This window comes from Burkholderia sp. AU15512, from assembly GCF_002223325.1.
Taxonomy (GTDB): Bacteria; Pseudomonadota; Gammaproteobacteria; order Burkholderiales; family Burkholderiaceae; genus Burkholderia.
Window position 1 is genome coordinate 685,271 of the sequence record NZ_NKEX01000008.1, and the last position, 115,049, is coordinate 800,319.

Sequence of the window (115,049 nt, forward strand, 5' to 3'; positions counted from 1 at the left end):
GTCACCGCGACCGGGATCACCAGCCAGTTCGTGACCGTGAGCGCGCGCATCACGGTGTCGGGCGTCGGCGCCAGCAGCCGGGTGCGGTGCCAGTGCAGCAGCCGCGCGAGCGCCGCGAGCGTCATCGCGGCCGGCATCGCGACCGACAGCCACCACGGCGTGCTGCCGAGGTGCGTGACCGCGAGGCTCCAGGTGCTCGAGATGAGGATCAGGTACGACACCGGGATCTGGCCGGCGAATACCCGGTATTGCGCCGCGAGCAGGTCCGGGTTCCGGTCCGGCGCCGCGAGGCTTGCCAGTCTTGCCATCCGTGCGTAGAGGATTTTCATGTGAGCCTGCCGGCGGCAACCCGGGAGCGGGCGGCCGTGTCCGGCGTCGAGGGTTACCCGCGCGGGTCCGGGTCGAGATCGGCCGCGACGGCCGATTCGGACGCAGGAACCGCCGTGCGGACGCGGTCGCCGCCGGTCAGCGCAATCTGCCCGCTGCCGACGATCTCGTTGAGGGGGGCGGGCCTGCCGAGCAGGAAGCCCTGCGCTTCGTCGCAGCCTTCGTCGGCCAGCAGCGCCAGCTGGTCGTGCGTCTCGATGCCTTCGGCCAGGATCGGAATGCCCAGGCTCTTGCCGAGCGCGAGCACGGCGCGGATGATCGCGCGATCCTGCGGTTTCGCTTCCGCGTCCGCGACGAACGACTGGTCGAGCTTGATGCGGTCGAACGGGAACGAGCGCAGCGTGTCGAGCGACGAATAGCCGGTGCCGAAATCGTCGAGCGCGATGCTCACGCCCAGCGCCTTGATCTGCCGCAGCGTGTCCAGCGCACGCTCGCGGCCGGCGAAGATCGTCGATTCGGTCAGCTCCAGCTGCAGGCGCGACGCCGGCAGGCGGGTGGCTTCGAGCACGTCCGCCACGAGCGCCGTCAGGTCCGCGTGCATGAACTGCACGGCCGATACGTTCACCGCGACCGCATAGGGCGGCTCCCACGTGGCCGCCCGCGCGCAGGCCTCGCGCAGCACCCAGGCGCCGATGTCCAGGATCACGCCGTTTTCCTCGGCGAGCGGAATGAATTCGGCGGGCGGAATCGTGCCGAGCGTCGCGTGCTGCCAGCGCAGCAGCGCCTCGTAGCCGCGGATCTCGCCGGTCGCGAGCGACGTCTGCACCTGGTAGTGGATGCTCAGCTGGTTGTCGGCCACCGCGCGGCGCAGGTCGGCGGCGAGGCTGCGGCGCGCGCGGACGATCAGGTCCATCGCCGGCTCGTAGAAGCAGATCGATTGCGCGATGCTGCCCTTCGCGCGGTACATCGCGAGGTCCGCGTTGTTGATGAGGATGGCCTTGGTGGCGGCGTCGTCCGGGTAGATGGCGACGCCGAAGCTCGCGCCCGGCACGACCTCGTAGTCGTCCAGCCTGACCGGCTTGTAGAGTGCCGGCTCGAGCCGTTCGAGCAGATCCATCAGGCGCGTGTCGTCGTCCATCCGGCAGAGCGCCGCGAATTCGTCGCCGCCGATGCGGGCAACGAATTCGCCTTCGCGCAGCAGGTTCGCCATGCGGCGCGCGAGGATGCGCAGCACCTCGTCGCCGGCGTGGTGGCCGCGCAGGTCGTTGATTTCCTTGAAGCGGTTCAGGTCGATGCCGATCAGCGCGAGCTTCGTGCGTTGTTCCTGCGCAAGCGCGATCTCGAGGTCGAGCCGCTCGTTGAAGCTGGCCCGGTTGGGCAGCCCGGTCAGCATGTCGCTCAGCGCCAGCCGGCGCAGGTGTTCGAGCGATTCGGCCCGCACGTTGCTGTCGATCACGTAGCTCACGAGCCCCGTGCAGACGATCACGAGCGACGTGCCTGCGACCGCCAGCGCCAGCGGACGCAGCTCGCTCATGCCGGTCCAGTTGCCATCGAGCATCAGCGGCGTGATGCGCAGCGCGGACATTCCGGTGAAATGCAACGCGAGAATCGCGAGCGACAGCACGCCGGCCATCTGGTTGACGGCGTGCGGCGACGGTCGCATCGCGAGGTGCAGCGCGAGTGCGGCGAGCGTCATCGCCAGGACCACCGACGCGATCAGGTAGCCGACGTCCCACGACACGATCCCCTCGACCCGCCACGCGAGCATGCCGGTGTAGTGCATCAGCACGATCGCCACGCCGACGATCGCGCCGCCGAGCGCGGGCGCGACCTTGACGATGCGACAGGTCGTCAGCGCGAAGCCGATCGTGCTGCCCACGACCGCGATGAGCAGCGACACGAGCGTGAGCGGCAGGTTGAAGTGCACGGGCGCGCCGGCGTCGAAGCCGAGCATCGCGATGAAATGCGTGCACCAGATCGCCACGCCGGCCGAAATGGCCGTCAGCACCTGCCAGCCGAGCCGCTGCGTGCCGGAGGTGTTCACCGTGCGCTGGAACAGGCGCGCGGTGACCCACGAGCCGCCGCCGCACAGCAGTGCGGCAAGCAACACCAGCCAGTGGTTGTGCCGATGAACGATGCACCCGAAAACTGTCACCAAAACCTTTCTTCCCCTATCCGTCGCATGGGCCGATGCCATGCCCGATCGACGCGGCGGGAGCCGTGCCGCGTCGATCAGGCGCGCCCACCAGATATCGGCACGTGATGAATAAACTGAACGCCGCGCGGCCGGGCGCAAACGATTGCACGACAGATATTTTTTGGAAAAAAGTGCCGGAACGAGACGGGATGGGATGGGTAGCGGAGGTTCGGGCTGCGACGTCGCCCGAGAATATCGCGCTCAAATGGCACGCCAGCGAACCGGTGATCGACTGGACGGAACGCGTGCGTTCCGACGAACGGCGCGACGGGTGACGCGCCGCGACGAGATCCGCGCGACAGGCGGCGCGCGGAATGAAAACCGGATGCTGGAAATCGACCGCCTGCAATCGCAGGCGGTCGATCAACGGCTGGCCTCTATTCGCCCGGGCATCGCGCGGCTTCGACCGGTTCGCCCTTCTTCGAAGCAAAGGGTCCACCACGCGCGCGCCGGGCGTTCAACGCACTCACACGGGCACGATCAATTCACCCCGACCGCACTCCACGCGCGAGCGACCGCGGCGCTTTCGGCCGAGTTCGTGCCATACAGGTCGTTCGCCGCCTGGATCGACGCACGACGCGCGTTCGGGTAGCTGGAGTTGGCGTTCAGGTACACGGTCAGCGTCCGGTACCAGATCTTCCCGGCCTTCTCGCGACCCACGCCGCTGAAGGTCGTGTCGCCGTTGCAGACCAGCTGCGCCTTCGTCAGGCCGGTATCGGTCGACGGCACCGTCGGGCCTTCCGCGAGCAGGTAGAACAGGCGGTTGCCGACGCCCGACGTGAAATGCGGATCGTGGCGCGGATTCGACCACGAGAATCCGCCGGACGGGTAACAGCTGAACGACCGGCCGTCGAGATCCTGCTTGTACATCTTGCGCAGGCCGCCGCTCACCACGCGCGCACCGATCACGTAGTTGCCGGGATCGTTCGGGTTGTTGGCGTAGTACTTCACGAGCGTGCCGAAGATGTCGGACGTCGACTCGTTCAGGCCGCCCGCGTCGCCCGAGTAGTTCAGGTTGGCCGTGGCCTCGGTCACGCCGTGACTCATCTCGTGTCCGGCGACGTCCACCGACACGACCGGTTTCGGCAGGCTGGTGCCGGGCTGGCCGTCTCCATACACCATCACGTGCGAATCCAGCCATGCCGCATTCGCGCCGGTCGTGCCGCTGCCCGTGTTGAACACCACGTGCGCGTAGCTCTTCACGCCGCGGCCGTCATTGAAGATGCCGTTGCGGTTGTGCGTCGTCTTGTAGTAGTCCCAAGTCAGCGCGAGACCATAGTCGATGTCGGCGGCGACCGTCTGCCGGTCGGTGGTCGTATTGTTGCCCCACACGTTCGTGCTGCTCGTGAAGATCGGCAGGTCGGTCGCCCGCTCGACGTCGTCCGAGGTCAGCCCGCGGCCGTCGTAGACCGAGCCGGAGCCGCGGCTCGGATCGAGCATCCGGTACGCGTTCGTGCCCGTCTGGTCGGTGGTGAGCGTCAGGTTGCCGTAGTACAGCGAGCGGCCGGTGCCGGTCGCGGCGGCCGTCTTGATCAGGTCCTGCGCGTCGAGCACGGTGCCGGTGCGCGCATCGACGTAGTACAGCACCGCGTCGCCATGCACGTCGGTCGCCTTGCCGTAGACGCGTACCGCATAGGCCAGCGTCGGCGTGACGTCGCGTGCGAACACGACGAGTTCCGCGTCATCGACGCGGCGCACGTCCGAGTTGAAACGCGCGGCTGCGATGCGCTTGACCCGCGCAGCGCCGATGTCGGGGGCGTTGCGTACGACCGCGCGGTCACCCACCTTGCCGATCGTGCCGGCGAGATCGATCGGCGCGAGCTGGGTCACGCTCGCCTGCTTCAACTGCCCCTTGCTCGAATGGACGACCACGTCGCCACCGATCACGGGCAGGCCCGCGTAGAAGCGGTCGAAACGCACGTGCTCGGTGCCGTCGGGGTCGACGATCACGTCGCGCACCTGGAACTGATCGCCATCCGCCGGCGCGCTCGCCTGCGGCCCTGCGAACTTCAACGTGCGTGCTGCGCCGCCGGCTGCGAGACTGAAGGCGGACGGGTTCTGCTGGATCAGTTGCAGTGCCTTGTCGACCGTAGCCGACGGGTCGCCGGCCTGGGCAAAAGCACTGAGACTCGCGACGGTAATCGCGGAGATGGACAGCAGACGAGACAGTTTCTTCATGTAATCCCCCGGGTTATAAGTGGGTGATGTTCGAGGAATGCATCAAGTACAGACTTTGATGTAAGACATGTCACGAACCGCAGAGGGATGCTAGAAGGTCATTTTTATAATTACAAGATATTTTCTGACAGTTTATTTTTTACTGTCATTGGCGTTAATCGAGTCATTGTTTGGTGAGAAATTTGAAATGGTCTCGTCGGCTGCGATAGCGGGATCGACAAGGTTGCATCGGGGGAATGTGTCGGAGAGGCCGGTGCTGTGTGGGAAAGGCCGTACGTGGCGCGGGTCGGGCAGGACGGATGAGGTAAAGCCGGGGTAAAGCGCCGGACACTACTTGCTTTATTAAATATTTATTTGGATTGTTGCCATTGCCGGCGAGCCAATGAAACGCTTGACAGCCCTTCGATTCTCGATTTTGACGGCGATGCCTTTGAATTCGTAGTTAAAGGCTGCCGAGCGACGCACGAGATAATGCTTTCTACGAATCCTCCGCTTCAGCGGCGCGTTCGTGCGCATCGCTGACGGCGGTCGCCATGCTGTTCGGAAACCGTGACCGTTGCACGGGCAACCATTGGGGAACGGTGTGCCGGCGGCGTCGAACCGATCGAGGATGCAGCGCCGTTTCGGGGCATGAGGCACAATACGCGGCTTCAAAATTCAACCGCGGTCAAACCCATGCGCGTCGTCGTCGTTGGAACCAGCGGAGCGGGGAAATCCACTTTCTCCAGCGCGCTGGCGGCAGCAGCCGGCTGCCCTTACATCGAGCTGGATCGACTCTACTGGGGCCCCGACTGGTCAGCCGTGCCGCCGGCGCAGTTCGAGAACGCCGTGCTGGCCGCGACCGCCGGCAACCGCTGGGTCGCCGACGGCAACTACAGCGCCGTGCGCGACGTGCTCTGGTCGAGAGCCACGCACGTGGTCTGGCTCAACTTCGGACGCCGAACGGTATTCTCCCGGGTGCTCTGGCGCACGTTGAGCCGCGGGCTCATGCGCACCGAGCTTTCGCACGGCAACCGCGAATCGCTGCGGATGGCGTTCTCCCGGGAGTCGGTGCTGCTGTGGTCGTACACCACGTTCGCCAGGAATCGCATCAAGTTCGCCGCCCTGCGGGACGACCCGACCTTCGCGCATCTGCACTGGACGGAAATCACCCGGCCGTCGCACACCCGCGCGGTCATCGACAGGCTGGCCCGCGCCGGCGGTTGAGCGCGCGCCATCGGGACGTCACTTCACGGCCGCATTGCCGCCGTCGGCGAACAGGGCCGAGCCGGTCACGAAACTGGCCATCGGGCTGGCCAGGAACAGCGCCGCGGACGCGATCTCGTCGGGGTGCGCGATGCGCTTCATCGCGTGGAGCCCGGCCGCCCATTCCTTCTGGTCACGGTCTCCCGCCATCGCGGTATCCACCCCGCCCGGCATCAGTGCATTGGCCCGAATCCCGCGTGCCGCGTAGTCCGCGGCGATGCCCTTCACCAATCCCATCAAGCCGGCCTTGGACGCGCCATACGCGGCCATGCCGGGAAGCCCGACACTCGTTCCGACGAAGCTGGACGTGAAGACGATCGAACCGCCCCCGCGTTCGAGCATCACGGGAATCTGGTTGCTGGCGCCCAGGAAGGCCGCCGTCAGGTTGGTAGACAGCGTCTGCTGCCAATCGTCGAGCGACAGGTCGGCGAGCGGTTTGAGCGGCCCGACCGTTCCGGCGTTGTTGATCGCGATGTCGAGACCGCCGAACTCGCGCAGCGCCGTTGCCACGAGCCTTCGATGCGTATCGGCGTGACCGACGTCGCCCGCGCAGGCGCGCGCCTGGCCGCCCTGACGACGGATCGCGTCGGCCACCTGATTCAGCGGAGCTTCGCTTCGCGCGCCCAGTACGACCGACGCGCCGTGCGCCGCGACCATCAACGCGATCGCTCGGCCGATGCCGCTGGAGGCACCGGTGACGATGGCGACTTTCCCTTCGAGCAAGGTCATGGTTTTCACATCCCGTGAGTGAGGTTGATCACGGCAATGTAAGCGGCCAGATGCAGGCAGGCACTCCGTTTCTTGCTCTTGAAGTCCTGCCGAGCGGCAAACGGCGCGTCGGGTGGCGGATGAAGGATGGAGGATGGCGCGTGGTACGGATCGGCGGTGTCGCGCGCTGCAACGATCGGCACTGGACGAAACTCGCCCAGTCTTCGCGTACCCGCGCGGTCATCGACAGGCTGGCCCGCGCCGGCGGCCGAGCGCGGGGCGACGCTGACCTGCGTCAGTCGTCGAACGTGCGTTGGTATTCCGGCGCGGCATCCGCGCGCGTGTTCAGTTCGAACATCACGCCGCCCGGTGCTCGGCAGAAGAAACGCGACCCGCGCCCGTTGTTGAAGACGTCCGTCACCATCTCGACGCCCTCCTCCCTGAAGTGCTCGAACAACGTGCGAACCTCATCGAGGCTCGGCAGTTCGAACCCGACGTGGAAATTCGTCGGCCATGCCGGCCTGTCGTCGCTGGCGTGATCGATCACCACGTCGAAGCCCGGACGCTTGAGGATCCAGGATTGTTCCCAGCTTCCCGCGATCGTGAAACCGAGGTGCCGCTCGAAGAAGCGGGCCGTCGCCAGCGTGTCGGCCGACGGGAAGCTCAGGTGGTTGAGCTTCATGGTTTGCGTAATGGCAGTCATTGCGAGTCCCTGTCATGCGTGGATCGGCGGAGGCCCCATGCCGTTCCGCCCAACGCATTCAGAATACGAGCCGGCGCTCACGTTCGACAACTCGCATTCGTCGCACGTCCGGACCGCCCGCGAACCCGCATGAAACCGTGGGCCGGGGCGCCGTTGCGATCGCCGTGGATCGCGCTATTCGCATTTGGCCGGGATCGACCTGAACACCCTCGTTTCGCTGTGTTTGCCGCGTGAGCCCCGGGCGCAAGGCAAGCGGCAAGGACTACCGGACGCGCTCGGCGCATCCGAGTCGCGCTGCGTGACGCATCAAGCGTCGATGGCCCGAGGGTGAAAGAGCCACCCCGGGCCACGGATTTCCCGCCAGTGCCGGACATCACGACCGGTGCCCGGCACCACCGGTCAATCGATGCTGCACGGATAGCGTCAGAACTGGTAACCCGCGCCCACCACTGCGCCGAAGTCCGAACGCGCATTGCCCGTCACCGACGCCTTGACGACCCAGCGGTTGCTTTCCGTCACGTACGAGTACCCGGCGGCGAAACCCTGCTGGCCGTGATAGTTCGACGTCGCCGCCGAGACCATCGAGCGGCCCGCGCCCGTCGGTTGCGGCAGGCCGGCCACGGCCATTGCCGATGCCACGCCGCCGTACATGTCCTTCTTCAGGTCGTTGAACGAGTTGTACACCTGGCCGATGCGCTGGTCGGTGTAGCCCTTCGCCTGATTCGACGCGGCCGACAGGTTGTCGTTCAGCTGCTGCACGTTCACCGCGTCGGTCGGCGCGGTGCCGGCCGCGACGTTCGTGACCTGGCGCTCGCTGCCCTTCGCGCCGACCGAGAACGAATTGTCGCGATCGGCGACGGAGCCCTGGCCGACCGCCACCGCGTTCTTGCCGGTTGCCGTCGCCGTCGACCCGATCGCACCCGCATCGGCTCGCGCGATCCACGTGGTGTTCGCATCGGTCGCCGCCGCGCGGATCTGGTCATTGGCCGCCACGTTCTTCAGCGCATTGTTGAACTGGCCCATGTTGACCGCGTCGTTGTTGTTCACCCCCGCCGCGACGCCGGTCAGCACGCGGTCGCCCGACGTGCCGGAGAAGTTCACGCTCGCGCCGCCGGTGTCCTTCCCGACCGTGATCGCGCCATTCGGATCCTGCTGCTGCACGAGGCCGGCCTTGCCGTTCGCGATGTTGGTCACGTTCCCCTGCAGGTTCGTGATATCGGTCGTGTTCTTCGCGACCTGCTGGTTGGTCGCGTAGAGCTGCGAACCGTTCACCGCGTCCGTGCTGGTTGCGCTGAGCGTGCCTGCCTGCACGTTGGTGATGCGCGTGCCGCCGGCGCCGCCGAGCGTGATCGAGTTCTTCGAGCTGTCGTCGTACTGCACCGCAAGCGCGCCGAGCTGGTTGAGACTCGACTGCACGCCCTTCAGCTGCTTCACGTTCACCGCGTCCGTATCGTCGGTGCCCGCGGCGACGTTTTTCAGCACGACGGCCGCATTCGTGTCGCCGCCGATCAGCGAGACCGAATTCAGCCGGTTGCCGTTCGGGTCGACGTCGTACTTGACGACGTTCTTCACGGCCTCGCCCGCCTGGTTGGACACCTGCGTGATCTGCTGTTCGAGCGACGACTTCACGCCCGACAACTGGCCGCCGTTCACCGCGTCCGTGCTGCCCGCGGCGATGTCGCCGTCGGCCACGTTCGTCAGCTTCGTCGGTGCGCCGCCGCGCGCCGCGTTGTAGGCGCCGGCCTTCGGGTCGAACTGAAGCGCGTCCTGTTGCAGCCCGGCGATCGCGGCCGTGTTGCCGGCGATGTTCGTTTCGGCGTTGCCGATGCGCGTTTCGTGATTCTCGAGCGTCGTCGTGTTGCTGCCGACGCGGCCGTCGAGGTTCGTGAGCGCGTCGCCGACGTTGTTGAACGAGCCGCCGCCGACTTTATAGGCCGGCGCGCTGATCGAGCCGTCCGGATTCGCCGTTGCACCGCCGCCCAGCGCGGCTACGGTGCCGTCGGTCGCGCGGCGCAGTTGCGCGCCGTTCACCGCGTCCGTGCTGCCTGCCGCGACGTTGCCTTCCGCGATATGGGTCAGTCGCACCGGGCTCCCTCCGTTGCCTGCACCGAGCGAAACCTGCTTCTTGCTCGCGTCGTCATACTTCACCGCGAGCGCATCGAGCTGGCTCGTGCCGTCCTGAATCGCCGCGTTCAACTGGTCGACGTTGACGGCATCCGTGCCGTTCTTGCCGGCCGCGACGTTGCCGATGCGTTGCGTGCCGTTGCCGCCGTGGCTCGCATCGTATGCGCCGAGGTTCGTGTTCCATAGCAGCGCGTCCTGCTGAAGCGCGGCGATGTTGCCCGTATTCGTCGTCACCTGGTTGCCGAGCGTCGTGACGCTGTTGCCGACATTCGTGATCGACTGATTCAGCGTGTCGGTGGCCTTGCCGAGCTGGCCGACGTTCACGGCGTCGCTCGCGGCAATGCCGTCCGCCACGTTGTGCAGGCCCACCGGCGACTGCGCGCCCTTGCCGCCGAGCGTCACGCCGCTATGTGCATCATCGTCGTACTGCACGGCGTTCTTCGTCGCGTTGCCGATCTGGTTCGTGATCGACGTGCTCAGGTTGCCGAGCGTCGTGCTGAGGTTGTTCGTCACGCTCGTGCTGAGCGACGACAGGCCGCCGTTCAGTTGCCCGACGTTCACCGCATCGGTGTTCGCGACACCGGCCGCGACGTTGTGCAGCGTCGTGCCGTTCGTGCCGGCGAACGTCACCGAGTCGAAGCCGCTCTGGCCGTCGTACTTCACGTTGCGGGCATCGGCGGCCTGCAGATTGCCGATATTCGTCGTCGCCGTGCTCAGCGACGTGTTGATGCCGGTGACGCTGGTCTGCAGGTTCGCGATGTTCGACGCTGCCGTCGAAATGGACGTCTGCAGCGGCGCGACGCTGCCCTTCAGCTGGCCGACGTTGACGGCATCGGTGTCGGCGACACCGGCCGCGACGCCGTTGATCGTCGTGCCGTTGGCACCGTCGAGTGCGATCGCCGCATGCGAATCGTCGGTGTATTTCACGACGTTCTTCGTGGCGGTCACGATGCTGGTGCTGAGGCTGTTGCCCACGTTGGTCACGCGCTGGTCGACGTTCGAGATCGTGGTCGACAGCGAATTGCCGACCGACGTCACGCGCGCGTCGACCGTGGCGATGCTCGTGCTGAGCGTGCCGTTCACGTTCTTCAATTGCTGGACGTTGACGGCGTCCGTATCGGCCGCGCCTGCCGCGACGTTCTTGAGCTGGCGCTCGTTGCCGATCGCGCCGAACGACACCGCGCCGCCAACCGGCGCGGCCGTGCCGCCGAACACCGGCGTGCCCCCATTGTTCGCACCGACGCTGCCCGAACCGATCGCCACCTGGTTGTTGTCGTTCGTCTGCGCGCCTGCGCCGATCGCGACGGATTGCGTGCCGCCGGCGCGCGTCTGGGTGGCCGCGTCGTACGACGCGCCGGCCGACACGCCGTCGCTCGACGTCGGGTTGGCGCCGCCGATCGCAACCGAACGATCGCCGCTGGCGAGCGCCGAGTGGCCCAGCGCGATCGAGCTCGTGCCGTGCGCATCGGCGACGTTGCCGAGCGCCATCGAGAAATCGCCGACCGCGGCCGACTGGCGACCGATGGCGAGCGCCGTGTTGCCCTGCGCGACGGCTACCGTGCCGATGGCCGTGGCCGAGTTCGCCAGCGCCTGCGCACCGACGCCGACCGCGATCGCGCCGCCGCTGCTGGTGCCGCCATTGCTGCTTGCATTCGACTGGTCGCCGATCGCGATCCCGCTGGTGCCGGCCTTGGCATTCGTGCCCATCTTGACGTTTGCCGTGCTCACTGCCACGTAACTCCCGCTCTTGGTCGCGACACACAACGGGTTCGTGCCGTCGATGCACTGACCGCTCAGCGCGTTGTCCGGGTTGCCGCGATCGACGAAATTGTCCGCATGCGCGGCACCCGCGATCAGCACACCTGCACCCGTGAACATGGCGGCGGCAAGCGCCGAAATCTGCTTCCTCTTCATGGTCTTCTGCTCCGTTTTGTAGCGTTTGGTTTGAATACGGACTACTTAGTTTTGTTGAAGACTTCAGCTGCGACTGCGATTGCGATTACGACTTCAGTGCGGAACCCGATGCCGTGCGCGGCTCGAGCGTGCCGGAGGCGGCGCGCATCGTCCGCCCGTGGCGACGGGACGTTCGAAAGCGCGGGCCCGTCGTTCGTGCGACGGCCCGTTCCGTTAATCCAGGCAATGCATTAGGAATGCATATCGTTTTATATGGGCGAATTCGCCCAGCGACTGAATCCGGAGATTCAACCCGCCGTTATGGACACCCCTGATTTGATGTCGCGTTGACCGCGACCCACCCCGCTTCTTTTATTTCATCCACGGCAACCGGATTTTCGCTTGCGCGCAACGGACATGCGCTCGGAGTCACATCAACTGATGCCTCGGACCCGAATCGCACAACGTCCGCCACAACCCGCCGTGCCTTGCGTTGCTCGGTGCAACCCTGCACTCAAAGTTCGGACGAATTATGAGACACGAATTAAAATTATTGAAGGTGGCATTCTTTATAGATTGTAAAATTCAATATATTCAAATAGTTGCGTTGAAAACGCACATCTCACAAACGATTTCGAGCCATCGAAATTAATCGAGATGTTTTGCCGGGCGGATAAAATCTTTGCTGAGGCGGATTAAAAAAAGATTCCTTGGAATATTTTTTAAAAAAGCCGTTGAACTACGCGATTGCACGTAGCAGCGCCAAATGAAAATGGCGGAAATGGACAGGCATCGGTGCGCCATACTGTAAGCGCCATTCACGATGCACGATGAAGCATCCGAAAAGCGGAATGAAGCAGATAGAGTCAATGCATCTGGCAAGAATTGAAATATGCCCCTACAATTCGGCTCGCATCGATACCGGCGGGCGCGCATTTCTCAGCGCGCGACGCCGGCAACGCTCCGCGCCTTTACCGGGTCAGTGATCAAAACCAGCCATGCAAGGCATGACGCCGACCGGTTGTCCTTCGTGTAGCGGGGCGACATTCGAATGTCGATGCGCTTGTACGTCGCCATAGCGCAGCTTCCGACGATTGATCCGAACCGGGCCGGCCACCCGCAGGAACGCAGCCAGCAGCCATTCCAGAACAGGTGCACGATGCATCCATCGATCTCCGCATTGGGCGACGCCCATATCCTGATCGTCGACGATCAACCCGACCAGCTTCGCTTGCTGATCGACATCCTGCGCGGCACCGGGTGCCGGATCAGCATTGCATCCGACGGGCTGCAGGCGTGCCAGCGCGCGCAGGCGCTCCTGCCCGACCTGATCCTGATGGATGTCCGCATGCCGCGCATGGACGGCTTCACCGCGTGCCGGCTGCTTGCCGCCGATCCGCTGACGTGCGCGATTCCAGTGATTTTCCTGACCGTGGCCGGCGCGTTGCACGAGCGCCTCGAGGGGTTCGACATCGGCTGCGTCGACTATGTGGTCAAGCCGTTCGAGCCCGCCGAAGTGCTTGCGCGGATTCGCGTGCAGCTCGCGCGGGAGAAGCGCGAGCAGCCCGTCGACATGGACAGCCCGTTCGTGGCCGGCAAGGACGACGACATCATCGTGCGCGCGGCCATCCGCCACCTGGCACGGACGCTGAACGATCCGCCGACGGTGGAGCAGCTGGCCCGCGCGGTCGGCACGCACGAAAAGCGGCTGTCACGCGCGTTTCGCGACAACCTCGGCCAGACGGTATTCGAGTATCTGCGGCACGAACGGCTGCGGATCGCGCAGGACCTGCTGGATTCGACGTCGCTCAGCATTGCCAGCATCGCGAAGGAGATCGGCTTTTCCACGCCGGCGAATTTCGCGACCGCATTCCGCGAACGTTTCGGCCTCACGCCGACCGAGTGGCGGCGCCAGCGTCACGCCGGCGAACGCGCGGTGCGCCGGGAACCGCAACGCGACGCGTAGGACCGTTCCGCGCGTTCGCGACTACCAGGTGTATTTCGCGGTGGCCAGCACGGTCCGCTCGTTGCCGAACACGCAGACGGTATACGACGTGCAGCCGCTGACATAACGCCGGTCGAACAGGTTCGCGACGTTCAGCGCGAACCGCCAGCGCGGCATCTCGTAGTGCAGCGCCAGGTCAACCAGCGTCACGCTCGGCACGGTCAGCGAGTTGTCGGGCGCGCCGGCCGACGCGCTCTGGTAGCGCACGCCGCCGCCGATCCCGAGGCCCGCCAGCGCGCCCGTGCGCCAGGTCCAGTCGGCCCACATCGACGCCATCTGCCGCGGCAGCGGCACCGCCACCGGCCAGTGGTTCAGCGACGCGTCGTTCGCCTGCACGTTCTTGACGTCCTGATACACATACGACGCGACGACCGACAACTCGCGGGTGACCTTGCCGAGCGCGCTCAGCTCGATCCCGCGCGAGCGCACCTTGCCGGTCTGCACGGACGTCGTGCCGGTCGGGTCGAGACTCACCGGTGCCGGCGTCGCGACGTTGGTCTGATCGATCTGGTAGACGGCCGCACTCAGCAGCAGGTTCCTGCCGGGCGGCTGCCAGCGCAGCCCGGCTTCCGTCTGCTTGCCGCGTGTCGGCTTCGGCAAGCCGCCGCCGACCATCCTCACGCCGATGACGGGATCGAACGACGTCGAATAGCTCACGTACGGCGACAGCCCGGCGTCGCCCTGATAGGTGAGCCCGACGCGCCCGGAGAACGCACTGACGTCCTGCCGCGCCTGCGTGCCGGCCGTCCGGTCGTCGAACCGCGCATTGACGAAATCCTCGCGGCCGCCGAGCGTCAGCGTCCAGCGCCGCCAGCGGATCTGGTCCTGCGCATACACGCCGAACGTGTTCATCGCCGTGTACTGGTCGACGTGGCCGAGCGACGTCGGGCCGGAGAAAATCGCGTCCGTGACGGGCCGGTAGACGGGTTGATACAGGTTGAGCGACGGCGCCAGCGCGAGCCACACGCTGTTGGTCGTCGTCTGCCGGTCATATTGCGCGCCGAGCAGCAGCGTATGTTCGAGCGGCCCCGTGCCGAAGCGCGCCTGTGCGTGGTTGTCGATGTCGAACCGGCTGTAGTTGAGCTGGAACAGCCCCGCATAACGCATCATGTTGGTGCTGCTGCGGGGCACGAAGCCGATACCGAACACCGTCGCGTCGTCGAGCGACAGGTGCGACCAGCGCACGTCCTGGTGCAGCGACCAGATCGCATTCACGCGATGCTCCAGCGCGTAGCCGAGCGACCACTGCTTCTTCCGGTAGTCGTTGAACCCGGGCGCACCCATGTAGATGTCCTGCGACAGCGGGCCGTTCGGGTTCGGCAACACGGTGCCCGACGCGGGCAGGAAGTTCGACGAAATATCGCTGCCGTCCTGCAGGAACGTCGCCGAGAGCGTCAGTGACGTATCGGCGGTCGGCCGCCATCGGAACGACGGCGCCAGCGCGATGCGCCGGTCGCCGTTCGGGCCGGTGACCGCGTTGCCGTCGCGCGCGACGCCGACGAAGCGGTACACATAGCGGCCGTCGGGGTCGAGCGTATCGCCGACATCGAGCATGAACTGCTTGCGCGCGTCGTTGCCGATCTGCACGCCGGCTTCGCGGACGCGCTCGCCGTCGGCGAGCTTCGTGTGTGCGTCGACGATCGCGCCGGGTTCACCCGCGCCGTACAGCACCGACGTCGGCCCGCGCAGCACGGCGATCGAGTCGATCGTGTACGGGTCGACGCGCCAGTTCGCGATCACGGCCGTATTCGGCGCGGCCACACCGTCGACGTACAGCGTCGGCGTGAAGCCGCGCAGCGCCGCATACCAGTCGGTGCGGCTGTCGGCGCCGAACGTGGCAAATCCCGGCACGTAGCGCAGCGCCTGGTTCAGGTCGGTCGCGCCGGTCATCTCGATCTGCTGCGCGGTCACGAGATTGATCGTTTGCGGGATCTCGGCCACCGGCGTGTCGGTCTTCGTGCCGGCCGTGGTGCGCAGCCCGACGAGCCCGCTCGACGCGCCGTCGGCCGTCCCGGTCACGTCGATCGTCGGCAGCACGGCCGCCGCCGCGCCGGCCGGCGGCGTGACTGCCGCACCCGATGCCTGTGCGTGTGCGCCGCCCGCCGCCACGACCCACACGCTCCCGGCCGCGATCGCCCTCGCGCGTCGCGCCGCGCCCGTCCCCGTTACCATCGTTCCTTGCTCCGTCGTGCTGGTGGCCGATTCGGCCCGATCGCGGCGCGACGCGCCGTCGGCGTCCGCCCTGCGTTGTCTTCCTGGCGATGCTGATTGCGCGCGAGTCGGCATGCACCGGCCCATGGCGTCGGTCGCGAGCGCAGCGATGATACCGGGGGAAAGTGGCGCAGTCTCGAAAAAGAAAGTGCGTCGTCGGCCGGCGCCGGGCAAGGCGGATGAAAGATGGGGACGCTAGACTGCGTGCGCCACGGGAAACCGCCGCGGGCTGCACGGCCCGCGCGCGTCACCGGGGTTCGTCGTGCCTTGGCGGCCGCGCGTCCTGCATCGCGAGGGTGTCCGCCCCCGGTTCGGCTTCCGTGTTTGCCGCGTCACCGTCACGTCACCACCGAGGACCGTATGCGCCGCCTGTCGACTCGCCCCCTGCTCGCCGCGTGGCTCGCGGTGAGCGCGCTGTGCTGTGCCGTGCCGTCGGCGCGCGCCTGCGACATCCCGGCCGCCGTCACGACGATCGATCCGCCCGGCTACTATGACGACGCCGCCGGCTATGCGCGCGCGGTCAAGCCGATGCGCGATTTCATTTCACGGCTCAATGCGTCGGCGGACAAGGGGGACTGGTCATGCGCCGTGAGCCTGCTGGAAAGCTGGGCGCGGGCCGATACGCTGATGGGCCGGATCACCGGTTACCAGGGCGACTACGAGCGTTCGTGGGCCGGCACCGACTTCGCGATGGTGATCCTGCGCATGCCGCGCGACGTACGCGACGCGAACCGCGCGCGGTTCGACGCGATCGATCCGTGGCTCGAACGCATCGCGATCGCCACCCGCGATGCGCAAGCGATCAACCATCTGCACAACAACCTCGTGTACTGGGCCGGACTCGACCTGATCGCCATCGGCACCGTGACCGGCAACGCGAGCCTCGTCGATTCGGGGCTGCTGCGGGTACGCGAAGGCATCCGCGACATCGGCCCCGACGGTTCGCTGGCACGCGAAGTCAAACGCGGCAATCGCGCGCTGCACTATCACACGTTCGCGCTGCTCCCGCTCGTGTTCGCGGCGGAACTCGTGCAGCGGCGCCATATCGATCTCTATCGGGAAAACGACGGCGCGATCGGCCGCCTGGCGAACCTGGTCATCCATGCGGTCGTCGATCCCGCCAGCTTCACCGCCATCACGCCGGTCAGGCAGGACCTGTTTCCGTGGACGTTCCGCGATGAACTGAGCTGGGTCGAGCCGTACTACGCGCGCTTTCACGACGCGCGGCTGCCGGCGATCATCGCACCGCGCCGCCCGTTCACCGAATGGCGGCTCGGCGGGGACGTGACGGCGGTCTGGGGCGCGCCGCTGCCGTAGCGGAACCGCGAGCGGGCTGCCGCATGAGCCGCTAGGCGCGCCCGCGCCGCATCCTGAGCGTCGCGGACGGCGACTCGCCGAACGCCCGCTTGTACTCGATCGCGAACCGCCCGAGGTGCGCGAAGCCCCATTTCAGCGCGACGTCCGTCACCGACGCGAGGCCCGGCGACGCATCGGCCAGCAGTTCCTCGCGCACATGTTGCAACCGCAACTGCCGCACGAAGCCCATCGGCGTGGTGCCGTGGCGATGACGAAAGCCGGCGAACAGCGTGCTCGGGCTGACGCCGGCGAGTTCGGCGAGCCGTTCGATCGTCAGCGGCTCGTCGAGATGCGCGCGGATGTAGTCCTCGACGCGCCGCACGTAAAACGGCGCAATCGCTACCGCCAGATGCCGCGTGCCGTTTCGCGCGCTGTTCGGGTGGCCGTGCAGCAGCAGGTTGAGCAGCGTCGATTCGAGCTGCTCGAACGCGAGCGGATGACGCAGCGGATGCGCGTCCGTCGCGATCGCGCCGGCGAGGATCGGCAGCATCTGCATCAGACACGCGCCCTGCGACGACGACAGGCTGAATGCCGGCTCGAATTCGACCGGCGCGCGCCGGTCGTCGCCGAAATGCCGCTGCGCGTGACGCTCCATCACTTCGCGCTCGATCCGCAGGATGACTTGCGGACACGCGTCGCCCCAGCGCATCTTCAACGGCAGCGTCGGCGAGATCAGCGACGCGGTGCCGGGCGACGACACGAAACGCGCGGATCCGCACTCGATCTCCGCGTCGCCGCGCAACGGGATCTGCAACAGGAAGAAGTGCTCGAGCGGGCCGGGCTCGATGCTGACGCCGCCGCCATAATCGAGCAGGTTCAACGACAGGTTGCCCCAGCGTGCGTGATGCATGCAGCTGTGCAGCGCGCGCGATTCGCCGGTCGGCGTGAGCCGGTGCGGCTTGAAGACGTCGGCGACGCGTGCGCGCACCTCGTCGACGTCGTTCGACTGCAGCAGCAGGTTGTCGTGATTGAAACAGGCCGTATCCGGCAGCCAGCCCGTTTCGGAAAATTGCGCCATCGAAGTTCTCCCGTCATGCTCCGTTGCACTCGCGCCGTGCATGCATTCCCGATGTGGGGGCATCCGCCGCACGATCCGGATAGCGTCCGGAGTATCCGGACAGTCCGGACGCCCAAGCACGCGAGTCCCGCCCACATGACGCAAGAAGCGGACCGTTCGCGCATCGTAGAAAACTGTGCGGGGCTTCCGCATCCGCACATACCCGCAGTCAGCCGCGCGCCTGCCCACGCGCGGCGGCCGGTGCAACAGGTTTCCGGAATTCGCGGATACCGGCCGAAGAAAGCGGATAGAAGTGCCCATTTCGTCCGCCAATACTGGGCCCGTCGCAGCAAAGAACTGGAATGGAGGGACATATGCAAGGACGTCACATCGAGATTCCGTCGCCGGACGGCGGCACGTTTCGCGCATACCTGAGCACGCCGGCCGGCGGCACCGGGCCCGGCATCGTGCTGTGCCACGAGATCTTCGGCGCGAACGCGACGATGCGGGAAGCGGCCGACTACTACGCGGAGGAAGGCTATACGGTGCTCGTGCCCGACCTGTTCTGGCGCCAGGCGCCGGGGATCGAACTCGGTTACTCGGCCGCCGACGTGGAACGCGCGATGGCCCTTTACCGCGAATACGACGAGAACAAGGGTGTCGAGGACATCGGCGCCGCGCTGGACGTGCTCAAGCGGCTGCCCGAATGCACGGGCGAAGCCGGCGTGCTCGGCTACTGTCTCGGCGGCAAGCTCGCGTATCTCGCCGCGTGCCGGCTGCCGGACGTGGCCGCAGCCGTCAGCTACTACGGCGTGGGCATCGAGCAGGCGCTCGACGAGGCGTCGCACCTGCACGGCCGGCTCGTGCTGCAGATCGCGGGACAGGATCGCTTCTGCCCGCCGGACGCGCAGCAGCGCATCGCCGATGCGCTGGCCGGGCGCGACGGCGTCGAAGTATATGTGTATCCGGGTGTCGATCACGCGTTCGCGCGCGCCGGCGGCGATCATTTCGACAAGGCCGCCGCGAGCATGGCCCATCAGCGCGCGATTGCCGCGTTCCGTCCCGCGCTCGGCCCGCACTACGACCTGTCCACACTGTGGGAAGCGCATCTCCGACACGAATTCGACACGCGCAACGTCGATGCCACGATGGCGACGATGGTCGCCGAACCGTACGTCAACCATATTCCGACGCTGACGGGCGGCGTCGGCTACGACGAGCTCAAGCGCTTCTACACGCATCATTTCGTGCACGCGAATCCGCCGGACACGACGATCACGCCGATCTCGCGCACGGTCGGCGCGAGCCAGATCGTCGACGAGCTGCTGTTCTGCTTCACGCACACCACCGAGATCGACTGGATGCTGCCGGGCGTCGCGCCGACCGGCAAGCGCGTCGAGATTCCGCTCGTCGCGATCGTCAAGTTTCGCGGCGACAAGCTCTATCACGAGCACATCTACTGGGACCAGGCGAGCGTGCTCGTGCAGATCGGCCTGCTCGATCCGGCCGGCCTGCCGGTCGCGGGCGTCGAAACGGCCCGCAAGCTGCTCGACGAAACCGTGCCGTCGAACGGCCTGATGCGCCGCTGGCAGGACAGCGAACCATCGACCGGCGCGCATTGACGCGCCCACTCCCTCACCCAACGATTTCCGGAGACACCCCATGACTGCCCTTGCTGGCAAAGTCGCGATCGTCACCGGCGGCGCCACGCTGATCGGCGCCGCGGTCGCGCAGGACCTGAGCCGCGCCGGTGCGTGCGTCGCGATCCTCGATCTCGATGCGGAGAACGGCGCGCGCGTGGCCGACTCGCTCGGCGAACGGGCGATGTTCGTCGCGCTCGACATCACCGACGATCGCGCGATCGAGCATGCGGTCGCGGCCATCGTCGAGCGGTTCGGCGCGATCGACGTGCTCGTCAACCTCGCGTGCAGCTACGTCGACAACGGCATCCAGGCAACCCGCAACGACTGGCTCGCCGCGATGGACGTCAACGTCGTGTCGGCGGCGATGCTCGCCAAGGCCGTGCATCCGCAGATGGTCCGGCGCGGCGGCGGCGCGATCGTGAACTTCAGCTCGATCTCGGCGCAGTGCGCGCAAACCGGCCGCTGGCTGTACCCGACATCCAAGGCGGCGATCCGCCAGCTCACGCGCAGCATGGCGATGGATCTCGCGCCCGACCGCATTCGCGTCAATTCGGTGTCGCCGGGCTGGACGTGGTCGCGCGTGATGGACGAGCTGACGCACGGCGACCGTGCGAAGACCGATCGCGTCGCCGCGCCGTTCCACCTGCTCGGCCGGGTCGGCGATCCGTCCGAGGTCGCGCAGGTCGTGACGTTCCTGTGCAGCGACGCGGCGAGCTTCGTGACCGGCGCCGACTACGCGGTGGATGGCGGCTATGCCGCGATGGGCCCCGAACAGGCGGTGCCGGCCATTCCGCGTCTCGCGGAGTGACCGTTCCTCGCCGCCGCATCCCGCCATCATTTCCATCCCGGCCGGCATCCGGCCAACCAAGGACATACTCATGAGACGCATCGCCATCGTCGGCGCCGGCCAGTCCGGCCTGCAACTCGCCTTCGCCCTGCTCGACCAGGGTTACCACGTCACGCTCGCGACCAACCGCGACGCCGAGCAGATCCGCACCGGCAAGGTCATGTCGAGCCAGTGCATGTTCCACACGTCATTGCAGATCGAGCGCGATCTCGGCCTGAACGCGTGGGAGGAAGCGTGCCCGTCCGTCGAAGGGATCGGCATCGCGGTGCCGCATCCGGACGGCAACGGCCGCAAGGTGATCGACTGGTCGTCGCGGCTGACGCGCTATGCGCAATCGGTCGACCAGCGCGTGAAGATGGCCGACTGGCTCGACGGCGTGAAGCGCCGGGGCGCGGACGCGCGCATTGCCGACGTCGGCGTGCCCGAACTCGAAGAACTGGCGCGCAGCCACGACCTCGTGCTGCTCGCGGCCGGCAAGGGCGAGATCGTCAACCTGCTCGGCCGCGACGCTGCACGCAGCGCGTTCGACCGCCCGCAACGCGCGCTGGCCCTCACCTATGTGAAAGGGATGACGCCGAGCCAGCCGTATTCGCGCGTGCGCTTCAACCTGCTGCCGGGCATCGGCGAGTATTTCGTGTTCCCCGCGCTGACCACGACGGGCCCCTGCGAAATCATGGTGTTCGAAGGCATTCCGGGCGGCCCGCTCGACTGCTGGGCCGACGTGAAGACGCCCGAGCAGCATCTGGACCGCAGCCTGTCGTTCCTGCAGCAGTACGTACCGTGGGAATTCGAGCGCTGCCGCGACGTCGAGCTCACCGATCCGAACGGCACGCTCGCCGGACGCTTCACGCCGACGGTGCGCAAGCCGTTCTTCCGGCTGCCGTCGGGCCGCACGGTGTTCGGGATGGCCGATGCGGTGGTCGTCAACGATCCGATCACCGGCCAGGGATCGAACAACGCCGCGAAATGCGCGAAGGCGTATTTCGATGCGATCGTCGCACGCGATGCCGCGCCGTTCGGCGAAGACTGGATGCATCAGACCTTCGAAGGCTACTGGGCGTATGCGCAGCACGTCGTGCGCTGGACCAACTCGCTGCTCACGCCGCCACCGCCGCACATCCTCGAACTGCTCGGTGCGGCCGGCCAGTTGCCGTCGCTCGCCGCGGCGATCGTCGACGGCTTTGACGATCCGCGCCGGTTCTCGCCGTGGTGGTTCGAGCCGTCGGCCTGCGCAGCGATGATCCGCGAACACAGCGCACGCACGGAGTGACCGACATGGAAACGACCGCTACCGATCGCCCGGCGCTCGACCCGCTGCAGTTGCGCGCCGCGTTCGGGCAATTCCCGACCGGCGTGACCGTGATCACCACGTGCGCGGCCGACGGACGCAAGGTGGGCCTCACCGCCAATTCGTTCTCGTCGCTGTCGCTCGATCCGCCGCTCGTGCTGTGGAGCCTGCGCAAGGTCGCGCCGAGCCGCCCGGATTTCGTCGCGGCCACCCATTTCGCGATCAACATCCTCGCGCACGACCAGATCGACCTGTCGCGCCGCTTCGCGACGCCCCGCGCCGACAAGTTCGACGGCGTGCTTCACGTCGATTCGGAAACCGGCGGCGTGCCCTGCCTCGACGGCGCGAGCGCGCGCTTCGTGTGCCGCAACGTCGGCCATTACGAAGGCGGCGATCACCTGCTCTTCATCGGCCAGATCGAACAGTTCGACGCAAACGGCCGTGCGCCGCTGGTGTTCCATGCGGGCCAGTATCGTGCGATCGCCGATCATCCCGATCTTTTTCGTGCTGATTGATTAGTTATACCAATAAACCAACAGAAGGTGATGAACATGAAACTCGGCTCTCGCGTGCTCGTCGTCGCAGGCCTCACGATCGCCGGCATGGCCGCAAGCGCACCGGCCGGCGCAGCGGACCTGCCGGCGGTCAACCTCGGCATGACCAGCTTCCTCGACGGGATGCCGCCGGCCGGTGCCGGCTGGTACGGCACGCAGTACCTGCAGTACTACACGGCCGGCCGCGTCAACGACAACGCGGGCAACAAGGTCGGGCTGCCGAAGCAGGACATCGACCTGTTCGCGGGGCTGAGCCAGCTCGTCTATCAGTCGCCGCGGACGTTCGCGGGCATGCATCCCGGCCTCGACGTGATCCTGCCGTGGATCGCGGCCGCGCGAACCGACGACGGCATCGGCAACGTCGCGCTGAATGCACGCGCCGGCTTCGGCGACCTGCTGATCGGCCCGTTCATCCAGTTCGACCCGGTGATGGGCGCGCAAGGCCCGCGCTTCGCGCAGCGCGTGGAATTCCAGTTCATCGCGCCGACCGGCGCGTACGATCCGTCGCGCGCGATCAACCCCGGCAGCCATGTCTGGTCGTTCGATCCGTACTGGGCGGCGACGCTGTGGCTCACGCCCAAGTGGACCGTGTCGTGGCGGCTGCATTATCTGTGGAATGCGACCAACCATCAGCCGGCCACGTCGCTCGGCCCGGACGTGACGTCGACGCAGGCCGGCCAGGCGATCCATGCGAACTTCGCGACCGAGTACGAAGTGCGCCCCGGCCTGCGGCTGGGGCTCAACGGCTACTGGCTGCGCCAGACCACCGACATGAAGGAAAACGGGCAGGACGTACCGGGCACGCGGGAGGCCGTGTTCGCGATCGGCCCGGGGGCGATGGTCAGCTTCTCGCCGCAGGATCATCTGATGTTCAACGCGTACTTCGAGACCTATGCGCGCAACCGGCCGCAGGGCACGCGGATGGTGCTGCGGTATGTGCATCACTTTCAGTGACGGCCGCGAACGGGTGAACGGGCACGACGTTCCGCCGCCCGGCGGCCTCCTACTTCGCCGCCTGCGCCGCGGGCGTAAAGGTGCACATCGGATCGTTCTTGCCCCGCGCCGAACAGCACGCGAGCAGATCGCTCACCGACTTCACGTTGGCCGCGTTCCATTCGTCGCGGCTGCGGTTGTTGTCGATCGGCATCCAGTGCGTCAGCGGATAGCGGCTCGCCAGCGGGTTGCTGCCTTTCGGCGGCGGCAGCAACCCGGCGGCGAGCGGCACGTAGATCTTGCAACTGTTCTGGTCGCCGATCCGGTGGCAGCCGATGCAGGTGTTACCGGGCGTGCTGATCGCGTGCGACGTCCATGACGCGAAGTCGGCCCCGAGATTGACGTACTTGCCCCACGGATCGGTCGGCACGCGGTTCCATACCTGCCCGATCCACGGGCTGTACATGACCGGGCTCGCATCGTGGCACGACACGCAGCGCTTCGTCGCGGTCGCAGCCGGTTTCCACCAGAATTCCGCGGCCGACGGCCGACCGGGCGGCGGGGTCTTCTCGTTCGGCGGCGGCACGCGCGACGCATCCATGCCGCCCGTGCCGCCCTTGTCCGCATGAAACCAGCAGGTCTTGCCGTTGCGCACGTGGTGCAGCACGATGTCGACTTCGTCGTAATACGGGCTGCGGTTCTCGCGGATCTGCTTGCGACGGCAAAACGCCGAGATCTGCGTGTCGCCGTGAGACAGGTCGAGGATCTTCGAGTAAGGCGTGCATTGCCCGGAGGTCGGCGCGTCGTACGGCAACAGCGCCGGGCGATCGCAGGTCATGTGTGCCGCGTACCGCGCGGGCACGCTGCCGTTGACGGTGATCGGCACGTCCGTCCCGCTGTTGCAGTCGAACGCGGGAATCTCGCCGATTTCGTCGGTGCACTGCTGCGCGTATTCGTGCAGGGACGCATCGGCGCCTTCCGCGGCAAACGGGGCGGGAGCGGCCAGCAGCAGCGCCAGCGCCGCGATGCAGGTCCTGATCGTCATGCCGCCTCCTTCGTGTAGCGCATCGCCACCTTGCGGATGGCCTCGATGTATTTGACGTAGCCGGTGCATCGGCACACGTTGCCGCCCACCCACGTCTCGATCATCGCGTCCAGCTCGGCGGCGGGCACCGGCTGCGCGCGCAGATGATCGAGCATCGCGGTGGCGGCCATCAGGAATCCCGACGCGCAGTAGCCGCACTGGAACGCGAACGATTCGAGAAAGCTCTGCTGCAGCGGCGACAGCGTGCCGTCCTGCGCGAGCCCTTCGATCGTGTACACGTGCATGCCGGCCATCGCGCTGACCGGCGTCGAGCACGACAGCGTCTTTTCCATCGGCGCATCGGGCGTGTTGCGCACGCCGACCGTGCACGCCCGGCACACGCCGATGCCGCAGCACAGCTTCGTGCCGGTCAGGTCCTGTCGTTCATGCAGGAAGTCGATGAGGTTCATGTCGGCGTCGGCGGCGGGGGCCTCGACGGGCTGGCCGTTCACGACCATGCGGACCGGATCGCTCATTGCAGTGCCTCCCGAATCTTGTCCGGCGTGACCGGCGTGACCCTGAACCTTCGCCCCGTCGCCATCGCCAGCGCATTGAGCAGCGCCGGTGCGATCGGGCACATCACCGCTTCCGCGATGCCGCGCGCATTCGCGGGATCGTTGCCGGGCGGCGGCAGCGCGATCAGCTCCTGCTCGGGAATGTCGGGCAGGCGCGTCACCTCGTAGCGGTCGAGGTTCCATCGGCCGCCACCCGGGCCGTCCGGGCCGAGCGGGCACGTCTCGGTCAGCACGTTGCCGATCCCCATCGCGACCGCGCCCTGCGACTGTCCTTCGACGAGCTCCGGCGACAGTTGCCGCCCGACGCTCACCGCCGACACCACGCGCTCGACCTTCACGCGCCCGTTCGCCGGATCGACGGACACGCCGACGAGCGACGCCGATGGCGCGTAGGTCGTGCGTCCGTAGAGGGTCGTGTCGACCGGCGGCGCCTGCAGCGTGCGGTACAGCGGCGTCAGGAAGTAGGGATCGAGGCCGACCGCCACGTAGTCGTAGTCGATTTGCGCACTGCCCGACGCGAACGGATAGGTGCCCTTCCAGAAGTAGCCGGCATAGCTCGCATGCACGGCCGCCACCGTCTGCAGGCCCAGCTTCGTGATGGTGCCGAGCAGCGCCGGCCACGAAATCGGCGCGAGGCCGTTCGCGACGAGCGCACCATTGGCCCAGCGCACGTCCTCGGCGCGCACGGGCACGCCCCACCACGCACGGGCGGCCGGCAGCACGCTTTGCAGGAACAAGGCCTGTGCCGCCCCCTTCACTGCGTGGTACTGATGGAATGCGCCGAGACAGGCGCTCGACGAACCGTACGTGTAGCGCACCGTCTTCGGATTGGCCGACGGGTTGCTCGAACGCGTGAGCCCGAGTGCATTGAACGGCCCGATCTCGCTCATGGCGATCGTCTGCGCGTTCTGCCCGAGAAATTCGGACGGTGCGAGACCCAGCGTCGTGGCCGCGCCGTTACCCATGTCGGTGTACGGCGTGACCACGCGCAGCCGGCTGTCGGGCAGGATCTGCACCATCCCGAACATGCCGTCGCCGGAGGTGCCGTAGGCCTCGTTCGCCATCGCGAGCCCAACGCCGTAACGGAGATGACGCGCACCGCGTTCCGCGCGGGTGCGCTCGCGCTCGCGCCACAGCGGGTGCTGTTCGAGCCGGTCGAGCAGCGCGTCGAGCTGCAGGTCGAACAGGATCGGTGCACCCGTGATCGCGCGCCCCTTGCCGAGCCCGGGCGTGCCGCCGAGAAAATTGGCGCGACGGATCGCGAACGGCGACAGCCCGAGCCGGCGCGCGGCCTCGTCCATCAGCGTCTCGACGGCCATGAACGCCTGCGGGCCGCCGAAGCCGCGCTGCGATCCGCCGAACACTTCCCGCGTGTAAGTCGAGGCCGCCTGCGCGCGCGCGCGCGGAATCTCGTAGCAGCTCATCGCGCTCAGCGCGGCGAGCTGCGCGACGTACGGCGACAGGTTCTTCTTGCCGCCGCCGTTCATCAGGAAATCGCACGTGATCGCTTCGAGCTTGCCGCGCCGGTTGAACCACAGCGATTCGGAAAACTGCGTCTCGCAGCGCTTCAACCCGACCTGGAACTGCTCGTAGCGCGACTGTTGCCAGCGTAGCGCGCCCTTCGCGAACGGCGCCGCGAGCGCGAGATAGAGCGGGAAATAGGACTTGTCGCGCCCGCCGAAGCCGCCGCCCGGATAGCATGCGATGACGTGGGCCTCCTTGACCGCGACGTCGCTACCCTGGAACAGCCCGAGCGCGCCGGTCGCATCGTCGTTCGCCGACTGCGTACCGAGCACGAGGCTCATTTTCGCGCTGGACGCGTCGTACCATGCGAGCCCCGCTTCCGGTTCCATGAACATCGGGTCCATCGCCGGCGTCTCGAATCCTTCGTTGCCGGTCGCGCGCACGCCGATCCACGCGCCGGCGGCCGCGTTGCGGGCGATCGTCGCGTCGATGTTGGCGACCGCCTCCTCGCGTTGCTTCAGGTATTCGGCGGTCGGCTTGCCGCTGCTGTCGGTCTGGTAGTTGTCGACGTAGTTGAAGCCGCGTTCGTCGTCACGCACGTAGATCGTCACGGGGGAAAACGGCACGGCCTGCGCGGCCGTCGGGCGAGTGACCGGCGCGCCGTAACGGATCACGCCGCGGTTGAAATCGAGCAGCTTCTTCGCGCGACGATAGACATCGAAGTTCTCGAACACCAGCAGCGCGGCCGGTTGTCCGTAGCAATCCGCCGGGTGGCCGGTGCGCGCAAGCCAGTAGATGTCCTGGTTCGCGATCGGGTCGGCCTCGGGGGCCAGCGGAATCCGTCGCGCGCTCAGCAGCGCGTTGTCGACGACGGCGATCGGCCGCAATTCGGCCGGCAGCACCCCGAGGTCATAGCCTTCGTACACGGCGTCGACCCGATCGCACCGCAACGCATAGAGCCAGTTCTCCTGCTGCGGCCAGCCGACGAAGTCGCGCGACTTGAAGTCGCGTGCGTAGATCTTCTGGCCCGTGACCTTCGGGATGCCGTCGATGCGCCAGCGCGCCTTGCCGGGCACCGGCGCCCAGCCCGGCCCGGCCGCGTCGTCGCCTGCCTGCCCGGCGGCGCCGAGCGCCAGCGCCGGCAAATGGGTGATCGAGATCGCGACGAGCGCGCCGCTCCCGGCCAGCTTCAGAAACGTCCGGCGTGTCACAGGCACATCGATGGCCATGCTGGGTCCCTCGTTCGAATGGTCGTGCCGGCACGGTCGACGCGCGACGCGACGCCGGCCGGGTGCGGGCCGCTTCGCGTGTGCTTCGTCGTGCGGGATGTCGGTGCGGAAACGGTCTTGCGGACGCGGTCGCGTGCCGGTGGTCAGGAATCGGGGGGAAGCGGACCGGGGAACGTGCGCGGCGGATTCGCGCGGGCGCCGCGGGCCCGTGGATGTCTGCTGGATGAAGCGTCAGGCCGCCTGCTTGCCATTGCTTGCTCGTTCATGTTTCCCCCGGCCTTGATCGTGCGTGACTGGCCTGTTTTCCGTATTGTCGGGCCGTCTCTTGATTTTCAAGTGTTGTTGTTCTGTATTGCCGGCACGTGCAACGTTTGCGTCGTCAGTACCGCGATGCAGACATGATTTCCAATAATGTAGAAATTCGGGCCGGGTATTTCAAGGAGATTTTCGGATGGCGCGCAGCGGTGCGCAAAAGAACGAACGAGAAGCCATTGCAATGAACGACTAAGTCAACAATCCCGCCAATCATTGCCGTCGTTCAATATCAGGCGCAGCATCGCCGTGCCGTTTCATTCGAGCGCACAACGCGATGCCGGCAAACTTCGCCGGCATTCAGGTTAGCAGTAGGGGGCAGCCGCTGAGGCGGTGGACTACGGCTCGTTCCATGGCCGACCATGGATCCAGGATGCCTTGACGCCGCTATGGTCAACCTGTCTCGCGGCGCCGCCTGGGGAGGGAGCCTCCATGAAGCCTGCTACCGTGCCGGCCGGCGGGGGTGGTCATCCGGCACGCAACACCTTGATCGACGCAACCGGCGCAACGCCGCTGCGTCACTCACTGCCCGATGCCCACGAACGTCGGCAGCAGCACGCGATAGACGTGGATCATCGCCGGCCCGAGCAGCACCATCATCAGTGCGGGGAAAATGCAGAAGATCAGCGGGAACAGCAGCTTCAGCGCGATCTTCGCGGCCCGCTCTTCCGCGCGCATCCGCCGCCGCGTGCGCAGCAGGTCGGACAGCACGCGCAGCGATTCGCTGATGCTCGTGCCGAAGCGGTCGGCCTGGATCAGCATCGCGCAGAACGACTCGATGTCCTCCACGCCGGTACGCAGCGCGAGATTGCGCAGCGCCGTCTCCTTCGTGAAGCCGGAGCGCATCTCGAGCAGCAGCAGGTCGAGTTCGCTCGCGACCACCTCGCTGCTGAACCGCAGCTCCTCGCTCACCTTCATCAGCGCCGCATCGAGCCCGAGCCCCGCTTCGACGCACACCGTCAGCAGGTCGAGCGCGTCCGGGAAATCCTCGAAGATCTTGCGCTGGCGCACCTTGACCCGCTGCGACATCACGATGTTCGGAATGTAGTAGCCGATCCCGGCGAGCGCGACGAGGATCGCCGACAGGATCACGTGTTCGTCGCCGAGCGACGTCGGGATCAGCACCAGCAGCGCCGCGCACGGCAGCCCGAGCGCGAGCGCCGTCTTCGCGGTGAAATACAGCGCGGCCGCGCTCTGGTTGCGCCAGCCGGCATTCATGAGCCGGATGCGCAGCGGCGAATTCTCCCAGCCGTCCTTCGGCACCGACAGCTTCGAGATCGGCGTGGACAGCTCGACCAGCTTCGCGACCCAGCGCGACGCCAGGTCGTCGCCGTCGCCCGCGCCCGCCGCGCCGGCCACGCCAGCCGCGCCCGCCCCGGCCCCGCCGGCCTGCCGGACCCGGCGCTGGATGCTGCGCGGCGCGAACAGCAGCATCGCGACGAGCGCGCCGCCGGCCACGAAGAGGAACAAGCCGCCCAGCATCACGGCCTGGACTACGCTCAGGTTTTGCATGACAGCCTCGCAACGGTTCGTTATACGGCTCGCGCGTCAGACGCGAATGCGCACGATACGGCGGATCCAGATCAGCCCGAACAGCATCGACACCAGCATCGTGCCGACCATCCGGATCCCCGCCGGGTCCTCCCAGAGCACGGACAGGAATTCGCGGTTCAGCAGCGCCATCACCGCGGCGGTGCCGAACGGCAGCAGCCCGAGAATCCACGCCGACAGCCGCCCTTCCGCCGACAGCACGCGCACCTTGTCGAACAGCTTGAAGCGCTCGCGGATCAGCGCGGCGATGCTGTCGAGCAGCTCGGCCAGGTTGCCGCCCGTCTCGCGCTGGATCAGCACCGCGATCACGAAGTAGCGCAGGTCCTGCACCGGCACGCGCGTGACGAGGTTCAGCAGTGCGTCGTGCAGCGACACGCCGTAGTTGACCTCGTCGAACGTGACGCGGAACTCGCCGCCCATCGGCTCGGGAAACTCGTCGCCGACCATCCCGAGCGTGCTCGTGAACGAGTGGCCGGACCGCAGCGCGCGCGCGATCATGTCGCAGATGTCCGGCAACTGCCGCTCGAGCTTGCGCATCCGCTTCCCGCGGCAGCGCATCACGTACATCATCGGCAGGCATCCGGCGAACAGCGCGACCGGCAGCGCGGCGAGCTGCGGCAACGTCGCGAAGCTCAGCGCCAGCCACGCGAACGCCGCGAACACCGTGCTGAGCATGATCAGCTTCGGCAGCGTCCAGTCGAGGCCCGATTGCTGGATCACGAGATCGAGCCGATGCACGCGCGGCATGCGCAGCAGCAGCCGGTCGAACGGCTTCGATTCGTCGAGCATCCGCTTCTTCAGGATCGACAGCCGTTCCTGCTGCACGTTGCCGCCGGCCGACATCGCCCGGATGCGCGATTCGATCCGGCGCGCGGCCGCGCCATGCCGCGCGTTCCACCATTGATAACCGCCTTCGATCGCGAGGACCACCGCGACGAAGGTGAGAATCACAAAACCGTAAAAGATCGTGTTCATGAAGCCTCCCCGGCAGCGAACGGCGCCCTGTCGTCAGTTCGTCTCGTACCGCTGAGACGGGTCGTACAGCGAATCCGGCAGGTTGATGCCGAACGCCTGCAGCCGCTCGACGAACTTCGGCCGCACGCCCGTCGCGCAGAAGTGGCCGCGTACCGAACCGTCGCGGTCCACGCCCGTGCGCTTGAACGTGAAGATCTCCTGCATGTTGATGATGTCGCCCTCCATCCCGGTGAGCTCCTGGATGCTGACGATCTTGCGCCTGCCGTCGGTCAGCCGCGCGGCCTGCACGACCACCGAGATCGCCGATGTGATCTGCTGGCGCATCGTCTTCGGCGGCAGCGTCAGGCCGGAGACGCTGACCATGTTCTCGAGCCGCGTCAGCGCGTCGCGCGGGGTGTTCGCGTGGATCGTCGCGAGCGAGCCTTCGTGGCCGGTGTTCATCGCGTTGAGCATGTCGAGCGCTTCGGCACCGCGCACTTCGCCGAGGATGATCCGGTCCGGGCGCATCCGCAGCGCGTTGCGCACCAGCGTGCGCTGCGTGATCTCGCCCTTGCCTTCGATATTCGGCGGGCGGGTTTCGAGCCGCAGCACGTGCGGCTGCTGCAGTTGCAGTTCGGCGGCATCCTCGATCGTCACGATCCGCTCGTTGCGCGGAATGAAGCCGGACAGGATGTTGAGCAGCGTCGTCTTGCCGCTGCCGGTGCCGCCCGACACCAGCACGTTCACCTTCGCGCGCGACAGCGCGTCGAGCAGCTCGGCCATCGGCGGCGTCAGGCTGTGGTAGCGCACGAGGTCGTCCATCTTCAGCGGATTGACCGCGAAACGCCGGATCGACATCAGCGGCCCGTCGATCGCGGACGGCGGGATGATCGCGTTCACGCGCGAGCCGTCGGGCAGCCGCGCATCGACCATCGGGCTCGATTCGTCGATGCGGCGCCCGACGCGCGACACGATCTTCTCGATCACCTTCATCAGGTGCGCGTCGTCGTAGAACGTCACGTCGGTCAGTTCGAGCTGGCCGAAGCGCTCGACATAGACCTGCCGGTACGTGTTCACGAGGATGTCGGAAATGCTCGGGTCGCGCAGCAGCGCTTCGAGCGGGCCGAAACCGAACATCTCGTCGTACACGTCGATCGCGAGCTGCCGCCGTTCGATGTCGTTCGCCGGCAGCCGCTCCTCGTCGAGGATGCGCGTGATCAGCAGGCCGATCTCCATGCGGACCGATTCCTGCGGCATCCGCGACAGGCGCTCGAGCTCGACACGTTCGAGCACGGCCAGGTGAATTTCGCGGCGCAGCTTCTGGTATGCGTCGCGCACCGACGAATGGGCCGGGCCGGCCGGTTCGCTGCCCGTCGCCAGCGGTTGGGCCCGTTGCAAGGACATCTGTTCGCGCAATGACATGATGGTTCCCCGAAAGATTTACATGGACTTGAGCTTCGGCGTGGCCTTGCGGCCGAACAGCCGGGACATCAGCGGTTCGCTGTGCGTCGCGCCGTGCCCCGCCCGCACCTCCCCTTCGACGAGTTGCTTCGCATACCCCTGCAACGCACGGACGACCCCCGTGCCACGCGCGACCCGCGACACCGGATGGCCCTGGTTGATCGCTTCGAGCACGGTGTCGGCATCGTCGGGAATCGTGCAGGCCGCGTGCAGGCCGAGCACTTCCTCGAGCGCCGTGCGGGTGCGCTCGCTCGCGCGCGTCGCGCGGTTCACGATCAGCCGCATCTGGTCGGCCGAGTAGCCGAGCGACACGAGGATCTCCAGCAGCCGGCGCCCGGCCCGCACGTGCGGCATCGCGGGCTGCAGCACGAGCGCGATCTGGTCGCTGCGATCCAGCGCGACCATCGACAGCGGATTGATGCAGACGCCGACGTCGAAGATCACGTAGTCGTAACGCGGCGCGGCGACGCCCAGGATCCATTCGAGCGCGTCCTCGCGCATCTCGGCGGCCTTGACCGGGTCGCCGGCGCCCGCGAGCACGTGGAAGTTTTCCGTCACGTGCGCAACGCTCGCGTCGAGGAACGCGCTGTCGAGCCGTTCGATCTGCGCGCACAGCTGCGGCAGCGTCGACGGCGGGGTTTCGTCGCTGACGAGGAACGCCGCGTCGGCGAACTGCTGGTTCAGGTCGATCAGCAGCACGCGGCGCTTGAAGCCTTCCGCGATCTCGAACGCGAGGTTGCTGGCCGCGAAGCTCGTGCCGGCCCCGCCCTTGCACGACATGAACGACACGATCCGCGTGTCGTCGGTGTCGCGCCGCGTGCTTTGCGCGGCGGCCCGTTCGAGCGCGTGGCCGAGCGCCTGCGGGTCGAGCGGCCACTGCAGCACGTCGCGGGCGCCCGCACGCATCGCGTCGAGCAGCACGTGCGGCGAGGTGTCCGCCGTCACGAGAATGCAGGTCAGGCTCGCGTGCGCGCGGCAGATCCGTTCGATAGCCGACAGCTCGGACGGGTCGAGCGACGTGCCGTCGACCAGCAGGATGTCGAACGCGTCGAGCCCGTCGGTGCGATGTTCGATCTGCGACGGGCGGCCGGTCGCGCGTGTCGCGCGATAGTGTCCGCAGTCGGCCACGAGGCGCGCGATCTGCGTGAGTCGCGCGGTGTCGTCGGAAGCTACGAGGATGTTGATCATGTCGTGTGCCTCGCCTGTTCGATCAATTGCAGTTGGCGCCGCCGGTCGCGGAAGTCAGGCTTTCGCGCGGCAGTGTCGTCGTGAACGGCGGCATCGTCACCGTGATGTTCACGAACGGGATCATCGTCTTGACGGTGACGTTCGTGACGCTGACCGTCACGAACGCGCACGAATTCACGTCACAGCTCGCGGGCGAGTAGTTCACCGACACGTTCGCGGCCTGCAGCAGCGGCAGCAGCGATCTCACCCGCTTCACGACGCCGGCCGCATTCACGTCGCACACCACCGCCGTGCGCGCGCCCAGGCGCACGGCTTCGCTCGCGGTGCCCCAGTAGAACAGCACGCGGCCGAACTCGAAGATGCCGATCAGCAGCATGATCAGGATCCACGCGATCAGCGCGAACTCGACGATCGCCGAGCCGCGCTGGGCACGCCGGCGTGACGGGGGGGCATGGCGCGCGTTCATGACACTTGCCTCATCACGGTGACGATGTTGTTGAAGGTGATCGACGGCAGCCCCGGGAACGCGGGGATCGGCTGGTACTTGTAGCCCGTGATCTTCACTTCGACGACGTTGATCGCGCCCGTCGCGGTGCCGCCCGACGCATTGTTGTTCGAGTCGTAGGTCGGCAGGTTCGCGAACTGCGACGGGTCGGACGTGTCGCTGCAGCCGGTCGTGCGCTGCGCGTCGCAGATCGTCACCATCGACGTCTTGAGCCCCGGCACCAGCTCGGTGCCGGAAGCCCCGCACGTCGTGCTGCCGTAGACGACGAGGCACTGCGCCTGCGAGGCCGGATACGCGCTGTCGGTCGGCAACCAGACCGACAGGTAGCGCGCCGCGTCGCGCGTCGCCTTGGTCAGCGTCTCGAACTGGTAGATCGCGCGGCCGAACTCGGCCACGCCGGTCGCGAGCATGATCATCGGCATCAGCACGAGCGCGAACTCGACGGCGACGGCGCCGCGGGTGCGCGAACGGCGAAACGGGGGCTTTTTCATGATCCGCTCTCCGCTATTGAACGAGCATCGGGACCTGGGTCCCGGACGCGCTGCCGCTGCCCGGCAAGCCGTGCGTCGCGCACGGACTGTTGCCGGAGACCGACGAGCCGAGGTATTCGAGGTGCGCGACGATTCCGCCTTTTCCTGGACTGAACGGCACCGGGTCGAGCATCAGCACGCAATCCCATTGCGTGACGTGCACCTTGCCGCTGCTCCCCTTCAGCGTCGAACAGTCGCCCTCCGGTGCGAGCGCGACGCGGCGGTCGCCGCCGAAGGTCTGGTAGTTGCTGGCCGTCGCCGTCCCGCTGGTGGCGATCCCGCTGCCCGAAGGCGGCGCGCCGTCGCCCTGGTAGGACTTGAAGGCTGCGCGGTCGGCGACGAACTGCGTGTACGCGTCGCCCTTGATGCCTGCCGTTCCGGGCGGCCCGTAGTTCGGGCCGACATACGCGTAGCCGGTGAAGTCAGGCTGGCCGCTCGAACCGTTCGCGCCATTCGTATAGATGCCGAAGCGCGTGTTCCAGGCACGCAACGATGCCGACTTCAGGCCCGTTGAACCGAGGTCCGGCGGGCTCGTGATGTTGCAGGTGTTGCTCGACAGCTCGCTGGCGATGGTCGGTTCATTCGTCGAGCCGTCGAGCGCCGCCCAGCCGAAGTTGCCCGGCCCGTAGGTCGTCGACGAACCGGACAGCGACGAGATCCAGTCGCCGACCTTGTAGGCCGGATCGGACGGGCCGCGGCACACGAACACCGGAATCGCGCAGGTCGTCTGCCCGCCGCCGACGGTGGCGATCGCGCTGGCCGACACTTCCGCCGCGTTCGCGAGCTTCGTGCCCGGCAGCACGTTCAGTATCTCGATGAACCAGTGCGCGATGTTGCTCAACGTGGCGGTGCACTGCACGTACTTGATGTTCGCCGGCGTCGTGACCGAGTTCTTCGTGAGGAACGCGTTGGACAGCGAGTCGCTGAACGTGACGTTCGCGTTCGTCGACATCTGCACCGACTTGTTCTGGAAGAACACGAAGTTCAGGTGGCCGGCGGCGATGCCGTCCGCCTCGGCCACCGACAGGCTGATGGCCGAAGTCAGGTCACGCGCAGCCGACAGCGCGCAGGCATCGGCGCTGTTCTGCAGTTCGCTGCGCGTGACGTACAGCTTGCCGAGATCCAGCGCGAGGCCGACGAACCCGATCATCACCGCCAGTGCGAGACCGACGATGATCGCGACGGCACCGCGCTGGCGATGCAGGCTGCGACGCATGACTTTCGGATGGCGAGCTGCGCTGTTCATGGCGTTCTCCCTGAGCGTGCCGTCGTTACTGGGTGGACTTGCCGATGCCGATCACGAACGCATTGGCGGGCGGCACGGTTTGCTTGAACGACTTGTCGTAGTTGTCGAGCGCGGCCGCGGCGGCAGCGCCGTCGACCCCCGGCGCCGACACCGAGGCCGCGTGTTCGGCGGCATGCGGGTCGATGATCTGGGCCTGGGTCACGGCGCGGACCGAATCGCCGAAACGGGTGTCCCACACCGGGGTCGAGGACATGCAGCCGGCAAGCGCGAACGCGAGCGGTGCGGCGAGCGCCACGCGGCGCACGATGACGAGGTAGGCGGATTTCATGAGCGTCCCCTTGGATGGCTTCAACGATCGGTGGATTCGGGTGCCGCGCTCACGCGCACGACCTGCTGCGCATGAACCGCCGCCGGTGTCCGGCGCTTCGGCTGCCCCGTGGGCTGGGCCGGCGTGTCGGAACCGGCTGCCGCAAGACGGGCGGCGGCGGCTTCGATACGCGCGATGCGGGCCGCGTTGTCGGGTTCGTGCTGCGGGACGGCGGCGGCAACCGGTGCAGGCGTCTTCTGCGGCTCGGCCGGCGCCGGCGGCTGCGCGTCCGTCCCCTGCGGCACGCGCGGTGCGGGCAGCGCGGCGGCCGGGCCGGCGGGCGCTTCCGATTGCGGTGCCGGTGCCGGTGCGGGGGCCGGGGTCTGCGGTGAGGCCGCCGCGCCGTTCGCCGGTTGAGCACCGTGCTTGCGGAGGCCACCGCGGCCTTCCATGTTGCCCGTCGCATACACATCGATTTCGTTCGGCTTCGTGAAGCTGTCGGTCGGCAGCGGCACGTCGGCGGTCTGCAGCGGCTTCACCAGGTGCGGCGTGATCACGAAGATCAACTCGGTGCGGTCCTGCTGGAACGAGGTACTGCGGAGCAGCGCGCCGAGCACGGGAATTTCGCCGACACCCGGGAGCGCCTTCAACGCGCCGGTCCCGTTGTCCTTGATCAGCCCGCCGATCGCGAACGTTTCGCCGTCGCCCATCTGCACCGTCGTCGATGCACGCCGCGTCGTGATCAGCGGCAGGATCGACGTGCCGCCGATGTTGGACGCGCTCAGCGTGACGCCCGTCTGCGACAGCTCCGACACTTCCGGCGCAACCTTCAGGCTGATCCGGCCATTGCCCAGCACGGTCGGCGTGAACTTCAGCGCGACGCCGAATTCCTCTTCCTGCAGCGTGATCGACGAGACGCCGTTGCTGCCGCTCTGCGGGATCGGGATGAAGATCTTGCCGCCGGCGAGGAACGTCGCTTCCTGGCCGCTGATCGTCACGAGATTCGGCTCCGCGAGGATCTTGACCAGGTTGTCGGTGTTCTGCGCATCGGCCGCGAGGTTGAACGGCTTGTTGTTCGCCTTGCTGAAGGCGATGCCGGTCGCGACGCCCGCGAGCAGGTTGCTGACCAGCGCGCCGCTCCACGAACCGAAGCCGCCCTGGATGTTGAGCGCGCTGCCCATCTGGTTGATCAGCGTCTTCGACACCTCGGCCACCTTCACCTCGAGCATCACCTGCTGCGGCGACGTGACGTTCAGCATGTTGAGCACCCCGCCCGCCTTGCCGCCGCTCGCCGGATCGCCCGCGCTGTCGCCGTACGCCCGGGCGATCTGCATGGCCTGCTGCGCGGCCATCGAGCTCGACACGGTGCCGGCCAACACGATCGTGCCGGCGGCGGTCGACACATGGATGTCGCGCTCGCTCGGCATCAGCTGCATCAGCGACGCCTGCAGGCCGCCGGCATCCGCGCCGACCGCGACGTCGATCACGCGGCATGCCCCGCTCTTGCCCTGCACGATCATGTTGGTCGTGCCGACCGCGAGCCCGAGGATGTACAGCGTCTGCGGCGACACCATCGTGGCCTGCGCGACGGCCGGATTGCCGATCGTCCGATTACGGACCGGCTCCGGCATCGGCACCAGCAGCGACTTGCCGAGCGGCACGCTGACGCTGGTCGATTCGCGCACCGCGCCGACGCAGTTCGGTCCGCGCAGCGGCCCCGCCGCCGCCGCGGGCGCGGCGGCCGCCACCGGCGCCATGCTGATCGTCATCTGCATCGGCCCCTTGCCGACCGCGGCCGGCGCGCTGGCGCCGCCCTTGGTCAGCGCGGCCGACTCGACGCCTTCCTGCGCGAGTGCGCCATAAACGGTCAGCCATCCTGAACAGAGGATCGCGGCCATCATCGTGCCCCGTGCGACGCGTGTCTGCAGCGGGCCGGTACCTGTGCGTTGCGGTTTGATCTTCATTTCGTCTGATCCCCCGAGAGACCGGCGTCGCGCCGGTTATCGACTGCCAGGGCCGCCGCGCGTTGCCGGCGGCCGTTTATGTGACTTCAAAGAACCGATTCAGAAACACTCGACGCTGCCCTTCACGCCCGTCAGCACGCCGACGCAGTCGCGCCGCACTTCCGGCCCCGCGTGCGATGCGACGTGCACGCGCACCGTCTTCACGCGGGCCGGTGCCGGCGGCGCTTCGGGTGCGGGCTCCTTGCCGAGCAGCGTCAGCTTGGTCGCCCCGTCGGTGTTCAGCGTCTTCTGGTCGACCTGGTTGCGCAGCACGAGCGACAGCGTGCCGACACTGCGCGCGAGGTCGAGCCGTTCGGCCTGGTCGGGCGTGACTTCCAGCGTCACCGCGTTGACGACTTTCGGCGCCGTATCGTCGCGGCTGACCTGCTGTGCGACGGCGAGCACGAGGATGTGCTCGAGCACGATCTTCGAGATGCTCTGCCCGTCGGTCTTGCCCTGTTGTTCCTGCGTGTTGACGATCACGTCGACGTAGTTGCCCGGCAGCGCGAAGCCCGCGACGCCGACTACGTCGTTCACGCGCACCGTGATCGCGCGGCTGCCGTCGGCGATGACCGCGGACAGCCCGCCCTTCGTGCCGACCGGCGCGAGCTTCGACTCGATCACCGGCTCGCCGCGTGCGAGGCTGGTGCGCACGACGCGCCCTTCGAGCCCCTTCGTATCGGTGAACGCGCCGGTGGGCACGCTGCCCGACGGCCAGCTGACCATGTGGATCTGGTTCGGCCCGAGCGGCTCGCCCAGGTTCAGGTCGGTGGTGGCCACCGCGACCGGCGTAACCGAGCTCGTGGACGTCTGCACCAGCCAGTGGGACGCGAACACGACCGCGGCAAGACCCGCGACCATCGCGACGACCAGCATCATGACCGCTCGACTGTTTTTCATGGCAATGCTCCTCGACGAATCGTGAAAGAAACGGCTCAACCGGTGACGTAGGTGCGCCCGCCGCGCTCGACGGGCGGCGGATGGCTGCCGTCCCGTTCGGGCACCGTGCCGAAATAGCTCGCCCATGCGTCGTACAGCGCGTCGTGCGTCACCTCGGGCGGATCGCCGCGGTAACGCGCGCCGGCGGCCACGAGACGCAACAGGTCCGCCGGGAAACAGGCGAGAAACGCCTTGCCGGTCGGCAGGTGCAGCCGATGCAGCAGGTAGTCGAATGCATCGCTCGCCGAGACGAGCCCGAGCGATGCGCAGGCCGCGTTGTACACCGCGCGGTAGTCGTCGATCGACATCGCGCCGACGTGCAGCTTCGAACCGAGGCGGCGCAGGAACGCGTCGTCGCCCAGCTGCTCCGGCGACAGGTTGCTCGAGAACACCGGCCAAACGTCGAACGGCATCACGAAGCGGTTGCCGGATTCGAGCGTCAGCAAATCGACGCCGCGATCGAGCGGGCGCAGCCAGCGATTGAGCAGGTCGCGCGGCTCGACGCGCTGGCGGCCGAGATCGTCGACGACGTACATGCCCAGGTTCGCCTTCATGTGCGGCGGCGCCTGGTAGAAGCCGGCGGCCTCGTCGCGGCGCAGGTCGAGCTCGTCGAGCGTCAGTTCGCCGCCCGACATCACGACCGGCCGGTGGCACAGGCGCCAGCGGCGATCGACCGACAGGCCGCCGGACGGCGTGTCCGCGTCGACGTGCACGAGCGGGTCGTAGATCTGGATCACTTCGCCGGCCGCCCAGATCGCGTGCGGCACCGGCACGCGGCCGCGCATCAGCGAGCCGAGCCGCTCGGCGAGGAAGGTCTTGCCGCTGCCGGCCGGGCCGTGGATCAGCAGCGGACGGCCCGCGTTCAGCGCGGCCGCCGCCGCATCGAGCAGCGACGTGTCGATCACGATCCCTTCGAACGCCGCCCACACTTCGTCCTGGCTGATGCGCAGCTTGCGTACCGAATGCGCGTCCAGGCACGCGATATAGGCATCGAGCGTCACCGGTGCGGGCCCGCTGTAGCCGCTGCGGGCCCGTTCTTCCAGCGCGAGCACGCGGCCCGCGTCGGTCAGGCGGAACGTGACGTCGAGATCGGTCGCACCTCGGTGCGTGAGTTCGACGAGATGCTCGCGCACCAGGAATGCGAAGACGTCGTCGAGCACCGCGAGCGACAGGCAGTGCCGTTCGACCAGGTCGCCGTAAGACGGGCGGCCGAGCATCAGCGTCGACTTCAGCACGAGGCCGGCAACGAACGTCATGCTCAACCCGGTTTCCTCGAGCGAGCGCGGCGCCACCGGCAACTGCGCCCCCAGCTTCGTATGCACTTCCCGCGACGGCAACGGATCGGGCAGGCGTGCCACCTGTGCGTCGCGTCTCGGTTCGGTGTGATTCGTGTTCATGATCGTTGCGTCCTCGTTGCGGATGCGTCGCGCTATGCGCACGACGCGAACAGCATGCCCAGCGTGCCGGCCGCGATCGCCACGCCGTACGGCAGCGTGCCGACCGATGCGATGTCGACGGGGCCGCCGGCGGCCTCGGCGCTCGCGCCCGGCGAGCGCCGCGCGAGCAACGCGCGCACGTTCGCCCACATCTGGCGCATCCGCCCGCGCAGCAGCGCGAAGGCGATGGCGCCGACCCCGCCGGCCAGGAAGGTGGCCAGCACGATGTAAAACGTCATTTCCGCGCCGACCCAGGCGCCGATCGCGAGCATCAGCTTCACGTCGCCGGCCGCCATGCCGCGCAACAGGTAGAACGGCAGCAGCATGCCGAAGCCGGTCGCGGCGCCGGCGAGCCAGCCGAGTGCACCGGCCACGACACCGTGCAGCAGGCACTGGGCAACCAGCGCGCCGGCCAGGCCGAGCAGGACGAGACGGTTCGGAATGCGACGGGTCGCGATGTCCGTGCTGGCCGCGGCGACCGCGAGCAGCGTCACGCACAACGGAACCGGGTACGGCGGCGCAACGGGGAGCATGGCGAACCTCGCAGTCGAATCGGTGGAATCCGTGGAATCAGTGGAATCAGTGGAATCGGCGGATCAGGAAACCATTGCCAGCGCGGTGGCCACGGCAGCCGTCACGGCCGTCGCGATCACCTCGTACGTATCGGCAAGCGAGCCTTTCAGCGTGACGACGCTGCCCAGCACCGCAACGGCGAACATCGCGCCGAGCAATGCATATTCGGTCGACGTCACCCCCTGCTCGTCGCTGATCCAGCGACGTACGACGCGCATCGTGGCTTGCATGATGGTCTCCGGTTCCGGGTCGATCAGATGACCGGGGACGGCTCGAGCGCTGCACCGGCCGAGCCGTCCGCGGCACGATCCATCAGATGGCTGCGACCGCCGAATCGAGGTCGTCCGCGATCGTGGTGAACACGGTCTTCAGGTCCTTGCCGACCGTCGTCAGCGCGGCGATGATGCCGATGGCGATCAGTGCGGCGATGAGGCCGTATTCGATGGCCGTCACACCGTCTTCGTCGCGGATGAAACGGCTGGCTTGTTGAATGAACTTGGACATGATGATCTCCTTGCGTAGTCACTTTCAGATCCCTCGCGTGCCGGCAGGATCGATTGATCCGGCATCGATACGTCGAGGCATGGTGTTAATGCCGTGTGGCGCCAACGAACGAATCGGACGAGCCGTTCGCCGCACCGTCCATCAAATCGCAGCAACGATCGAATCCAGATCGTCGGCGACCGTGCTGAATACGGTCTTCAGATCCGTACCGACCGTCGTCAACGCGGCGACGATGCCGATCGCGATCAGCGCGGCGATCAGGCCGTATTCAATGGCCGTCACGCCGCCCTGATCCTCGACGAGCCAGGCGATCTTCTCGATGATTCTTGACATGAGCACTCTCCTTTCGGACTGCTATGAAATACCCGTCGTCCGTCAGGACGTCGGGGGTGGGCACCACCGGCACTACTCGAAAAATCGGAACGCGTCGCTCAGCCGCGGGAGCGGGGATCGACACCCCTGCCCGTGCGAACGGGTATCAGTGAGGCAGTGAGCGAGAGAGGCGTGTACGGTGCGACCGGCCGGACGAACCGGACAATCGGATCGACCGGAACGGCACGACGGCCGTTCGACGCATGGAATCCAGTTGAACGGGAGACAAACTCCCGGAAAATCCGCAATGTGTCTTTAATGCGGTTTGCGATCCGCAATATGCCGTGGCCTTTCATTTTTTATTCCCCATATGCTGCCATGCCGATTTCTTATTGCCCTGACGATACCGGGTCTCTTGGGTCATTCGACGAAGTCTTGCCCGGTTGATCGACCTGGAGCCGCGTGTTCATCGTCGCGCTCCGGCCTTTCTTTCCGCAGGTGATTCCGAAGCGGGTTCCGTCCGACTTTGCTGGAACCGCCCGGTCGTCACCTCGTCGACTGCCGTGCCAACGCTTACGCAAAGAGCAGGCCACCCCGAACGAAATCCAGGCGTATCAAGCGTTCCAGCGATGCCGTTGCTCCCCGGCCCGAGGCCCGATGCGCGAAATGTTTCAAAATTGATCTATCCCGCCGGCGCCAGCATTGCACGCCTGAACGGCCGCAGCCGCCCTGCAGCAAGGGGCCAAATTTTTTTCTCGGGACTTTCCCGAACACGTCAGGCCGCCCGGGCGCCGCGATATCGGCGGCGCGCAAGCCCGGTAAAAAATGCGGAACGTTTCAAGCCAGATACATGAAATCCGGTCGCGCCGTTTTCTCATACGTGAAAACGCGGTTTTCACGCGCATCGCTGAACAATTTAAATACCCGCCGCCCGTGTGCGGTTTGCATCGCGCGATTTTTTCTTCAACAATGAATTCACCGGACAACGCGATTTCAGCGCGATTCGATCCGCGGGCACGCCAACATGAAAACGGCTGTGAAAGACCACGCAGCCTTCACTACAGACGGGGAATCATGTACACAGCCAACCGTGAAATCCGCGGGCGTGCAATACGCCGCGTCCAATGGCTGACAGCCGATCGGATCGTTCCGTACAGCTGCATCATGCTGATGCTCTTCATCGCATTGCTGATCGTATGGGGAATCGTGACCGACGGCTTCACGTCGACCACCACGGTCCGCCCCGGCACCGACTTCTCCGTCTTCTGGACCGCATCGCATCTCGTGTTGCAAGGCCACGCCGCATCGGCCTACGACATTTCGTCATTCAAGCAGGCCGAGTTCGCGCACTTCGGTGCGTCTCTGCAGCACCAGCCGCTTCCCTGGCTCTATCCGCCGACGATGCTGCTGTTCATCGCGCCGCTTGCCCTTGTGCCTTTCCTGCCCGCGTATTTCCTCTTTTTGGCGGGCAGTCTTTTATGCTACGCGTTCGCCGTCTCGCGGTTGTCGGGATTGCGCGCGCATCTTCCCCACCCGCGCGCCGCCACGCTCGTCGTGGTCGCGTACTCGGGGGTGTGCCTGTCCGCGCTGTTCGGCCAGAACAGCGTCCTGACCGCCGGCCTCGCCGCGCTCGCGCTGCATCTGCTGGGCAAGCGCCCGGTCCTGGCCGGCGTGGTGATCGGGTTGCTTGCGATCAAGCCGCAACTCGCCGTCGTGTTCCCGTTCGTGCTGATCGCGGCGCGGGCATGGCGCACGTTCGCGGCGGCCGCGCTGAGCGCGACGCTGTTCGCGGCGGCCGGGATTGCACTGACCGGCCCCGGCGCGCTGCACGGTTTGAGCCAGGCCATGTCGACGGTACGCGACATGCATTTCATGCTCGCGTCGTACTGGTACGCGTCGCCGACGCCGTTCGCCGCGTTGCGGCTCGCCGGTGCGCCAGTAGCCGCCGCGCTGACCGCGCAAGCGGCCGTCGCACTGCTCGCCATCGCCGCGGCTGTCGACGTATGGCGCCGTACGCCCGACATGCGCCTGCGTGGCGCGGCGCTGGCGGTCGCCACGCTGCTGACGACGCCCTATCTGTGGCACTACGAACTGACGTGGCTCGGCATCGCGATCTTCTGCCTGATCGCGCACGGCCTCGACGAAGGCTGGCTGCCCGGCGACCAGGGCATCCTCGTGCTTGCGTGGCTGCTGCCGGTCTTCGAGATGTTCAACCGGTTGACGAAGCTGCCTCAGATCGGGCCGGTCGTGCTGCTCGCGGTGCTGTTCGTCGTCGTGCGTCGCGCGGCCCTCGCGTCACGGAACACGCGATGAAAGCGCCTTCGTTCGCCCGCCACGCGCATGCCGCCGCCGCTGTGCATCCGGAACTCCCGATCGCGGGCCCGCGCCGCTATCCGCACTGGCTCAATCGCGAACGCGTGCGCCTTTATGCGGCCGCCGTGCTGATGGCGGAACTGCTGTTCATCGGCATCTACTCATTCCGCGTGTTTCTGTCGCACCCCGGCGCACCGGAACCGCTGTCGCCGGATTTCTCGCCGATCTGGAGCGCGGCGTGGCTCGCGGCGCACGGGCATGCGGCGGACGCATGGCATTTTCCCGCGCTGTTCGCAGTCCAGAAGCTCGCGATTCCGGCGATGAATCTCGCGGACGGCACAATGCCGTGGCTCTATCCGCCGTCCATGCTGCTGCTCGTGCTGCCGCTCGGCTGGCTGCCGTACACGCTGGCGCTCGTGCTGTGGCTCGGGCTCACGTATGGGCTGTTCGCGGCGACGATCCGCGCGACCGTGCAGCGCGATGCCGCGTGGCTGTGCGCGCTCGCGTTCCCCGGCGCGTTCCTCACGGTGATCGTCGGGCAGACCAGCCTCTTCACCGCGTTGCTTGCCGGCGCCGGCCTGCTCGCGCTGAACCGCCGCCCTGTGTGCGCCGGAATCTGCTTCGGTTTGCTGACGATGAAGCCGCAGCTCGCGGTGCTGTTCCCGCTCGCGCTGCTGTGCGCGGGTCAATGGCGCGCGCTGGCCGCTTGGGCCGCGACGCTCGCGTGCAGCGTCGCGCTCTCGACCCTCGCGTTCGGGTTCGGCCCGTGGCTCACGTTCGCGCATGTGATCGACAACGTCTACGCGATCGTCGGCGCCGGCCAGGCCAGGCTCGTGCGCATGCCGTCGGTGTTCGCGCTCGCCACGCTGGCAGGCTGGCCCGCCTTCGTCGCGAACGGCCTTCAGCTGCTGTCGGTCGCGACCGCGGCCATCGCCGTCATCTATGCATGGCGCGGCGCCTGTTCGTACGCGCTGCGCGCCGCGACCCTCGCCTGCGCCTGCCTGCTCGTCAGCCCCTACCTGTACGACTACGACCTGACCTGGTACGGCATCGTGATCGCGTGGTACGCGCGCTATGCGTGGACGCATGGCTGGCGGCGCTTCGATCGCGAATGGCTGCTGCTGCTGTGGCTGATGCCGCTCGCGGGCCTCGCGGTCGTGCCGCATCTGTCGTTCCAGTTCATGCCGCTCGTCACGCTGGCGTCGCTCGGGCTGCTCGTCAGCCGGATTGCCCGGGAACGACACGACGTGCCGTCGATGCCGGACACCCACGACAACGCGACCGAAACCGCGTTCACGCATCCGGCCCGAACGCACCACCGCCCGGCGTACGGAATGCGCCGCACCGGCCGACCGACCATCGGCGCGCATCGGTGAAACGACATCACAAGAGGAATCATCATGCGGGAACCACTCTATGCACCGCTCATCTCGCTGGTCGTGCCGTTCTATAACGAAGGCGAGGCCGTCGAGCACTTCTTCGACGTCGTGATGCCGCTGATGACGTCCATCGACGCGATCCGGTTCGAGATCGTCTGCGTGAACGACGGCAGCCGCGACGACACGCTCGACCGGCTGATCCGGATCAGCAGCGCCGAGCGGCGCGTGCGCGTGATCGATCTCACCCGCAACTTCGGCAAGGAAGCGGCGCTCACGGCCGGCCTCGACGAAGCGCTCGGCGACGCGGTGATCCCGCTCGACGCCGACCTGCAGGATCCGCCGAGCCTGATCCCCGTGATGATCGAGCACTGGCGCGACGGCGCGGAAGTCGTCGCGGCGAAGCGCAGCAACCGCGCGTGCGACTCGTTCGCGAAACGCACGGCGGCCGCGATCTACTATCGCGTGCACAACCTGCTGTCGGACGTGAAACTGCCGGAGAACGTCGGCGATTTCCGGCTGATGGACCGCAAGGTCGTGAACGCGCTGCGCAACCTGCCCGAGCGGCATCGCTTCATGAAGGGGCTGTTCGCGTGGGTCGGCTACCGCACCGTGATCGTCGAATACCAGCGCGACGCGCGCAGCGCCGGGCACTCTAAGTTCTCCGGCTGGAAGCTGTGGAATTTCGCGCTGGAAGGCATCACCAGCTTCAGCACCGTACCGCTGCGCAGCTGGACCTACATCGGCGTCGGCATCGCCACGCTCGCGTTCCTGTACGGCGCGTTCATCATCTTCCGCACGCTGCTGTTCGGCAATCCGGTGCTCGGCTACGCATCGCTGATCTCGGTCACGCTGTTCATCGGCGGGATCGAGCTCATCGGAATCGGTGTCGTCGGCGAATATGTCGGGCGGATCTACGACGAGTCGAAGCAACGGCCCGTCTACCTGATCCGCCGCCGCTACCAGGCGCACGGCAAGGTGATCGAACTCCCGGTCGCGCGCGATGCACGCCGCCAGATCGCCCGCCGGCGCGTGCAGCCGACCCGTGCGCGGATCGGCGCACGCTGACGCGCGCCAACGGCCATGATCGCCCTGCTCCATGCCGAGCGCACGCGGCTCGTGCGCTTCGGCGTGTCCGGGCTCGGCTCGACCGCGATCCACACGCTGGTGGCCGCGGCGCTGTTCGCGCGGTTCGATGCGACGCTGGTGACGGCGAACGCGATCGCCTTCCTGTGCGCGACGGCCTTCTCGTATCTCGCGAATACGCTGTGGAGCTTCTCGTCGACGGTGGGCACGCGCAACGCGGTGCGCTTTCTCGCGGTCACGCTGGCCGGCTTCGTCGAAACGATGCTGCTCGCGCGTGCGGCCGAAGCGCTCGAAGGCTCTCGCGGAATGAGCATCGTCGCGATCGCGCTGCTGGTTCCGCCGACCACGTTCGCGCTGCACCGGCTGTGGACCTACCGGTAAGCCATCCCGCTCCCTTTCCGCCGCTCCCGGAATTAATCGGCCACTCCATTAACAGGTTCAATGTCGTTATATTTATGTAACGCATCGAGCCGATTGAATCCGATTTCAAAATTACCGTCTGAAATAATATTAATACCCTGTTTACTTTTACAGCTTCCGGAATTAACCGAACGGGATAATCTGCATTCGCCATCTCGCCTGCACGTGTCTTGATCGGCACGAAGCCTTGCAGGACAAGGCGATGGCGGCCGCACGAAGAAATTCGCGCAACAATAAGTCCCATTCATTCAAACGGGAGCTTCTATGTCACGCGTCACTGATGTGCTCGTCTCTTTCGATACCGAAACCATTCTCAAAAAATATCCGAATCCCAGCAAGAACCCGGCCGCACCGACGCTGATCGATTGGCGCTATGTCTATATGGTGACCAACCAGGACAACGTCATCTCCGGGCAGGCGGGCGGCGAACTCGACCTGAAGGCGCAGGTCGGCGACCTGATCCGCTGGCGTGAAACGAGCCTGTCGCTGGGCTTCGAGAACCAGGTCGTGTTCTACAAGTTCGTCGGCAACGTCGGCAACGAACTGATCTCGACGCCGACGCCGCGCGTCGCGGAAGCGTCCATTCCGGTGCCGAACACCAGCAAGCCCGAGGTGCCGACCTGCCAGAAGGTCGCGAACTACTACTGGTCGTCGGAATGCCTGAAAGTCGGCCGCGTGACGTACCACTTCCAGTTCCAGATCATCGATCGCAACTGCCAGAGCCAGGGCTGCTTCTCCTGGGATCCGTTCATCTCGATCCATAACTGATCGCGGCAGGCGGGCGGCCGCGCGGCGGCTGCCCGCGTCATCCACTTGTTGCGGAGGAAGCGCTCATGTCTGGTCTTCGTTGCGATGTGCTGGTGATCGTCGACGCCGTCACGTTGCTGTCGGCCTACCCGGAGGCAAGCCGGGACCCGGCCGCGCCGACCGTGATCGACGGCCGGCACCTCTATGTGGTGAGCCCCGGCGACGCCGCGCAGCTCGGCCACAACGACAGCCGCCTCTTTACCGGCCTCTCGCCGGGCGACCAGCTGCGCCTGCGCGAAACCGCGCTGGCCTTGCGTGCCGAGGCAAGCGTGCTGTTCGTCCGGTTCACGTTGAAGGATGCGGGCATCGTCGCGCCGATCGAACCCGAAGTGCGCGACGCGGCCACGCCCGTGCCGGATGCCGACGACCTGCTGCATCCGCCGTGCCATCCGATGAAGGACCACTACTGGCGCAGCGACGTGCTGGCCGCGGGCGCCACCACGTGTACGGCCGATTTCGGCGTATACGACCGCGACGGCAACGTATCGGGCTATTTCCAATGGGAAACGTCGATCGAGATCGCGGGGAGCCGGCCGGACACGAAGCAGCCCGGTTTCAAGCCGTCGTCGGATCGCAATGGCCACTTCACGCTGCCGCCGAATACGGCGTTCAAGGCGATCTTCTACGCGAATGCCGCCGACCGGCAGGACCTGAAACTCTTCGTCGATGACGCGCCGGAACCGGCCGCATCGTTCGTCGGCAACAGCGAGGACGGCGTCAGGATGTTCACGCTGAACTCGAAAGGCGGCAAGATCCGGATCGACGCGTCGGCCAACGGCAGGCCATCCGCGACCGATGCGCGCCTCGCGCCGCTGTCCGCGGGCGACTCCGTCTGGCTCGGCTGGCTGGGCGCCGAGGACGGCGCCGATGCCGACTACAACGACGGCATCGTGATCCTGCAGTGGCCGATCACGTGAGCGTCGCGGCAATCGGCACGCGGGCGGTTCAGGTACGCGGCAGCCCCGGCGGATTGGTCTGCGACCGCTCGATCGCTTCGGCGTCGAGGCTCCAGCGGCCGAGCACCTTCCGGTAGCTGCCGTTCGCGATCAGCGCATTGATCGCGACCGTCAGCGGATCGGCGAGGCCGCTGCCCTTGCGCGTCGTGATCGCGATGTCCGCGGTGCGCGGCCAGCCGCCGCTCACCGTGCCGATCAGCTTCGCATCGCCGCGCAGCGACGCCTGGTACGCGAGCATCGAATTCACGCTGAAGATCGTGTCGACGCGCCCCGACTGCAGCGCGACCCAGCGCTCGGCCGCGTCCGCGTAATACTGGATCTCGACCGGCGCGAGGCCGCGCGCGACGTTCTGCCGGTTCCACTCGAGCAGGATCTTTTCCTGGTTCGTGCCCGAATCGGTCACGACGCGCAACCCTGCAACATCTTTCGGCTCGCGGATCGCGGCGATCCGGCTGCCGTTCTTCACGTAGAAGCCGAGCTGATCCTTCCGGTAGGTCGAGAAGTCGAATTTCTCCTTGCGCTGTTCGGTCACCGTCACGTTCGAGATCACCGCGTCGACCTTGCCGGACTGCAGCGCGAGTGGCCAGTCGGCCCACGAAAGCGGCACGAGCTTCAGCTTGCGGCCGATGCTGTCCGCGACGAGCTGCGCGAGATCGGGATCGAAGCCGACCACCGTTCGCGCATCGGTCGCATAGGTGCTGAGCGGCGGCAGGTTCGGCGCGATGCCGATCGTCAGCGTGTTCGCCTCGGCAAAGCGGAAGCCGGCCGGCAACGCCTGCTCGACCGCCGGGTTCACGGTGCCGCGCTGGCGGCCGGGCTGCTCGGGGCTCAGGTCGAATGTCGCGGCCTGCGCGGCCGCGCAGCCGCCGATCAGGACGGCGGCCAGCACGCGAACGACGCGCACGACGGGAAATGCTGTTCTTTTCATATATTCTGGATTCCTTTATTTTTTGATGACGCGTGCGCGGAACGCGGGCGGGGCCGAACGATGTTCACCGTCCGTCGCCGCCTGGCGTTCGCGGCCCGCTCAGGCGGGCGTCGCCTCGAGTTCGGCCGCGGCCGCGCGTTGCGTCACCGGCTGGGCGACCGGCGACGGGCGGGTTGCCTGCGACTCGCCCGCATACAGCGCCTTCGGATCGAACACGCGCGCCTGCAGCGGCGTGAACGCGCGGAAGTTCCACAGGCTGCGCGCGACGAACACGCGCTGCACCCAGCGGAATGCCCGGTCGTTCTCGTCGTATTGCGGATCGAAACGGTCGCGCGAATGCAGCGTGAAATGATTGTTGATCAGCACCAGCTTGCCCGGTTGAATCTGCACGCCGAACGACACCTCGCGCACCGCGCGATACAGGTTGGCCAGCGCCTCCTGCGCGCGCGTGTTGACCGCCAGCACCATGTCCGGATAGAACGCGACCGTCACGCGCGGCGCCTCGAGCGGCCCCGACAGCACCGCGCTCAGGTCGGTGTTGTCGCGCGGCGTCGGCGCCGCCCCGCGCCACCGGTACGGCACGCGGATGATGTAGTGCTCGCCGTAGAGTTGCGCGATATCGTCCGGCGACAGCAGTTGCAGCGCACGACGCGCATCGGCGAGCCGCGTGTACGGGCCGCCGCCGGCTTCGCTGCGCACGCCGAGCAGCAGCAACGCGAACGGCGACGTATCGCCTTCCGGCATGTGCGCCTGCGCGGCGTTCTCGATATGGAAATCGAGCTCGACCTCGGAGCCCAGGCCCGTATAGTCGCGCGCGGTCGCCTTGTGCGGCGTGAGGTTGTTCACGAGCTCGCGGCCTTCGTGCGCAATCGAATACGGCTCGCCGGCCAGCGTGCTCAACGCGACCAGCACGTTCTCGCTCAGCACGCCGGCCTTGAACGAGCGGCCGGTTTCCTCGAACCGCGGGCTGCCCTTTACGTCGTCGTCGATCGGCAGGTTGTCGATCTCGATCGAGCCGTGCGCATCGGCGGTGGGCGCCTTCGCGCGATCGAACGCGTCGACGACCCGGTCGGGAAACGCGGTGTAGGCAAGCTTGCGCACCGCGCTGATGTAGCCCGCGCCGCCCGCCGGATCATAGGGCAGTGCGCCGAGCGTCGTCCGGATGTGACCGGATTCCGCTGCCGTCAAAACGATGCGTTCATCTGCGAGATAGGTCATAGGTCTCTCGTATAAAGATCGGGGGTCGATAAGCGGTAGGGCACTACCGCCGCGCGTGGCCGTCCTCGGGGCCCGGCGCTCGACAAGACTAGGAGACCGTCATTGCATTTCGAAATGATATTAATTCGATTGCAAACAAAAAATTTCGATATAAGTTCAGCAACGCGGCGAGCGGCGGGCCGCGTCGTTCGTACCGTCGCTTAACACGAATGGTTGTTAAAAAATCGCTGGTTATTATTTGTATTCGCTAACGGGTCGATGCTAGTTTTCTGTCGGATTCGACGATGCGCCGGCCGTCGATCGGCAGCCGGCGCCCTTCCTCCGCCCACGGAAACCCGTTAGATGAACCGATTCCCTCTGCTGCGCAGTACGCCCGGAAACGACGCGCCGTTGGCTGCGCGCCGCCCCACCCGCCACGCGGCGCGGAGGCCCCGATGAGCGATCGCGCGCCGGCACTCGAGCCCACGCTAGCCGCCGGTGCGCCGCCGCATCGCACGTCGCTGCGCGCGATCTTCCCGACCGTCGCGGCCGCGAGCCTCGGCTTCGCGATCGTCCAGCTCGACGTGACCGTGGTCAACGTCGCGATCCCGAGCCTCGGCCATTCATTCGGATCGAGCGTCCACGGGCTGCAATGGATCGTCGATGCGTACACGCTGTCGTTCGCCGCGCTGCTGCTGACGTCCGGCACGCTGGCCGACCGCTTCGGCAGCCGCCGGCTGTTCGCGTACGGCCTCGCGCTGTTCCTGCTGGCATCGCTCGGCTGCGCACTCGCGCCGTCGCTGGCCGCGCTGATCGCCGCGCGCGTCGCGCAGGGCGTGGGCGCCGCGATGATCCTGCCCACGTCGCTCGCGCTCATCACGCACGCGTGCGCGAACGATGCCGCCGCCCGTGTGCGGGCCGTCGCGTGGTGGAGCGCGACGGGCGGCGCGATCAGCGCGGCCGGGCCGACGCTCGGCGGCCTGCTGATCGATTCGCTCGGCTGGCGCGCGATCTTCTTCATCAACCTGCCGATCTGTGCAGGCGGCCTGTGGCTCACGCTGCGCCATGTGCGCGATTCGGCCGCCGCGCGCACGCGGCTGTTCGATCCGGCCGGCCAGATCGTCGCGGTGCTCGTGCTCGCGCTGCTGACGGGCGGGATCATCCGGGCCGGCGCGCAGGGGGTTCGCGATCCGTATGCGGCCGGTGCGCTGGCCGCGTCGGTCGTGCTCGGCGCGCTGTTCGTCGCGATCGAGCGGCGCGTGGCCGCGCCGATGCTGCAGCTCGCCTTCTTCCGGATCGCGCGCGTGCCCGGCGTGCTCGCGATCGGCGCGATCACGAATGCCGCGTTCTACGGGCTGATCTTCTCGCTGAGCCTCTATTTCCAGAACGCGCGCGGCTTCACCGCGACCGGGTCGGGGCTCGCGCTCGCGCCGCTCACGATCATCATGCTCGCCAACATCGCGAGCGCGCGTCTCGCCGTCCGCCATGGCTTCCGCGCGACCGTCATCGTCGGCCTCGCCGTGTCGCTCGCGGGCTACGTGTGGCTGTGGCAGACGCTCGGCGCACACACGCCGTATGCGCTGCTGGCGCCCGGGCTCGCGGCGATGGCGATCGGCGGCGGCATCGCGATTCCCGCGCTGACCTCGACGATGCTCGGCAGCGTCGAGGCCGGGCGCTCGGCCACCGCGTCGGCGATCCTCAATACCGCGCGCCAGGTGGGCGCAGCCGTCGGCGTCGCGGCGCTCGGCGCACTGGTCGCGGGCCAGGGCGCGGCGATCGCGGCCGGCGCGGCGCGCGGGTTCGCGGTCGCGGCCTTGCTCGTCGCCCTGTGCATCGTGCTGGCCGCGCGCTGGCCCGGCGATGCGCCCGATAGCGGCCCGCGGGCGTGAGCCCGTGCCGTCGGCCCTCCTTCAACCGATCCCACAGCCCAGCGAGGAATCCATGCCGCACCGCTTCATCGATACCGTCCTGATCGTCGACGGCGCGTCGACCGCCGCCTATCTGGCGCCCGCGTTCCGCGCCTACGGCATCCGTTGCGCGCACGTGATCAGCGACCCCGATCTGCCGGAGATCTACCGGAACCAGTTCGTCCCGTCCGACTATATCCGCCAGGTCCAGCATCACGGCGACGTCGACGCGACGCTCGCGCAGTTGAGCGACCTGCGGATCGGCGCGGTGCTGCACGGCCTCGACGCGGCGCTAGAACTGGCCGACACGCTCGCCGAACGGCTCGACGTGCCGACGCGCAATCCGCTCGCGACGTCGGCCGCGCGGCGCGACAAGTACGCGATGAACGAGCGGATTCGCCAGGCCGGCTTGCGTGCCCCGGCCCATTTCCACAGCACGTCGGTCGACGCCGCCCTCGAATGGGCACGCGCATACGGCAAGCTGCCGCTCGTGGTGAAGCCGGCGCGCAGCGCGGGCGTGACCGGCGTGAAGATCTGCCGGACGCTCGACCAGGTCGAGGCCGCCGCGCGCGACGTGCTGGCCACCCGTTCGCTGTACAACCAGCCGAACGACGACATCGTGATCCAGAGCTATTCGGAGGGGCAGGAATACATCGTCGATTCGGTGTCGTTCGAAGGCCGCCACCGGGTGGTCAGCCTGTGGGAAGTGCACCGCGACCGCACGCATGCACCGCGGCTCGACAAGATGCTGGTGCTGAATCACGCCGATCCGCGCTACGCGCCGCTGCTCGACTACGCGGCCGCCGTGCTCGACGCGCTGGACGTGCGTTTCGGGCCGACCCATCTCGAACTGTTCGATACGGCCGACGGCCCGACGATCGTCGAGCTGAACGCGCGGCTGCACGGCAGCCTCGATCCGCGGCTGACGAGCGCGGTCAGCGGCGAGAATCACGTGTCGGCCGCCGTGGAAGCGGTGCTGCATCCGGAGCGGCTGTTCGGTGACGTCGCCGCGACGACGGATTTTCGCGGTTACTGCGGGCACGTGCTGCTGCTGTCGTCGCGCAACGGCGTGCTGCGGCAGGACTTCACGTGGCAGGCGATCCAGGCGCTGCCCTCATTCGTCGGGCTCAAGCAATGGGCGAAGGTGGGCGACACGCTGCGCGTGACCACCGATCTGCAGACGGCGCTCGGCACCGTCGGCCTGTACAGCCCGACGTTCGAGCGGCTACTGGAGGATTGCCGGCGGATTCGCGAGATCGAGGCTGAATTCTTCGCGGATGAACGGGTGATTGCGCCGGCGTAGCGCGCGCAGTACGGCGCGCCGAAGCGCGCTCCGCTAGCGCCCGAGCAGCGCCCCCGCCTGCCGCCCGAGCACCGCGCGCAATGTATCGAGCTCGGGCAGCTCGGGCGCTGCTTCGGACGTGACGAGATAGGTCGTCACACTGTCGAGATCATCGAACGAATGCGCCCGCAGTTCCTTGCGCGCCACGTACTCGGTCGTGATCCGCTTCGGCAGGATCGCTATGCCCATGCCCGCCGCCACGCAGCCGAGGATCGCGCCGAACGTGCCGAACGACGCCACCGACTCGATCGCGATACCGCGCGCCTTCAGCCAGTGCTCCGCGACCGCGCGATACGGGCAGCCGTCGTGAAACGCGAGCAGCCGCACCGTATTGTCGGCCAGCACCTGCCGCCGCGTGGCCGTGGTCGCGCTCACCAGCACCATCTCTTCGGCGAACGCCGGCTCGTAGCGCAACCCGGGCCGGACGACCGCGCGCGCGGTGAGCGCGGCGTCGATCCGGCCGCGCAGCAGTGCGTCGGCCAGATCCGGTTCGCTGCCGATCTGCACCGCGAGGCCGAGCGCCGGGTCGCGCGCCTTCAACGCGGCGGCGAGCGCCGGCAGCCGCGTGGCCGCCGTGCTTTCCATCGAGCCGAGCCGGAAGCTGCGCGCGACCGGTGCTTCGCGCACCACCTGCGTCGCTTCGTCGACGAGGCGCAGGATGCGATCGCAATACGGAATCAGCCGGCGCCCGGCGTCGTTCAGCACCAGCCGCTTGCCGTGCCGGTCGAACAGCGGCGCGTCGAGCGACGCTTCGAGCAGGCGCAGCCGCGCGGTGACGTTCGACTGCGTGCAGCCGAGCCGTTCGGCCGCGCGCAGCGCACTGCCTTCCTGAACGACGGCCCGGAAGGTTTCGAGCAGAGGGATGTTCATATCACTTTCTCTTGTTACTGATCACGGTAATATCATTTTACTTCGCCAAAAATACGGATTAGCCTTGCGGATACCCGGTGCCCGACGGCCCGCTCCCGAGGAATCCGCATGCCCTTCTCCGCCTGCCCAGGTCGTCCGACCGTCCGCCGTCGCTCCGAGGCTTGCCCGTGCGCACGCTGATCGCCGCGCTGGTGCGGCGCGGCCCGACCGTGCTCGCGTGCGGTGTCGGCCTCGGGCTGCTGGTGCCGCCGCTCGCGGCTCTCGCACGGCCGCTGATGCCCGTCACCGTGTTCCTGTTCGTGCTCGGCACACTGTTGCGCGTCGAGCCCAGCGCGGTGCGCGCGGTCGCGCGGCGGCCGGCCGTGTCGCTGCTGCTGCCCGCCGCGACGATGATCGCGTGCCCGGTCGCGCTCGGCATCGCCGCGCGGCTCGCCGGCATGCCGTACGACTGGGTCGTCGCGCTGGTGATCGCGTACTGCGCGCCGCCGTCGAGCGGCACGTCGACGATCGCGCGGATGCTGTCGCTCGACGCCAGCGTCGCGCTCGTCGCGACCCTCGCGTCGATGGTGTTCGTGCCGCTCACCGCGCCGCTGCTGACGGCCTGGTTCAGCCACGATGCGGCCGTGTCGATTTCACCTTTGACGCTCGCGTTACGGCTCGCGCTGCTGATCGGCAGCGCGGAGGGCGTCGCGCTGCTCGTGCGGCGCTTCGCCGGCTCACGGCTCGACCGCTATGCGACGCCGATCGATGCGACCGTCGTCGCCGCGCTGCTGGTGTTCGCGCTCGGCACGATGGCCGGCATGCAGCAATCGATCATCGACGCGCCGCATCGCGCGCTGACCGCGATCGCCCTCGCGTTCGCCGTCAACGCGGGCTTCCAGGTCATCGCGTACGGGCTCACGCCCGGCGACGTCCGCACGCGGCTCAATGTCGCGCTGATCGTCGCCAATCGCAACGTCGGCCTGATGTGGGCCGCGCTCGGGCTCGCCGCGACGCCCACCATGGCGCTCGTGTTCACCTGCGCGCAGTTGCCGATCTACACGCTGCCGCGCGTCGTCCAGCATCTGTTGCCGCGCCTCGAAGCGCAGCGCCTGCGCCGCCGTGCGCGCTAGCCGGCACGCGATGCCGTTCCCCTCTTCCGCCTTCGATCAAGGATCCAGCATGAAGCGACTCATCGTGATCGGCGCCCGCGCCACCGGCAGCAGCCTCGCGCTCGTACGCGGCGCACTTGCGCGGCAAGCGGCCGTGACCGTGATCACCGCCCCCGGGCACCGTCTCGACGGCGTCTTTCCGGCGGGCGTCGAGACGATCAACCTCGAACCCGATGCCGGCCAGCTCGCCGGCTGGCTGCGCACGCGCTATCCGGACGAGCTCGACACGCTGCGCGTGACGACCGCGCACGACACCTACGCGCGCACCGCCGCGTGGGTCGCCGATGCGCTCGGCCTGCCCGGCCCCGATGCGCGCCACGTCGCGCACGCGGTGTCGAAGTCGAACCAGAAGGCGCTGCTCGCCACGCACGGCATCCCGGCCGCGCACTTCGTCACGGGCACGCTGGCCGCGCCGGCGGCGCTCGCGGCCGCGGCCGCCCCGCTGCGTTTCCCGGTCGTCGTCAAGCCGTCGGAAGGCTCGGCGAGTGATGGCGTGCGGCGCTGCGAGGACATCGCCGAGGTCCGTGCTCAGCTCGACGCCCTCGCCGCCGGGCACGCCGACGCGCACGCGCGCGCGACCGAGCGCGTCGTGATCGAGGAATTCCTGAGCGGCAGCGAATACTGCGTCGAGTATTTCGACGGCCGGTACGTCGGCGCGCTGCGCAAGCTGAAACGGCATGGGGCCGGCTTTGTCGAGCGCGGCTATACGTCCGAACTCGACCTCGACGCGGGCACGCTGCGCGCACTGATCGACGTCGGGTCGCGCGCCACGGCGGCCGCCGGGCTGACCTGGGGGCCCGTGCACCTGGACTGCATCGTGCACGACGGCGTGCCGCACGTGATCGAACTGAATCCGCGCATCGCGGGCAGCTTCATCTGCGACATCGTGCGCGACGGCTATGGCTTCAACGTGGTCGAAGCGTTGCTCGACAAGCTCGACGGACGCCCGGTGGACATTCCCGCGCTGTTTGAACCGCATGCGTATGCGCGCGCCGAATTCCTGCTCGACAGCGATCCCCGCGCGTGGCGTTTCGCGCAGGCGGGTGAGATTCACGACGGCACGGTCACGATCAGTTATGGGCCGCAGGTGCTGCCCGATCGCGAGCGGCGCGCGTTTCTTTATGTGCGGGTGGCGCTGCCGGTCGCGCACGGTGTGGAGGGTGCGCCCGCGCATTCCGGTTCGTCGGCCCACGGGCATCCCGTCGGGCAGCCCACCGTTTCCGGCCAGGCGTAAGACGATCGACTGGATGCCGTCCCGGCCTCGGCCGCAAGCCGCCGTGCCGCGTGGCTTCGGTCAGGCACCGTCACAAACGACGCCCCAGTAGCTGCCCCGGCCACCCTTCCACGTCGAAGGGTGAAATTCGCTCATAGCCGCACGACTCGTAGAAACGCACCAGCGCGCCGGTCCCGCCGCCATAGCAGTCCACCCGCAAGCGCGCGACCCCGGCCGCGCGGGCGCGCTCGTCCGCGAAGGCCATCAGGCGCCGGCCGACACCCCGCGCCCGCGCATCGCGCGACGCCACCAGCACGCGCACGTAGATTTCCGGCTCGGTCGCGGGCGGCACGTAGGGCATGGACTCGCCGAGGATCAAGGCGCCGAGGACGCGGCCGTCCTGATCCTCTGCGACCCACGCGTCGGGCAGCGCGCAGGCGTCGGTCACGAGCGCGATCCGACGGGGTTGCGTCGACCAGGGCTCGCGGCCCCATTGCCCGTCGTTGCCGATGGAGACGAACCACGCAATCACGTCGTCGAAGATCGCCAGCACAGCCGGGGCATCGAGTGCGCTGGCATGACGAATCGTCACTTTGTCCACGCCCGTCACCGTCACGTTCAACACTCCTTCGCCAGCGTCATCAGCCGGCGCGCAATGAGATGTCATGCCGGGCTGCCCAGCGACACGCGATGGTAGCCCGACGATCAAGCCTGCTACGGTACTGACATTCCACCCGATTGATCAAGGTGTGGCGGCCCGCGATTCGACATGACGGGTTGTCTTCGTGAAAAAACGGGGAGATCAGCGCAAGGCGGGGGTGTCAATCGACCTTCGCATGCATCGGCGTCCGCCGCGTTGCCGGCGGATCGGCACGGCAAACGTGGTTCGAGGCATAGCAAGGAAACCGAAAGATCATGCCGCAGCGCATCGCCCACGGTGCTCGCCCGATCCCGCGCGCCGACCCGCCGCCTGCTCCGCCCCGGATCGCAGCGAATCGCTTCCCGCGCGAATGTCGCCGTTCACGGCAAAAATATACAATCGACGCGATGCATCGCAGGCATGAAGCGCCAGCCGTCCACTCTCGCTCGCCACCATGAACGCACCCGCTGATTCCACCTCCTCCGCCCCGTCGGTACTCGGCGTCTATCGTCAACTGGCGGACCCGTCCGCCGGGCAATGGATCGTCAGCCGCTCCGAACGCGCGCACCTGTACCGCATCCAGCATCACCGGCCTGACGGCAGCACCTCGGTCGATACGGTCGTCGATGCGGACAACCTCGATGCGAAGCTGCACAAATGGATCCAGGAAGGTTTCGTCCGGCGTGAAGCCGGCGATCGCGCGGCGCCCGCTCATCGCGGCACGTTCATGCAGGCGCTGCGAAGCGCGCACGCGTCGCGACCGGCGGCAGCCGGCGACGCGGCGCACGTCGCGCAGGTGGGCGGCGTGCCGATGCCGCGCGGCCCGGGCGGGCCGCTCGTGCCGCCGCTGAACCCGGCTTACCTGTTCACCGCGCGCGTGACGAACGTGCTGGAAGACATCGTCGAGAACCGCCGCATCCTGCTGATCGGCCACACCGGCACGGGCAAGACGAGCCTCATCGAGCAGGCCGCCGCGCTGGCCGGCCATGGCGTGCTGCGCTCGAACATGAACGGGCAGACGACGGTCGGCGACTTCGTCGGGTTCTGGACCGTCAAGGGCGGCGAAACGATCTGGGTCGACGGCGTGCTGCCGACCGCGATGCGTGAAGGGCTGTGGCTGATCGTCGACGAGATCGACTTCGCGGAACCGGCGATCCTCGCGGTGCTGACCGCCGTGCTCGAACCGGCCGGCCGCTTGTTGTTGAAGGAGAAGGGCAACGAGATCGTCGTCCCGCATCCGTCGTTCCGGCTGTTCGCGACCGCCAATGCGGTGGGCGCGATGGGGCAGTTCCGCCATCTGTACCAGGGCGCCAACGTGATGAACGAGGCGTTTCTCGACCGCTGGCGCGTCTACCGCCTCGACTACCTGCCGCCGCCCGACGAGGCGCGCGTGCTGCAGCGCACGTTCGGGCCGGCCATGACCGCGGCGATGGCCGACACGCTCGCGGCCATCGCGGCCGACTGCCGCGCCGCGTTCGTCCGCGAGGATCTGGCCAGCGCGTTCTCGACGCGGCGCCTGATCGACTGGGCCGAGCTGATGCTGCGCACCGGCGATCCCGAATCGGCCGCCGGCCCGACGATCTATGCAAAGGTCGGCGCGGAGGACGCCGACCTGATCCGCAGCATCATCCGCCACTACATCGACGTCGAGGCCTGACGCGATGGACCGGGACGACGACGCGCGGTCGCTCCACCTGACCCGGCTGGCCCGCACGCTCGCGCAACGGCACGGCATCGAGGTGCGGTTCGCGCGTCACGCGCCCGTCGCGCAGCGCGACCTGCTGGTGCTGCCCGACACGCTGCTTGCCGGCGACGACGACGACGACGATGCGATCACCGGCCTCGTCGACCTCTACGCGGCGCGCGTCCGTTTCAGTGCGATCGATGACCTTGCCGCCCTGGCGTCGCCCGTGGTGCGGGCCATCGCGCAGGCGATCGACGACCGGCGCGCGGCCAGCCGCCTCGCTGCGCTCTATCCCGGCGCGATGACGTTCCTGCGGCGGATGCGCGCGGCGACGGCCGCCGACACGCTCCATCGGTGGCCGCGCATGGCGTGGCGCGACAAGCTGGTGTGGCGCATCGAACGTGCGCTCTGGGACGAACCGCTGCCTGCCATCGAGCGCGTGCCGTCGCTCGACGCGACGATGGCTGCAGCGGGCGATCTCGTCGACGCAGCGCGCGCAGCCGCATCGACCGCCGACAGTATCCGCGCCGCGCACCGGATCGTCGAACGCGTGCGCGCGCTGGCGTCGGCCGGTGCGAACAACATGATGTTCACGGCCGATCCGGGCAGCACGATCGACAGCGACAGCATCGCCGCCGAATTCGAATCGGACGGCCAGGGCGCGCCGGACGACTCCCGTGCGCCCGTTTCCGCCGAATCGGACGCCGGGGCGATCGCCGACACGGCATCGTCCGCCGAAGCACCGACGCCGGGCGACGCGATGCCGCCCCGCACGATCCGCCTGTCCGCGGACAACCGGCCGCTGCTGTCGGTCCCGCTGACCACCGCGTTCGACACGGTGACGGACTTCACCGGCAACGGCGAACCGGCGCGCTGGCACCGCCTGCGAAGCGCGGCCCGCGCGCAGACCGAGCCGCTCAAGCGACGGCTCGAACGGGCATTGAAAGTAGACGAGCAGACGCGCTGGAAACGCGAACAGGAACGCGGCGAGCTCGACCGGATGTCGCTCGCCCGCCTCGTCACGTCGCCCGGCTATCGCACGCCATTCCGCGTCCTGCGCGCCGCACCCGGGCGCGACGCGGCCGTCAGCCTGCTGATCGATTGCAGCGGGTCGATGGCCGGCAGGAAGATCGAACTCGCCAGGCTGTGCACGGCCGCGCTGTGCGATGCGCTGACGCAGCTCGGCTTCGCATGCGAAGTGCTCGGCTACAGTTCCGTCGAGGACGCGGCGATGCGCGCGCACTACCAGCGCTGGATCGACGCCGGCCGCGACACCTTCGGCTATAACCGGTTCGTCGAACGGCTCGACCTGCGCGTCTACAAGCGGTTCGATTCCGACAACCCGAGCGGCCTCGCGTGCATCGAATGCGGCCACGAGAATCCCGACGGCGAGGCGTTGAGCTGGGCCGCCGGGCGGCTGCTGGCGAAGCGGGCGCGGCGGCGAATCCTGATGGTGCTGTCGGACGGCTATCCGGCCACCGGCGACGGCAACCCGGCGATCCTGCGCACCGACCTGCATGCCCGCGTCGATGCGCTGCGCGAGCGGCACGTCGAGCTGATCGGTGTCGGGATACTCGACGATGCGGTGGAAACCTTCTATCCGGTCAGCAGCGTGGTCGAGCATCTGCACGAGTTGCCGGGCGCGGCGTTCAGTGTATTGAGCGATACACTGCTGGATCGGCGCTAGCCTCGCGCGCGGCAGGGTCGAAGCACACTTCGATTCGCCGGCGCGTCACATCGGACGGTTAGCATCGCCGATGGCCGACTCGAATCGCCGCGATGACGCAGGATCCCGCGTTCCGTGGCATTCGACCGGCCGACCGGTTTCGATGTGCACGCGGCCGGCAGCACGATCCTTGCTCCGCGCCTCCTTTCGATTGTCAACGCGACGGCGGAGTCGGCCGCATCTTCCTGCCACGGTCGGCCGCCGGCACGAAACTGCACATGCCCAGGAAAAAAGCCAGCCTCTGGTTGCGGCCCCTCGAACTGCTCTCCGTCGCCGCCGGCACGCGCCCGACGAAGCGCACGAGCAAGCCGCGGCCGGCCGCCAAGCGGGCGGTCAAGCCGGTCGCCCGGCCGGCCGCCACCGTGCGCCCCGCCGGACGCACCGGCACCGTGCATCCGGCCCGCGCCCCGGCGGACAAGGCGCCCGGCACGTGGCTCCGCTCGTTTCATTCCGCCGGCCCGAGTGCCGGCCGCTACGTGAATCATCTTGCCTACGCGTTGTATCTCCCCGCCGCACCGGCGACGACAGCCGGCATGCCGGTCGTCGTCATGCTGCACGGCTGCAAGCAGAGTGCCGAATCGTTTGCCGCGGGCACGCGCATGTGCCGTCTCGCCGAGCGCTCGGGGTTCGCCGTGCTGTTTCCCGAACAGGCCAAGACCGCGCATGCGCACCGCTGCTGGCACTGGCATGGCGACGCGACGGAGTCGGAAGCCGCGGCCGTCACGTCGCTGGTCGACGCCATCGTGCGACAGCACGGCTTCGACCGCGACCGGATCTACCTGGCCGGCATGTCCGCCGGAGCCGGGCTCGCCGCGGCACTGGCGATCCGGTATCCCGACCGCTTCGCGGCCGTCGGCCTGCACTCCGGCCCGGCCATCGCCCCGCCGTCGTCGACGTTGGCGGCGATGAACCTGATGCGTCGGGGCCTGCGCGACGACCCGATACGCGCGGTCGATGCGTGCGCCGACGTCGCGTCCTATCCCGGCATGCCGGCCCTCGTCATGCACGGCGCACTCGATACGGTCGTGACCGACCGGAACGCGACGCAGCTCGGCATCGCGTTCGCGCGGCTCAACCGGCTCGTCGACGAGCACGGCGCGATGCGGGTGGGCGAGCAACGCACCTATGCGCGCGACGACGCCGACTATGTCGACTACCTGAAGGCCGGGCGTCTCGTCGTCAGGGTCTGCATCGTCCGCCGGCTGCCGCATGCGTGGAGCGGCGGCGACCCGCGCGAGCCGTTTCATTCCGCCACGGGACCGGACGCCACCGCGATGTTCTGGCATTTCTTTCGTCGCCAACGCCGCAAGCGGCTGCGATGACGTGCGACAACCGCGCCGGCCCGTGGCACGCAACGCCGTCATGCGATCACGCCCGGTGCGCCAGCTTCGCCGTGTTCGCGCGATCGCCGGCGCGCCGGATCGGTATCCGGACGCAGAACGTCGTGCCCCGCCCGGGCTCGCTCGTCACGTCGATGGTGCCGCGATGGCGCTTGACGATGCCGTGCGACACCGACAAGCCCAGCCCCGTGCCCTGCCCGACCGGCTTCGTCGTGAAGAACGGATCGAAGATTCGCCGGACGACGTCGGGCGTCATCCCCGTCCCGGTGTCGCTGATCGCGATCGACACCTGCTCGCCGTCGCTCGACGTGCGGATCGTGATCACGCCGCGCTCGGGAATCGCGTGCGCCGCGTTCACCAGCAGGTTCATGAACACCTGGTTCAACTGCGACGGCAGGCATTCGACCTGCGGCACCTCGCCGTAATCGCGCACGATGTCGGCCTTGTACTTGAGTTCGTTGTGGACGACGTTGAGCGTGCTTTCCAGGCCCGCGCGGAGATCGACCACGCTCCACTCGTCGCTGGCCGGACGCGAGAAATCGCGCAGGTCCTGCACGATGCGCCGCACGCGCAGCGCGCCGTCGATCGATTCGTCGATCAGCGTCTCGATTTCGCCGCGCACGTAGTCCAGGTCCGCAGCGCGACCCGTCGCCGCCAGCGCGTCGCGCGCGGCCGGGTCGAGCTGCGGCAGCGCGGCTTCATGCGCGGCGATCACGTCCAGCAGGCTACGCACCCATGTCTTCAACGTGTTGAGGTTCGCACTGACGAAGCCGATCGGATTGTTGATCTCGTGCGCGACACCGGCCGCGAGCTGACCGATCGACGCGAGCTTTTCCGACTGCAGCAGTTGCACGTGGGTTTCCTCGAGCACGTGCAGCAGGCGCCGCTGCTCGTCCTTCTCCTGTTCGAGCCGCGCCTGCGCGGCCTTGCGTTCGTCGATCTCGGTCGCCATGTTCTCGCGCGTGCGCTGCAGCATCGCCGTCGTCTGCTCGTAGCGGTGCAGCGCGCGTTCCAGTTCGACGGTGCGCAAGCGCACGAGCCGCTCGAGCGTGTCGGTCATCCCGCGCAGGAAGGTTGTGCGCGCATCGAATCGGGTCAGCAACAGCGTGACGACCAGGGTTCCCGTCGTGAACAGCGTGACCGTCGTCGCGAGCCACGGCGTGTCGACCCCGTTCGCGGCCCCGCACCGCGCGTCCGGCGCGAAATGCGCGGCCGCCATCGCCGTGTAGTGCATGCCGGTGATGCCGACACCCATGATGAAAGCCGCACCGACCCGCTGGGCGGTCGCATGGCGTGCCTGCTGCGCGCGCAACGCCTGTGCGATCCACAACGCGGCAGTCGACGCGATCACCGCGATGCCGATCGACGCGGCGAATAGCGCGGCATCGTAGCGGATGCCGGGTTCCATGCGCATCGCGGCCATCCCCGTGTAATGCATACCGGCGATCCCGGCGCCCATCAGTACGCCGCCCACGAGCAGCCGCCGCCAGCCCAGCCGTGCGCGCGTGACGACCGTCAGCGCGAAGTACGACACGAGCACGGCAATCGCCAGCGACGCGCCTGTATCCGGCCATGCGTAGCCGAGCGGAATCGGCAGCGAAAACGCGAGCATGCCGACGAAATGCATCGACCAGATGCCGGTGCCCATGGCCATCGCGCCGCCGCCCAGCCACGCACGCTTGAGCTTCGGGTTGTCGAGCAGCGCAATGAAAGCGGCCAGGTCGAGTGTCGTATAGGAGGCCAGCGTCGCGATCGCGAGCGACAGCAGGACGAGCGGGAGATGGTAGGTGCCGTGCATGATCGAGCGCCCGGATCGAGGTGAGTGCGTTGCCGCGGCGCGCCGTCGTGCACCGCGGCCATCAGGCCGCGCGGCCGGGCTCAGGCCGGCGCCGCGCCGGCATTCGGCACGCTCTGCGCCGGCTTCGCCGCGGCCTGGCCGGCCAGCACGAAGATGTCGAACGACGTGCCCTCGCGCGTCTCGAAGCGGCGCACGAGCTCGATCTGGTGCGCCGACATCACGCTGCCCTTGGTCATCAGCAGCACGCCGCGATGCGTGCGCAGATCGTCGGCGAGCTGCATCCCTTCGCGCAGCTGCGCGGACTTGACTTCCGCGACGGACGCCGCGATGCCGAGGCTCGCCGGGTCCCGCATCAGTTCGGTCAGGCCGTCGACGATCCGCGGGTCGTAACGCACGCCGGCCTGCGAGCGCAACGCGTCGAGCGCCTGCTCGACCGAATGCGGCGCGCCGATGTCGCCATTGCGCAGCCCTTCGAAGTCACGCGCGATCGCCAGGATTCGCGAGCCGAGCGGGATCGTGTCGCCCGCCAGGCCGTCGGGCGTGCCGCGTCCGTTGAAGCGCTCGTACTGGTGCAGCACGATCGACGCGACCTTGTGCAGTTGCGCGACCGGTGTCAGCACCATCTGCGCGCGCAGCGGATGCTGCAGGAACAGGCCGTGCTCTTCCGCCGTCATCTTCGCGAGCGGCTTGCGCAGCAATTCGTCCGGCAGCGACAACTTGCCGATGCCGTGCAGCAGCCCCGCGAAATAGACGTCCTGCGCATGCAGCTCGCTCATCCCGGAGGTCAGCGCCAGCCGCCGCGCGATTTCGCCGACCCGCATCGCATGACCGCTGGCCGACCCGCAGCGCATCTCGATCATGCTCGCGCAGACCTGGACCATCGCGGTGAAGCTGCTTTTCAGGTCGCGTTGCGCGGCTTCGAGGAACATCACGGTCTGGCCGAGTTCCTCCGTGCGTGCGCGAACCTGCGTTTCGAGCTCCGTGTTGAACCGGCGCAGCGCGTCGTTCTGCGCTTCCGTCAGCGCGGCGAGCCGGGCCGCTTCGCGCCGCAGGCGCCGTTGCTCCAGCGCCTGTTCGAGGGTCAGCAGCAGGTCGTGATCGTCCCACGGCTTGTTCAGGTAGCGATAGACGCCGCCGTCGTTGACGGCCTGCACGACCGACGCGATTTCCGCATAGCCGGTCAGCAGGATGCGCATCGTGTCCGGGTAGAGCGCCCGTGCGCGAGCCAGGAACTCCGCGCCGCTCATGCCCGGCATCCGCATGTCGGACACGATCAGGTCGACTTCGGTCGACGCCAGGATCTCGAGGGCCGCCTCGCCGCTTTCCGCGGTCAGGATCGCGTAGCCGGCGGGACGGAACACGCGCCGGAGCGCCGACAGCACGCTCGGCTCGTCGTCGACCAGCAGGATCGACGGCACGCCACCCGCATCGTCGGATGTCGCTGCCGCCCCGGTCGTTTCAGGCGATACCGCATTCAGTCCGTTTGTTGCAGATGTCGTCATGATGGCCTCGGATCATGTATTTATAGTCTCTCTGCATCATCGGCATGCGCGGCGCATTCCGTATCCGGGAAAACGCTGACGCGCTCACCCGGATCGCACCGCGGATGCGATCTACACCATCGCCGAACCCGGTGCGCGCACGTAGTAGATGTCCCACTCCGCTTCGTCGGCCTGCACGAAGCCGTGCCGGGCATAGAAACGATTCGAATCGCTGCCGCGCAGCGCGCCGACGCGAACGGGCACCCGCTGCGAATCGGCGTCGGCAAAGATCTTGCGCAGCACGGCCGCGCCGATCCCCTTTCCCTGATGCTCGGGCACGATGTACAGATGGTCGAGCAGCCAGTGATCTTCCTGCGGCCGGAACACGAAAAAGCCCGCGTTCACGCCGTCGACTTCGATCAAGCGGCATCGCGCCGGATCGAACGACGCGAGAAACCGGTCGCGCGCACGCTGGGGATCGAAGCGGCCGATGCGCTCGAGGCTGTCGCGCATCGCGGCGATGCGGATGGCGACCAGCGTCTCGGCGTCGGATCGGGTGGCGAGGGGAAAGGTCAGGTTCATTGGCAAGTTGTGCTCATGCGGAGAAACGCCCGGCATCCCGGCGCGGGCGTCGATACCCACTCTCGACGCCGGCCAGCACGAACCACGCGCGTCAGGGCGTCTCGATGCCTTCCGCCCGCGTCGCCAGGAATCGCAGGTACTTGCCGTCCTCGTCCTCGAACAGCTCCGGCCCGCCGCTCGCATAGGCGCGCATCAACTCGTCGGCTGCGCGATCGAGATCGCCCAGCTCGAACTGGCACTGACCGAGCCTCAGGTGCAGGAACGGGTTGCCGATCGCGTTGGGGAAATGCATCGACTGGGCGAGATTGTCGCGTCCGGCCGCGTAGTTCTCTTGATGGAAATTCACGTCGCCGATGGCGGCCATCAACCAGGTGCCGGCTTCCCAGTTGGTCTTGGGTTCGGGAAGCAGGTCGAATCCCGCCCAGAATTTCTCGAGCGCGCCTGCGTAGTCGCCGTCTTCCATCAACGCATCGCCCGCGTCGCTCAGCGCGCCGATCCGTTCGTACAGCGCATTGTCCAGTTCTGCCATGTCGAGTCCCTGTTCCGGAGTTGAAATCGGCCCGGTGCGGCCAGTGGTTGCGATACGATCGCGGTGATTGTTTGCAGTTTTGCCGTGCGGGTCGGTCGTCCGGACGGCATTCATCCAGCATACCCGAGCCATATGACGCGCGCGTCCTGACTTTCGGCGTAGCAGCACGTGCGGCTTGGGAAACGATCGCCCAATCCAGGGCGATGCTGCCGAATTTGCTTGCAGGCGGCACCGTTCTACAATTGGCCGCCGGCCGCGATCGCCTGCAACTGGCTGAATGGCGGACGTCGAGTGCACCCTTGCGGGCCGCATGCAAACTCGGGCTGCCAAAGCCACCTTTCGCAGTCACATGAGCACCCAACCCCCAACCTATCCGCGCCACCAACATGCTCACCGCCTTTGAACTCGCTGGTTTTATCGCTGCGCATGCCGTCTGGTGTGTCTCCGACGCAGATGGCCTTGTCCCTATGGTGGCATTTCAGACTGACGATGGTCAGCGAAAATTCGAGCGGCTGGTGTTCGACGACGCAGGCGAGGCCGTCGAGCACGGCCGAAAGCAGCTCGAGGGCGACCCGTTCAACGCAAATGACGGCGTGCTGGCATACGACGGCCGGATCGCGACGCCAGAAGGCAAAAAGGTTGACGCGATCATTCTGGAAGCGCGTTCCTACGCTTTCCCGTGGGCAAAGGCGGCCATTGCGGTGGCCTACACACCGAAGAGCAGCGGCGACTTCCGTGTACACAAGCCCAAACTGATCTTGTGGGACAAGTGCGATGACTTTGATATCGGCGCCGCCATTGACTCATTCTTCAACGGCATTGCTTCACATGAGCAGGGCGCGAAGATTTGGAAGGATGCGTTGGACGAGAGCAAGTAGGAATCGCCCGCTGCCGTTCTTTACTGCCGGCACGTGGCCGAGGGCGTGTCGCGTGTCGCGTGTCGCGTGTCGCGTGTCGCGTGTCGCATTACACTATCGGCCGCCACGCTACGCGTCCCGACCATCCGTGTTGCCCGGCCTGCTGCCGACCGTGATGTCGGTCGCGCACACCTGGCGAATTTTCGTTTGACTACCGACCCATGCTCCGCTTCGACAATCTCGGCAAGCGCTACGACAAGCGCGTCATCTTCAAGGGACTCCACTACGCTTCCGGCGCCGGATGCGTAGCGCTGTGCGACGAAACCGGCAGTGGCAAATCGACGTTGCTCGCCATGCTCGCCGGCACGCTCGACGCGGACGAAGGCGAGGTGTGGATCGGCGGCCATTCGCTGCGCACCGCGCCGCACGACGCGAAATCCGCGCTGGCGTACGTGCCTGACGATTGCCTGGCGTATCCGCTCCAGACGGGCCGCGCGTTTCTCGATCTCGTGGCGGCCGGCAGGAAGACCGTCGTCGACGCCCGCACGCTCGAGCTGGCCGACCGATTCGGGCTCGGCCCGCATCTTGAGAAGCGCTTCGAGCAGATGTCGTTCGGCACGCGCAAGAAACTGTTCCTGACGGCGACGACGCTCGGCGCGCCCGCCGTCGTGATCGCCGACGATCCGGACAGCGGGCTCGATGCCGCGTCGCGTGCGGTGCTGGTCGATCTGTTCAAGACACTGGCCGCAGACCGTGCCGTCTTTTTTTCGACTTACGATCCGGCGTTGGCGCGCGCCTGTGACGCAAGGGTCATCACTTTTGCGGAGCTTGGATTCGCTGGATAGACGGCATCGTCGCCGGCGCAGTCGCTGGCAAGGATCGGGGGTGGCTGATGGTTGGAGGGAGAACGACGCAGCGACAATCGATCGCCGTCTTTTACCGCAAGGACGTGCGAAACGGCCCCCTCCCGCCTCGCACTTCCGTGACCTTCGCGATACGCACGGCCGGTGCGCGGAGCCTCGATCAACCGACTGTCCGACACCCCAGCCGGTAGTCGTTCGCCCCGCGCATACGCCCGGCCATGCGCCCCGTCAGGCCTTCAACGCCCCGAACACCTCGTCCAGCATCTTCTTCGCGTCGCCGAACAGCATCCGGTTGTTGTCCTTGTAGAACAGCGGATTGTCGACGCCCGCATAGCCGGACGCCATGCTGCGCTTCATCACGATCGAGGTCTTGGCCTTCCACACCTCGAGCACCGGCATGCCGGCGATCGGGCTCGCCGGATCTTCCTGCGCCGCCGGGTTCACGATGTCGTTCGCGCCGATCACCATCGACACGTCGGCTTCGGGGAAGTCGCCGTTGATCTCGTCCATCTCCATCACGATGTCGTAAGGCACCTTCGCCTCGGCGAGCAGCACGTTCATGTGCCCCGGCATGCGCCCGGCCACCGGATGGATCGCGAAACGCACGTCGACGCCCTTCTCGCGCAGCACCTTCGTGAGTTCGTGCACGGTGTGCTGCGCTTGCGCCACGGCCATCCCGTACCCCGGCACGATGATCACGCTCTTCGCGTCGCGCAGCAGCTCGGCCGTCTCCAGCGCGCTCACCGCCACCACTTCGCCGGCCGGCTGCGCACTGCCGCCGGCCGCCGCGGGCGCACCGCTGCCGGTGCCGAAGCCGCCGGCAATCACGCTGATGAAGTTGCGGTTCATCGCGCGGCACATGATGTACGACAGGATCGCACCCGACGAGCCCACCAGCGCGCCGATCACGATCAGCAGGTCGTTGCCGAGCATGAAGCCGGTAGCCGCCGCCGCCCAGCCCGAGTAGCTGTTGAGCATCGACACCACGACGGGCATGTCCGCGCCGCCGATCGCCATCACCATGTGCACGCCGAACAGCAGCGACACCACCGTCATCACGATGAGCGGCGTCATGCCGTCCTGGACCGTCTCCGCATGCAGGAACGCGCGGCCGAATACGATCACCACCACCAGCGCGGCCAGGTTCAGCCAGTGCCGGGCCGGCAGCAGCAGCGGCTTGCCGCCGATCTTGCCGGAGAGCTTGCCGAACGCAATGACCGAGCCCGCGAAGGTCACCGCACCGATCAGGATACCGACATAAATTTCCACTTCGTGGATCGCGTGCTCGGCGCCCGTGAACTGCACCGACGTATCGATGTAGCTCGCAAAGCCCACCAGGCACGCCGCCAGGCCGACCAGGCTGTGCATCAGCGCAACCAGTTCGGGCATCTGCGTCATCTGCACCTTCTTCGCGGCGTAGAGGCCGACGGCGCCGCCGACGACCAGCGCAGCCACGATGTACGGAATACCCTCGGCCGACACGCGCGGGCCGAGCACCGTGGCGAGCACGGCGATCAGCATGCCGATCATGCCGAGCAGGTTGCCGCGCCGTGCGGTTTCGGGATTGGCCAGCCCGCCGAGGCTGAGGATGAAGAGGATGGCCGCGCCGATATAGGAGACGGTGGTCAGATTGGAAGTCATTGTTATCGTCTCCTTACTTGCGGAACATCGCCAGCATGCGACGCGTCACCGCGAAGCCGCCGAACATGTTGACGGCCGTGAGCGTCAGCGCGCCCACCGCCAGGCCCAGGATCAGCCCGGACGGACGGCCCTCCGCCGCCGCGTCGCCCAACGGCGGCGCGACCTGTACGAGCGCGCCGATCGCGATGATCGACGAGATCGCATTGGTGACGCTCATCAGCGGCGTATGCAGCGACGGCGTGACGTTCCAGATCACCATGTAGCCGACGAAGCAGGCCAGCACGAACACCGTGAAGTGCGCGAGGAACGTGGCCGGCGCGAACTGGCCGACCAGCAGGAACGCCAGTGCGCCGACAGCGAACGTGATCGCGAGCGACTTCGCCGACATCGGCGCGCCGCTGCCGTGGCCATGGCCCTTGGACGCGGCGGCCGCGACCGGCGGCGTGGCGGGTTTCGGGGCGGCGGCCGGCTGCTGGATCGGCGGCGGCGGCCACGTGACGTTGCCTTCCTTGACGACCGTGAGGCCGCGGATCGCGTCGTCGTTGAAGTCGACGTTGATCGTGCCGTCCTTGCCCTTGCACAGCTCCTCGACCACGCGCAGCAGGTTGGTCGCATACAGCGTCGAAGACTGTCTTGCCAAGCGCGACGCGAGATCCGTGTAGCCGACGATGGTCACGCCATGACGCACCACCGCTTCGCCCGGCACCGTCAGCTCGCAGTTGCCGCCTTGCTCGCCGGCCATGTCGACGATCACGCTGCCCGGCTTCATCGACTGCACCATCTCGGCCGTGATCAGCTTCGGCGCCGGCTTGCCGGGAATCAGCGCGGTGGTGATGATGATGTCCGCCTCCTTGGCCTGCTGCGCGTACATCGCGCGCTGCGCCTGCTGGAAGCCTTCGCTCATCACCTTTGCGTAACCGCCGCCGCCCGAGCCTTCTTCCTCGTAGTCGACCTTGACGAATTCGCCGCCCAGCGACTTGACCTGGTCGGCCACTTCCGCGCGCGTGTCGTTGGCGCGCACGATCGCGCCGAGGCCCGCGGCCGTGCCGATCGCCGCAAGGCCGGCGACGCCCGCGCCGGCGATGAACACCTTGGCCGGCGGCACCTTGCCCGCGGCCGTGATCTGTCCGTTGAAGTAGCGGCCGAATGCATGGGCCGCCTCGATGACGGCGCGGTAGCCGCTCACGCCGGCCATCGACGTGAGCGCGTCCATCTTCTGCGCGCGCGACAGCGTGCGCGGCAGCGAATCGATCGCCAGCACCGTGGCCCGCTTCGCGGCCAGCTGCTGCATCAGTTCAGGGTTCTGGGCCGGCCAGACGAAGCCGATCAGCGTGCCGCCCTCGCGCATCAGCGCGACTTCGTCGCTGCTCGGCGGCCGCACCTTGAGGACGATGTCGCTGCGGCCCCATAGATCGGCGGCCGTGGCCACGACGTCGGCGCCGGCCGTGCGGTAGTCGTCATCGCTGAAGTTCGCGCCGGTGCCGGCACCGCTTTGCACGGCCACCGAGAACCCGAGCTTGATCAGCTTTTCGACCACGTCGGGAACGGTCGCTACGCGCCGCTCCTCGTGGGCCGTCTCCAGAGGGACCCCAATCAGTAATGTCATATCCTGAACTGTCAGTAGTGGCCGTCGCGAGGAATTACGGCCTGCGTTTCACGTCACCCAACTCAATCCGTGTACGACCTTGCTCCGCGCGCAGCTTGGCACTCCCGCGCGGATTTCACAAACGATCGATCCTCTAATCGATGGTCTTGTCAGAGCAAACCCATTCGTGCTCTTGCCTGATTATGCCGACGAATATCCGGCGTACGTTCCGATCGGATAAAACCCGTCAAGCATATCCCGTGCCAGAGTCTTTCCAAAATTTATCTTTTGAATCGGCGCGCATTCAATCCATGAATCCCCTGTCTGGACACGACGGGGCTGGCACGTCGCGCTCACCGGCCAGAACCCCGCCGCACGGGCCGCCGGCACGCGAATCCGTTTGAAACGTGAATAATCGGCGATCGGCATACGAGCACCGGAATCGGTTTCATCGAGAATCCCCCCGCTTGTCGGCACAATGCCATTTGTCGCGCGCCAACGACATAATCCGTGTGGCCGACGCGCTTCAGTGCCGGCGAGTTTAATGGAGAATGCTGACTGACTGCCGGGCCCCATCCGGCGACGATCATTCACGCTGCGTGTCGACGTGGGCACGAATGCGGCGCCGGTACCCGATTCTCTCGTTGCCGCGCTAGATCAGTTCGGCGACGCGCACGATAACGAGCGCGGCCGGCACGAGCACCGCCTGCGCACACAACGTGCCGAGCACGCGCGCACCCGCGAGCGTCGTGATGGCGCGCCGAAAGCTGTTCTCCGAGATCCGGCCTTCGATGACGTCGTCGGTCATGACTGAAACCTGCGGGTCGATGACGACCGCCAGCACGACGGTCGCGAAACCGTTGATGACGGACGACAGGTTCGCGCACGTCACTCGCAGGTCGGGCTTCAGGTAGCCCGCGTACAGCGACGCGAATACGCCGACCGTCCAGATCGCCATCGCGGCAACGTTCAATGCGATCACGCGCCACGACACGCCGGTGTTCGCGGTCAGTTGCGTAACGTTCTGGCTGGAAGGCAGTCGTGCGCCGACGCGCAAATAGTTGATCCCGGCGCGACTGCACGCATCCAGCAGCAAGCGGGGAATCGAGCGGTTCACCTGGAAGTGTTCGACGGCGCGACTGAAATAACGCTGGAACGTCGGGATCAGGAACGACCCGACGATGGTCGCCACGGTGGCGGACAGCAGGAACCACCGGAAGTCGGCCAGCAACCCGCTCCCCATCCGGTGCGCGATATCCATTTCAACGCGTTTCGCGATGAACGGCCCCTGAAAGGAATTGGCCGTGCGGGACACGAGCGCGATGATCCCGAACAACGAAAACGACAACGCGATGCGACGGGTGCGCACGCCGGCGATCCGCACGGCATAAGCCAGCGTCGCGATCACATGGATGACGAAGGTGAGCCCGCAGATGATCCAAAGCTGACTGTCCATGCTGGTGCCGCGTGCGTGACGGGATCACGAGTGTACCCGAGCACGGCGCATCAGCCTGGCGAGGCCGCCTTCGCAAGCGTAACGATTGGACGATGAGCGTCAGGCACCCCCGCGCGGCGCCCATCCGCGCGCTTCATCCAGCATCCAGGTCGCGAAGGCCCGCAACGGCCCGTCGGCCAGCTCGATCGGTTCGGGCAGCACGAGGCAGAAGTTTTTCGTCACCGCCTCGCCCTCCGGCCAAGGCGCAACCAGCCGCCCCTGCTCGAGTTCCGCGTCGATGTACAAGCGCGGCACCAGCGCGACACCCAGGCCGGCCAGCGCCGCTTCGATCAGCATCGAATGAAGGTCATAGCGCGCGCCCACCGCCGAATTGGTCAGCACGACGCCGGCCGCCTGCGCATAGGTTTGCCATGCGTCGGGATTCTGTCGCCGATGAAGACGCGGCAGCGCATCCAGCGACGGGTTCGTCCCGGCGCCGGCGAGCAGCGCCGGACTGCAGACGGGCACCAGCACTTCCTCCAGCAGCGGACGCGGATGCATCCCCGCCCATGCCGGATGCTCGAAATGAATCGCTGCGTCGAAACCGCTCCCGGCCAGCGGGAACGGCTCCATCCGCTCGGCGATATGCACGGTGATGTTCGGATGCCGGTCCTGAAAGCGTTTCAGCCGCGGGATCAGCCAGCGCGTCGCGAAGGTCGGGATGGCGGCGATATCGAGGCTCGCGCCTTCGATCGGCTGCCCCATCAGGTACAGGCTGTCCCGTTCGAGCCGATCCAGAATCTCGCGAACCTGCACCGCGTATCGCGCACCATTCGGCGCCAGCCGCACCCGGTTGCCGATCCGCTCGAACAGCGTGACGCCCAGGAACGCCTCCAGCCGGCCGATCTGACGACTGACGGCACCCTCGGTCCGCGCCAGCTCCTCGGCGGCTCGGGCAAAGCTGCCGTGTCGGGCCGCGGCTTCAAACGCCTGGAGCGCGGAATTGCTTGGGATCTTGCGGGACATGGGCGTCTCGTTGGTCGGAGTGTGTTCACCATCAGCTTGATCAAATATCACTGAAGGCTGACTTTATTTCGTTTTATGGTGCGGAATGGCGAGCTTAGCATTACGTTACCGCACTGAACATCACACGCTCCCCGATGGATGTGCATCCTGCCCAAAGGACGATCCCATGATCTACACCGTGGAATGCAGCTTCGCCGACCTCGACAGCGAAGCCGAATGGAACGACTTCTACAGCCTTGAAAAGCTGCCCGCGCTGATCTCGGTCACGGGGTTTCACACGTCGCAGCGGTTCAAGGCGATCACCGGTGGTTGCCCGGTTTATCTGGCGATCCACACGATCGACGGCCTCGATGTCCTGACCGGCGACGAATATCGCCGCAAAGGCGGCGGCAATTTCGCGAAGTGGCAGCAACACATCACCGACTGGCACCGGAATCTCTACAGCGATATCGGCTTCGCGCCGGCGGTAAAGGACGGTGAGCATCTCGCACTGAGCGCCGGCGGCCCTGATTCGCTGATTGGATTGGGCCTCCCACCGCTGGCCATGCAGGCCATTGCACTGGAGAAGTTTCCAGCGTGCCGTTGGCTCGCCGTCGTGCCTGGCAACAGCGCGCGGCTTGTCGAGGCGCTCCCGGAAGGCATCCACCTTTACGCGCCGATGACGGCGCAGTTGACGAGCACACGCGCCCTTTCGATTGCACAGGAGTAGACCGCGATGCCGAACGTCACTTTCTCGATCGATGCGACGCGGATGCCGGCTGATGAAAGCCTTGCCGAGCTGTCGCGCGATTGCGTCGAACTCTGCACGCAGGTGCTCGAGGCTGAACTCAAGAACGTCCACGTCATTTTCCTGGCGGTCCGGCACGGGCACGGACATCCCGTCTTCGCCGACATCCGGTATCGCGTCGGGACGCCTCGCACGCCGGAGGTCATGAACCGGTTCATGGACGCGCTGGATCAGGCGATCGTTCGCCGCACCGGCCTCACCGCGCGCATTCGGTGCTTTGGTTATACCGCGTCGACCATTCACGCTCGCAACTAGCCGATTCGGAGCAACACGATGTCCACCCTAACCTTTCCCGTTCAGCCAGTCGGGGATTTCACGATTACCGCCATCAGCGATGGATATCTCACTGCCAGCCTCGACTTCCTGTCGAATATCGATTCGGATGACGCATCAAAAATGCAGCGTGATGCGGGACAGAAAGAGCCGACGGCCGTCCATATCAATTGCTATGTCGTACGCGGAGCGGGCCGCACCGTTCTCGTCGACGGTGGGGCTGGCGGGTTCAGGCAATGGGGTGGCCAGCTCAAAACGAACCTGGTGCTTGCCGGTATCGAACCCGCAGCGATCGACACCATCCTGCTTACCCACGCGCATCCCGATCACGTCGGTGGGCTGGTGAACGGCGCAGGACAGGCCGTGTTTGCACATGCGGAACTGGTCGTGCATCAGCGAGAGGTCAAGTTCTGGCAGGACGACGGAAATCTCAGTCGCGCCAGTGAGCGGGCTCGCGGCAACTTTGCGAAGGCGCGCCAGGTGTTCGATGCCTATGACGACCGAATTCGCCTGTTCGACGACGGACACGTGCTCCCCGGCATCCGCGCGCTGCCGCTGCCGGGACACACCGATGGACACACCGGATATGTCCTCGAATCCCGCGATCAAGGCCTGCTGGTGTGGGGGGACGTGGTGCATTTCCCGCATATCCAGATTCAGCGACCGGACGTCTCGATTGCGTTCGATCACGATGCGTCGCTGGCGGCTGCTACGCGGTCACGCCTTCTCGATCAGGTCAGCGCGGACGGCCTGCTGATCGCCGGCATGCATCTGGGGGAACTCGGGTTCGCACGTATCAAGCGGACGAGCAGCGGGTATGAGTTGCTTTACGAGAACGAAGGCTGAAGCCACACGTGTACAGAGGGTGCGATGCCGCCATGAGTCACCCATCTGATCCAAGTGGCGTTTTTTGAGGGTTATACGACCTTTGCGCCATCCGCTTCGCGTTCCATACTGCACGTGGAAGATCGAGCAGGGAAAAGCTCAAACGCCATCGCGTCTTGCGCTTTCGGCCCGATCAATCACGACGTAGAAAGGAGCAGAAGATGAGGCTTAAAGACAAGTCGGCGTTGATCACCGGTGGTACCAGTGGCATCGGTCTTGCCACCGCGAAGCGTTTCATTGCGGAAGGCGCCCGCGTCGCGGTGACGGGCCGCGACGAGGCGGTGTTCGAGCGCGTGAGGGCCGAACTCGGCGAGCATGCGCTCGTTCTCAAGGGCGATGTCCGTTCGCTCAACGACATGCGGGCGATTGCCGCCGAAGCCGGCGAGAAGTTCGGCGGCCTGGATATCGTGTTCGCGAACGCCGGCTGGGCGTTCCCGTCCGCAGCCAACGATATCGACGATGCGCTCTACGACGAGATCATGGACATCAACGTCAAGGGCGTGGTGTTCACGCTGCAAGCGGTGCTGCCGCACTTGCGACAGGGTTCGTCCTTCATTCTCAACACCTCGTTCGTCGCGCAGACCGGCAAGCATGGCATCTCGTTGACGGCAGCCGCGAAGGCCGCCGTGCGATCGCTTGCACGCAGTTGGTCCTACGAGTTTCTCGACCGGAAAATCCGATTCAACGCGATCGCGCCCGGTGCGATCGACACGCCGCTGCTGACCAAGTGGGGCATGCCGGACGAATGGGTTCGCGACCGCAAGGCCGAGTTCGCCGACGCCATTCCGGTGGGCCGCATGGGCAACGTCGAGGACATCGCCAACGCCGCGCTCTATCTCGCCAGCGACGAATCCTCGTACGTCGTCGGCACCGAACTGGTCGTCGACGGCGGCGCCTCGCAGCTTTGAGCGCGCGGCGCCCGATTCCGGCGCCCTGCGTGTCATCGCGGCTCATCCACCTATCTGACCTCACGTCCGCCATGCTTTGGGTCGCGGCGGCTATTTCATGCGGCCCAGCCTGGTAACGCTCGCAGCAGGGCCGACCTGCAAGGAGAAATGATCTTGACCGACAATAGCGAAAACAATGCTTCCGGATCGCCGCTCACTCGAGCCGGCCGTTCACGCCGCGATGTGCTCAAGTTCGGCAGCATCGCGACGCTCGGCGCCGTCCTCGGCGGCGGCGCCCTGATTGGTCACGCGCCCCCTGCGCTGGCCCAGACCGTCAATGACGGCGCACTTGCCCCGAACGACCCGCTCGATATCCTGATCGTCAATTACGACGGCGGCACGCTGCTCGACTTCGCCGGCCCCAGCGAAGTCTTCCATCGGCTACCGAATACGAACGTTCGCTACGCGAGCCTCGATGGCGGCAACGTGACGCTCGAATTCGGCGTCGTGTACGGCAAGACCGAGCGGCTGGCCGATATCGACAAGACGGACGTGCTGCTGGTCCCCGGCGGGTCCGATCTGTCGGTGCCGATGCGCCCCGCGTATCAAGCGCAGATCCGGCGCCTGGCGGAAAGCGCCAAGCACGTGACGTCCGTCTGCAACGGCTCGCTCGTGCTGGCCGCAACGGGCATTCTCAACGGCAAGCGAAGCGCCTGCCACTGGGCCTTCGTCAACAAGCTGGCCGAATATGGCGCCATTCCCGTGCCCGAACGCTTCGTCGAAGACGACAACGGTCGGTTCATGAGCGGCGGCGGCGTGACGGCGGGCATCGACTTCGCCCTTCGCGTGGCGGCGAAGCTGCGCGGTCGACAGGCCGCCGAACTCACTCAGCTCGTGATCGAATATGATCCCGCGCCGCCGTTCCACTCCGGCCATCCGAGAGACGCGCGGCCGGAAATCATCGCGATGGTCGACAAGAAACTGCCCGGTGCATCCAGGGGGCTCGCCCGCGTCCCGGGCGTTCGTTGAAGCGCTTGCAGGCAAGGTGGGCCAATCCATCGAAAGACTGCGATGAACACCGCGACCGACATTGCCTGTTTCATCCTTCAACTTTCGTAGTCCTTTTCATTCAATCCATGCACGGAAATCACTCGATGCAAAAAACTCGTATTTTCACTGCTGCTCTTGCAGCCTGCGTCACCTTTTTCGCGTTTGCCGCGCCAGCGACTGCCGGTGGTTCGCCACGTCCGCCCGAAGCGGCCATCAAGGCCGAGAATGCGCGATGGGCGGATGCTTTTGCGCGAGGGGATTACGAGGCGATCGGCCGCCTCTACACCCGCGACGGCACGCTCTTGCCGCCCGGAGGCAACAAGATCACGGGACGCAGCGCGATCGTCGGGTACTTCATCAAGGGGTATGCCGGATCGAAGCCTGCCACCGTATCGTTCAGCAATGACGAGTTCTACGGTAACGACCGGGTCGTGACAGAGGTGTCGGATGTGGAGGTCCACGACCACGACGGACAACTCAAATTCCGCGGCAAGCAGACGCTCGTCTTTCTGAAAGAGGGCGGCGCATGGAAGTTGCATCGCGACATGTGGAACGATGACGGCCCGCTGACGGCGGATGGCCATTGAGCGTCTGATGAAACGCGGAGTGACCTGCCCAAAGCGCCGCTAGTCCGTTAGAAGGACGTTGGCCACGGAGCGCGCGGATCAGCCGGCGGTCGATCAGCGCGCGCCGTTCGCTCGGCTCTCGCGTCGAATCGCTTGCGGCGGGTGCCCATGCAGTTTGATGAAGGCCCGCCGCATCCGCTCCGGGTCGGTGAACCCGACCGCCAGCGCAATCTGTTCGATCGGTTCGCTGCCCCCCTGCAGGCGCAGCCGCGCCGCTTCGACACGCAAGCGCTCGACCGCCTTCGCCGGTGTTTCTCCGGTTTCCCGGCGAAATGCGCGTCCGAACTGCCGCAAGCTCAAACTTGCGGCCTCGGCGAGCCGCTCGACGGGCAACGCTTCCGCCAGGTGTTCCCGCGCAAAATTCAGCGCGATGCGGATGCGATCCGATTCCGGCTCCATTTGCGACATCGCCGAAAATTGGGACTGACCGCCCGGCCGACGATACGGAACCACCAAAAGCCGGGAGACAGCGCGCGCAACCTCCGCGCCCAAATCCTTTTCAATCAGGCCGAGCGCCAGGTCGATGCCGGACGCAATGCCCGCCGACGTCCAGATGCGCCCCGCCTCGATATAAATGCTATCGCCCTCGACCTTGGCGCGCGGAAAGCGCGACTGCAATTGAGCCGCGTATCGCCAGTGCGTCGTCACGCTCACGCCGTCCAGCAAGCCGGTTTCCGCAAGCAGAAACGCCCCCGTACACACGCTTGCGACCCGCGCAGCCCTGGCGCCCAGTTTTTTGGCGGCGGCGATGTTCTCCGGCGTCTGCATCGGATCGATGTCACCGCCCACGAAGATGACGGTGTCGAACGTGCGCCTTCCGATCGGCTTCGTGTCGACCGACAGGCCCGTATTGCCGGGAACCGGGCCGCCGGACTGCGAGATGACGTTGAGATCATAGGGCGCGTGGCCCGCCGCCGTGGCGACCTGGTTGAAGGCCGATAGTGGCCCGCCCAGATCGAGCGCATCGTAGCCACGGCAAACGAAGAATCCGATTCGATGCATGACGAAGTCGTTAACTGGAAATCCCGAAAAGTCGCATTTTATAAGGAACCCTCAAATAGCGCCATCCAGCCTGAAATGAGGGAAATACGTCGTTTACGTCGTGATCGATTGTCCGTATGGCCGCTGAGATCCGAAGCAGGCAGCGCGCCTTTTCAGCAGCATCCCCATCGTCCCTGCTGAGCAATTGAGTCATGCGCTACGCTGCGAGTGACGCCAACCCGTTCCATCAGCCACTTTCCCTCAGAGCTCCCCCAAACATGCACGGTACAGAATTGAAGGTGACCCCGCTGCCACGTCCATTTCTCGACGCAGCGCTGGCTTTGCTCTATTCGGCGTTCGAGCAAGACCCTACGCTTGGCTGGTGCCTGCTCGCCGGAAGTCCGGGATTCGACCAGCGGCGGGCACACTATCTCGAGTGCTACCTGAAGTATCACTACGATGCTCGCATGCCGGCCTTGGGCGCCTGGCGCAATGGCGACCTGGTGGCGGTCAGCTACTTTGCACCGGCCTCCTGCCGCGAATCGCCTCGCATGCTTGCAGCGCTGGGGCGCGACATCGAGATCGGTTGCGGCGCATCATCGTTGAGCAGGATTGATCTGCTTCGCGAGACTCCGCCCGCCGATTCTCCGGACATCGATTGCAGCCGGATTGAATTCATCGGTGTAGCCCCGGGCCGACAAGGCGAGGGAATCGGATCGGCGCTTCTGCGCGCGACGTTGTCACATCTTCGAGACATCGATCCGTCGGGGAACACATCGTTGGAAACGGGGGAGCCGCGCAATATCCCGTTCTATGAACGTCACGGGTTTTCGGTCAAGGCGTGCATGGAATATGCCGGACTGACGCAATACAGGTTGGAGACCATCTAACCGCCGACATCTGCCGTGCCACGATGGCAATCAGCCCCACTCTACCCCGCATTCACCTTCCGCCACTGCATCGGCGACATCTCGTACCGCCCTCGAAACGCGCGACTGAACGCCGCTTCCGACGTATACCCAACGCGACCGGCAATATCCGAAATCGGCGCACGGCTGTACCGCAACAACTCCGCCGCCCGATCGAGGCGCCAGGTCGTGAGATAGCTCAACGGCGCCTGCCCCACGACACGCTGGAACCGGTCCGCAAACGCCGACCGCGACAGATTCGACAACTCGGCAAGATCATTCACGCTCCACGCCCGCCCGGGATCGGCATGAATGGCCGACATCGCCGGGTTGATCCGGCCGTCGATCGCACCGGACAGCCACCCGTGCCCTGCCGCCCCCTCCGTCGCCCAGGTGCGCAGCAACTGGACGAAGATGACGTCCAGCAATCGGGAGATCATCGCGGCGGCACCCGCGCGCGGACTCAACGCCTCGTCGAGGATGAAATGGCAGCTCAGCTCCAGCCACTCGAACGGCCGTTCGCGCAACCCTTTCAGCACCAGCACCGGCGGCAGCACCGACAGCAACCGTTGCGACAGCACGCCGTCGAATCCGAAGTCGCCGCACAGCCAGGTGGTGTCGCCGCTCCCGATCGTCAGGCGCTCGCGATCGTAGTACTGTGGCGCGAGATCCGTGACGAGACTCGCGGAACGGCCCGGCCGGTCGGAAATGACATGACCGTGGCCATGCATCAGCATGACCAGGTCTCCCTGCGACGCGTGATACCGATCGTCGAGCCCCTCCACTTCGATCGCCACGCTGCCGCTGCGGATGATGTGCAGCCGATACTTGCCGGCGGGAAAGCGCAATCCGAAAGGCGCCGATGCCGCGCACGTGAAGACCGTGTTGCCGCGGATGCGGATCAGCTCCAGCACGTCGGAAAAGGCATCCCGCTTGAAGGCGAACGGATCTGCGTCATCGTCCAGCGCCGTCGGCGTTTGAGCAAAGAATTCCGGCTTTTTGGCCATGTCGCGTACTCGGATGGTCTTTATGATGGACACATCATTCACGCTGAACGACGCCGGTGTCAAAGACTATTCTCAAGGTGCGTGGCATTCGGCAATCGCGTAGTACCCCTTGTTTCGTTGCTGGCGAGCACGGGGCAGACGGCTCCGGAAATACCGAGGTCTCATATGCGTGATGTTCGTCATCCAGCGATCACAGGAGCACGGATATGAATCCGGAAACGCGTACCGACACGGTTGTACTGATTCACGGCCTGTGGATGACGCCGTTGTCGTGGGAACATTGGGTCACGCGCTACGAGCAGCGCGGCATGCGCGTCATCACGCCGGGATATCCGGGTGTCCAGCCGGGCACGGCCGGCGTCGAGGCGCTCCGTCGCGACCCGTCGCCGCTGGTGAATCTGGGCGTGCGCGAGATCTTCGACCACCTGGCCCGAACCATCGCCGCACTCGACACCAAGCCGATCATCATGGGGCATTCGTTCGGCGGCGCGTTCGCCCAGCTTCTTCTCGACGCGGGCTACGGCTCGGCCGGCGTCTCGATCGACGGCGCCGGGGTGAAAGGTGTATGGGCGTTGCCGTTCAGCCAGATCAAGGCGGCGTTCCCGGTCCTGCGCAACCCGGCCAACATGCATCGCGCGGTGCCCATCACCGAGCAAGAGTTTCACTATGCGTTCACGAACAACCTGAGCCTCGAGGAATCGAAGAAGGTCTATGACCGCTACGCGGTGCCCGTGTCGGGGCGGATCCTGTTTCAAGGCGCGTTCGCGAACGTCAACCCGAATGCCCCGACGCGCTACAACTTCGCGAACGACGAGCGCGCACCGCTGCTCTTTATCGCCGGCGGCAACGACAACATCCTGCCGCCGGCCGTACAGCGCGAGAATTTCGAAAGGAATGCGAAGGGCTCGCGTGCGATCTCGGCGTACAAGCTGTTCGACGGCCGCAGCCACTACACCTGTGGCGAGAAAGGCTGGGAGGAGGTTGCCGACTTCGCGCTCGACTGGGCGCTGGCGCCTGCGGCGGGGGATCTCGGCACGCGCTGAGTTGTTGGTCAATGGCCCAATTCCCGAACGGTATCGGGCAACGTCAACAGGCCATTGAACGACTTGTCGGTCTGACGCATTCTCCGGTTCGCCAGTCGACGCAGGCACCCCGGCGCGCTCCGTTTTCAACGTGCGAGTGGCAAGTCGGCAGACATGGTGTTGGATTGCCCCGTGCTGGCACCCTCGACAACGGGTGCAGGTCAGGCAATCCGTTCCGGCACGGCACGCGTCCCGCGCGCCGGCTTACGCGGCCTTGGCCAGCTCCGCGTCGATGGCAGCGACCAGCTTCGGGTCGTCCGCGGTCGTATCGGGCGAGAAACGCGCGACCACTTCACCCGTGCGGCTCACGAGAAACTTCTCGAAGTTCCACAGCACCTCGGGCGCCGGGTTCGGTTGAATGCCGTAGCCTTCGAGGCGCGCACGGAACGGGCCGTCGCCAGCCGCCTGCGGCTGCGCCTGGGTGAGCGAGCGATAGAGCGGATGCTTGTCGTCGCCGATCACGGAGATTTTCGAGAACAACGGAAACTTCACGCCGAAGGTGCCGGTGCAGAACGACTGGATCTCCGCATCGGTGCCCGGCTCCTGGCCCTTGAAGTTGTTGGCGGGGAACGCCAACACTTCGAGACCTTCCGCGCGCTTGCCTTCGTAGAGCGCCTCAAGGCCTTCGTATTGCGGCGTCAGCCCGCATTTGGACGCCACGTTCACCACCAGCAGCACTTTGCCTTCGTAGGAACGCAGGGTTGTTTGCGCGCCGTCGATGGCGTTGATAGGAATATCGTAAATCGTGCTCATGTCTGCATCCTTCAATTGATGGAATTGATTGGCGAACCGCTGGAATCGCGGCGTATCGCGTTCAATGGAAAACCTTGGACGTCGGTCAGCAAAGGCGCGTTGTCGACGCTCGTGATCTGCGCGTGGCAGAGCCCTATCCTACTGCGATCGGTCAACTTCCTGCTTGCCGGCGCGGGCCGCGGGGTCCAACAGGCGACCTGGAAAGGACCAGGCTTCGATACAACGGCAGAATGGCTGCATAAGCGTCGCCCCGTTGCCCGGGGTACGCCATCAGCGGATGCGGCGCTTGGCGATATCCGAACCGTGGTCAGACTTCCGAACGCTCCACTACCACCTCACTGATTTGAAGCACGGGCTGTATATCCGTGTAATTGGCGATGTCGGCCATGATCTCCCGCGCGTGCGGGTCGCGGGCCGCCTCGAAAGCTTCGACCGACGTGCAGACGAAGTCGCACTTGGCCACGTAGACAGGATCCGTGCCCGGAGCGCCGCCGGCGATGCCCTTGTCGACCGTGTAGTACAGACATGCCGCACCGAGCCGCTGCTTCACCATCGGCATGTGCTTGTCGCGGTAGTAAGCATGATCGAATCGCGCGCCTGGGGCGTACGGGTACATGACACTGACTTTGATCATCGGGTTCTCCTGTTGCTGCATGGGAATCGAGGCGCCAACGCTCGCGAGACGACATCGAGGCTGCCGAGATCGGGCGTGGCGAACGCTTCTTGCTGAATAGGCATACTGACTCTCCCGATTGCGCGCCGATGAACCCGTCTCGCCGTTTTGGCGGCACTGAGTGTACAACGGGGCGAATGGCCAACCTTTGCGCAGTTTCGTTCGGGACGCAGGAAAGCCAGGGCCAACAAAACATCTTCCCGCTCGGATACGTTGCGTGGCGCGATGCCGCCGGGACCATTCACCAGTCGGTAGCTTACGATTTTCATGCGATGTTCAATTGCCACCGAAGCGGGGGCTTTCAAATGGTTGGGAACACGCGATCCGACAAGATGGCCCGTCCGTCGAAATCCGTGAAACAGCGCGCGCTCCGCATCCGGCTACGACATGTCGCGGATGCTGGCGACATGGCTTGCAATCAACCGACAACTTCCTGTCGATGCAGACAAGACACGCGCAAGTCAATTTCGCACGCGCACCGCGATTCGTAGCGGCATGCTCGTCGTCGTGGTAGTTTCTTGCTTCCCGCCTCGCAAGAGGAAAATAAGAAACCACGAGGGCAATCCACATGCTGATTGCGCGAGACGGCCGATCCATTTCAACCGGCTGCATGCGACTGTCATACCTCGCGGTAGCGGTAGCCGGCATGCACGCTGCTGCCGCTTTTTCCGCTGATTTCTCTCCACCCGCAACCGTCTTGTCCGACGACACGGTCTACACGGTGAATCGCGACAGTTCGTCGATTCGTGATCAATCCAAGTCGATCCGGATAGAGACGGAACAGGGCGTCAGGTCGTACGGTCAAGTTTCGTATCGATATAGCCCCGAGTTGCAGAAGTTCGACGTGGTCGAGGCTTACACCACCACGCGCGACGGCGTACGGATCGACGTACCGCCCAATGCAATTTTCACTCGTCAAAGCGCGTCGAGCATCCACGCCTCCACCTTCGACGACAACCTCGTCAAGACGATCGTCTTTCCCGGCGTAGAACCTGGCGCGACCGTGACCATGCACACGCGCGAGACGCAAGTCACGCCGCTTTTCCCCGGCAATTTCTCGGCCGACGACACGTTTCCGAACAACAAGCCGATCCAAAGCGCCAGCATTACGATCAATGCGCCGTCCTCGATGAAGCTGTATACGGATGTCGTCGACATGCAGGGCGGACGGGTTGCAACCGATGCCGACGGCCGGCAAACATGGCGCTGGACGATAAAGGATGCAGCTGCGCAGCCACTCGAAGCCAATGCGCCGAGCATCGACGATCGCAGCCCGCGGATCGTGGTCACGACGTTCCCGGGTTACGCGGCGCTCGGGCAGGCATACGCCGCCCGTGCGCAGCCGCAGGCGACCATTACGCCCGACGTGCAAACGCTGGCCGACGAAGTCACGAAGGGAATCGCCGGCCGGCGCGATCAAGCAGATGCGCTCTATCAATGGGTCAGCCGAAACATCCGCTACGTCGCCGTGTTCCTCGGTTTCGGCGGTGTCGTTCCGCATAGCGCACAAGACGTCTTGCATGCACGCTATGGCGACTGCAAGGACCATACGACGCTGCTGCAGGCGCTGCTGGCAGCCAAAGGGATAGCGAGCGACACGGTGCTCGTGAACGCGGACAGCCGCTATTGGCTGCCTTCGGCCGCCAGTCCGTTGGCCGTGTTCAATCACGCGATCACCTACGTTCCCGAGTTCGATATCTACCTTGACTCGACAGCGGGCACGGCGCGATTCGGCACGCTTCCTTTCAACGAGCAGGGAAAGCAGGCGTTGTTGACCGGCGTCGGCAATGGGCAGTCTCGCTTGGTCGTCCTTCCCGTTGCACGCCCCGATGCCGACACGGTGACGGTCACTACGCACGTCGCACTCGACAAACTCGGCACCGTTCGTGGCGATAGCGAAGTCAAGAACGGCGGCGAATACGACTGGGTCGCGCGTTCCATATTCTCCCGGCTGCCGGCTGGTTCGGAACCGGTGTTTGCGCAGGCGTTTCTGACTGCGAGCGGGTTGGACGGCACCGGCCGCTACATCCATGGCGACATCAATGATCTCTGGATGGCGTTTTCGTTTTCCAGTGTGTTCGAACTACCGGACTACACCGCGCTCCCTGGCCCCGGCGCCATGCGCGTCCCAAGGGGATTGGGCGGCCTCAACACGATATCCAGTGCCATTGACGGGGTAGGTTCGGCCAGGCGCAAAACTCCGTTCCTGTTCAAGGCAGGACACTTCAGCGAAATCACGAAACTGGAATTGCCGGCCTCGATGAAAGTGTTGAGCCTGCCCAAGCCCGTCACCGTCACTTCGCCGTTCGGGACTTATGCGTCGTCCTATGCGATGGAAGGCAGAACCATCAGCGTGACCCGAACGCTTGATTTGACATCGAAAGTGCCGTATTTGCAGCCGGACGAATATCCCGAGTTCGGAAGAATGGCGACATCGATCAAGCGTGACCTTGCAGCGCAGATCGTCTATCAATGAGCGGTTTTGCGGCGCGACAAACCCAGCGGCCAACGTGCCATGAAGAGGCACTGAGATTGAGATGTCGAATGGCACTGGACTAGACCACGCATAAACCATCTGGTCGTCTGACGTCAGTAGCAACCGAAAATCAGCCCGCGATCTGGCGCTGCATGAGATAGAACCTCATGTCGTCGCGCCCCTGCATTGAAACCGGTTTCGGATCGCGATTAAAGCCGAGCATTTCATAAAATGGGTATGCCGATTCCCGCGCCGTACACCAGAGCAATAATCCACGCTGATCGCGGACATAACGAATGGATAGATTGACCAGAAGGCGTCCGAATCCCAGACCACGCACCGATGGATGGACGGCCATGCCGCGAAGGCGCCAGGCTTCAGCGTTCAAAACACCGGATTGTCCTTCTTGACACACCGACGCCACCGCCACAATGCCGTCGTTATCACGCACGGCAAAGTGCATTGTCGTCGGGGCGAGGTCTCCGGGTAGCGCACTCCCTTCTTCATCTCCGGCCATCAAGATCGCGGCCCTGAGGGGATAGGTTTCTTCCGCGCGAACGGCGCAGATGGTAAAGCGCACATCTTGTGAAGTCATCTAATTGTCGGCTCGCTTCGTGACTCGGATAGTCTTCCGGTTCGCTTTCAGCATACCCACTCGCAAAATTATCAGTTGCCGGGCGTTACCAGTAAGGGTAATTTCCTATCCGTTATCTCTTTTTCAATCATACGCTAACTGCGATCACAGATGACGTCGAAAGTCTCGACAGATGCAGAGCTTGCCTACGACGAGATCCGATCGAGGATCTTTGACGGCCGCCTTGCGCCTGGGCAGAAAGTATCCCATCGAGGACTATCGGACGAACTCGGTTTCGGCCAAATGCCTGTGCGCAGCGCATTGCATTTGCTCGAGTCCGAAGGGCTGGTTGTCGTGATCGAAAAGAGCGGGACCTATGTCGCTTCGCCAACTACGAGCGATCTCCGCGAAATTTTCGAAATGCGGCTGGCCCTCGAGAGTACAGCGGCGTTTCTTGCAGCCAGGTCGGGCGTAACGGCAGACCTTCGCGACGCGGCAGAGAAAATGCAGGTGCTGATTGACCAGGACGTCGCGGACATCATGCTCGAGCAACGTGTTGGTTGGGTCTTTCATCAAGCGTTGTTTGCTGCAGCAAGGAACATCCGAATCTCATCGGCGTATGGTCTATTGCGAGCCCAAACCTTGGCGCTGAACGAACTCCCGCGTAGCGACGCCGAAACCGTTCGGCGCGGCACGATCGAGCACCTGAAAATCTTTCACGCAATCGAAGCAAACGACGGCGAGCTTGCGCGTCAGCATATGTGGAATCACATCGTTGACGGCACGCCCGCACGGATAAAACTACTCAAGGCGCGGCATGAACACGAAAAATAAAGGGCTTTCCCTCCCGCTGCAAATGCTTGGCGGGCTTGTCCTGGGCGTCGCTTGCGGCGTATTTGCTCCTGGTTTTGCCGGGAAGCTGGGCTTTCTCAGTGCAATGTTCGGCCACGCGATCAAGATGGTCGTCATGCCGTTGATCTTCCTGTCGGTCACGGTCGGTGTCTTTCGTGCGGGCCGACTGCGCGAACGGCTCGGAAAAGTCGCACTATCCAGCATCGTCTTCTTCGTTTTGATGACTGGCCTGGCTGCGTCACTCGGCCTGCTGCTCAACTTCGCATTTCGACCGGGTCTCGGTGCGAGCCTCACGCACTCCGGATCGATGCCCGCAGCCCTCGCATCCAGCATCGACTGGACGAAATTTCTCGTTGATTTGATCCCCGCGAACATCGTCGCTGCGCTCGCTGCAGGGAATTCTCTCCCGGTGCTCGTTTTCGGTGTCATTTTCGGTGCCGCATTGGCGGCTGCCCCGGAGCGTGCCGAGCCCGCGATTGCCGTTTTCGAGGCGCTGCTGTCCGGCCTGTTCAAGATGACCCAGTGGGTGATCGCATGGTCGCCGCTCGCGATCTTCGCCGCGATCGCGCAGTTGCTGTCGGCCAAGGGCTTTGCCGGCGTGCACTCGCTCGTCGAGCTTCTGGGCGTGGCCTATCTCGGCATGGCGATTCTGGCGGTGGTACTCACCCTCGTCATTCGCGTCGCCGGTCAATCGCCTCTCGCCGTTCTCAGGAAAGTGAAGGAACCGCTGATCCTGGGTTTCACGACGCGGTCGTCCGAAATTACCTACCCGTTGCACCTGAAGAAGCTGGTTGAATTCGGCGTTCCCCACGGCGTGGCGTCCACGATCTTGCCGCTCGCCTATATTTTCAATCGCGACGGCGCGGTCCTCTACACGGCCCTCGCGGTCGGCTATCTGGCCGACGCCTATCATCTCGCCTGGTCCTGGCCGCTGGTGATCACGATCTTGATTTTGACGATCATCACCATCGACGGGGCAGCCAATGTGCCCTCCGGAGCGATCGTCGCCATCACCATCGTGCTGACGTCGATCGGGTTGCCGGCCGATGCGGTGCTGCTGCTGTTGGGCGTCGACGCCTTTTTCGACATGGGGAGAACCGCCCTCAACGTCTACGGGAGCACGGCGGCGGCAGCTGTGGCGGTGAGACTTTCCGGTTCGGAGGACAGTATCGCCGCCGAAACCGCGACGCGTCAGGCGAGCGTGTGAGTGATTCGGAAGCGACGGGCACAGGGCGCTTCACTGTTGCGCCCGCCCATTGCAAGGCGCCGGGGCACATCCACTCGAGCATCCAGGTACGACGACGAGAACAGGATTGGATGATCGTTCGTTTCCATTGATCTTCGGTTAGCAGAACGACGGATCTTTTGCAGGAGAAACAGTATGGTTGGTTCAGAGTCCGCAGATTATTTCATGCTGCGCCTAGGCACGCCGCATCCGACATGGGCGTTGACCGATGACAGCAACGTGATTGGCATCGGCAATTGTGACGGCGTGGTGAGTGCCCTGTTCGAGCTGGATCGCAACCAAATCGCGCGGATTAGAGCATTGGGCCAATCGGTGGAGAGAATCAGGTGTATTTGCGACCGCGCGGGCCGGGAGCTGCACTTTTATCTCCACGGCAGACAGGTGTCTCCCGGCGTCTGGGCCGGAGTCGCGTCGGCCGATCCCGACTATCTGCCGACGGCCGCGATGATCGCAACATGGACAGTACCGACGAAGCCCTGCGATGCCTTCAAGTTTCCGAGCGTGAGTGCACGTCCGGTCGCATCCGTTAGCCCAGCCTAAACTGCGATCACAGATTATTGCGCAGGATCGAGCCGGATAAGCCCCGACTGTCGGGGCCGATCGTTTGACATGCTCGTCCGGCTGCTCGCGCACACCGTTCAGTGCCTTTGGTTCTGGCACACTCAACCTCGGATCGCCAGGACCACTTTGCTGGCCAGTTCACCGGCCAGCGCTTTTCATTCATGGGTATTCGGTCATCGAGCGACGCCCTTTCATCGCGAAGCTCAAGCACGAGACTACGCGGAAGCCTGCAAAACCATCCCGCCAATACTGCAGCAATCCCTGCGCCGCACGTGACAAGACGCAACGCGTGAAGCTCGCCAAGCCCCACGCCCGTCCGCTCCAAGACCGAAAACTCCGCTCTCTTCAACCGCCCCCCTGCAGCGCTCACCGCATCGCCGCCCAAGCCCCCTGCTCGCCCCGAGCGCTACCGGTTCGAACAAAATCCGAAACATTCAGCGAAACCGTGTCGGCCTTCGCCTTTGAGCGCGTCTTTCGCGCGACTGCCAGGATCGGCGTCAAATGCTCGTAAAAGCATTCGAGCTGTCGTGCGTCAGACGCCAGTCGCTCAAGGTCGCACGCCTTCTCGAGAATCAATCGAGCAATATGAAAACGCTGAAGGCCGTGGCCGACCCGAATCTGAAACACGACGCCATCGCTGCTATGCGGCACCCCCGCCCACACAAGCGAACTGCGATCCATAAAGCCTCCGAAATATCCCAATCGTCACACCAATATGCCAGCCATCTCCGATGTTGCATATTTGTATTTCAAAATTGTGGCGTTTCACACATTGGCATTTTCGTAAAACACGAATATTGCGCCGCAGCAAAAGTGCTCGTAGACTGGGTTTGCGCGTCCGATGTAGTTGCCCGCAGTCGTCCCATGACGGGAGAGCACGCGATGACGACTTCTTCACCAGCACTGAACCCAGCACCCCCTGCGCTCCACGTGTTCCAGCAAGATGGCGGCTGGCACTGGGGCATCACGGTTCCTCGCTCCGCGGGATCCGGCTTCAAACTGATCGCATTCAGTACCGACATCTTTTCCACGGAAGACACCGCACAACGCGACGGCGATCGGGCGTTGGCCTCCATCGTCGCCCGTGACGTGCATTGAATCTGGCGGATCGGGCAATTGCGCCTTCCTTGAATTTTCACAGCCAACTGCAATACTCCTATCACCCTTCGTTGCGGGACCCTTTACCGCGCACGATGACGGCCTTCGTCCCTTGTCTGACCTATCCGATCGTCGGTGACGATCCAGCCCAGCCGGTCGCTGCCTGCGGCCTCGGTTGCGGTACGTTGCAATCAGGCTCCCGGCGAACGTCATACGAGAAAAATGCGGCACTGAGGCTGCTGCACCCACGCAACGGCGCATCGTGCTCGAAAGCAATCGAGAAACGATCATTGCCGCGGTTAATCGACAGGCGTTGCCGAAAGGCGGCCCGCAGACCCCACCCAACCAGTCAGACTGCTCGACCGAGGCCTGCGTGCGGGCCGGCATGCCGATAGCAGACAGGAGGCGTTACGTGAACATCCGGATCTTGATGCCCTGCACCCTGATTCTTGTTGCCCTCCATGCTCACGCGGTAGATATCACCGGCGCAGGCAGCACGTTTGCAGCACCGATCTACGCAAAGTGGGCCGATGCGTACAAGAAGGCGGGCGGCGGCAAGGTCAACTATCAAGGCATCGGCTCGTCGGGCGGCCTGAAGCAGATCAACGCGAAGACGGTCGACTTTGCCGGTTCGGACGCTCCGCTGAAGGATGACGAGCTCGCGAAGGCCGGCCTGTTCCAGTTCCCGACGGTGGTCGGGGGCGTGGTGCCGGTCGTCAACGTACCGGGCGTGAAGGCCGGCGAACTGACATTGTCGGGCCCGGTGCTCGCCGACATCTACCTCGGCAAGATCAAGAAGTGGAACGACCCGGCGATCGCCGCGCTGAACCCGAAGGTCAAGCTGCCGGACACGGACATCGCCGTGGTTCGCCGCGCTGACGGCTCGGGCACGAGCTTCATCTGGACGAACTACCTGTCGAAGGTCAACGACGAGTGGAAGTCGAAGGTCGGCGAAGGCACGACGGTCAACTGGCCGACGGGCACGGGCGGCAAGGGCAACGACGGCGTCGCAGCGTTCGTGCAACGCCTGCCGGGCGCGGTCGGCTACGTCGAATGGGCGTACGCGAAGAAGAACAACATGGTCTACACGGCTCTGAAGAACTCGACGGGCACGGTGGTCGAGCCGAAGACGGAAACGTTCAAGGCCGCTGCTGCCGGCGCGAACTGGTCGAAGTCGTTCTACCAGATCCTGACGAACCAGCCGGGCAAGGAAGCATGGCCGGTCGTCGGCGCGACGTTCGTGCTGCTGCATGCAACGCAAGAGAAACCGGCACAAGGTGCGGAAACGCTGAAGTTCTTCGACTGGGCATTCCACAACGGCAGCCAGGCCGCCACGGAATTGGACTACATCTCGCTTCCCGAATCGGTGGTGTCCGAAATCCGCTCGCAATGGAAAACGAAAATCAAGGATGCGTCCGGTAAGCCGATTGCAAACTGAGGAGTCCGGATGAGACGCGCAATCGCCCGCATTCGCCTCGCAGCGCAGGAGGACGCAACCGCCGATCGACGCACACCGCGATGGTGAGCGCGGCCTGATTGAAGCATGAGACGGACGCACTGCCGATCACGTTGCAATCAACGGACGATTTGAGCCATGCGCGAAGAAGCGCTTCACCGATCCAACGCGTTCCTGAAAAGCTGACCTCCATGCCTTGCGAAGCCTGCACGACCCTGCACGCGACGGCCGATCCTGTCGCCCATCGGGAACTGGTGGAATTGCACGAGCCAACGAAATTGCGGCCGCTAGGACGGCCTGCAATCGTCGTGCGACAGTATCGCTGCCGTCTTTGTCATACGAACTGGCTGGTGGAGTCCGATCCGTTGCGAGCCGGCGTCACTGAATGGCTCTGCCTGAACGGGTCAGCGAACATTCTCACGCCCTCTTCCACACCGCAGCCGAACGACATGGCACCCGGGCACCTGGGTGAAGCCGGTGTCGGGAATCCGACGTTGCCGCTGAACCCGGCTCACTGCGATGGAGGCAGCGCCATTTTTTTGCGCGCTACGGCAGGTAAGGCGTGATGTTCGTCAACGCACGAGCAACGTACTCCTCCTTCTCCCCCACCGGCGCCACGTAGTGCAGTGCGCTCCGTGCGGCTTCCTCGCCCTCCAGGCGCGCAATGATCCACGCGGCCAGATACTGCGAAGCAAAGCAGCCACCTGCCGTTGCGACATTGCCTTGTGCGAAGAAAGGCTGATTGAGGACTTCGACGCCCGCCTCGACGACCCACGGCTTGGTCGTGAGGTCCGTGCATGCCGGGATGTTGTCGAGGAGGCCGAGTTTTGCCAGAACGAGCGTGCCCGAACATTGGGCACCAATCAGTTGCCGGGTCGGATCGAGATTGAGCTGCGCCATCAGCGTCGCGTCGTTGACGACATCCCGGGTTTGAATACCGCTCCCGACGATGACGGCATCCGCCGCGCGTGCGTCCGCCAACGTCGACTGCGCCTGAACGGTCACCCCGTTCATCGATGTGACGAAATGCTCCGGGCATGACAGCGTCACCCGCCAGTCGGGCTTCTTGATTCGGTTGAGTACGCCCAGCGCGATGAGGGAATCGAGTTCGTTGAAGCCCTGGAAGGTCAGAATCGCGATGTGCATGGGGTGCCCTGGCTGAGGTCTGTCGATGCATATTGCCAGATCGGCGCGATGAACGGATTGACGTTCGCGAAAACTGACGGTTGCGGTTTCGACCACGGGGGTCTGGTCGGAGAGTGCACGTCGCGCTCGCCCATCAGCGCGGCTTTCCGTGCCGGCAGTTCATGAAGCGTAGCCTCACCAGGGAACCGCTTTCCGTTCGGCCCGGTGGGTTCGGAAAGTCAGCGGACAGGCTGTCCGACAACCCGGGCCCACATCGCCCGAACGCGTCGCGCGCGGTCTTCGAAGAGATATGACGCCGCAAGCGTCAAGACACCTGAAATTGCACCCGTCACGATGTGCTCGACATAGGGGATGCGGTAGTGACTCGTGTGCGAGTAGGCGTCGCCCAACGTGGTCAGAACGCCAACGACCAGCGCATTGCCGTATCGATTCGCGTAGAGTTTTGCCACAGGCGTGAACGTCAGCAGTACAGCCAGGAGCGCGGTCAGCAGACCCGTATGAAATGCGATAGTCCAGTGGGCGAGGCTCATGATATTTCCCCAGCTCCCCGGCATGCACGTCATGCACGCACTGGTCGGTTGCCAGAAACGCTGGACAAACAGTCTGACGCGGTGATTCCACTCGGTTGACATGATGCATTCCCATCCATGCCGTCGCCACGGCCGGAGCCGCCATACGTATCGTTGAAACAGTTCCCGAACGCTGTAGCGAGCTCGCCGCCGTCGTCACGGATCAGTCGGCTGTGTGCCGTAGAGATTTGGCAATGCCGGACATGGAGGAATACTACTCCACGATTAGACGGCCGCTGTTTCGATCTAGACCGCAATTTCAACGCTCGAGTCTATCGGGGCGGCCTCGCCCGTGACGCGCGTCGAAGTCGCCGGCCGGCATCAACCCGCAGTGGGTTTCCGCGCGTTGCAAAAGCGGCCGTTGTGCCCCCTGTGTCGGCAGGTTTTGCCGCAATCAGCGCGCATACCCTACCTCAATACCGTGTTTGGATGCGAAAAGTGAATCATTAAATAAAGCGGTATGCAAAACATGGCCACGAAAATCGCCCTGATAGTTAGGTTTCGAAAGCGACCCGGCCCCCATGCAAATATCGAGCGGGGAGTCGTATCAAATTCCTGATAATCGAGCTCACCCAATCGACCGGCAATCATCGCAAGTTTTGAAACCAGATGCCATCCGCCGCTAGGATCGAGCGACAGCGGCCGAGAAATCGTATTCAGGCTCGTGACCAGCCTCATGTCAGTGCATTCCACGTCAAACGCATACTGATCGAGGACGAAGCGTAGCGCAGAACAAAGCTCGTGATCACGTCCAATGACGCGGGACAGAACCTCTGCCCGGTCGCCGTAAATATATAGCCCATGCGGCATTTCAAAGTGGCGAAGGAATGGAAAAAGGCGTCCAAGCCATCGCGCGGAATAAGTCGTCGCGAAGCCTACATCGATCCTTGAAGGCAGTTTCAATGGCATGTAGACGTAAGTGGCACCCCTGATATGACCGACCTCCCCGCCATACCTTTTCATCAGCGTTTTGAGTTCACTCATGTCTATAGGTCTCCATCGGATCGGACTCGAAAGATCGCAACGACACCGCTCGATACTTTGTCCATGGGGCGATTAAATCCGACACATGTGAATGTCGCGCCAATTCAATAACTTGCGCCCCCAATGGCAAGCCGTGATCAAAGATCCCCGCGCACTTCCCCCGTTCCCAGCGCGCTCCGCTGCCGGTTGACTTCCGCCCAAAGCTCATCGCTGTCGTCATTGCGCAGCACGACCATCCAGTCCAGTTGATCGTCGGTCACGCCGAAGTATTCGAGGATTTCCCGTCGAGCCGCGTCGATGAATTGCGCGTATTCCGGGGTTGCCTGCGCCCGCGCGTGCAACGCGTCGTATTCGGCATCGTCGGCGCCGCCGCCGTGCTCGTCGATATAGCGCGAGATCCACTGGTCCCGTTCGTGGTCGTAATCCGCCTCGGCGCGCATCGCCTGCGAAGCCGTGTAGAAATCCAATTGGGCAAACGCGGCGATCGCCGCCGTTGTCGCCTCGTCGAATGGTGTCGTCATTTCATCTCTCAAGTCAGTCATCGCACATCATCGCACGGGCCGCACCCGGGCAGGTGCGTCGAATCCGGGCCGCGCGCACATGCCATAATTCGCCCGTTCCCGAACTACCGGATGCATCGTGTCATACGCGAAATGATTTTGATCAGATCAGTTGCCGCCTATCTGTTGATGGCTGGATGTCTTGCTGCAGCGCACGCCGAGACGTATCCACCCGAAGTATCGAGAAACATCGACAAGCTTCAGTCCCAATGTGCCCGCAAGTCCGACGATCCGAAGGCGCCAGCCTGCATCGAATACAAGGCCACGTTGGCCCGCACCATTCCCCCTGCCGTCCAGGCACTGATGCATCAGGAAGAAGTCGCCAATGACCAATGCCGGAATGGCCCGGCACCGAAATTATTGCCTGACGGGCAATATGCGCCAGGAAGCGCCTGCGCACAACGCGAACAACTGATGAAGGCCCTTCACCAGCACAACTGGTGCTGGGGTCATACGGACATGGATAGCTACCTTCCGGGTTGGGTGATCTGTCATCCCGGTGAATGGCAGTAAGGCCGCACCCATAGCGGGACAGCATTCCGCAAGGCTGCGGCGGCGGATTGCCGGTCCCAGCCTTCGCCGGCGATGGTCGCATCCGCTGTTGCCGCAACACGCAGTCGAACAGTTTTCCCGGCTATCCGTCCCGTCTCTCGATCTGCCTTTGCAATCAGGACGGACGTTTCCGACGGGCGCCAGCGGGTTTGCCAGCCGGCTTGCGTGCGCCCGCCGCCGGCTTGCCGGCAGATTTGCCACGCGGCTTCTGCGCGCTGAACGGACTGCCGATGGTGTAGTCCGGTCCGTTACCGGCCGGCTTCCCGTGCGGCGCGGCAGCCTTGCGCTTGTTCTCACCACCTTGCGGACGCGGCTTTTTACCCGCCACCGGCACGGCAGCCGACGCAGCGTGCGGCACTTTCGGCTTCTTGGGCTTTTTGGGTTTCTTGATGATCTCGCCCGTCGCGCTGGTTTCCGGCACGCGATGTTCGGCCTCGAAACCCGGCTCTTCTTCACGGCGCAGCGTTTGCTTGATCAGCGCTTCGATCGCGGCCAGTTGCGGCGCCTCATCCGCGCACACCAGGGACACCGCCACGCCGCTGGCGCCCGCGCGGCCGGTACGGCCGATGCGGTGCACGTAGTCTTGCGCCACGATCGGCAGGTCGACGTTGATCACCAGCGGCAGGTCGTCGATATCCAGCCCGCGCGCCGCGACATCGGTGGCCACCAGCATCTGGACTTCGCCCGTCTTGAAGCGCTCCAGCGCACGCAGGCGCGCCGGTTGAGGCTTGTCTCCGTGGATGGTGTCGACGGCATAGCCCGCTTCGTCCAGCATCGCCGCCAGGTAATCCACGCCATTGCGCGTCTTGACGAACACCAGCGCATGCTCCCACTTGTTCTCGGCCACGAGGTGCATGAAAAGATCGGGCTTGTTCCGCTTGTCGACGGTCACCACCCACTGCTTGATCTTGCTGGCCGTGGCATTGGGCGGGCTGACGCTGATGTTGACCGGACTGCGCAGAATGGTCGCCGCCATCGCGCGGATATCGTCGCTAAACGTGGCCGAGAACAGCAGCGTCTGGCGCTGCACGGGCAGCGCGGCAAAGACGGCGTTGAGCTCGCGTGCAAAGCCGAGATCCAGCATGCGGTCGGCTTCGTCCAGCACCAGCGTCTGCACCTGATCGAACTGCACCGCGTTCTGGCGATTGAGGTCCAGCAAACGGCCCGGCGTGGCCACGAGCACATCCACGCCCTTGCGCAACTTCATCATCTGCGGATTGATGCTCACGCCGCCGTAAGCGGCCAGAAACCGCAAATCGAGGCCCTTGCCGTAAGCGATGAAGCTTTGCAGCACCTGTTCAGCCAGTTCACGCGTGGGCACCAGCACCAGCACACGTGCGCGGTTGCTGGACACCGCCGGGCCGTGTTGCACCAGCCGCTGCAACAGCGGCAGCGCAAAACCCGCCGTCTTGCCCGTGCCGGTCTGGGCGCCCGCCATCACGTCCTTGCCACCGAGCACGGCAGGAATCGCCTTGGCCTGCACCGGCGTGGGGGCCTGGTAATTGAGGTCCTGCAGGTTACGCAGCAAGGGATCGATCAGGCCGAGCGAGGCAAAAGACATGGACGTATTCCGGACTAAAACCGCAATTCTAGCGGTTGCCGGGCGGATCAAGGCCCACAGCGCCGTCTGGGCGGCGCCGACGGGGAGCGACGCCACGGCCAACCGACAGCCGCCGCTGGCGCGAAGCAAGCAAATCAACTCCCTCTTCCCGCATCAAATCGTCTCTCGCAGCCACGCAATCCCTTTGCCCGTCCATCGCTGATGGGGGCACAAGATGAGGGGAACGCACCTGTCTCGCGCCTCCCGATTGGCGCCGAAGGCAGGCTTGCGCCGCTCGACGCCGCTCGATGACGAAAGCCAGGTGATAAGCTCGATGCCGACGCGCGATCGCACATCGACGCGCGCCACACCCTGCCCCTACGACCGCCACGAGCCTGCCATGCCCCTCGCCCCTTCCGTCCTCTCCGCGTTCACGCCGACCGGCAAGCTGCGCGCGTCGATCAACCTCGGCAACCCGATCCTCGCGAACCGCGACCCGGCGACGGGCGAACCGTTCGGCGTGTCGATCGACCTTGCGCGCGCGTTCGCCGAGCGCCTGTCGGCCGAGCTGGAACTGGTCGTGTTCGACACTGCCGGCAAATCGGTGCAGGCGCTGACCGACGAGCGCGCCGACTTCGGCTTCTTCGCGGTCGATCCGCTGCGCGGCGAAACGGTCGCGTTCACGGCGCCGTACGTGCTGATCGAAGGGTTCTATCTCGTGCGCGACGCGTCGCCGATCCGCACGAACGCGGACGTCGACCGGCCCGACCACCGCGTGACCGTCGGCAAGGGCAGCGCCTACGACCTGTTCCTCACGCGCGAACTGAAAGCCGCGCAGATCGTGCGCGCGCCGACGTCGCAAGCGGTCGTGCAAACCTTCGTCGAGCAGCAACTGGAAGTGGCCGCAGGCGTGAAGCAGCAGCTCGAGACCGACGCCGCTAAAACGCCTGGCCTGCGCCTGCTCGACGAGCGGTTCATGGTGATCCGGCAGGCCATGGGCGTGCCGAAGAGCCGCGGCGAAGCGGCCGCGGCGGCATTGAATGCGTTCGTCGAGGAAATGAAGGCGTCGGGCTTCGTCGCGGATTCGCTGCGGCGGCATGGCATCTCGGGCGCATCCGTCGCGCCGCACGCGTGACGGCACGGGGCGTCGCGCAGCGATCTACAGCGGCGATCGCCCCGCTTTGCGGCCGCCCGACTCCGCGCGGCCGCGTCGGGTGCAGGAAGCCGTGATCGAGATGAAGACGTCGGGCATGGGCGGAACCGACCTTCGCGACTGCCGATACAGATCGGACCGCAGATCGGCGCTTTCGATTGTCCGACTCGGCCGGGTGGATACGACCGGCCGGGAAGCGCCGGCGCTCAGTACGACTTGACCGCCACCGTGGCCGGCGACTCGCTCAACGGGACAAATTGGCGCGTCGCGCCGTCGAGTGCGTCGATGCGCCCCATCTCGATGTCGTAGACCCAACCGTGCAGGTTCATGCGTCCTTGTTCGAGCGCAAGCGCAACCGACGGATGCGTGCGCAGGTTGGCGAGCTGCGCGATCACGTTCTCGCGCACCAGACCGTCGAGCTTGTCCCGAGGGGAGTCGAACTGATGCGCGGCATTGATGGCTTTCGCGGCATCGGAATGGCGCAACCAGTTCGCAACAGCCGGCATATGGTCGAGACACGTACACCGTGAGATCGCGCCCATCGCGCCGCAATCCGAGTGCCCGCAAATGACGATATCCCGCACGCCGAGCACGGCGACCGCATACTCGACCGTGGCCGACACGCCGCCCGGTTCCGGTCCATACGACGGGACGATGTTGCCCGCGTTGCGAATCACGAACAGTTCGCCCGGCTCGCGCTGCGTCAGCAGCTCGGGCACCACGCGGCTGTCCGAGCACGTCACGAACAGCGCCTTGGGATTTTGGGCGGTGGCGAGCTGCTTGAACAGCTCGACACGTTGCGGATAGACCTCGCGCTGAAAGCGCAGGAAGCCGTCGATGATGTCGCGCACGGGACTCTCCTGATACGAATTCACGGCGGGCGGGCAACGCGATCGTACGCTGCCGTCCGCCAGGGCGGGCGACATTATCGCAGATCGGCGACGTCGTGATGAGGCCGGCGCGGACGTCGGCCAGCCGGACTACCTCGGCGCCCCCCATGCGCGCGCGGCGCATTCGATCCGGTCCCCCCGGGACCGGAAACCCGGCACGCTCCGGGGAAGTCCGCCGCACCGACGCACCACCCTAAGTGGCCAGCGGCGCCCTTGATTCGATTGCGGGTTTCGGTATATTTGCGGGACACACGAGGGGATGGCGCACTCGCAAAAATAGGGCGCCCTCAAACGACCAAAAAGCCTATAACCGAGAACAACGATCATGTCCGGCACCTACGACCTTACGCTCGTCGTACTTTCCTGCCTGCTTTCGATCCTCGCATCGTTCACGGCACTCAATATCTCCGATCGCCTGAATCTCATCGGGAATCGTTCGATCTGGCCCTGGATCGCGTTCGGCGGGTGCATCATGGGGCTCGGCATCTGGTCGATGCATTTCGTCGCCATGCTGGCATTTCACCTGCCGGTCGCTGTCGGATACGATATTCCCACCACCGTCGCTTCCTTGCTCATCGCGATTGCTGCTTCGACAGTCGGCTTCGCCCCGCTCGCCCGCTTCGCCCTGCACTGGCCGCAACTCATTGTCAGCGCAATCGTCATGGGGCTGGGCGTCGCCGGCATGCACTATCTCGGCATGCAGGCAATGAGCATCTGCTCCGGTATTCGATACCAGCCCTGGTTGGTCGTGCTGTCCGTCATCATCGCGATCCTGGCAAGCGGCGCCGCCTTGTTGCTGGCCTTCGACCTGCGCAGGCCGAGCACCTTCGGCAGGACACGCCAGATCGGTTCGGCCATCGTCATGGGCGTGGCCGTGTGCGGGATGCACTATTGCGGCATGGCAGCAGCCAGTTTCGAACGAGGCAGCGACGCGACCGCAACCCTCGCCAATCTACCCGCACCGTGGCTGGCCGGTATCGTCGTGACGGTCAGCCTGGTGATTTTCCTGGTTGCCGCCGTGATCATGCTGCTGGATGCCAGGATCAACACCCAGGCGCGAGAACGCGTTCAGGCAACATTGAGCACCCATCTCGATCGACGGAATCCGACTCGCTAAGAGCGCACGCTCGACTGCATCCGGGCCCGTCAAACGGGCCTTTTCCCCCGCTCTCCCGGCCCGGCACACCCGGTGCACGGGTGGCCGGCCGCTTCGGCGCGCCGGCCTGTCCCGCCGGGGTAAGACCGCATCCGAGGCGGCTCACCCCACAACGAACTCGCCCTAGCCCAGCCAGCGCGCATCCGGCCAGTCGCCTTGGTCGAACGTCGCCTTCACGCAATCGAGCAGCACACCGACCACGCAGCGAACGGGTGCGGTCGCCTGCCGGCTGCTGGGCGCCGCGAGCACGATCGTGCGCCGGACGCCCGGCGACGCGAGCGGTGCCGCGGTCAGGATCCCGCGCTCGACCTCCTGCGTCACGCCGACGGCCGGCAGGATCGTCCAGCCGTGGCCTTGCGCGACCAGTTCCTTCTGCACGCTCAGCGCATTGGTTTCGGCGAACACCTGCAACGTCACGCCCGCCTCGGCCGCCGCGTGCTCGATCGCCGCCCGCAGGCCCTGCGGCGCGGAGGGCAGGATGAACGGCTCGCGTGCGACCCGATCCAGCGACACCGGCCGCTTGTGCGACAGCTTGGCCGACGGCGCCGCGACGGCCCACAGACTCTCGTCGATCAACGCCTTGACGTGCAGCGCGGGCGTCTCCTTCTGCCCGTACAGCAGCGCCGCATCGACATCCCCCGCTTCGAGCCAGTCCTGCAGGTGGCCCGCATAGCCGATCGTGAGCCGCAGGCGGATGTGCGGGTAGCGCCGCGCCACCTCGCCCGCCAGCCGCGTGGCCAGCAGGTCCGACGTGCTGGCCAGCAGCCCGATGCTCACGATGCCCGCCACCGGCCCCTCGGTCGGCTGGATCTCGGCCTTGGCCCGCGCCACCTCGTTGAGGATGCGGCGCGCGTATTCGAGCATCGTCTTGCCCGACGGCGTGAGCTGCATGCCGTGGCGGCTACGGTCGAACAGTTCCGTCCCCATGTCCTCCTCGAGCAGGCGCAGCTGGCGCGACACGGCCGGCTGCACGAGATTCAACAGGCCCGATGCCCGGGTGACGTTGCCCGTTTCGGCCACAGTGACGAACGCACGCAATTGCTTGAGATCCATCGCGGATACCTCGATACCAAAAACTGATTCGACGATCAGGAAATTCTATTGTTTAAGAAATCCATCAAAACTTATTATGGACTCGACCCATGCCAATGACGAGACACGATTCATGAGCGCCTCCGTTTTCTCCGCCCCCGACCAGTACCAGGCAATCCGCGACGCGGTACGCGGCCTGTGCAATCAGTTTCCGGCCGACTACCACCGCAAGATCGACGAGGCGCGCGGCTATCCCGAAGCGTTCGTCACCGCCCTCACGCAGGCCGGCTGGCTGGCCGCGCTGATTCCGCAGGAATACGGCGGCCCGGGGCTGTCGATGGCCGAGGCGTCGGTCATCATGGAAGAGATCAACCGCTCCGGCGGCAATTCGGGCGCGTGCCACGGCCAGATGTACGTGATGAACACCATCGTGTTCAGCGGCACCGACGCGCAGAAGCAGCGCTACCTGCCGCGTATCGCAGCGGGCGAACTGCGCGTGCAGTCGATGGGCGTGACCGAGCCGACCACCGGCAGCGACACCACCAAGCTCAAGACCACGGCCGTGAAGAAGGACGGTCGCTGGGTCGTCAACGGCCAGAAGGTGTGGATCTCGCGGGTTCAGCACAGCGACCTGCTGATCCTGCTCGCACGCACCACGCCGCTCGACCAGGTGCAGAAAAAGAGCGACGGGCTGTCGTGCTTCATCGTCGAGCTGGACAAGGCGATCGGCAACGGCCTCACGGTGCGCCCCATCCTCAACATGGTCAACCACGAGACCAACGAGCTGTTCTTCGACAACCTGGAGCTGCCGGAAGACGCGCTGCTCGGCACCGACGGCAAGGGGTTGAAGGTGATCTTCGACGGCCTGAACGCCGAGCGTACGTTGATCGCGGCCGAGTGCATCGGCGACGGCTACTGGTTTCTCGAAAAAGCGCGCGACTACGCGAGCGAGCGCAAGGTGTTCGGCCGCCCGATCGGGCAGAACCAGGGCATCCAGTTTCCGCTCGCGGAATCGTTCATCGAGCTGGAGGCCGCGAACCTGATGCGCTGGCGCGCGTGCGAGAAGATCGACGCGCGCCAGAACGCCGGGGTCGAGGCCAACATGGCCAAGTACCTGGCGGCCAAGGCAAGCTGGGAAGCGGCCAATGCGTGCCTGCAGACGCACGGCGGCTTCGGTTTCGCCTGCGAATACGACGTGGAGCGCAAGTTCCGCGAAACGCGCCTTTACCAAGTTGCGCCGATTTCCACCAACATGATCCTCGGGCACGTAGCCGAGCATGTGCTGCAGCTGCCCCGTTCCTACTGATTCCGGAAGGATTCCTATCCATGAAGATGCTCGTCCCCGATCGGCCAGAACGGCAAGATCGTCGCGCCGCAGCGGTACGTCGCGGTCGGTATCTCGGTGGCGATCCAGCATTTGGCCGGCGTGAAGGAATCGACGGTAATCGTCGCGATCAACAAGGATTCCGAAGCACCGATCTTCATCGTGACCGACTACAGCCTCGAAGCCGAACTGTTCGCGGCCGTGCCAGAACGGGGCAACGCACGCTGACGGCAAGGGTAGCCGGCACCGGAAATACAGGCGTCGGCTGCCTGCCGGACACTTCCATCATCAAGCACGAAACACCATGAGTGGCGAGCCTTCCGAATCCTTCGACGCGTGGGTCGGCCGCAGTGAAGACAGCGCGGACCGGATTACCCAGGCACCCATCCGCCTGCTGCAGGCGGCACTGGACTACGCGAACCCATCCGAACTCCCCGCGACACTGCCGCCGCTGTGGCACTGGCTGTACTTCCTGCCGGGCGAGCGTCAGTCGAACATCGGCGTCGACGGTCACCCGCGGCGCGGCGGCTTCCTGCCGCCCGTCACGCTGCCACGCCGCATGTGGGCCGGCGGACGGCTGCAGTTCCTGCGGCCGCTGGCCGTCGATGCGCCCGTGCAGCGCCGGTCGACGATCCTGAGCGTGCAGAGCAAGTCCGGCTGCAGCGGCCGGCTCGTGTTCGTGACTGTGCTGCATGAGATCGGCGACGCGCAAGGCATGGCGATCCGCGAAGAACAGGACATCGTGTATCGCGACGCGCCGCCTCCCGCCGCTGCCGGCGCACCGGCACCGGCACCGGCACCGCAGCCGGCACCCGCGCCGACGGACGAACAGTATTCGCGCATCGTCACGCCCGATCCGGTGCTGCTGATGCGCTTCTCCGCGCTCACCTTCAACGGCCACCGGATTCACTACGACCGGCCTTACGCGATGCAGGAAGAAGGCTATTCGGGCCTCGTGGTGCACGGCCCGCTGATCGCGATGCTGCTGCTGGAGGAACTGCGCCGCACGCATCCCTGGAAGATTATTCGCCGCTTCGAGTTCAAGGCCGTCAGCCCGCTGTTCGACACCGCGCCGTTCACGGTAAACGGCAAGCTCGAAGGACATGCCGCCCGCCTGTGGGCGCGCGGCCCGCAAGGACAGCTGGCCATGCAGGCCAGTGCCGAACTGGAATAACGATCCGACCATGCAAGCTCGCAAAGCTCAACCCGGCCCGCTCAGCGGGATGACCGTCGTCACGCTCGAACACGCGATTGCCGCGCCGTTCTGCACGCGCCAGCTCGCCGACCTCGGCGCCCGCGTCATCAAGGTGGAGCGCCCCGGCGTGGGCGATTTCGCGCGGGCGTACGATCACCGCACCCGCGGCCTCGCGTCGCATTTCGTATGGACCAACCGGTCGAAGGAAAGCCTCACGCTGGACCTGAAGCAACCGGCCGCGCAGGCGGTGCTGGGCGAACTCGTCGCCCGGGCCGACGTGCTGGTGCAAAACCTCGCGCCCGGCGCGGCCGCGCGCATGGGCCTGTCGTTCGATGCGCTGCACGCGAAGCACCCGCGGCTGATCGTCTGCGACATCTCGGGCTATGGCACCGATGGCCCCTACCGCGACAAGAAAGCGTACGACCTGCTGATCCAGAGCGAGGCGGCGTTCCTGTCGATCACGGGCACGGCCGACGAGCCCTGCAAGGCCGGCATTTCAATCGCCGACATCGCGGCGGGCATGTATGCGTACACGGGCATCCTCAGCGCGCTCCTGCAGCGCGGCGTCACGGGCATCGGCTCGCACGTGGAAATTTCGATGCTCGAGGCGCTGGCCGAGTGGATGGGCTTCCCGATGTACTACGCCTACGACGGCCAGCAGCAGCCGGGCCGCAACGGCGCCGCGCACGCGACCATCTATCCGTACGGCCCGTTCAAGGCCGGCGACGGCCGCGTCGTGATGCTCGGCCTGCAGAACGAGCGCGAATGGAAAGCGTTCTGCGATGTCGTGCTGCGCGATCCGGCGCTCGCGACCGATCCGCGCTTCGACGCCAACGTGCACCGCTCGGAACACCGTGCGGAACTGAAGGCCGTGATCGAACAGGCGTTTTCCGCACTCACCGCGCAGGACGTGATCGCGCGCCTCGACGAAGCGCAGATCGCGAACGCCGCCGTGAACCGGATCGGCGATCTCTGGACGCATCCGCAACTGCACGCACGCGAGCGCTTTCGCACGATCGACTCGCCGGCCGGCGAACTGCAGGCGCTGCTGCCACCCGCCACGATCGACAGCTTCGACGTGCGCATGGACGCGGTGCCCGCGCTGGGCGAACACAGCGCGGCCATCCTGCGCGAACTCGGGCGCACCGACGCCGATATCGAACAACTGCGCGCCGCCGGCGTGATCTGAGCCATGTCCAAGCCCCTTTCCCCCGTCCGTCACGCGCGCAGCCTGCTGTTCGTGCCGGCCACCCGCCCCGAGCGCTTCGCGAAGGCGCTCGATTCGGGCGCCGACTGCATCATCGTCGACCTCGAGGATGCCGTCAGCCCCGACAGCAAGGACGACGCACGCGCACAGCTTGCGCAGCACCTGCCGCTACTGACGGCCGAGCAGCGTGCGCGCACCGTCGTGCGTGTAAACGCGGTCGGCACGCCGTGGCACGACGCGGACCTCGCGCTGCTGAGCGACTGGGTCGCGGACGGCGTGGTCGTGATGCTGCCGAAGTCCGAGGATGCGGGCGCGCTGCGCACGGTGGCGGCGCAGCTCGGCGAGCACGCGCAACTCGTCGCGCTGATCGAATCGCTGGCCGGGCTCGACGCGGCCGATGCGCTGGCGCGCGACCCACAGGTCGTGCGCGTCGCGTTCGGGCATCTGGATTTCCAGCTCGACGTCGGCATGCGCGCGACGCCCGACGAGCCGGAGCTGGCCTTTGCGCGCAATGTGATCGTGGCCGCGTCGCGTCGCGCGCAGTTGCCCGCGCCGATCGACGGCGTGACCACGCGCACCGACGATGCCGAGCGCCTGACGGCCGATGCGCGGCGTGCGCGCGCGTTCGGTTTCGGCGGCAAGCTGTGCATCCACCCGGCGCAGGTCGCCGGCGTGAACGATGCGATGGGTTATTCGGAAGACGAGCAGGCGTGGGCGCGCCGCGTGATCGACGCAGCCACGAAACACGGCGGCGCCGCGTTCAGCCTGGACGGCCGGATGGTCGATCTCCCGGTGATCCGGGCGGCCGAGGCGATCATCGCCGGTACGCGGAAATAATGGATCGCGACTACGCGGCGCGCTCCATCGGCCCGCATCCGCGCCGCCGCTCAGGCCGCAACCGGTTCGCGCCGATCGGCGGGCCGCCACCCGCGTGCCGGCGCGATATGCGTGATGACATCGTCGAGAAGCTGCAGATAATTCTCGAACGGCAGGTTGTAGGGCAGTTCGACGCGCAACTCCCGCATCTGGCCGACCACCGGATCGGCCAGCAGCCGCTCCAGGATTTCGTCCGAGGTGCCGACGAGATCCGGCGCCGACGCCTCGCACTTCGACACCTTTGCGTGACAGCGCTGCCGGGAAGCCGTCGGGCGGGAGGCCCAGCTCGCCCTTGAACAGCGACACGACGGTCCCACCGAAGGTGGAGTCGCCGCGACGATCGACAAGCGGCTCGCGCCCCGGTCAGACGCCTTCGACCAGCACGGCCCGAAAGCGTGCGCCCTTGAAGCGATGCGGAACGATGGCCTGGTATGCCGGGCTGCCATACCAGGCGTGCGCGGCGTCCCTGGACGGAAACTCGACGATCACCACCCCTTCCGGGCCGTCGCCCTCGAGCGTTTCCTGCGGGCCATAGGCGGCCAGCACCTTCAACGGATGGCCGGCGGTCGTCGCGCCGACCTTGTCCTGGTAGAGATCGAGTTCCTGCTGATCCTGCGTGCTTTCATGCGTGAAGACGATATAGGTCGCCAAGATTGCACTCCTGATGCGTTCGAGAATGATGGGACGATCCGGAGATCGTCCGCCGGACAACGGCACTCATCCTAACCATCGGGCGCGCGTTCTCTTAGCCCCCTGCTTCCAACTCTCTATTCGAGCCGGATTAACAATGGACGCACCCGGTCGGCCGGGCGCGTGTCGCGGCACCAAAAGAAAACACCCCTCGACGAGGGGTGCATGAGCCGGATCGCGGTGCGCCCCCGGCCGATGGCAAGTCAGCTGGGGGAAATCACCGCCCGGCGCCGGGGCCGTCGAGACGCAGCGTCGCGCTCACCCTACCCGCGCTTCGCCCTCGCGCTCGGCTTCCCCTTCGTCCGACCCCGTTCGCGCCAGCACCGGCTTGAGCGCCTGCCCGGTGTGGCTTGCGCTCACCCGCGCGAGCGCTTCCGGCGGCGCCGCCGCGACGATCGTACCGCCGCCCACGCCGCCTTCCGGCCCGAGATCGATGATCCAGTCGGCCTCGGCAATCACGTCGAGGTCATGCTCGATCACGACGACGCTGTGCCCCGCATCGACGAGCCGGTGCAGCACGCGAATCAGCTTCGCGACGTCGGCCATGTGCAGGCCGACCGTCGGTTCGTCGAGCACGTACAGCGTGTGCGGCGCCTTCTGGCCACGCCGCGTGATGTCGTCGCGCACCTTCGTCAGCTCGGTGACGAGCTTGATGCGCTGCGCCTCGCCGCCCGACAGCGTCGGCGATGGCTGGCCGAGCGTCAGGTAGCCGAGCCCGACATCCTTCATCAGCTGCAGCGGATGCGCGATGTTCGAGATCGGCGCGAAGAATTCCACCGCCTCGTCGATCTCCATCGTCAGCACGTCGCCGATGTTCCGGCCGCGCCATGTGACGGCGAGCGTCTCCGGGTTGAAGCGCTGCCCGTGGCACACGTCGCACGGCACCTTCACGTCGGGCAGGAAGCTCATCCCGATCGTGCGCACGCCTTGCCCTTCGCATGCGGGGCAGCGCCCGTCGCCGGTATTGAACGAGAAGCGCGATGCCGTGTAGCCGCGCGCCCGCGCTTCCAGCGTATCGGCGAACAACTTGCGGATCGTGTCCCACACGCCGATATAGGTGGCCGGGCACGAGCGCGGCGTCTTGCCGATCGGCGTCTGGTCGACTTCCAGCACGCGATCGATCTGCTCCCAGCCGCTCAGCGACTCGCAGCCCTGCCACGCATGCGTGACGTTCAGCGACGGCCGCGGCGCGCTGCGCGCCAGCACGCTCGAACGACGGTTGGCGGCCGGCGCATCCTGCTGCGCGGCCTTGCGTGCGCGCCGCGTGGCCGGCGACGACAGTACCGAACGGCCGACCGCGTCGAGCAGGTTCGTCATCAGCACGTCGCGCGCGAGCGTCGACTTGCCCGAGCCGCTCACGCCCGTCACCGCGACGAGCCGCGCGAGCGGAATGCCGACCGTGACGTCGCGCAGGTTGTGCAGCCGTGCGCCGTGCACGGTCAGCCAGGCATCCGGCACGGCGGCGCCGCCTTGCTTGCCCGGCAGGCTCACGCTGCGGCGCGGCTGCAGCGGGTGCGTCATCGGCTGCGCGAGCAGGCGCCCCGTGACCGAATCGGACTGCGCGGCCAGATCCGCGACCGCGCCCTGCGCGACCAGCGTGCCGCCGCGCTTGCCGGCGCCCGGGCCCACGTCGATGATGTGATCGGCGCGGCGGATCGTGTCCTCGTCATGCTCGACGACGACGAGCGTATTGCCCTTGTCGCCGAGCTTGCGCAGCGCGTCCAGCAGGATCTGGTTGTCGCGCGGATGCAGGCCGATCGTCGGTTCGTCAAGCACGTAGCAGACGCCCTGCAGGTTGCTGCCGAGCTGCGCCGCGAGCCGGATGCGCTGCGCTTCGCCGCCCGACAGGCTCGGCGCCGCGCGATCGAGGCTCAGGTAACCGAGCCCGACTTCCTCGAGAAACGCGAGGCGGCTGCCGATCTCGCTGACGATGTCGCGTGCGATCTGTGCGTCGCGCCCCGTCAGTTCCAGCCCGTCGATCCAGCGGCGCGTGTCGGACACCGTCCATTGCGCGACCTCGACGATCGGATGCGCGTCGAACGTGACTGCGCGCGCGGACGGGTTCAGCCGCGTGCCGTGGCAATCCGGGCACGGCTCGTTGCCCACGCCTTCCGGCTCCTGCTCGTCGGACGGCAGCGTCTGCTCGCGGCCACGATCATCGCCGGCGAGCACCGTGTCGTCATACGCGGCGCGCTGTTCGCGCGTGAGCGTGACGCCGGTGCCGACGCAGGTCGTGCACCAGCCATGCTTGCTGTTGTACGAGAACATCCGCGGGTCCAGCTCCGGGTAGCTCGTGCCGCACACCGGGCACGCGCGCTTGACCGACAGTACCTTGACCGTGCCGACCCGCGCGGTCGAATGATCGTTCTGCATCGCATCGTGCAGCCCGTCGAGCGGCGCGAGCAGATGCATCACGCCCTTGCCGAGCTCGAGCGTCTCGTCGAGCACGCGTCGCAGTTCGGCCTCGTTGTCCGGCGACACGACGATGTCGGCGACCGGCAACTCGATCGTGTGCTCGCGGAAGCGGTCGAGCTTCGGCCACGGATCGACCGGCACGAACTCGCCGTCGACGCGCAGATGCGTGCTGCCGCGCGCCTTCGCCCACTTCGCGAGATCCGTATACACGCCCTTGCGGTTGACGACGAGCGGCGCGAGCAGCCCGACGTGCTCGCCGCGATGATCGCGCAGCAATTGCGCGGCGATCGATTCGACGGACTGCGACGTGACCGGCGTGCCGTCGTGGATGCAATGCTGCAGGCCAAGCTTCACATACAGCAGCCGCAGGAAGTGCCAGACTTCGGACGTGGTCGCGACCGTGCTCTTGCGCCCGCCGCGCGACAGCCGCTGCTCGATCGCGACGGTCGGCGGAATGCCGTACACCGCATCGACTTCGGGGCGGCCGGCCGGCTGCACGATCGAGCGTGCATACGCGTTCAGCGATTCGAGGTAACGGCGCTGCCCTTCGTGGAACAGGATGTCGAACGCGAGCGTCGACTTGCCGGAACCCGATACCCCGGTGATCACGTTGAACTTGCCGTGCGGGATGTCGACGTCGAGCGCCTTCAGGTTGTGTTCGCGCGCATTGACGATCCGCACGACGTCTTCGCCTTCGATCGCACGCCGCTCGCGCGCCGCGTTCAGCACGGCCTGCAGCGGCTTGCCTTCGTCGGCGAGCGCCAGCTCGGCGTCCATTGCGCGGTCGTACTGCAGCAGCGCCACGCCGGTATGCGATTCGGCGCAGGCCTTCACGTCGTCGGGCGTACCCGCGCACAGCACGAGGCCGCCGCCGTCGCCGCCTTCCGGGCCGAGATCGATCAGCCAGTCGGCCGCACGGATCACGTCGAGGTTGTGCTCGATCACGATCAGCGAATGGCCGGCCGCGAGCAGCTTGCCGAACGCCTGCATCAGCTTCGCGATGTCGTCGAAGTGCAGCCCGGTGGTCGGCTCGTCGAACATGAACAGCTTCGCGCGCGCGATGCGCGCTTCCTCCGTGACGACCCGGCGCCCATTGACGGCCGCCGCCGATTCGGCGAGGAAGCCGGCCAGCTTCAGCCGCTGCGCTTCGCCGCCCGACAGCGTCGGCACCGGCTGGCCGAGCTTCACGTATTCGAGGCCGACGTCGACGATCGGCTGCAGCACGCGCAGCACCTCGGCGTCGGTCGCGAAGAACGCGGCCGCTTCGCTGACGGTGAGATCGAGCACGTCGGCGATGCTCAGCGCGCGGCCGTTGCGCTCGATGCGCACTTCGAGGATCTCGGCGCGGTAGCGGCTGCCGTCGCAATCCGGGCAGCGCAGGTAGACGTCGCTCAGGAACTGCATCTCGATGTGCTCGAAGCCCGAGCCGCCGCAGGTCGGGCACCGGCCATCGCCCGAGTTAAAGCTGAACGTGCCGGCGCCATAGCCGCGTTGCAGCGCGAGCGGCGCCTTCGCGAACAGCTTGCGGATCTCGTCGAACGCGCCGACGTAGCTCGCCGGGTTCGACCGCGTGGTCTTGCCGATCGGCGACTGGTCGACGAACACGACGTCGCCGACCTGGTCGGCGCCCGTGAGGCCGCGGTACGCGCCCGGCGACTCGGTCGCCTTGCCGTGGTGCCGCGCCATCGCCGGATAGAGCACGTCCTGAAGGAGCGTGGACTTGCCGGACCCCGACACGCCCGTCACGCAGACGAGCCGCTGCAACGGGATCTCGACGGTCACGTCGCGCAGGTTGTGTTCGCTCGCGCCTTCGAGCACGATGCGCGGCGTGTTCGCGTCGACCACCCGGCGCGCCCAGTTCGACGCATGCGCGACATGCTTGCGGCCGCCGAGATACTCGCCCGTCAGCGTGTGCGCGGAGCGGATGTCGGCGGGCGTGCCGTCGTAGACGATCGTGCCGCCGCGCTCGCCCGGGCCGGGCCCCATGTCGATCAACCGGTCGGCCGCGAGCATCACCGACGGATCGTGTTCGACCACGACCAGCGTATTGCCCGCGTCGCGCAGCCGCTGCATCGCCTCGACGATCCGCGTGAGATCGCGCGGATGCAGGCCGATACTCGGTTCGTCGAGCACGAACAGGGTTTTCGTGAGCGACGTGCCGAGCGCCGTCGTCAGGTTGATCCGCTGCACCTCGCCGCCCGACAGCGTGCGGCTCTGCCGGTCGAGCGTCAGGTAGCCGAGCCCCACGTCGCACAGGTATTTCAGGCGCGTGCGCACCTCGGCGAGCAGCAGCTTCAGCGCATCGTCGAGCAGCGCGCTCGGCAGCGTGATGTCGTCGAAGAAGCGGCGAATGCGCTCGATCGGCAGCAGCATCAGGTCGTGCACGGTCAGGCCCGGCAGCGCTTCGAGCTGCGCGCGGCTCCAGTCGACGCCGCGCGGCATGAAGCGGCCGGCCGGCGCGAGCACGCCGTCGGCGTTTTCCTTCGAGCCGAGCCGCCATTGCAGCGACTCCGTCTTCAGGCGCGCGCCGCCGCACACGTCGCACGGCGTGTAGCTGCGGTATTTCGACAGCAGCACGCGGATATGCATCTTGTACGCTTTCGACTCGAGATAGCCGAAGAAGCGCTTCACGCCGTACCACTGGCTCTGCCACTTGCCGTTCCAGTCCGGCGACCCGTTGACGACCCAGTCGCGCTCGGCGTCCGACAGCTCTGACCACGGCGTGTCGCGCGGGATGCCGGCTTTCGCCGCGTAGCGCATCAGGTCGTCCTGGCATTCCTTCCAGGCAGGGGTCTGCATCGGCTTGATCGCGCCGCCGCGCAGCGTCTTGCGCGCGTCGGGGATCACGAGGCCGAGATCGACGCCGATCACGCGGCCGAAACCGCGGCAGGTTTCGCATGCACCGTACGCTGAATTGAACGAGAACAGCGCCGCCTGCGGCTCCGCGTAGCGCAGGTCGCTGTCGGGATCGTGGAGCCCGGTGGAGAAGCGCCATACCTGCGGCTCGGCAACCGCGTTCCCGGCGTCAGCCGGCAGCACATAGACGTTCACGCGCCCGCCGCCGCGCTTCAGCGACGCCTCGATCGCCTCGACCACGCGTACCTTGTCGGCGCCCTGCACGCGGAAGCGGTCGGCCACCACGTCGAGCACCTTGCGCGGCCCGGTGGGCGACGCGACCTCGCGCTGCGCCTGCACGCGCGTATAGCCGCTCGCCGACAGCCACTGCGCGATTTCTTCATCGGACACCGCTTCCGGCAGCTCGACCGGGAACGTGACGACGACGCGCGGATCGTCCGCCTGCGTGCGCGCGACGAGCTCCGCGTAGATCGTCTCCGGCGTGTCGTGCCGCACCTGCCGCGCGGTCTTGCGGTCGAACAGCTCGGCCGCGCGCGCGTACAGCAGCTTCAGGTGATCGTTCAGCTCGGTCATCGTGCCGACGGTCGAGCGCGAGCTGCGCACCGGGTTGGTCTGGTCGATCGCGATGGCCGGCGGCACGCCGTCGACACGTTCGACCTGCGGGCGATCCATCCGGTCGAGGAACTGCCGCGCGTATGCGCTGAACGTCTCGACGTAGCGCCGCTGGCCTTCCGCGTACAGCGTGTCGAACACGAGGCTGGACTTGCCGGAGCCCGACGGGCCGGTGACGACCGTCATCTCGCCGGTGCGCAGGTCGAGATCGAGATTCTTGAGGTTGTGCTGACGTGCTCCGCGAATGCGGATCAGATTGCTGGATGACAATTTGCCTGCCCGTCTGAATGAGTTAGCCAGAGTGCTCGGTGCCGGAACGCTGCGGCGGATGCCCGCAGGCGCGGCGCACGGGCCGCCACGGTTACACGTGTGCGGCTCGATTGCGACGGACACTATACTGTATATTCATACAGTTTTCCATGACGACCCTGGCGCCGTCATGGGCAGGCGGGCGGCGAGGGAGCGAGATGCCTGCCGAACGGGCCACCCGCTGCGTGCCGGTTCGCAGCGGTCATGGGCGCATCCCGCCAACCATTCGAATCCCCCGTCTCCGGCTGACGACGGGAGCAGCCCTCCCCGCGTGTAACGATCGAAAAGTTAACTTGTAGAAGTTGTGACGCATTAGTAGCATTTGCTACATGAATACTTTATCGATCTGGTCGCTCCTCGTTCTGACCCTTCCGACAGAAAACGCGACGGCCCGCATGCGGTTCTGGCGTGCGCTGAAGGCGAAAGGGTGCGCGGTGCTGCGCGACGGCATCTACCTGCTGCCGTACACCGCAGAGCATGAGGCGACCCTGCGCGAGCTCGCGGCGGCGATCGCCGACAGCGGCGGCACGGCCCACCTGTTGCGCGCGCCCAGTCTCGACGCATCACAGGAACAGGAATTCCGCGCGCTGTTCGACCGCGACGCCGACTACGCGACCTTCACGCGAACCCTCATCGACGCGCGCAAGACACTGGCCGGGCAGTCCCCCACGGAGCTCACCCGCCTGCTGCGTCGCCTGCGCAAGGATTTCGACGCCATCCGGGCGATCGACTATTTCCCGGGCGATTCGGCCACCCGTGCCGAAGTCGCGCTGCAGGATTTCGTCGCGCTGGTCGACACCGTGCTGTCGCCGGGCGAGCCGCACGCCGCCGACCGCCCGATCCGTCCGCTGGCGACCAACGAATATCAAGGCCGAACCTGGGCGACACGGCAACGGATGTGGGTCGATCGCGTCGCGAGCGCGTGGCTGATCCGTCGATTCATCGACGCGCGCGCCCGCTTCCTCTGGCTGGCGGCGCCGGCGGATTGCCCGGTCGATGCGCTCGGCTTCGATTTCGACGGTGCGACGTTCACGCACGTCGGCGAGCGCGTGACATTCGAGGTGCTACTCGCCAGTTTCGGACTCGAAGACGACGCCGCGCTGATGCGGCTCGGCGAGATCGTGCATGCACTCGACGTAGGCGGCCCCGCCGCGCCTGAAGCGGTGGGCTTCGAGGCCGTGATGGCCGGCACGCGCCAGCGCACGGAGAACGACGATCAGTTGCTCGAGCAGATGGGCGCCGTGCTCGACGCCCTGTACGCGCACTTCACGTCGAACGGCAAAAAACCAACCACGGCCAGATCATGACTCCTACCGTCGCCACCACCGAACCGACCTACTCGCTGGGCGAGCTGGTCGCCTACATGCTGCGTCTCGGCACATTCGGTTTCGGCGGGCCGGTCGCGCTCGCGGGCTACATGCGTCGCGACCTGGTCGAGCGTCGCGGCTGGATCACGGAGGCCGACTACAAGGAAGGCCTCACGCTGGCCCAGCTCGCACCGGGGCCGATGGCGGCCCAGTTGGCGATCTATCTCGGGTTCGTCCACTACCGCCTCCTCGGCGCGACGCTGGTCGGTTTCGCGTTCGTGCTGCCGTCGTTCCTGATGGTGGTCGCGCTCGGGTTCGCGTACGCGCATTTCGGCGGGCTGTCGTGGATGCAGGCCGTCTTCTACGGCGTCGGCGCGGCGGTGGTCGGCATCATCGCGATGAGCGCGTACAAGCTCACGACCAAGA

104 protein-coding genes and 1 pseudogene (2 of these 105 running past the window's edge) are annotated in these 115,049 nt (G+C 66.1%); 49 read left to right on the top strand and 56 right to left on the bottom strand.

From position 1 onward, the window contains the following. On the bottom strand, positions 1-329 hold the start of the coding sequence (locus CFB43_RS35345; protein WP_089498714.1) for a putative bifunctional diguanylate cyclase/phosphodiesterase. Its footprint begins 2,002 nt before the window's first position; 329 of the gene's 2,331 nt are visible here — the first part of the coding sequence; its start codon is at positions 327-329; its stop codon lies beyond the left edge, outside the window. Positions 330-382: 53 nt separating this feature from the next. After that, positions 383-2,482, bottom strand: a complete 2,100-nt coding sequence (locus CFB43_RS35350; RefSeq protein ID WP_256990190.1) for a putative bifunctional diguanylate cyclase/phosphodiesterase — start codon at positions 2,480-2,482, stop codon at positions 383-385. Positions 2,483-2,589: 107 nt separating this feature from the next. On the opposite strand from CFB43_RS35350, the gene CFB43_RS38235 reads away from it, so the two are divergent. Beyond that, positions 2,590-2,799: a hypothetical protein gene (locus CFB43_RS38235; RefSeq protein WP_144023178.1), complete on the top strand. Its 210-nt coding sequence runs from the start codon at positions 2,590-2,592 to the stop codon at positions 2,797-2,799. A 205-nt stretch (positions 2,800-3,004) separates the two neighbouring features. On the opposite strand, the gene CFB43_RS35355 is transcribed toward CFB43_RS38235, so the two are convergent. Continuing rightward, the gene (locus CFB43_RS35355) at positions 3,005-4,702 is read right to left on the bottom strand and encodes a M4 family metallopeptidase (RefSeq protein ID WP_089498716.1); all 1,698 of its coding nucleotides are present in this window, start codon (positions 4,700-4,702) and stop codon (positions 3,005-3,007) included. A gap of 675 nt (positions 4,703-5,377) precedes the next feature. Between CFB43_RS35355 and CFB43_RS35360 the strand changes: the two genes are divergently transcribed. Continuing rightward, positions 5,378-5,908, top strand: coding sequence for a toxin (locus tag CFB43_RS35360; RefSeq protein ID WP_179254973.1), 531 nt, complete (start codon positions 5,378-5,380; stop codon positions 5,906-5,908). A gap of 18 nt (positions 5,909-5,926) precedes the next feature. On the opposite strand, the gene CFB43_RS35365 is transcribed toward CFB43_RS35360, so the two are convergent. From CFB43_RS35365 to CFB43_RS38240, 5 genes are all read right to left on the bottom strand, one after another. After that, a complete protein-coding gene (locus tag CFB43_RS35365; protein ID WP_089498718.1) occupies positions 5,927-6,676 on the bottom strand; it encodes an SDR family oxidoreductase in 750 nt (249 codons plus the stop codon). A gap of 5 nt (positions 6,677-6,681) precedes the next feature. Continuing rightward, positions 6,682-6,858, bottom strand: a complete 177-nt coding sequence (locus CFB43_RS38675; protein WP_179254974.1) for a hypothetical protein — start codon at positions 6,856-6,858, stop codon at positions 6,682-6,684. A 92-nt stretch (positions 6,859-6,950) separates the two neighbouring features. Beyond that, the gene (locus tag CFB43_RS35370) at positions 6,951-7,358 is read right to left on the bottom strand and encodes a VOC family protein (RefSeq protein ID WP_179254975.1); all 408 of its coding nucleotides are present in this window, start codon (positions 7,356-7,358) and stop codon (positions 6,951-6,953) included. A 423-nt stretch (positions 7,359-7,781) separates the two neighbouring features. After that, on the bottom strand, positions 7,782-11,396 hold the full coding sequence (locus CFB43_RS35375) for a YadA family autotransporter adhesin (protein WP_089498720.1): 3,615 nt from the start codon (positions 11,394-11,396) through the stop codon (positions 7,782-7,784). A 958-nt stretch (positions 11,397-12,354) separates the two neighbouring features. Continuing rightward, entirely contained in the window at positions 12,355-12,540 is a 186-nt protein-coding gene (locus CFB43_RS38240; RefSeq protein ID WP_144023179.1) for a hypothetical protein, read from the bottom strand. Here CFB43_RS38240 and CFB43_RS35380 point away from each other — a divergent pair. After that, complete coding sequence (locus CFB43_RS35380) at positions 12,535-13,341, top strand: response regulator transcription factor (protein WP_089498721.1); 807 nt, start codon at positions 12,535-12,537, stop codon at positions 13,339-13,341. The genes CFB43_RS38240 and CFB43_RS35380 overlap by 6 nt on opposite strands. A 21-nt stretch (positions 13,342-13,362) precedes the next feature. Here CFB43_RS35380 and CFB43_RS35385 read toward each other — a convergent pair whose 3' ends face one another. Continuing rightward, positions 13,363-15,552, bottom strand: a complete 2,190-nt coding sequence (locus CFB43_RS35385; RefSeq protein WP_089498722.1) for a TonB-dependent siderophore receptor — start codon at positions 15,550-15,552, stop codon at positions 13,363-13,365. A 399-nt stretch (positions 15,553-15,951) separates the two neighbouring features. On the opposite strand from CFB43_RS35385, the gene CFB43_RS35390 reads away from it, so the two are divergent. Beyond that, on the top strand, positions 15,952-16,908 hold the full coding sequence (locus CFB43_RS35390; protein WP_089498723.1) for a mannuronate-specific alginate lyase: 957 nt from the start codon (positions 15,952-15,954) through the stop codon (positions 16,906-16,908). A gap of 31 nt (positions 16,909-16,939) precedes the next feature. On the opposite strand, the gene CFB43_RS35395 is transcribed toward CFB43_RS35390, so the two are convergent. Then, positions 16,940-17,965, bottom strand: a complete 1,026-nt coding sequence (locus CFB43_RS35395) for an AraC family transcriptional regulator (protein WP_089498724.1) — start codon at positions 17,963-17,965, stop codon at positions 16,940-16,942. A 353-nt stretch (positions 17,966-18,318) separates the two neighbouring features. Here CFB43_RS35395 and CFB43_RS35400 point away from each other — a divergent pair, with 353 nt between their 5' ends. The 5 genes from CFB43_RS35400 to CFB43_RS35420 all read left to right on the top strand — a co-directional run bounded on the left by CFB43_RS35400 (position 18,319) and on the right by CFB43_RS35420 (position 23,230). Further along, positions 18,319-19,566: a dienelactone hydrolase family protein gene (locus tag CFB43_RS35400; protein ID WP_089498725.1), complete on the top strand. Its 1,248-nt coding sequence runs from the start codon at positions 18,319-18,321 to the stop codon at positions 19,564-19,566. A 40-nt stretch (positions 19,567-19,606) separates the two neighbouring features. After that, positions 19,607-20,395, top strand: coding sequence for an SDR family oxidoreductase (locus CFB43_RS35405; protein WP_089429707.1), 789 nt, complete (start codon positions 19,607-19,609; stop codon positions 20,393-20,395). Positions 20,396-20,465: 70 nt separating this feature from the next. Continuing rightward, positions 20,466-21,704 carry a styrene monooxygenase/indole monooxygenase family protein gene (locus CFB43_RS35410; protein ID WP_089498726.1) on the top strand — a complete coding sequence of 413 codons (1,239 nt, stop codon included), beginning with the start codon at positions 20,466-20,468 and terminating at the stop codon, positions 21,702-21,704. 5 nt (positions 21,705-21,709) lie between these two features. After that, positions 21,710-22,237, top strand: coding sequence for a flavin reductase family protein (locus CFB43_RS35415; RefSeq protein ID WP_089498727.1), 528 nt, complete (start codon positions 21,710-21,712; stop codon positions 22,235-22,237). A gap of 36 nt (positions 22,238-22,273) precedes the next feature. Next, positions 22,274-23,230 (top strand): SphA family protein, encoded by a 957-nt coding sequence (locus CFB43_RS35420; protein ID WP_089499063.1) that lies wholly within the window; start codon positions 22,274-22,276, stop codon positions 23,228-23,230. Positions 23,231-23,279: 49 nt separating this feature from the next. Here the strand turns inward: CFB43_RS35420 and CFB43_RS35425 are convergent, their stop codons facing one another. The 18 genes from CFB43_RS35425 to CFB43_RS35510 all read right to left on the bottom strand — a co-directional run bounded on the left by CFB43_RS35425 (position 23,280) and on the right by CFB43_RS35510 (position 41,343). Next, positions 23,280-24,254 (bottom strand): hypothetical protein, encoded by a 975-nt coding sequence (locus CFB43_RS35425; RefSeq protein ID WP_089498728.1) that lies wholly within the window; start codon positions 24,252-24,254, stop codon positions 23,280-23,282. Further along, on the bottom strand, positions 24,251-24,769 hold the full coding sequence (locus CFB43_RS35430) for a (2Fe-2S)-binding protein (RefSeq protein WP_089444303.1): 519 nt from the start codon (positions 24,767-24,769) through the stop codon (positions 24,251-24,253). The genes CFB43_RS35425 and CFB43_RS35430 overlap by 4 nt, the downstream gene beginning before the upstream one ends. Continuing rightward, a complete protein-coding gene (locus tag CFB43_RS35435; RefSeq protein ID WP_089498729.1) occupies positions 24,766-27,501 on the bottom strand; it encodes a xanthine dehydrogenase family protein molybdopterin-binding subunit in 2,736 nt (911 codons plus the stop codon). Before CFB43_RS35435 ends, CFB43_RS35430 begins: the two co-directional genes overlap by 4 nt. 834 nt (positions 27,502-28,335) lie before the next feature. Further along, complete coding sequence (locus CFB43_RS35440; RefSeq protein ID WP_089498730.1) at positions 28,336-29,325, bottom strand: type II secretion system F family protein; 990 nt, start codon at positions 29,323-29,325, stop codon at positions 28,336-28,338. Positions 29,326-29,361: 36 nt separating this feature from the next. Continuing rightward, positions 29,362-30,339 carry a type II secretion system F family protein gene (locus CFB43_RS35445; RefSeq protein ID WP_089498731.1) on the bottom strand — a complete coding sequence of 326 codons (978 nt, stop codon included), beginning with the start codon at positions 30,337-30,339 and terminating at the stop codon, positions 29,362-29,364. Between the two features lie 33 nt (positions 30,340-30,372). Next, a complete protein-coding gene (locus CFB43_RS35450) occupies positions 30,373-31,740 on the bottom strand; it encodes a CpaF family protein (RefSeq protein WP_089498732.1) in 1,368 nt (455 codons plus the stop codon). A gap of 18 nt (positions 31,741-31,758) precedes the next feature. Next, positions 31,759-32,967: an AAA family ATPase gene (locus CFB43_RS35455; protein WP_089498733.1), complete on the bottom strand. Its 1,209-nt coding sequence runs from the start codon at positions 32,965-32,967 to the stop codon at positions 31,759-31,761. Between the two features lie 22 nt (positions 32,968-32,989). Next, positions 32,990-33,433 (bottom strand): TadE/TadG family type IV pilus assembly protein, encoded by a 444-nt coding sequence (locus tag CFB43_RS35460; protein WP_089498734.1) that lies wholly within the window; start codon positions 33,431-33,433, stop codon positions 32,990-32,992. Then, positions 33,430-33,963: a TadE/TadG family type IV pilus assembly protein gene (locus CFB43_RS35465; protein WP_089498735.1), complete on the bottom strand. Its 534-nt coding sequence runs from the start codon at positions 33,961-33,963 to the stop codon at positions 33,430-33,432. The genes CFB43_RS35460 and CFB43_RS35465 overlap by 4 nt, the downstream gene beginning before the upstream one ends. A 13-nt stretch (positions 33,964-33,976) precedes the next feature. Next, positions 33,977-35,248, bottom strand: a complete 1,272-nt coding sequence (locus tag CFB43_RS35470; protein WP_089498736.1) for a pilus assembly protein TadG-related protein — start codon at positions 35,246-35,248, stop codon at positions 33,977-33,979. A 25-nt stretch (positions 35,249-35,273) separates the two neighbouring features. Beyond that, entirely contained in the window at positions 35,274-35,576 is a 303-nt protein-coding gene (locus tag CFB43_RS35475) for a hypothetical protein (protein WP_089498737.1), read from the bottom strand. Positions 35,577-35,596: 20 nt separating this feature from the next. Beyond that, positions 35,597-37,519 (bottom strand): type II and III secretion system protein family protein, encoded by a 1,923-nt coding sequence (locus tag CFB43_RS35480; protein WP_089498738.1) that lies wholly within the window; start codon positions 37,517-37,519, stop codon positions 35,597-35,599. Between the two features lie 99 nt (positions 37,520-37,618). Then, positions 37,619-38,458 (bottom strand): Flp pilus assembly protein CpaB, encoded by an 840-nt coding sequence (cpaB, locus tag CFB43_RS35485; protein ID WP_089498739.1) that lies wholly within the window; start codon positions 38,456-38,458, stop codon positions 37,619-37,621. Positions 38,459-38,493: 35 nt separating this feature from the next. Continuing rightward, entirely contained in the window at positions 38,494-39,894 is a 1,401-nt protein-coding gene (locus CFB43_RS35490; protein ID WP_089498740.1) for an ATPase, read from the bottom strand. 32 nt (positions 39,895-39,926) lie between these two features. Beyond that, positions 39,927-40,466, bottom strand: a complete 540-nt coding sequence (locus CFB43_RS35495) for an A24 family peptidase (protein ID WP_089498741.1) — start codon at positions 40,464-40,466, stop codon at positions 39,927-39,929. Positions 40,467-40,529: 63 nt separating this feature from the next. Beyond that, positions 40,530-40,736 (bottom strand): Flp family type IVb pilin, encoded by a 207-nt coding sequence (locus tag CFB43_RS35500; protein ID WP_089429729.1) that lies wholly within the window; start codon positions 40,734-40,736, stop codon positions 40,530-40,532. Between the two features lie 82 nt (positions 40,737-40,818). Continuing rightward, positions 40,819-41,010: a Flp family type IVb pilin gene (locus CFB43_RS35505; protein ID WP_089476198.1), complete on the bottom strand. Its 192-nt coding sequence runs from the start codon at positions 41,008-41,010 to the stop codon at positions 40,819-40,821. Between the two features lie 141 nt (positions 41,011-41,151). Then, entirely contained in the window at positions 41,152-41,343 is a 192-nt protein-coding gene (locus tag CFB43_RS35510; RefSeq protein WP_039355485.1) for a Flp family type IVb pilin, read from the bottom strand. Between the two features lie 1,053 nt (positions 41,344-42,396). Between CFB43_RS35510 and CFB43_RS35515 the strand changes: the two genes are divergently transcribed. From CFB43_RS35515 to CFB43_RS39070, 6 genes are all read left to right on the top strand, one after another. After that, complete coding sequence (locus CFB43_RS35515) at positions 42,397-43,635, top strand: glycosyltransferase family 87 protein (RefSeq protein ID WP_089498742.1); 1,239 nt, start codon at positions 42,397-42,399, stop codon at positions 43,633-43,635. Continuing rightward, on the top strand, positions 43,632-45,011 hold the full coding sequence (locus CFB43_RS35520) for a glycosyltransferase family 87 protein (protein WP_089498743.1): 1,380 nt from the start codon (positions 43,632-43,634) through the stop codon (positions 45,009-45,011). Before CFB43_RS35515 ends, CFB43_RS35520 begins: the two co-directional genes overlap by 4 nt. A 24-nt stretch (positions 45,012-45,035) precedes the next feature. Then, the gene (locus CFB43_RS35525) at positions 45,036-46,079 is read left to right on the top strand and encodes a glycosyltransferase family 2 protein (protein WP_089498744.1); all 1,044 of its coding nucleotides are present in this window, start codon (positions 45,036-45,038) and stop codon (positions 46,077-46,079) included. Positions 46,080-46,094: 15 nt separating this feature from the next. Further along, positions 46,095-46,478 carry a GtrA family protein gene (locus CFB43_RS35530; protein WP_089498745.1) on the top strand — a complete coding sequence of 128 codons (384 nt, stop codon included), beginning with the start codon at positions 46,095-46,097 and terminating at the stop codon, positions 46,476-46,478. Positions 46,479-46,781: 303 nt separating this feature from the next. Next, positions 46,782-47,285, top strand: coding sequence for an inclusion body family protein (locus CFB43_RS35535; RefSeq protein ID WP_011349899.1), 504 nt, complete (start codon positions 46,782-46,784; stop codon positions 47,283-47,285). Between the two features lie 65 nt (positions 47,286-47,350). After that, positions 47,351-48,241 carry an AidA/PixA family protein gene (locus CFB43_RS39070; protein WP_089498746.1) on the top strand — a complete coding sequence of 297 codons (891 nt, stop codon included), beginning with the start codon at positions 47,351-47,353 and terminating at the stop codon, positions 48,239-48,241. A gap of 28 nt (positions 48,242-48,269) precedes the next feature. Here CFB43_RS39070 and CFB43_RS35545 read toward each other — a convergent pair whose 3' ends face one another. Together CFB43_RS35545 and CFB43_RS35550 are read right to left on the bottom strand one after the other, a co-directional pair. Continuing rightward, positions 48,270-49,208: an ABC transporter substrate-binding protein gene (locus tag CFB43_RS35545; RefSeq protein WP_089498747.1), complete on the bottom strand. Its 939-nt coding sequence runs from the start codon at positions 49,206-49,208 to the stop codon at positions 48,270-48,272. 99 nt (positions 49,209-49,307) lie between these two features. Beyond that, positions 49,308-50,426 carry a TauD/TfdA family dioxygenase gene (locus tag CFB43_RS35550; RefSeq protein WP_089498748.1) on the bottom strand — a complete coding sequence of 373 codons (1,119 nt, stop codon included), beginning with the start codon at positions 50,424-50,426 and terminating at the stop codon, positions 49,308-49,310. Positions 50,427-50,860: 434 nt separating this feature from the next. On the opposite strand from CFB43_RS35550, the gene CFB43_RS35560 reads away from it, so the two are divergent. Both CFB43_RS35560 and CFB43_RS35565 read left to right on the top strand, forming a co-directional pair. Continuing rightward, positions 50,861-52,294, top strand: a complete 1,434-nt coding sequence (locus CFB43_RS35560) for an MFS transporter (protein ID WP_089498749.1) — start codon at positions 50,861-50,863, stop codon at positions 52,292-52,294. Between the two features lie 52 nt (positions 52,295-52,346). Beyond that, on the top strand, positions 52,347-53,615 hold the full coding sequence (locus CFB43_RS35565; protein WP_089498750.1) for an ATP-grasp domain-containing protein: 1,269 nt from the start codon (positions 52,347-52,349) through the stop codon (positions 53,613-53,615). 33 nt (positions 53,616-53,648) lie between these two features. On the opposite strand, the gene CFB43_RS35570 is transcribed toward CFB43_RS35565, so the two are convergent. Continuing rightward, a complete protein-coding gene (locus CFB43_RS35570; protein WP_089498751.1) occupies positions 53,649-54,524 on the bottom strand; it encodes a LysR family transcriptional regulator in 876 nt (291 codons plus the stop codon). A 167-nt stretch (positions 54,525-54,691) separates the two neighbouring features. Between CFB43_RS35570 and CFB43_RS35575 the strand changes: the two genes are divergently transcribed. Together CFB43_RS35575 and CFB43_RS35580 are read left to right on the top strand one after the other, a co-directional pair. Further along, positions 54,692-55,636, top strand: coding sequence for a hypothetical protein (locus CFB43_RS35575; protein ID WP_089498752.1), 945 nt, complete (start codon positions 54,692-54,694; stop codon positions 55,634-55,636). Between the two features lie 49 nt (positions 55,637-55,685). Next, on the top strand, positions 55,686-56,909 hold the full coding sequence (locus CFB43_RS35580; RefSeq protein WP_089498753.1) for an ATP-grasp domain-containing protein: 1,224 nt from the start codon (positions 55,686-55,688) through the stop codon (positions 56,907-56,909). A 70-nt stretch (positions 56,910-56,979) separates the two neighbouring features. Here the strand turns inward: CFB43_RS35580 and CFB43_RS35585 are convergent, their stop codons facing one another. Then, positions 56,980-57,513, bottom strand: coding sequence for a GNAT family N-acetyltransferase (locus CFB43_RS35585; RefSeq protein WP_256990191.1), 534 nt, complete (start codon positions 57,511-57,513; stop codon positions 56,980-56,982). Positions 57,514-57,982: 469 nt separating this feature from the next. On the opposite strand from CFB43_RS35585, the gene CFB43_RS35590 reads away from it, so the two are divergent. The 3 genes from CFB43_RS35590 to CFB43_RS35600 all read left to right on the top strand — a co-directional run bounded on the left by CFB43_RS35590 (position 57,983) and on the right by CFB43_RS35600 (position 62,260). After that, complete coding sequence (locus CFB43_RS35590; protein WP_089498754.1) at positions 57,983-59,185, top strand: AAA family ATPase; 1,203 nt, start codon at positions 57,983-57,985, stop codon at positions 59,183-59,185. 4 nt (positions 59,186-59,189) lie between these two features. Beyond that, the gene (locus tag CFB43_RS35595) at positions 59,190-60,899 is read left to right on the top strand and encodes a cobaltochelatase CobT-related protein (protein ID WP_089498755.1); all 1,710 of its coding nucleotides are present in this window, start codon (positions 59,190-59,192) and stop codon (positions 60,897-60,899) included. A 257-nt stretch (positions 60,900-61,156) separates the two neighbouring features. Continuing rightward, positions 61,157-62,260, top strand: coding sequence for an extracellular catalytic domain type 1 short-chain-length polyhydroxyalkanoate depolymerase (locus CFB43_RS35600; RefSeq protein ID WP_089498756.1), 1,104 nt, complete (start codon positions 61,157-61,159; stop codon positions 62,258-62,260). A 46-nt stretch (positions 62,261-62,306) separates the two neighbouring features. Here the strand turns inward: CFB43_RS35600 and CFB43_RS35605 are convergent, their stop codons facing one another. From CFB43_RS35605 to CFB43_RS35620, 4 genes are all read right to left on the bottom strand, one after another. Then, a complete protein-coding gene (locus tag CFB43_RS35605) occupies positions 62,307-64,076 on the bottom strand; it encodes a histidine kinase (protein WP_089498757.1) in 1,770 nt (589 codons plus the stop codon). Between the two features lie 80 nt (positions 64,077-64,156). After that, positions 64,157-65,578 (bottom strand): HD domain-containing phosphohydrolase, encoded by a 1,422-nt coding sequence (locus tag CFB43_RS35610; protein WP_089498758.1) that lies wholly within the window; start codon positions 65,576-65,578, stop codon positions 64,157-64,159. 111 nt (positions 65,579-65,689) lie between these two features. Further along, positions 65,690-66,139: a GNAT family N-acetyltransferase gene (locus tag CFB43_RS35615; protein WP_089498759.1), complete on the bottom strand. Its 450-nt coding sequence runs from the start codon at positions 66,137-66,139 to the stop codon at positions 65,690-65,692. Positions 66,140-66,230: 91 nt separating this feature from the next. After that, entirely contained in the window at positions 66,231-66,782 is a 552-nt protein-coding gene (locus CFB43_RS35620) for a tetratricopeptide repeat protein (protein WP_256990192.1), read from the bottom strand. Between the two features lie 272 nt (positions 66,783-67,054). Between CFB43_RS35620 and CFB43_RS35625 the strand changes: the two genes are divergently transcribed. Then, on the top strand, positions 67,055-67,546 hold the full coding sequence (locus tag CFB43_RS35625; protein WP_089498761.1) for a hypothetical protein: 492 nt from the start codon (positions 67,055-67,057) through the stop codon (positions 67,544-67,546). Positions 67,547-67,746: 200 nt separating this feature from the next. Next, positions 67,747-68,370: an ABC transporter ATP-binding protein gene (locus tag CFB43_RS35630; RefSeq protein WP_089498762.1), complete on the top strand. Its 624-nt coding sequence runs from the start codon at positions 67,747-67,749 to the stop codon at positions 68,368-68,370. 246 nt (positions 68,371-68,616) lie between these two features. Here the strand turns inward: CFB43_RS35630 and pntB are convergent, their stop codons facing one another. From pntB to CFB43_RS35650, 4 genes are all read right to left on the bottom strand, one after another. Continuing rightward, entirely contained in the window at positions 68,617-70,029 is a 1,413-nt protein-coding gene (gene pntB, locus CFB43_RS35635; protein WP_089498763.1) for a Re/Si-specific NAD(P)(+) transhydrogenase subunit beta, read from the bottom strand. A 13-nt stretch (positions 70,030-70,042) separates the two neighbouring features. After that, positions 70,043-71,635, bottom strand: a complete 1,593-nt coding sequence (locus CFB43_RS35640) for a Re/Si-specific NAD(P)(+) transhydrogenase subunit alpha (RefSeq protein ID WP_089498764.1) — start codon at positions 71,633-71,635, stop codon at positions 70,043-70,045. A gap of 631 nt (positions 71,636-72,266) precedes the next feature. Beyond that, complete coding sequence (locus tag CFB43_RS35645) at positions 72,267-73,070, bottom strand: lipid II flippase Amj family protein (protein WP_089498765.1); 804 nt, start codon at positions 73,068-73,070, stop codon at positions 72,267-72,269. Positions 73,071-73,169: 99 nt separating this feature from the next. Further along, positions 73,170-74,075: a LysR substrate-binding domain-containing protein gene (locus CFB43_RS35650; protein ID WP_089498766.1), complete on the bottom strand. Its 906-nt coding sequence runs from the start codon at positions 74,073-74,075 to the stop codon at positions 73,170-73,172. A 166-nt stretch (positions 74,076-74,241) separates the two neighbouring features. On the opposite strand from CFB43_RS35650, the gene CFB43_RS35655 reads away from it, so the two are divergent. The 6 genes from CFB43_RS35655 (at position 74,242) to CFB43_RS35680 (ending at position 78,544) form a co-directional block, all read left to right on the top strand. Then, positions 74,242-74,784, top strand: coding sequence for a sugar ABC transporter (locus CFB43_RS35655; RefSeq protein WP_089498767.1), 543 nt, complete (start codon positions 74,242-74,244; stop codon positions 74,782-74,784). Positions 74,785-74,790: 6 nt separating this feature from the next. Further along, the gene (locus CFB43_RS35660) at positions 74,791-75,117 is read left to right on the top strand and encodes a hypothetical protein (RefSeq protein ID WP_089476224.1); all 327 of its coding nucleotides are present in this window, start codon (positions 74,791-74,793) and stop codon (positions 75,115-75,117) included. Between the two features lie 18 nt (positions 75,118-75,135). After that, positions 75,136-75,981, top strand: coding sequence for an MBL fold metallo-hydrolase (locus CFB43_RS35665; RefSeq protein WP_089498768.1), 846 nt, complete (start codon positions 75,136-75,138; stop codon positions 75,979-75,981). A gap of 200 nt (positions 75,982-76,181) precedes the next feature. Then, positions 76,182-76,928 (top strand): glucose 1-dehydrogenase, encoded by a 747-nt coding sequence (locus tag CFB43_RS35670; RefSeq protein ID WP_089498769.1) that lies wholly within the window; start codon positions 76,182-76,184, stop codon positions 76,926-76,928. A gap of 153 nt (positions 76,929-77,081) precedes the next feature. Continuing rightward, positions 77,082-77,936 (top strand): DJ-1/PfpI family protein, encoded by an 855-nt coding sequence (locus CFB43_RS35675; RefSeq protein WP_089499065.1) that lies wholly within the window; start codon positions 77,082-77,084, stop codon positions 77,934-77,936. 125 nt (positions 77,937-78,061) lie between these two features. Continuing rightward, complete coding sequence (locus tag CFB43_RS35680) at positions 78,062-78,544, top strand: YybH family protein (RefSeq protein ID WP_089498770.1); 483 nt, start codon at positions 78,062-78,064, stop codon at positions 78,542-78,544. A 93-nt stretch (positions 78,545-78,637) separates the two neighbouring features. Here CFB43_RS35680 and CFB43_RS35685 read toward each other — a convergent pair whose 3' ends face one another. Beyond that, on the bottom strand, positions 78,638-79,585 hold the full coding sequence (locus tag CFB43_RS35685; RefSeq protein ID WP_089498771.1) for a GlxA family transcriptional regulator: 948 nt from the start codon (positions 79,583-79,585) through the stop codon (positions 78,638-78,640). Positions 79,586-79,842: 257 nt separating this feature from the next. Between CFB43_RS35685 and CFB43_RS35690 the strand changes: the two genes are divergently transcribed. Then, complete coding sequence (locus CFB43_RS35690; protein ID WP_179254976.1) at positions 79,843-80,454, top strand: GNAT family N-acetyltransferase; 612 nt, start codon at positions 79,843-79,845, stop codon at positions 80,452-80,454. A gap of 41 nt (positions 80,455-80,495) precedes the next feature. On the opposite strand, the gene CFB43_RS35695 is transcribed toward CFB43_RS35690, so the two are convergent. Continuing rightward, positions 80,496-81,479 carry an AraC family transcriptional regulator gene (locus CFB43_RS35695; protein WP_089498773.1) on the bottom strand — a complete coding sequence of 328 codons (984 nt, stop codon included), beginning with the start codon at positions 81,477-81,479 and terminating at the stop codon, positions 80,496-80,498. A gap of 206 nt (positions 81,480-81,685) precedes the next feature. Here CFB43_RS35695 and CFB43_RS35700 point away from each other — a divergent pair, with 206 nt between their 5' ends. Continuing rightward, on the top strand, positions 81,686-82,522 hold the full coding sequence (locus CFB43_RS35700; protein ID WP_089498774.1) for an alpha/beta hydrolase: 837 nt from the start codon (positions 81,686-81,688) through the stop codon (positions 82,520-82,522). Between the two features lie 243 nt (positions 82,523-82,765). On the opposite strand, the gene CFB43_RS35705 is transcribed toward CFB43_RS35700, so the two are convergent. Both CFB43_RS35705 and CFB43_RS35710 read right to left on the bottom strand, forming a co-directional pair. Beyond that, a complete protein-coding gene (locus CFB43_RS35705) occupies positions 82,766-83,314 on the bottom strand; it encodes a glutathione peroxidase (RefSeq protein WP_089498775.1) in 549 nt (182 codons plus the stop codon). A 307-nt stretch (positions 83,315-83,621) separates the two neighbouring features. After that, positions 83,622-83,948: an EthD family reductase gene (locus tag CFB43_RS35710; RefSeq protein ID WP_089499066.1), complete on the bottom strand. Its 327-nt coding sequence runs from the start codon at positions 83,946-83,948 to the stop codon at positions 83,622-83,624. Between the two features lie 607 nt (positions 83,949-84,555). On the opposite strand from CFB43_RS35710, the gene CFB43_RS35715 reads away from it, so the two are divergent. After that, entirely contained in the window at positions 84,556-86,463 is a 1,908-nt protein-coding gene (locus CFB43_RS35715) for a DUF3857 domain-containing protein (protein ID WP_089498776.1), read from the top strand. Between the two features lie 130 nt (positions 86,464-86,593). Here the strand turns inward: CFB43_RS35715 and CFB43_RS35720 are convergent, their stop codons facing one another. Beyond that, positions 86,594-87,058: a GNAT family N-acetyltransferase gene (locus CFB43_RS35720; protein ID WP_089498777.1), complete on the bottom strand. Its 465-nt coding sequence runs from the start codon at positions 87,056-87,058 to the stop codon at positions 86,594-86,596. 150 nt (positions 87,059-87,208) lie between these two features. Between CFB43_RS35720 and CFB43_RS35725 the strand changes: the two genes are divergently transcribed. The 3 genes from CFB43_RS35725 (at position 87,209) to CFB43_RS35735 (ending at position 89,675) form a co-directional block, all read left to right on the top strand. Beyond that, positions 87,209-87,871: a GntR family transcriptional regulator gene (locus CFB43_RS35725; RefSeq protein WP_089498778.1), complete on the top strand. Its 663-nt coding sequence runs from the start codon at positions 87,209-87,211 to the stop codon at positions 87,869-87,871. Continuing rightward, positions 87,855-89,096 (top strand): dicarboxylate/amino acid:cation symporter, encoded by a 1,242-nt coding sequence (locus CFB43_RS35730; protein ID WP_089498779.1) that lies wholly within the window; start codon positions 87,855-87,857, stop codon positions 89,094-89,096. The genes CFB43_RS35725 and CFB43_RS35730 overlap by 17 nt, the downstream gene beginning before the upstream one ends. Positions 89,097-89,270: 174 nt before the next feature. Continuing rightward, on the top strand, positions 89,271-89,675 hold the full coding sequence (locus CFB43_RS35735) for a hypothetical protein (RefSeq protein WP_089498780.1): 405 nt from the start codon (positions 89,271-89,273) through the stop codon (positions 89,673-89,675). 387 nt (positions 89,676-90,062) lie between these two features. On the opposite strand, the gene CFB43_RS35740 is transcribed toward CFB43_RS35735, so the two are convergent. Continuing rightward, positions 90,063-90,377 (bottom strand): hypothetical protein, encoded by a 315-nt coding sequence (locus CFB43_RS35740; protein ID WP_089498781.1) that lies wholly within the window; start codon positions 90,375-90,377, stop codon positions 90,063-90,065. Between the two features lie 201 nt (positions 90,378-90,578). Between CFB43_RS35740 and CFB43_RS35745 the strand changes: the two genes are divergently transcribed. The 3 genes from CFB43_RS35745 to CFB43_RS38245 all read left to right on the top strand — a co-directional run bounded on the left by CFB43_RS35745 (position 90,579) and on the right by CFB43_RS38245 (position 92,816). Further along, entirely contained in the window at positions 90,579-90,794 is a 216-nt protein-coding gene (locus CFB43_RS35745; protein ID WP_089444558.1) for a hypothetical protein, read from the top strand. A gap of 430 nt (positions 90,795-91,224) precedes the next feature. Continuing rightward, complete coding sequence (gene pstS / locus CFB43_RS35750) at positions 91,225-92,232, top strand: phosphate ABC transporter substrate-binding protein PstS (protein ID WP_089499067.1); 1,008 nt, start codon at positions 91,225-91,227, stop codon at positions 92,230-92,232. Positions 92,233-92,330: 98 nt separating this feature from the next. Continuing rightward, positions 92,331-92,816 (top strand): hypothetical protein, encoded by a 486-nt coding sequence (locus CFB43_RS38245; RefSeq protein ID WP_144023180.1) that lies wholly within the window; start codon positions 92,331-92,333, stop codon positions 92,814-92,816. Here CFB43_RS38245 and CFB43_RS35755 read toward each other — a convergent pair. From CFB43_RS35755 to CFB43_RS35765, 4 genes are all read right to left on the bottom strand, one after another. Next, a complete protein-coding gene (locus CFB43_RS35755) occupies positions 92,797-93,396 on the bottom strand; it encodes a DJ-1/PfpI family protein (RefSeq protein ID WP_089498782.1) in 600 nt (199 codons plus the stop codon). The genes CFB43_RS38245 and CFB43_RS35755 overlap by 20 nt on opposite strands. 218 nt (positions 93,397-93,614) lie before the next feature. Beyond that, positions 93,615-94,028, bottom strand: a complete 414-nt coding sequence (locus CFB43_RS35760; RefSeq protein WP_089498783.1) for a hypothetical protein — start codon at positions 94,026-94,028, stop codon at positions 93,615-93,617. A gap of 345 nt (positions 94,029-94,373) precedes the next feature. After that, on the bottom strand, positions 94,374-94,949 hold the full coding sequence (locus tag CFB43_RS38250; protein WP_144023181.1) for a hypothetical protein: 576 nt from the start codon (positions 94,947-94,949) through the stop codon (positions 94,374-94,376). A gap of 137 nt (positions 94,950-95,086) precedes the next feature. Beyond that, positions 95,087-95,470 carry an ATP-dependent protease gene (locus tag CFB43_RS35765; RefSeq protein ID WP_089498784.1) on the bottom strand — a complete coding sequence of 128 codons (384 nt, stop codon included), beginning with the start codon at positions 95,468-95,470 and terminating at the stop codon, positions 95,087-95,089. A 132-nt stretch (positions 95,471-95,602) separates the two neighbouring features. Between CFB43_RS35765 and CFB43_RS35770 the strand changes: the two genes are divergently transcribed. Next, positions 95,603-96,022, top strand: coding sequence for a hypothetical protein (locus tag CFB43_RS35770; RefSeq protein ID WP_089499068.1), 420 nt, complete (start codon positions 95,603-95,605; stop codon positions 96,020-96,022). Between the two features lie 154 nt (positions 96,023-96,176). Here CFB43_RS35770 and CFB43_RS35775 read toward each other — a convergent pair whose 3' ends face one another. After that, positions 96,177-97,622, bottom strand: coding sequence for a DEAD/DEAH box helicase (locus tag CFB43_RS35775; protein ID WP_179254977.1), 1,446 nt, complete (start codon positions 97,620-97,622; stop codon positions 96,177-96,179). 379 nt (positions 97,623-98,001) lie between these two features. Here CFB43_RS35775 and CFB43_RS35780 point away from each other — a divergent pair, with 379 nt between their 5' ends. Next, positions 98,002-98,736 carry an ABC transporter substrate-binding protein gene (locus tag CFB43_RS35780; protein ID WP_089498785.1) on the top strand — a complete coding sequence of 245 codons (735 nt, stop codon included), beginning with the start codon at positions 98,002-98,004 and terminating at the stop codon, positions 98,734-98,736. A 224-nt stretch (positions 98,737-98,960) separates the two neighbouring features. Here the strand turns inward: CFB43_RS35780 and CFB43_RS35785 are convergent, their stop codons facing one another. Beyond that, entirely contained in the window at positions 98,961-99,605 is a 645-nt protein-coding gene (locus tag CFB43_RS35785; RefSeq protein WP_089476248.1) for a carbonic anhydrase, read from the bottom strand. 364 nt (positions 99,606-99,969) lie between these two features. Here CFB43_RS35785 and CFB43_RS35790 point away from each other — a divergent pair, with 364 nt between their 5' ends. Further along, positions 99,970-100,761 (top strand): MHYT domain-containing protein, encoded by a 792-nt coding sequence (locus CFB43_RS35790; protein WP_089498786.1) that lies wholly within the window; start codon positions 99,970-99,972, stop codon positions 100,759-100,761. A 162-nt stretch (positions 100,762-100,923) separates the two neighbouring features. Here CFB43_RS35790 and CFB43_RS35795 read toward each other — a convergent pair whose 3' ends face one another. Beyond that, complete coding sequence (locus CFB43_RS35795) at positions 100,924-101,853, bottom strand: LysR family transcriptional regulator (RefSeq protein WP_089498787.1); 930 nt, start codon at positions 101,851-101,853, stop codon at positions 100,924-100,926. Positions 101,854-101,965: 112 nt separating this feature from the next. On the opposite strand from CFB43_RS35795, the gene CFB43_RS35800 reads away from it, so the two are divergent. The 5 genes and pseudogenes from CFB43_RS35800 (at position 101,966) to CFB43_RS35820 (ending at position 106,395) form a co-directional block, all read left to right on the top strand. Beyond that, positions 101,966-103,138: an acyl-CoA dehydrogenase family protein gene (locus CFB43_RS35800; RefSeq protein WP_089498788.1), complete on the top strand. Its 1,173-nt coding sequence runs from the start codon at positions 101,966-101,968 to the stop codon at positions 103,136-103,138. Between the two features lie 39 nt (positions 103,139-103,177). Beyond that, positions 103,178-103,384, top strand: a pseudogene (locus CFB43_RS35805) (FAD-binding protein); the annotation flags it as partial. Positions 103,385-103,460: 76 nt separating this feature from the next. Then, entirely contained in the window at positions 103,461-104,330 is an 870-nt protein-coding gene (locus CFB43_RS35810) for an FAS1-like dehydratase domain-containing protein (RefSeq protein ID WP_089498789.1), read from the top strand. A gap of 10 nt (positions 104,331-104,340) precedes the next feature. Then, positions 104,341-105,540: a CaiB/BaiF CoA transferase family protein gene (locus CFB43_RS35815; protein ID WP_089498790.1), complete on the top strand. Its 1,200-nt coding sequence runs from the start codon at positions 104,341-104,343 to the stop codon at positions 105,538-105,540. Positions 105,541-105,543: 3 nt separating this feature from the next. Further along, positions 105,544-106,395 (top strand): HpcH/HpaI aldolase/citrate lyase family protein, encoded by an 852-nt coding sequence (locus CFB43_RS35820; protein ID WP_089498791.1) that lies wholly within the window; start codon positions 105,544-105,546, stop codon positions 106,393-106,395. A 50-nt stretch (positions 106,396-106,445) separates the two neighbouring features. Here the strand turns inward: CFB43_RS35820 and CFB43_RS39075 are convergent, their stop codons facing one another. The 3 genes from CFB43_RS39075 to uvrA all read right to left on the bottom strand — a co-directional run bounded on the left by CFB43_RS39075 (position 106,446) and on the right by uvrA (position 113,277). After that, entirely contained in the window at positions 106,446-106,781 is a 336-nt protein-coding gene (locus CFB43_RS39075; protein ID WP_256990194.1) for a hypothetical protein, read from the bottom strand. Between the two features lie 16 nt (positions 106,782-106,797). After that, positions 106,798-107,085, bottom strand: a complete 288-nt coding sequence (locus tag CFB43_RS35830) for a DUF1330 domain-containing protein (protein ID WP_089429785.1) — start codon at positions 107,083-107,085, stop codon at positions 106,798-106,800. Positions 107,086-107,382: 297 nt separating this feature from the next. Beyond that, positions 107,383-113,277 carry an excinuclease ABC subunit UvrA gene (uvrA, locus tag CFB43_RS35835; RefSeq protein WP_089498792.1) on the bottom strand — a complete coding sequence of 1,965 codons (5,895 nt, stop codon included), beginning with the start codon at positions 113,275-113,277 and terminating at the stop codon, positions 107,383-107,385. Positions 113,278-113,645: 368 nt separating this feature from the next. On the opposite strand from uvrA, the gene CFB43_RS35845 reads away from it, so the two are divergent. Both CFB43_RS35845 and CFB43_RS35850 read left to right on the top strand, forming a co-directional pair. After that, positions 113,646-114,623: a chromate resistance protein ChrB domain-containing protein gene (locus CFB43_RS35845; protein WP_179254978.1), complete on the top strand. Its 978-nt coding sequence runs from the start codon at positions 113,646-113,648 to the stop codon at positions 114,621-114,623. After that, a protein-coding gene (locus CFB43_RS35850) for a chromate transporter (protein ID WP_089498795.1) crosses the window boundary here: on the top strand, positions 114,620-115,049 show its beginning. 749 nt of this gene lie beyond the right edge of the window; the window shows 430 of its 1,179 coding nt (coding positions 1-430); its start codon is at positions 114,620-114,622; the stop codon falls past the right edge of the window. The genes CFB43_RS35845 and CFB43_RS35850 overlap by 4 nt, the downstream gene beginning before the upstream one ends.

Coding starts and splice junctions, on each gene's coding strand:
- CFB43_RS35565 (WP_089498750.1), top strand. CDS start 52,347: ATGCCGCACCGCTTCATCGATACCGTCCTGATCGTCGACGGCGCGTCG.
- CFB43_RS35390 (WP_089498723.1), top strand. CDS start 15,952: ATGCGCCGCCTGTCGACTCGCCCCCTGCTCGCCGCGTGGCTCGCGGTG.
- CFB43_RS35710 (WP_089499066.1), bottom strand. CDS start 83,948: ATGATCAAAGTCAGTGTCATGTACCCGTACGCCCCAGGCGCGCGATTC.
- CFB43_RS35780 (WP_089498785.1), top strand. CDS start 98,002: ATGCCCCTCGCCCCTTCCGTCCTCTCCGCGTTCACGCCGACCGGCAAG.
- CFB43_RS35455 (WP_089498733.1), bottom strand. CDS start 32,967: ATGATCAACATCCTCGTAGCTTCCGACGACACCGCGCGACTCACGCAG.
- CFB43_RS35770 (WP_089499068.1), top strand. CDS start 95,603: ATGATTTTGATCAGATCAGTTGCCGCCTATCTGTTGATGGCTGGATGT.
- CFB43_RS35495 (WP_089498741.1), bottom strand. CDS start 40,466: ATGCTCCCCGTTGCGCCGCCGTACCCGGTTCCGTTGTGCGTGACGCTG.
- CFB43_RS35685 (WP_089498771.1), bottom strand. CDS start 79,585: ATGCATCGAATCGGATTCTTCGTTTGCCGTGGCTACGATGCGCTCGAT.
- CFB43_RS35605 (WP_089498757.1), bottom strand. CDS start 64,076: ATGCACGGCACCTACCATCTCCCGCTCGTCCTGCTGTCGCTCGCGATC.
- CFB43_RS38235 (WP_144023178.1), top strand. CDS start 2,590: ATGAATAAACTGAACGCCGCGCGGCCGGGCGCAAACGATTGCACGACA.
- CFB43_RS35665 (WP_089498768.1), top strand. CDS start 75,136: ATGTCCACCCTAACCTTTCCCGTTCAGCCAGTCGGGGATTTCACGATT.
- CFB43_RS35790 (WP_089498786.1), top strand. CDS start 99,970: ATGTCCGGCACCTACGACCTTACGCTCGTCGTACTTTCCTGCCTGCTT.
- CFB43_RS35475 (WP_089498737.1), bottom strand. CDS start 35,576: ATGAAATCCGCCTACCTCGTCATCGTGCGCCGCGTGGCGCTCGCCGCA.
- CFB43_RS35615 (WP_089498759.1), bottom strand. CDS start 66,139: ATGAACCTGACCTTTCCCCTCGCCACCCGATCCGACGCCGAGACGCTG.
- CFB43_RS35355 (WP_089498716.1), bottom strand. CDS start 4,702: ATGAAGAAACTGTCTCGTCTGCTGTCCATCTCCGCGATTACCGTCGCG.
- CFB43_RS35600 (WP_089498756.1), top strand. CDS start 61,157: ATGCCCAGGAAAAAAGCCAGCCTCTGGTTGCGGCCCCTCGAACTGCTC.
- CFB43_RS35425 (WP_089498728.1), bottom strand. CDS start 24,254: ATGACGATCAGGACCTGCATCGCGGCGCTGGCGCTGCTGCTGGCCGCT.
- CFB43_RS35820 (WP_089498791.1), top strand. CDS start 105,544: ATGTCCAAGCCCCTTTCCCCCGTCCGTCACGCGCGCAGCCTGCTGTTC.
- CFB43_RS35440 (WP_089498730.1), bottom strand. CDS start 29,325: ATGCAAAACCTGAGCGTAGTCCAGGCCGTGATGCTGGGCGGCTTGTTC.
- CFB43_RS35405 (WP_089429707.1), top strand. CDS start 19,607: ATGACTGCCCTTGCTGGCAAAGTCGCGATCGTCACCGGCGGCGCCACG.
- CFB43_RS35375 (WP_089498720.1), bottom strand. CDS start 11,396: ATGAAGAGGAAGCAGATTTCGGCGCTTGCCGCCGCCATGTTCACGGGT.
- CFB43_RS35470 (WP_089498736.1), bottom strand. CDS start 35,248: ATGAACAGCGCAGCTCGCCATCCGAAAGTCATGCGTCGCAGCCTGCAT.
- CFB43_RS35745 (WP_089444558.1), top strand. CDS start 90,579: ATGACGACTTCTTCACCAGCACTGAACCCAGCACCCCCTGCGCTCCAC.
- CFB43_RS38250 (WP_144023181.1), bottom strand. CDS start 94,949: ATGAGTGAACTCAAAACGCTGATGAAAAGGTATGGCGGGGAGGTCGGT.
- CFB43_RS35740 (WP_089498781.1), bottom strand. CDS start 90,377: ATGGATCGCAGTTCGCTTGTGTGGGCGGGGGTGCCGCATAGCAGCGAT.
- CFB43_RS35725 (WP_089498778.1), top strand. CDS start 87,209: ATGACGTCGAAAGTCTCGACAGATGCAGAGCTTGCCTACGACGAGATC.
- CFB43_RS35845 (WP_179254978.1), top strand. CDS start 113,646: ATGAATACTTTATCGATCTGGTCGCTCCTCGTTCTGACCCTTCCGACA.
- CFB43_RS35595 (WP_089498755.1), top strand. CDS start 59,190: ATGGACCGGGACGACGACGCGCGGTCGCTCCACCTGACCCGGCTGGCC.
- CFB43_RS35385 (WP_089498722.1), bottom strand. CDS start 15,552: ATGGTAACGGGGACGGGCGCGGCGCGACGCGCGAGGGCGATCGCGGCC.
- CFB43_RS35705 (WP_089498775.1), bottom strand. CDS start 83,314: ATGAGCACGATTTACGATATTCCTATCAACGCCATCGACGGCGCGCAA.
- CFB43_RS35410 (WP_089498726.1), top strand. CDS start 20,466: ATGAGACGCATCGCCATCGTCGGCGCCGGCCAGTCCGGCCTGCAACTC.
- CFB43_RS35365 (WP_089498718.1), bottom strand. CDS start 6,676: ATGACCTTGCTCGAAGGGAAAGTCGCCATCGTCACCGGTGCCTCCAGC.
- CFB43_RS35435 (WP_089498729.1), bottom strand. CDS start 27,501: ATGGCCATCGATGTGCCTGTGACACGCCGGACGTTTCTGAAGCTGGCC.
- CFB43_RS35430 (WP_089444303.1), bottom strand. CDS start 24,769: ATGAGCGATCCGGTCCGCATGGTCGTGAACGGCCAGCCCGTCGAGGCC.
- CFB43_RS35535 (WP_011349899.1), top strand. CDS start 46,782: ATGTCACGCGTCACTGATGTGCTCGTCTCTTTCGATACCGAAACCATT.
- CFB43_RS35775 (WP_179254977.1), bottom strand. CDS start 97,622: ATGTCTTTTGCCTCGCTCGGCCTGATCGATCCCTTGCTGCGTAACCTG.
- CFB43_RS35515 (WP_089498742.1), top strand. CDS start 42,397: ATGTACACAGCCAACCGTGAAATCCGCGGGCGTGCAATACGCCGCGTC.
- CFB43_RS35760 (WP_089498783.1), bottom strand. CDS start 94,028: ATGTCAACCGAGTGGAATCACCGCGTCAGACTGTTTGTCCAGCGTTTC.
- CFB43_RS39070 (WP_089498746.1), top strand. CDS start 47,351: ATGTCTGGTCTTCGTTGCGATGTGCTGGTGATCGTCGACGCCGTCACG.
- CFB43_RS35560 (WP_089498749.1), top strand. CDS start 50,861: ATGAGCGATCGCGCGCCGGCACTCGAGCCCACGCTAGCCGCCGGTGCG.
- CFB43_RS35570 (WP_089498751.1), bottom strand. CDS start 54,524: ATGAACATCCCTCTGCTCGAAACCTTCCGGGCCGTCGTTCAGGAAGGC.
- CFB43_RS35460 (WP_089498734.1), bottom strand. CDS start 33,433: ATGAACGCGCGCCATGCCCCCCCGTCACGCCGGCGTGCCCAGCGCGGC.
- CFB43_RS35720 (WP_089498777.1), bottom strand. CDS start 87,058: ATGACTTCACAAGATGTGCGCTTTACCATCTGCGCCGTTCGCGCGGAA.
- CFB43_RS35660 (WP_089476224.1), top strand. CDS start 74,791: ATGCCGAACGTCACTTTCTCGATCGATGCGACGCGGATGCCGGCTGAT.
- CFB43_RS35510 (WP_039355485.1), bottom strand. CDS start 41,343: ATGTCAAGAATCATCGAGAAGATCGCCTGGCTCGTCGAGGATCAGGGC.
- CFB43_RS35690 (WP_179254976.1), top strand. CDS start 79,843: ATGCACGGTACAGAATTGAAGGTGACCCCGCTGCCACGTCCATTTCTC.
- CFB43_RS35550 (WP_089498748.1), bottom strand. CDS start 50,426: ATGACCTATCTCGCAGATGAACGCATCGTTTTGACGGCAGCGGAATCC.
- CFB43_RS35395 (WP_089498724.1), bottom strand. CDS start 17,965: ATGGCGCAATTTTCCGAAACGGGCTGGCTGCCGGATACGGCCTGTTTC.
- CFB43_RS35525 (WP_089498744.1), top strand. CDS start 45,036: ATGCGGGAACCACTCTATGCACCGCTCATCTCGCTGGTCGTGCCGTTC.
- CFB43_RS35765 (WP_089498784.1), bottom strand. CDS start 95,470: ATGACGACACCATTCGACGAGGCGACAACGGCGGCGATCGCCGCGTTT.
- pstS (WP_089499067.1), top strand. CDS start 91,225: ATGCCCTGCACCCTGATTCTTGTTGCCCTCCATGCTCACGCGGTAGAT.
- CFB43_RS35695 (WP_089498773.1), bottom strand. CDS start 81,479: ATGGCCAAAAAGCCGGAATTCTTTGCTCAAACGCCGACGGCGCTGGAC.
- CFB43_RS35370 (WP_179254975.1), bottom strand. CDS start 7,358: ATGACTGCCATTACGCAAACCATGAAGCTCAACCACCTGAGCTTCCCG.
- CFB43_RS35700 (WP_089498774.1), top strand. CDS start 81,686: ATGAATCCGGAAACGCGTACCGACACGGTTGTACTGATTCACGGCCTG.
- CFB43_RS35640 (WP_089498764.1), bottom strand. CDS start 71,635: ATGACATTACTGATTGGGGTCCCTCTGGAGACGGCCCACGAGGAGCGG.
- CFB43_RS35400 (WP_089498725.1), top strand. CDS start 18,319: ATGCAAGGACGTCACATCGAGATTCCGTCGCCGGACGGCGGCACGTTT.
- CFB43_RS35670 (WP_089498769.1), top strand. CDS start 76,182: ATGAGGCTTAAAGACAAGTCGGCGTTGATCACCGGTGGTACCAGTGGC.
- CFB43_RS35520 (WP_089498743.1), top strand. CDS start 43,632: ATGAAAGCGCCTTCGTTCGCCCGCCACGCGCATGCCGCCGCCGCTGTG.
- CFB43_RS35360 (WP_179254973.1), top strand. CDS start 5,378: ATGCGCGTCGTCGTCGTTGGAACCAGCGGAGCGGGGAAATCCACTTTC.
- CFB43_RS35625 (WP_089498761.1), top strand. CDS start 67,055: ATGCTCACCGCCTTTGAACTCGCTGGTTTTATCGCTGCGCATGCCGTC.
- CFB43_RS35630 (WP_089498762.1), top strand. CDS start 67,747: ATGCTCCGCTTCGACAATCTCGGCAAGCGCTACGACAAGCGCGTCATC.
- CFB43_RS35545 (WP_089498747.1), bottom strand. CDS start 49,208: ATGAAAAGAACAGCATTTCCCGTCGTGCGCGTCGTTCGCGTGCTGGCC.
- CFB43_RS35730 (WP_089498779.1), top strand. CDS start 87,855: ATGAACACGAAAAATAAAGGGCTTTCCCTCCCGCTGCAAATGCTTGGC.
- cpaB (WP_089498739.1), bottom strand. CDS start 38,458: ATGAAAAACAGTCGAGCGGTCATGATGCTGGTCGTCGCGATGGTCGCG.
- CFB43_RS35735 (WP_089498780.1), top strand. CDS start 89,271: ATGGTTGGTTCAGAGTCCGCAGATTATTTCATGCTGCGCCTAGGCACG.
- CFB43_RS35680 (WP_089498770.1), top strand. CDS start 78,062: ATGCAAAAAACTCGTATTTTCACTGCTGCTCTTGCAGCCTGCGTCACC.
- CFB43_RS35415 (WP_089498727.1), top strand. CDS start 21,710: ATGGAAACGACCGCTACCGATCGCCCGGCGCTCGACCCGCTGCAGTTG.
- CFB43_RS35650 (WP_089498766.1), bottom strand. CDS start 74,075: ATGTCCCGCAAGATCCCAAGCAATTCCGCGCTCCAGGCGTTTGAAGCC.
- CFB43_RS35490 (WP_089498740.1), bottom strand. CDS start 39,894: ATGAACACGAATCACACCGAACCGAGACGCGACGCACAGGTGGCACGC.
- CFB43_RS35815 (WP_089498790.1), top strand. CDS start 104,341: ATGCAAGCTCGCAAAGCTCAACCCGGCCCGCTCAGCGGGATGACCGTC.
- CFB43_RS35810 (WP_089498789.1), top strand. CDS start 103,461: ATGAGTGGCGAGCCTTCCGAATCCTTCGACGCGTGGGTCGGCCGCAGT.
- CFB43_RS38240 (WP_144023179.1), bottom strand. CDS start 12,540: ATGCATCGTGCACCTGTTCTGGAATGGCTGCTGGCTGCGTTCCTGCGG.
- CFB43_RS35580 (WP_089498753.1), top strand. CDS start 55,686: ATGAAGCGACTCATCGTGATCGGCGCCCGCGCCACCGGCAGCAGCCTC.
- CFB43_RS35465 (WP_089498735.1), bottom strand. CDS start 33,963: ATGAAAAAGCCCCCGTTTCGCCGTTCGCGCACCCGCGGCGCCGTCGCC.
- CFB43_RS35420 (WP_089499063.1), top strand. CDS start 22,274: ATGAAACTCGGCTCTCGCGTGCTCGTCGTCGCAGGCCTCACGATCGCC.
- CFB43_RS35505 (WP_089476198.1), bottom strand. CDS start 41,010: ATGTCCAAGTTCATTCAACAAGCCAGCCGTTTCATCCGCGACGAAGAC.
- CFB43_RS35715 (WP_089498776.1), top strand. CDS start 84,556: ATGCTGATTGCGCGAGACGGCCGATCCATTTCAACCGGCTGCATGCGA.
- CFB43_RS35645 (WP_089498765.1), bottom strand. CDS start 73,070: ATGGACAGTCAGCTTTGGATCATCTGCGGGCTCACCTTCGTCATCCAT.
- pntB (WP_089498763.1), bottom strand. CDS start 70,029: ATGACTTCCAATCTGACCACCGTCTCCTATATCGGCGCGGCCATCCTC.
- CFB43_RS35380 (WP_089498721.1), top strand. CDS start 12,535: ATGCATCCATCGATCTCCGCATTGGGCGACGCCCATATCCTGATCGTC.
- CFB43_RS35590 (WP_089498754.1), top strand. CDS start 57,983: ATGAACGCACCCGCTGATTCCACCTCCTCCGCCCCGTCGGTACTCGGC.
- CFB43_RS35620 (WP_256990192.1), bottom strand. CDS start 66,782: ATGAATGCCGTCCGGACGACCGACCCGCACGGCAAAACTGCAAACAAT.
- CFB43_RS35755 (WP_089498782.1), bottom strand. CDS start 93,396: ATGCACATCGCGATTCTGACCTTCCAGGGCTTCAACGAACTCGATTCC.
- CFB43_RS35655 (WP_089498767.1), top strand. CDS start 74,242: ATGATCTACACCGTGGAATGCAGCTTCGCCGACCTCGACAGCGAAGCC.
- CFB43_RS35800 (WP_089498788.1), top strand. CDS start 101,966: ATGAGCGCCTCCGTTTTCTCCGCCCCCGACCAGTACCAGGCAATCCGC.
- CFB43_RS35530 (WP_089498745.1), top strand. CDS start 46,095: ATGATCGCCCTGCTCCATGCCGAGCGCACGCGGCTCGTGCGCTTCGGC.
- CFB43_RS35795 (WP_089498787.1), bottom strand. CDS start 101,853: ATGGATCTCAAGCAATTGCGTGCGTTCGTCACTGTGGCCGAAACGGGC.
- CFB43_RS35450 (WP_089498732.1), bottom strand. CDS start 31,740: ATGTCATTGCGCGAACAGATGTCCTTGCAACGGGCCCAACCGCTGGCG.
- CFB43_RS35500 (WP_089429729.1), bottom strand. CDS start 40,736: ATGCAAGCCACGATGCGCGTCGTACGTCGCTGGATCAGCGACGAGCAG.
- CFB43_RS35480 (WP_089498738.1), bottom strand. CDS start 37,519: ATGAAGATCAAACCGCAACGCACAGGTACCGGCCCGCTGCAGACACGC.
- CFB43_RS35445 (WP_089498731.1), bottom strand. CDS start 30,339: ATGAACACGATCTTTTACGGTTTTGTGATTCTCACCTTCGTCGCGGTG.
- CFB43_RS35610 (WP_089498758.1), bottom strand. CDS start 65,578: ATGACGACATCTGCAACAAACGGACTGAATGCGGTATCGCCTGAAACG.